At 72.1% G+C, this 114,366-nt stretch carries 98 protein-coding genes, 1 tRNA gene, 4 pseudogenes and 1 riboswitch (2 of these 104 cut by a window edge); of the genes and pseudogenes, 40 read left to right on the top strand and 63 right to left on the bottom strand.

Going from position 1 to position 114,366, the window contains the following annotated elements:
* Window positions 1-22 carry the 5' end (the start) of a hypothetical protein gene (locus OGH68_RS13935; RefSeq protein ID WP_264243967.1) on the bottom strand. The gene continues 401 nt to the left of window position 1, outside the view, so only the first 22 of its 423 coding nucleotides appear in the window; the start codon lies at window positions 20-22; its stop codon lies off the left edge, out of view.
* A 171-nt stretch (window positions 23-193) separates the two neighbouring features.
* A complete protein-coding gene (locus tag OGH68_RS13940; RefSeq protein WP_264243969.1) occupies window positions 194-505 on the bottom strand; it encodes a discoidin domain-containing protein in 312 nt (103 codons plus the stop codon).
* 224 nt (window positions 506-729) lie between these two features.
* Between OGH68_RS13940 and OGH68_RS13945 the strand changes: the two genes are divergently transcribed.
* Entirely contained in the window at window positions 730-1,887 is a 1,158-nt protein-coding gene (locus OGH68_RS13945) for an ALF repeat-containing protein (RefSeq protein ID WP_264243971.1), read from the top strand.
* A 72-nt stretch (window positions 1,888-1,959) separates the two neighbouring features.
* On the opposite strand, the gene OGH68_RS13950 is transcribed toward OGH68_RS13945, so the two are convergent.
* Entirely contained in the window at window positions 1,960-3,117 is a 1,158-nt protein-coding gene (locus OGH68_RS13950; protein ID WP_264243973.1) for an acyl-CoA dehydrogenase, read from the bottom strand.
* A 176-nt stretch (window positions 3,118-3,293) separates the two neighbouring features.
* Between OGH68_RS13950 and OGH68_RS13955 the strand changes: the two genes are divergently transcribed.
* The gene (locus OGH68_RS13955) at window positions 3,294-4,637 is read left to right on the top strand and encodes a UDP-glucose dehydrogenase family protein (protein ID WP_264243976.1); all 1,344 of its coding nucleotides are present in this window, start codon (window positions 3,294-3,296) and stop codon (window positions 4,635-4,637) included.
* A 545-nt stretch (window positions 4,638-5,182) separates the two neighbouring features.
* On the opposite strand, the gene OGH68_RS13960 is transcribed toward OGH68_RS13955, so the two are convergent.
* On the bottom strand, window positions 5,183-5,680 hold the full coding sequence (locus OGH68_RS13960; RefSeq protein ID WP_264243979.1) for a CGNR zinc finger domain-containing protein: 498 nt from the start codon (window positions 5,678-5,680) through the stop codon (window positions 5,183-5,185).
* Window positions 5,681-5,766: 86 nt separating this feature from the next.
* Between OGH68_RS13960 and OGH68_RS13965 the strand changes: the two genes are divergently transcribed.
* A complete protein-coding gene (locus tag OGH68_RS13965) occupies window positions 5,767-6,138 on the top strand; it encodes a VOC family protein (protein ID WP_264243981.1) in 372 nt (123 codons plus the stop codon).
* Window positions 6,139-6,151: 13 nt separating this feature from the next.
* Here OGH68_RS13965 and OGH68_RS13970 read toward each other — a convergent pair whose 3' ends face one another.
* The 4 genes from OGH68_RS13970 to OGH68_RS13985 form a co-directional block, all read right to left on the bottom strand.
* Window positions 6,152-7,300: a dipeptidase gene (locus tag OGH68_RS13970; protein WP_264243983.1), complete on the bottom strand. Its 1,149-nt coding sequence runs from the start codon at window positions 7,298-7,300 to the stop codon at window positions 6,152-6,154.
* 121 nt (window positions 7,301-7,421) lie between these two features.
* Window positions 7,422-8,621 (bottom strand): dipeptidase, encoded by a 1,200-nt coding sequence (locus OGH68_RS13975; protein WP_264243985.1) that lies wholly within the window; start codon window positions 8,619-8,621, stop codon window positions 7,422-7,424.
* Between the two features lie 21 nt (window positions 8,622-8,642).
* A complete protein-coding gene (purE, locus tag OGH68_RS13980; RefSeq protein ID WP_264243987.1) occupies window positions 8,643-9,164 on the bottom strand; it encodes a 5-(carboxyamino)imidazole ribonucleotide mutase in 522 nt (173 codons plus the stop codon).
* Window positions 9,165-9,169: 5 nt separating this feature from the next.
* The gene (locus tag OGH68_RS13985; protein ID WP_319020204.1) at window positions 9,170-10,321 is read right to left on the bottom strand and encodes a 5-(carboxyamino)imidazole ribonucleotide synthase; all 1,152 of its coding nucleotides are present in this window, start codon (window positions 10,319-10,321) and stop codon (window positions 9,170-9,172) included.
* Window positions 10,322-10,483: 162 nt separating this feature from the next.
* On the opposite strand from OGH68_RS13985, the gene OGH68_RS13990 reads away from it, so the two are divergent.
* Window positions 10,484-11,026 carry a GtrA family protein gene (locus tag OGH68_RS13990; RefSeq protein WP_264243989.1) on the top strand — a complete coding sequence of 181 codons (543 nt, stop codon included), beginning with the start codon at window positions 10,484-10,486 and terminating at the stop codon, window positions 11,024-11,026.
* 25 nt (window positions 11,027-11,051) lie between these two features.
* On the opposite strand, the gene OGH68_RS13995 is transcribed toward OGH68_RS13990, so the two are convergent.
* On the bottom strand, window positions 11,052-12,317 hold the full coding sequence (locus OGH68_RS13995; protein ID WP_264243991.1) for an ATP-binding protein: 1,266 nt from the start codon (window positions 12,315-12,317) through the stop codon (window positions 11,052-11,054).
* Between the two features lie 21 nt (window positions 12,318-12,338).
* Window positions 12,339-13,016 (bottom strand): response regulator transcription factor, encoded by a 678-nt coding sequence (locus OGH68_RS14000; RefSeq protein WP_264243992.1) that lies wholly within the window; start codon window positions 13,014-13,016, stop codon window positions 12,339-12,341.
* Window positions 13,017-13,503: 487 nt separating this feature from the next.
* Between OGH68_RS14000 and OGH68_RS14005 the strand changes: the two genes are divergently transcribed.
* Window positions 13,504-15,003 (top strand): peptide MFS transporter, encoded by a 1,500-nt coding sequence (locus OGH68_RS14005; protein ID WP_264243994.1) that lies wholly within the window; start codon window positions 13,504-13,506, stop codon window positions 15,001-15,003.
* Between the two features lie 60 nt (window positions 15,004-15,063).
* Here OGH68_RS14005 and OGH68_RS14010 read toward each other — a convergent pair whose 3' ends face one another.
* The 6 genes from OGH68_RS14010 to OGH68_RS14035 form a co-directional block, all read right to left on the bottom strand.
* Entirely contained in the window at window positions 15,064-16,416 is a 1,353-nt protein-coding gene (locus OGH68_RS14010) for a hypothetical protein (protein ID WP_264243996.1), read from the bottom strand.
* Window positions 16,417-16,430: 14 nt separating this feature from the next.
* Complete coding sequence (locus OGH68_RS14015) at window positions 16,431-17,462, bottom strand: hypothetical protein (protein ID WP_264243998.1); 1,032 nt, start codon at window positions 17,460-17,462, stop codon at window positions 16,431-16,433.
* A gap of 2 nt (window positions 17,463-17,464) precedes the next feature.
* The gene (locus tag OGH68_RS14020; protein ID WP_264244000.1) at window positions 17,465-18,205 is read right to left on the bottom strand and encodes a hypothetical protein; all 741 of its coding nucleotides are present in this window, start codon (window positions 18,203-18,205) and stop codon (window positions 17,465-17,467) included.
* A gap of 3 nt (window positions 18,206-18,208) precedes the next feature.
* Window positions 18,209-18,940 (bottom strand): peptidase, encoded by a 732-nt coding sequence (locus tag OGH68_RS14025; protein WP_264244001.1) that lies wholly within the window; start codon window positions 18,938-18,940, stop codon window positions 18,209-18,211.
* A 133-nt stretch (window positions 18,941-19,073) separates the two neighbouring features.
* Window positions 19,074-19,586, bottom strand: coding sequence for an ATP-binding protein (locus OGH68_RS14030; protein WP_264244002.1), 513 nt, complete (start codon window positions 19,584-19,586; stop codon window positions 19,074-19,076).
* Window positions 19,587-19,764: 178 nt separating this feature from the next.
* Complete coding sequence (locus tag OGH68_RS14035) at window positions 19,765-20,133, bottom strand: STAS domain-containing protein (protein ID WP_264250067.1); 369 nt, start codon at window positions 20,131-20,133, stop codon at window positions 19,765-19,767.
* 309 nt (window positions 20,134-20,442) lie between these two features.
* Here OGH68_RS14035 and OGH68_RS14040 point away from each other — a divergent pair, with 309 nt between their 5' ends.
* From OGH68_RS14040 to OGH68_RS14060, 5 genes and pseudogenes are all read left to right on the top strand, one after another.
* On the top strand, window positions 20,443-21,336 hold the full coding sequence (locus OGH68_RS14040; RefSeq protein WP_264250069.1) for an RNA polymerase sigma factor SigF: 894 nt from the start codon (window positions 20,443-20,445) through the stop codon (window positions 21,334-21,336).
* A gap of 137 nt (window positions 21,337-21,473) precedes the next feature.
* Window positions 21,474-22,742, top strand: coding sequence for a DegT/DnrJ/EryC1/StrS family aminotransferase (locus tag OGH68_RS14045; protein WP_413470981.1), 1,269 nt, complete (start codon window positions 21,474-21,476; stop codon window positions 22,740-22,742).
* Between the two features lie 43 nt (window positions 22,743-22,785).
* Window positions 22,786-24,223 (top strand): annotated as a pseudogene (locus OGH68_RS14050) (lipopolysaccharide biosynthesis protein); the annotation flags it as partial.
* A 3-nt stretch (window positions 24,224-24,226) separates the two neighbouring features.
* The gene (locus OGH68_RS14055; protein WP_413471108.1) at window positions 24,227-26,011 is read left to right on the top strand and encodes a glycosyltransferase; all 1,785 of its coding nucleotides are present in this window, start codon (window positions 24,227-24,229) and stop codon (window positions 26,009-26,011) included.
* Window positions 26,008-26,463: a hypothetical protein gene (locus tag OGH68_RS14060; protein WP_264244005.1), complete on the top strand. Its 456-nt coding sequence runs from the start codon at window positions 26,008-26,010 to the stop codon at window positions 26,461-26,463. The genes OGH68_RS14055 and OGH68_RS14060 overlap by 4 nt, the downstream gene beginning before the upstream one ends.
* A gap of 100 nt (window positions 26,464-26,563) precedes the next feature.
* On the opposite strand, the gene OGH68_RS14065 is transcribed toward OGH68_RS14060, so the two are convergent.
* From OGH68_RS14065 to OGH68_RS14080, 4 genes are all read right to left on the bottom strand, one after another.
* Window positions 26,564-27,322 (bottom strand): polysaccharide deacetylase family protein, encoded by a 759-nt coding sequence (locus OGH68_RS14065; protein ID WP_264244008.1) that lies wholly within the window; start codon window positions 27,320-27,322, stop codon window positions 26,564-26,566.
* A 41-nt stretch (window positions 27,323-27,363) separates the two neighbouring features.
* Window positions 27,364-28,647 carry a glycosyltransferase gene (locus OGH68_RS14070; protein ID WP_413471109.1) on the bottom strand — a complete coding sequence of 428 codons (1,284 nt, stop codon included), beginning with the start codon at window positions 28,645-28,647 and terminating at the stop codon, window positions 27,364-27,366.
* Window positions 28,648-28,758: 111 nt separating this feature from the next.
* On the bottom strand, window positions 28,759-29,841 hold the full coding sequence (locus tag OGH68_RS14075; RefSeq protein WP_264250075.1) for a GNAT family N-acetyltransferase: 1,083 nt from the start codon (window positions 29,839-29,841) through the stop codon (window positions 28,759-28,761).
* Between the two features lie 137 nt (window positions 29,842-29,978).
* A complete protein-coding gene (locus OGH68_RS14080) occupies window positions 29,979-30,668 on the bottom strand; it encodes an aspartate/glutamate racemase family protein (protein ID WP_264244011.1) in 690 nt (229 codons plus the stop codon).
* Between the two features lie 91 nt (window positions 30,669-30,759).
* Between OGH68_RS14080 and OGH68_RS14085 the strand changes: the two genes are divergently transcribed.
* Window positions 30,760-31,641 (top strand): NAD(P)H-binding protein, encoded by an 882-nt coding sequence (locus OGH68_RS14085; RefSeq protein ID WP_264244014.1) that lies wholly within the window; start codon window positions 30,760-30,762, stop codon window positions 31,639-31,641.
* Here the strand turns inward: OGH68_RS14085 and hutI are convergent.
* The 4 genes from hutI to hutU form a co-directional block, all read right to left on the bottom strand.
* Complete coding sequence (hutI, locus tag OGH68_RS14090) at window positions 31,638-32,891, bottom strand: imidazolonepropionase (RefSeq protein ID WP_264244016.1); 1,254 nt, start codon at window positions 32,889-32,891, stop codon at window positions 31,638-31,640. The genes OGH68_RS14085 and hutI overlap by 4 nt on opposite strands.
* Window positions 32,892-32,908: 17 nt before the next feature.
* Window positions 32,909-34,246, bottom strand: coding sequence for a formimidoylglutamate deiminase (locus OGH68_RS14095; RefSeq protein WP_264244017.1), 1,338 nt, complete (start codon window positions 34,244-34,246; stop codon window positions 32,909-32,911).
* The gene (locus OGH68_RS14100; RefSeq protein ID WP_264250077.1) at window positions 34,237-35,442 is read right to left on the bottom strand and encodes an allantoate amidohydrolase; all 1,206 of its coding nucleotides are present in this window, start codon (window positions 35,440-35,442) and stop codon (window positions 34,237-34,239) included. The genes OGH68_RS14095 and OGH68_RS14100 overlap by 10 nt, the downstream gene beginning before the upstream one ends.
* Before the next feature lie 119 nt (window positions 35,443-35,561).
* Window positions 35,562-37,226, bottom strand: coding sequence for a urocanate hydratase (gene hutU, locus OGH68_RS14105; RefSeq protein WP_264244020.1), 1,665 nt, complete (start codon window positions 37,224-37,226; stop codon window positions 35,562-35,564).
* Window positions 37,227-37,333: 107 nt separating this feature from the next.
* Here hutU and OGH68_RS14110 point away from each other — a divergent pair, with 107 nt between their 5' ends.
* The 6 genes from OGH68_RS14110 (at window position 37,334) to OGH68_RS14135 (ending at window position 41,509) form a co-directional block, all read left to right on the top strand.
* The gene (locus OGH68_RS14110) at window positions 37,334-38,650 is read left to right on the top strand and encodes a diaminopimelate decarboxylase (RefSeq protein ID WP_264244022.1); all 1,317 of its coding nucleotides are present in this window, start codon (window positions 37,334-37,336) and stop codon (window positions 38,648-38,650) included.
* A 68-nt stretch (window positions 38,651-38,718) separates the two neighbouring features.
* On the top strand, window positions 38,719-39,183 hold the full coding sequence (locus OGH68_RS14115; protein WP_264244024.1) for an SRPBCC family protein: 465 nt from the start codon (window positions 38,719-38,721) through the stop codon (window positions 39,181-39,183).
* 205 nt (window positions 39,184-39,388) lie between these two features.
* Window positions 39,389-39,790 carry a hypothetical protein gene (locus OGH68_RS14120; RefSeq protein ID WP_264244026.1) on the top strand — a complete coding sequence of 134 codons (402 nt, stop codon included), beginning with the start codon at window positions 39,389-39,391 and terminating at the stop codon, window positions 39,788-39,790.
* A complete protein-coding gene (locus tag OGH68_RS14125; RefSeq protein ID WP_264244028.1) occupies window positions 39,787-40,560 on the top strand; it encodes a transcriptional regulator in 774 nt (257 codons plus the stop codon). The genes OGH68_RS14120 and OGH68_RS14125 overlap by 4 nt, the downstream gene beginning before the upstream one ends.
* Window positions 40,561-40,639: 79 nt before the next feature.
* On the top strand, window positions 40,640-41,026 hold the full coding sequence (locus tag OGH68_RS14130) for a roadblock/LC7 domain-containing protein (RefSeq protein WP_264244030.1): 387 nt from the start codon (window positions 40,640-40,642) through the stop codon (window positions 41,024-41,026).
* A 111-nt stretch (window positions 41,027-41,137) separates the two neighbouring features.
* Window positions 41,138-41,509, top strand: coding sequence for a hypothetical protein (locus OGH68_RS14135; RefSeq protein ID WP_264244031.1), 372 nt, complete (start codon window positions 41,138-41,140; stop codon window positions 41,507-41,509).
* Window positions 41,510-41,521: 12 nt separating this feature from the next.
* Here OGH68_RS14135 and OGH68_RS14140 read toward each other — a convergent pair whose 3' ends face one another.
* Window positions 41,522-42,085, bottom strand: a complete 564-nt coding sequence (locus OGH68_RS14140) for a hypothetical protein (protein ID WP_264244033.1) — start codon at window positions 42,083-42,085, stop codon at window positions 41,522-41,524.
* 112 nt (window positions 42,086-42,197) lie between these two features.
* Window positions 42,198-43,046, bottom strand: a complete 849-nt coding sequence (locus OGH68_RS14145; RefSeq protein WP_264244034.1) for a MurR/RpiR family transcriptional regulator — start codon at window positions 43,044-43,046, stop codon at window positions 42,198-42,200.
* A gap of 161 nt (window positions 43,047-43,207) precedes the next feature.
* Between OGH68_RS14145 and OGH68_RS14150 the strand changes: the two genes are divergently transcribed.
* Window positions 43,208-43,627, top strand: coding sequence for a hypothetical protein (locus OGH68_RS14150; protein ID WP_264244035.1), 420 nt, complete (start codon window positions 43,208-43,210; stop codon window positions 43,625-43,627).
* A 314-nt stretch (window positions 43,628-43,941) separates the two neighbouring features.
* On the opposite strand, the gene OGH68_RS14155 is transcribed toward OGH68_RS14150, so the two are convergent.
* Complete coding sequence (locus OGH68_RS14155; protein WP_264244037.1) at window positions 43,942-45,327, bottom strand: cystathionine beta-synthase; 1,386 nt, start codon at window positions 45,325-45,327, stop codon at window positions 43,942-43,944.
* 184 nt (window positions 45,328-45,511) lie between these two features.
* Here OGH68_RS14155 and OGH68_RS14160 point away from each other — a divergent pair, with 184 nt between their 5' ends.
* The 3 genes from OGH68_RS14160 (at window position 45,512) to OGH68_RS14170 (ending at window position 49,397) form a co-directional block, all read left to right on the top strand.
* A complete protein-coding gene (locus tag OGH68_RS14160) occupies window positions 45,512-46,525 on the top strand; it encodes an SGNH/GDSL hydrolase family protein (protein WP_264250078.1) in 1,014 nt (337 codons plus the stop codon).
* A 446-nt stretch (window positions 46,526-46,971) separates the two neighbouring features.
* Entirely contained in the window at window positions 46,972-48,192 is a 1,221-nt protein-coding gene (locus OGH68_RS14165) for an acetyl-CoA C-acetyltransferase (protein ID WP_264244039.1), read from the top strand.
* Window positions 48,193-48,539: 347 nt separating this feature from the next.
* Complete coding sequence (locus tag OGH68_RS14170) at window positions 48,540-49,397, top strand: hypothetical protein (protein ID WP_264250079.1); 858 nt, start codon at window positions 48,540-48,542, stop codon at window positions 49,395-49,397.
* Window positions 49,398-49,460: 63 nt separating this feature from the next.
* Here OGH68_RS14170 and OGH68_RS14175 read toward each other — a convergent pair whose 3' ends face one another.
* On the bottom strand, window positions 49,461-49,784 hold the full coding sequence (locus OGH68_RS14175; protein WP_264244042.1) for a hypothetical protein: 324 nt from the start codon (window positions 49,782-49,784) through the stop codon (window positions 49,461-49,463).
* 98 nt (window positions 49,785-49,882) lie between these two features.
* Between OGH68_RS14175 and OGH68_RS14180 the strand changes: the two genes are divergently transcribed.
* Window positions 49,883-50,113 (top strand): DUF4287 domain-containing protein, encoded by a 231-nt coding sequence (locus OGH68_RS14180; protein ID WP_264244044.1) that lies wholly within the window; start codon window positions 49,883-49,885, stop codon window positions 50,111-50,113.
* A gap of 98 nt (window positions 50,114-50,211) precedes the next feature.
* Here OGH68_RS14180 and OGH68_RS14185 read toward each other — a convergent pair whose 3' ends face one another.
* Window positions 50,212-51,084, bottom strand: coding sequence for a Bax inhibitor-1/YccA family protein (locus OGH68_RS14185; RefSeq protein WP_264244047.1), 873 nt, complete (start codon window positions 51,082-51,084; stop codon window positions 50,212-50,214).
* Window positions 51,085-51,238: 154 nt separating this feature from the next.
* Window positions 51,239-51,320: transfer RNA gene (locus OGH68_RS14190), tRNA-Leu, on the bottom strand.
* A gap of 363 nt (window positions 51,321-51,683) precedes the next feature.
* Between OGH68_RS14190 and OGH68_RS14195 the strand changes: the two genes are divergently transcribed.
* Window positions 51,684-52,454: an ABC transporter ATP-binding protein gene (locus OGH68_RS14195; protein WP_264244050.1), complete on the top strand. Its 771-nt coding sequence runs from the start codon at window positions 51,684-51,686 to the stop codon at window positions 52,452-52,454.
* 119 nt (window positions 52,455-52,573) lie between these two features.
* Complete coding sequence (locus OGH68_RS14200; protein WP_264244052.1) at window positions 52,574-55,111, top strand: ABC transporter permease; 2,538 nt, start codon at window positions 52,574-52,576, stop codon at window positions 55,109-55,111.
* A gap of 74 nt (window positions 55,112-55,185) precedes the next feature.
* Here the strand turns inward: OGH68_RS14200 and OGH68_RS14205 are convergent, their stop codons facing one another.
* The 3 genes from OGH68_RS14205 to OGH68_RS14215 form a co-directional block, all read right to left on the bottom strand.
* Window positions 55,186-56,475, bottom strand: a complete 1,290-nt coding sequence (locus tag OGH68_RS14205; protein WP_264244054.1) for an SAM-dependent methyltransferase — start codon at window positions 56,473-56,475, stop codon at window positions 55,186-55,188.
* A gap of 623 nt (window positions 56,476-57,098) precedes the next feature.
* Complete coding sequence (locus OGH68_RS14210; RefSeq protein ID WP_264244057.1) at window positions 57,099-58,478, bottom strand: NAD(P)/FAD-dependent oxidoreductase; 1,380 nt, start codon at window positions 58,476-58,478, stop codon at window positions 57,099-57,101.
* Window positions 58,479-58,796: 318 nt separating this feature from the next.
* A complete protein-coding gene (locus tag OGH68_RS14215; protein WP_264244060.1) occupies window positions 58,797-59,888 on the bottom strand; it encodes a helix-turn-helix transcriptional regulator in 1,092 nt (363 codons plus the stop codon).
* A gap of 454 nt (window positions 59,889-60,342) precedes the next feature.
* On the opposite strand from OGH68_RS14215, the gene OGH68_RS14220 reads away from it, so the two are divergent.
* Window positions 60,343-61,506: a S8 family peptidase gene (locus OGH68_RS14220; protein ID WP_264244062.1), complete on the top strand. Its 1,164-nt coding sequence runs from the start codon at window positions 60,343-60,345 to the stop codon at window positions 61,504-61,506.
* Between the two features lie 90 nt (window positions 61,507-61,596).
* On the opposite strand, the gene OGH68_RS14225 is transcribed toward OGH68_RS14220, so the two are convergent.
* A complete protein-coding gene (locus OGH68_RS14225) occupies window positions 61,597-62,478 on the bottom strand; it encodes an NAD(P)-dependent oxidoreductase (RefSeq protein ID WP_264244064.1) in 882 nt (293 codons plus the stop codon).
* Window positions 62,479-62,574: 96 nt separating this feature from the next.
* On the opposite strand from OGH68_RS14225, the gene OGH68_RS14230 reads away from it, so the two are divergent.
* The gene (locus OGH68_RS14230; RefSeq protein WP_264244067.1) at window positions 62,575-62,925 is read left to right on the top strand and encodes a winged helix-turn-helix transcriptional regulator; all 351 of its coding nucleotides are present in this window, start codon (window positions 62,575-62,577) and stop codon (window positions 62,923-62,925) included.
* A 125-nt stretch (window positions 62,926-63,050) separates the two neighbouring features.
* Window positions 63,051-63,851 (top strand): VOC family protein, encoded by an 801-nt coding sequence (locus OGH68_RS14235; protein ID WP_264244069.1) that lies wholly within the window; start codon window positions 63,051-63,053, stop codon window positions 63,849-63,851.
* Here OGH68_RS14235 and OGH68_RS14240 read toward each other — a convergent pair.
* The 10 genes from OGH68_RS14240 to OGH68_RS14285 all read right to left on the bottom strand — a co-directional run bounded on the left by OGH68_RS14240 (window position 63,848) and on the right by OGH68_RS14285 (window position 73,402).
* Complete coding sequence (locus tag OGH68_RS14240; RefSeq protein ID WP_264244072.1) at window positions 63,848-64,789, bottom strand: Ppx/GppA phosphatase family protein; 942 nt, start codon at window positions 64,787-64,789, stop codon at window positions 63,848-63,850. The two genes, OGH68_RS14235 and OGH68_RS14240, sit on opposite strands and share 4 nt — an antisense overlap.
* A complete protein-coding gene (locus OGH68_RS14245) occupies window positions 64,786-65,322 on the bottom strand; it encodes a DUF501 domain-containing protein (RefSeq protein WP_264244074.1) in 537 nt (178 codons plus the stop codon). The genes OGH68_RS14240 and OGH68_RS14245 overlap by 4 nt, the downstream gene beginning before the upstream one ends.
* Window positions 65,323-65,360: 38 nt before the next feature.
* Window positions 65,361-65,843 (bottom strand): FtsB family cell division protein, encoded by a 483-nt coding sequence (locus OGH68_RS14250; protein WP_264244077.1) that lies wholly within the window; start codon window positions 65,841-65,843, stop codon window positions 65,361-65,363.
* Between the two features lie 91 nt (window positions 65,844-65,934).
* Window positions 65,935-67,227, bottom strand: a complete 1,293-nt coding sequence (gene eno, locus OGH68_RS14255) for a phosphopyruvate hydratase (protein ID WP_264244080.1) — start codon at window positions 67,225-67,227, stop codon at window positions 65,935-65,937.
* A gap of 337 nt (window positions 67,228-67,564) precedes the next feature.
* Window positions 67,565-68,257: a transglycosylase family protein gene (locus tag OGH68_RS14260; protein ID WP_413470982.1), complete on the bottom strand. Its 693-nt coding sequence runs from the start codon at window positions 68,255-68,257 to the stop codon at window positions 67,565-67,567.
* A 3-nt stretch (window positions 68,258-68,260) separates the two neighbouring features.
* Window positions 68,261-68,446: riboswitch (cyclic di-AMP (ydaO/yuaA leader) on the bottom strand.
* Between the two features lie 269 nt (window positions 68,447-68,715).
* On the bottom strand, window positions 68,716-69,663 hold the full coding sequence (locus OGH68_RS14265; protein ID WP_319020205.1) for a transglycosylase family protein: 948 nt from the start codon (window positions 69,661-69,663) through the stop codon (window positions 68,716-68,718).
* Between the two features lie 207 nt (window positions 69,664-69,870).
* The gene (locus tag OGH68_RS14270) at window positions 69,871-71,133 is read right to left on the bottom strand and encodes a cytochrome P450 family protein (RefSeq protein ID WP_264244085.1); all 1,263 of its coding nucleotides are present in this window, start codon (window positions 71,131-71,133) and stop codon (window positions 69,871-69,873) included.
* Window positions 71,130-72,116, bottom strand: coding sequence for a nucleoside triphosphate pyrophosphohydrolase (locus OGH68_RS14275; protein WP_264244086.1), 987 nt, complete (start codon window positions 72,114-72,116; stop codon window positions 71,130-71,132). Before OGH68_RS14275 ends, OGH68_RS14270 begins: the two co-directional genes overlap by 4 nt.
* Before the next feature lie 69 nt (window positions 72,117-72,185).
* Window positions 72,186-72,836: a SurA N-terminal domain-containing protein gene (locus tag OGH68_RS14280; RefSeq protein WP_264244087.1), complete on the bottom strand. Its 651-nt coding sequence runs from the start codon at window positions 72,834-72,836 to the stop codon at window positions 72,186-72,188.
* A 149-nt stretch (window positions 72,837-72,985) separates the two neighbouring features.
* Window positions 72,986-73,402: a GtrA family protein gene (locus tag OGH68_RS14285; protein WP_264244088.1), complete on the bottom strand. Its 417-nt coding sequence runs from the start codon at window positions 73,400-73,402 to the stop codon at window positions 72,986-72,988.
* A gap of 307 nt (window positions 73,403-73,709) precedes the next feature.
* On the opposite strand from OGH68_RS14285, the gene OGH68_RS14290 reads away from it, so the two are divergent.
* Entirely contained in the window at window positions 73,710-74,609 is a 900-nt protein-coding gene (locus tag OGH68_RS14290) for a class I SAM-dependent methyltransferase (protein ID WP_264244091.1), read from the top strand.
* 117 nt (window positions 74,610-74,726) lie between these two features.
* Here the strand turns inward: OGH68_RS14290 and OGH68_RS36155 are convergent.
* From OGH68_RS36155 to OGH68_RS14320, 6 genes and pseudogenes are all read right to left on the bottom strand, one after another.
* Window positions 74,727-75,182 (bottom strand): annotated as a pseudogene (locus OGH68_RS36155) (choice-of-anchor P family protein); the annotation flags it as partial.
* Between the two features lie 577 nt (window positions 75,183-75,759).
* A pseudogene (locus OGH68_RS36420) lies at window positions 75,760-76,158 on the bottom strand (M23 family metallopeptidase); the annotation flags it as partial.
* Window positions 76,159-76,204: 46 nt separating this feature from the next.
* Window positions 76,205-77,179 (bottom strand): DUF1906 domain-containing protein, encoded by a 975-nt coding sequence (locus tag OGH68_RS14305; protein WP_264244098.1) that lies wholly within the window; start codon window positions 77,177-77,179, stop codon window positions 76,205-76,207.
* 357 nt (window positions 77,180-77,536) lie between these two features.
* On the bottom strand, window positions 77,537-79,048 hold the full coding sequence (locus OGH68_RS14310; RefSeq protein WP_264244101.1) for a serine/threonine-protein kinase: 1,512 nt from the start codon (window positions 79,046-79,048) through the stop codon (window positions 77,537-77,539).
* Window positions 79,045-79,698, bottom strand: coding sequence for a hypothetical protein (locus tag OGH68_RS14315; RefSeq protein WP_264244102.1), 654 nt, complete (start codon window positions 79,696-79,698; stop codon window positions 79,045-79,047). The genes OGH68_RS14310 and OGH68_RS14315 overlap by 4 nt, the downstream gene beginning before the upstream one ends.
* Before the next feature lie 171 nt (window positions 79,699-79,869).
* A complete protein-coding gene (locus OGH68_RS14320) occupies window positions 79,870-81,897 on the bottom strand; it encodes an N-6 DNA methylase (RefSeq protein ID WP_264244103.1) in 2,028 nt (675 codons plus the stop codon).
* A gap of 216 nt (window positions 81,898-82,113) precedes the next feature.
* Here OGH68_RS14320 and OGH68_RS14325 point away from each other — a divergent pair, with 216 nt between their 5' ends.
* Window positions 82,114-82,911, top strand: coding sequence for a DUF4190 domain-containing protein (locus OGH68_RS14325; RefSeq protein ID WP_264244105.1), 798 nt, complete (start codon window positions 82,114-82,116; stop codon window positions 82,909-82,911).
* A 181-nt stretch (window positions 82,912-83,092) separates the two neighbouring features.
* Here the strand turns inward: OGH68_RS14325 and OGH68_RS14330 are convergent, their stop codons facing one another.
* Window positions 83,093-83,839, bottom strand: a complete 747-nt coding sequence (locus OGH68_RS14330) for an N-acetyltransferase (RefSeq protein ID WP_264244107.1) — start codon at window positions 83,837-83,839, stop codon at window positions 83,093-83,095.
* A gap of 251 nt (window positions 83,840-84,090) precedes the next feature.
* On the opposite strand from OGH68_RS14330, the gene OGH68_RS14335 reads away from it, so the two are divergent.
* Window positions 84,091-85,776 (top strand): DUF4153 domain-containing protein, encoded by a 1,686-nt coding sequence (locus OGH68_RS14335; protein WP_413471110.1) that lies wholly within the window; start codon window positions 84,091-84,093, stop codon window positions 85,774-85,776.
* A gap of 127 nt (window positions 85,777-85,903) precedes the next feature.
* On the opposite strand, the gene OGH68_RS14340 is transcribed toward OGH68_RS14335, so the two are convergent.
* On the bottom strand, window positions 85,904-86,635 hold the full coding sequence (locus OGH68_RS14340; protein ID WP_264244109.1) for a TioE family transcriptional regulator: 732 nt from the start codon (window positions 86,633-86,635) through the stop codon (window positions 85,904-85,906).
* 58 nt (window positions 86,636-86,693) lie between these two features.
* Between OGH68_RS14340 and OGH68_RS14345 the strand changes: the two genes are divergently transcribed.
* Window positions 86,694-87,896 carry an erythromycin esterase family protein gene (locus OGH68_RS14345; protein WP_264244110.1) on the top strand — a complete coding sequence of 401 codons (1,203 nt, stop codon included), beginning with the start codon at window positions 86,694-86,696 and terminating at the stop codon, window positions 87,894-87,896.
* Window positions 87,897-87,939: 43 nt separating this feature from the next.
* Here the strand turns inward: OGH68_RS14345 and OGH68_RS14350 are convergent, their stop codons facing one another.
* Both OGH68_RS14350 and OGH68_RS14355 read right to left on the bottom strand, forming a co-directional pair.
* Complete coding sequence (locus OGH68_RS14350; protein WP_264250082.1) at window positions 87,940-88,665, bottom strand: HNH endonuclease family protein; 726 nt, start codon at window positions 88,663-88,665, stop codon at window positions 87,940-87,942.
* Window positions 88,666-88,834: 169 nt separating this feature from the next.
* The gene (locus OGH68_RS14355; RefSeq protein ID WP_264244111.1) at window positions 88,835-89,728 is read right to left on the bottom strand and encodes an SCO6745 family protein; all 894 of its coding nucleotides are present in this window, start codon (window positions 89,726-89,728) and stop codon (window positions 88,835-88,837) included.
* 90 nt (window positions 89,729-89,818) lie between these two features.
* On the opposite strand from OGH68_RS14355, the gene OGH68_RS14360 reads away from it, so the two are divergent.
* Both OGH68_RS14360 and OGH68_RS14365 read left to right on the top strand, forming a co-directional pair.
* A complete protein-coding gene (locus tag OGH68_RS14360) occupies window positions 89,819-90,382 on the top strand; it encodes a TetR/AcrR family transcriptional regulator (RefSeq protein ID WP_264244112.1) in 564 nt (187 codons plus the stop codon).
* A gap of 97 nt (window positions 90,383-90,479) precedes the next feature.
* Window positions 90,480-91,727, top strand: coding sequence for an SGNH/GDSL hydrolase family protein (locus OGH68_RS14365; protein WP_264244113.1), 1,248 nt, complete (start codon window positions 90,480-90,482; stop codon window positions 91,725-91,727).
* Between the two features lie 64 nt (window positions 91,728-91,791).
* On the opposite strand, the gene mfd is transcribed toward OGH68_RS14365, so the two are convergent.
* From mfd to OGH68_RS14380, 3 genes are all read right to left on the bottom strand, one after another.
* Window positions 91,792-95,325, bottom strand: a complete 3,534-nt coding sequence (gene mfd, locus OGH68_RS14370; RefSeq protein WP_264244114.1) for a transcription-repair coupling factor — start codon at window positions 95,323-95,325, stop codon at window positions 91,792-91,794.
* Window positions 95,326-95,621: 296 nt separating this feature from the next.
* Window positions 95,622-98,198, bottom strand: a complete 2,577-nt coding sequence (locus tag OGH68_RS14375) for an ABC transporter permease (RefSeq protein ID WP_264244116.1) — start codon at window positions 98,196-98,198, stop codon at window positions 95,622-95,624.
* A complete protein-coding gene (locus OGH68_RS14380; RefSeq protein WP_264244119.1) occupies window positions 98,195-98,983 on the bottom strand; it encodes an ABC transporter ATP-binding protein in 789 nt (262 codons plus the stop codon). The genes OGH68_RS14375 and OGH68_RS14380 overlap by 4 nt, the downstream gene beginning before the upstream one ends.
* 395 nt (window positions 98,984-99,378) lie before the next feature.
* Between OGH68_RS14380 and OGH68_RS14385 the strand changes: the two genes are divergently transcribed.
* The 5 genes from OGH68_RS14385 (at window position 99,379) to OGH68_RS14405 (ending at window position 104,986) form a co-directional block, all read left to right on the top strand.
* Complete coding sequence (locus OGH68_RS14385) at window positions 99,379-100,908, top strand: MFS transporter (protein WP_264244124.1); 1,530 nt, start codon at window positions 99,379-99,381, stop codon at window positions 100,906-100,908.
* A 103-nt stretch (window positions 100,909-101,011) separates the two neighbouring features.
* On the top strand, window positions 101,012-101,887 hold the full coding sequence (locus OGH68_RS14390) for a DUF3626 domain-containing protein (RefSeq protein WP_413470983.1): 876 nt from the start codon (window positions 101,012-101,014) through the stop codon (window positions 101,885-101,887).
* Between the two features lie 28 nt (window positions 101,888-101,915).
* Window positions 101,916-102,392, top strand: coding sequence for a hypothetical protein (locus tag OGH68_RS14395; protein ID WP_264244126.1), 477 nt, complete (start codon window positions 101,916-101,918; stop codon window positions 102,390-102,392).
* A gap of 510 nt (window positions 102,393-102,902) precedes the next feature.
* Window positions 102,903-103,388, top strand: a complete 486-nt coding sequence (locus tag OGH68_RS14400; RefSeq protein ID WP_264244128.1) for a DUF485 domain-containing protein — start codon at window positions 102,903-102,905, stop codon at window positions 103,386-103,388.
* Window positions 103,385-104,986 carry a cation acetate symporter gene (locus OGH68_RS14405; protein WP_264244131.1) on the top strand — a complete coding sequence of 534 codons (1,602 nt, stop codon included), beginning with the start codon at window positions 103,385-103,387 and terminating at the stop codon, window positions 104,984-104,986. The genes OGH68_RS14400 and OGH68_RS14405 overlap by 4 nt, the downstream gene beginning before the upstream one ends.
* Window positions 104,987-105,046: 60 nt before the next feature.
* On the opposite strand, the gene OGH68_RS14410 is transcribed toward OGH68_RS14405, so the two are convergent.
* The 5 genes and pseudogenes from OGH68_RS14410 to OGH68_RS14430 form a co-directional block, all read right to left on the bottom strand.
* Complete coding sequence (locus OGH68_RS14410) at window positions 105,047-105,685, bottom strand: contact-dependent growth inhibition system immunity protein (protein WP_264244134.1); 639 nt, start codon at window positions 105,683-105,685, stop codon at window positions 105,047-105,049.
* 171 nt (window positions 105,686-105,856) lie between these two features.
* A complete protein-coding gene (locus OGH68_RS14415) occupies window positions 105,857-107,260 on the bottom strand; it encodes an IS1380 family transposase (protein WP_413470966.1) in 1,404 nt (467 codons plus the stop codon).
* Window positions 107,261-107,381: 121 nt separating this feature from the next.
* Window positions 107,382-107,680, bottom strand: a pseudogene (locus tag OGH68_RS14420) (RNase A-like domain-containing protein).
* Between the two features lie 278 nt (window positions 107,681-107,958).
* A complete protein-coding gene (locus OGH68_RS14425; RefSeq protein ID WP_264244137.1) occupies window positions 107,959-110,742 on the bottom strand; it encodes an SUKH-4 family immunity protein in 2,784 nt (927 codons plus the stop codon).
* Window positions 110,743-110,749: 7 nt separating this feature from the next.
* Complete coding sequence (locus OGH68_RS14430) at window positions 110,750-111,763, bottom strand: SMI1/KNR4 family protein (RefSeq protein ID WP_264244139.1); 1,014 nt, start codon at window positions 111,761-111,763, stop codon at window positions 110,750-110,752.
* Between the two features lie 230 nt (window positions 111,764-111,993).
* Here OGH68_RS14430 and OGH68_RS14435 point away from each other — a divergent pair, with 230 nt between their 5' ends.
* A complete protein-coding gene (locus OGH68_RS14435) occupies window positions 111,994-112,500 on the top strand; it encodes a YwqJ-related putative deaminase (protein ID WP_264244142.1) in 507 nt (168 codons plus the stop codon).
* Window positions 112,501-112,510: 10 nt separating this feature from the next.
* Entirely contained in the window at window positions 112,511-113,005 is a 495-nt protein-coding gene (locus OGH68_RS14440) for an SUKH-3 domain-containing protein (RefSeq protein WP_264244146.1), read from the top strand.
* A 127-nt stretch (window positions 113,006-113,132) separates the two neighbouring features.
* On the opposite strand, the gene OGH68_RS14445 is transcribed toward OGH68_RS14440, so the two are convergent.
* Window positions 113,133-114,366: the 3' portion of a sensor histidine kinase gene (locus tag OGH68_RS14445; protein ID WP_264244149.1), read on the bottom strand. 86 nt of this gene lie beyond the right edge of the window; 1,234 of the gene's 1,320 nt are visible here — the last part of the coding sequence; the start codon falls outside the window, past its right edge; its stop codon occupies window positions 113,133-113,135.

Below are 114,366 nucleotides of genomic sequence, written 5' to 3' on the forward strand. Positions count from 1 at the left end.
GCGCTGTCCTCGGCTGCTCCACGGCCCTTCCCCCTCCTGGGCGACTTCTGGTGCCGTGGACATGGACGCGGCGACGGCACCCCGGGTTCCCGGGGCGTCCGCCGGGCCCGCAACCGGCGCGGGCCTGCCGCTCGCCGCGCGGATGCGGCGCTCGGGGTCGGGCGCCTCGGGCGCCCGACCGCCGGACGCGCCGTCAGGCTCGTACCTCGAAGCGGTAAAGGGAGTAGCCGTTCTGCCGCTTGAGGCCCCGCATGCGGACGTGGCGCGCCGTCACCGCCTGCAGGAGTTCCACGGTGTGGACTCCTGCCGTGGTCCGGCCGCGCCGTTTCGCGACGGTACGCCACCGCACGCCGGCGTCGGAGACCTGGAGGTCGTAGTCGCTACCGGCCCGCCGTCGCCCAGTCCAGCACGAACGGTGGTCACAGATACGGCGGTGACGAGGGTGCGCCGGGACATGCGGGGAACGTCGGGTCTCGTGTCCATCCTTGGTCCTCCGGGACGTCATGGCATGCGGATGACTCCTTTGGCGGTGGACTACACCACTTCACGCATTCTCGCCCGAGTTGGGGCCCTGCGGGATCCACCGGAGACGGCCCCGTCCCCGCCGTCGCCCGCATCGGCAGCGGCGGCCGGGGCGCGAGCGGGGAAGCAACGCGTTGGATCAACTGCGCGCAGGGACTTACAGTTGACCGACCGTTATGAAGATCATGTGAAACGTGGGAGCCTTCTTTGAAACTGTCCCGGATCGCCTCGGCGGTCGCCGCCGCCGCCATTGCGCCGACCGTACTGCTCGCGTCACCGGCCTTCGCGACTTCCGGGGACGGCGCTCCGGCGTCCAACCCGCCGGCTCCGACCACGCCCGACCAGGCTCCCGCGGACGACGACGCACAGGCCGAGGAGGACCGCGCCGAGATCCTGCGGATCATCGGCGCCGCCAAGCCCGGCTCTGCTGTCGCCGAGCGGGGCAGCGCCGCCATCGATGCAGGGCCGGCCGCGATGCGCGAGTTCCTGGAGACGGGGCAGCACACAGCCCGCGATCAGGACAACCGCGTCCTGATCGTGCAGATCATCAGCGTCGGCGGCGTCTCGTTGGTGGAGGCCGGGCGGGAGGCACTGAACGGCACACCGGAGGACCGCGTCGAGTTCCTGGAGACCGGACAGCACACCGCCCGCGACGTCGACAACAGGGTCCGCATCGCCCAGATCCACAGCCTCGGCGGCCCGGGCGTGCAAGAGGCGGCCGAGGCCGCCCTGCGGGGCACGCCCGAGGACCGCGTCAGGTTCCTGGAGACCGGGCAGCACATCGCCCGCGACGAGGACAACTCGGTGCTCGTCGCGCGGATCCTCGAGGCCGGCGGCCCCGCCGTTCGGAAGGCGGCCGACGCCGCGCTGGACGGCACTCCCCAGGACCGTGCCGAATTCCTCGAGACCGGGCAGCACATCGCCCGCGACGAGGACAACCAGGTGCTCATCTCGCACATCATCAGCAAGGGCGGGCCTCACGTGAGGGAAGCCGGAAAGGCCGCGCTGAAGGGCACGCCCGAGGACCGCGTCGAGTTCCTGGAAACCGGACAGCACGAGGCGCGAGCCCTGGACGAGAAGGCCGCGGAAGAGGACGACGACTCCGGCACCGGAGACGCCGGAGACGACAACGACGCCGACACGAAGCCCGCGGACGACACCGGCAGGACCGGGACTTCCGGCCCTGTCGCCACGACGACCACTGCGACCGGCAACCAGAACGTGACGACGACCGGCGGCAGCCGTACCCTCGCCGCCACCGGTACCGATGTCACCCTGGCCGCCGGCGGTGCGGGGGCAGCGGTCGCCGCCGGTGCGGGGCTGCTGTTCGCCCTGCGCAGGCGCCGCACTGGCGCCGAGGGCTGAACCGGGCGACGAATGAACGAACGCCCCTGCCGGTCCCGGCAGGGGCGTTCTTCCGTCGGCTCGGAGCGAGCCCTACGGGAGGTTGCGGGCCATCACGATCCGCTGGACCTGGTTGGTGCCCTCGTAGATCTGGGTGATCTTCGCGTCGCGCATCATGCGCTCCACGGGGTAGTCGCGGGTGTAGCCGTAGCCGCCGAGCAGCTGGACGGCGTCCGTGGTGACCTCCATCGCGACGTCCGAGGCGAAGCACTTGGCGGCCGCGCCCTGGAACGTGAGGTCGGCATCGCCGCGCTCCGACTTGGCGGCGGCCGCGTACGTGAGCTGGCGGGCGGCCTCGATCTTCATGGCCATGTCCGCGAGCATGAACTGGACGCCCTGGAAGTCGGCGATCGGCTTGCCGAACTGCTTGCGCTCCTGGACGTAGCCCTTGGCGTAGTCGAGGGCGCCCTGCGCGATGCCGAGAGCCTGGGCGGCGATGGTGATGCGGGTGTGGTCCAGCGTCTTCATCGCGGTGGCGAAGCCCGTGCCCTCCGCGCCGATCATGCGGTCGGCGGGGATGCGGACGTTGTCGAGGTAGACCTCGCGGGTCGGGGAGCCCTTGATGCCGAGCTTCTTCTCCGGGGCGCCGAAGGAGACACCCGGGTCACCCTTCTCGACGACGAAGGCGCTGATGCCCTTCGAGCGCTTCTCCGGGTCGGTGACGGCCATGACCGTGTAGTACTCGGAGACGCCGGCGTTGGTGATCCAGCGCTTCACGCCGTTGAGGACGTAGAAGTCGCCGTCGCGGACGGCCTTCGTCTTCATACCGGCCGCGTCGGAGCCCGCGTCGGGCTCGGACAGGCAGTACGAGAACATCGCGTCGCCCTTGGCGAGCGGCCCCAGGTACTTCTTCTTCAGCTCCTCGGAGCCGGAGAGGATCACCGGGAGCGAGCCGAGCTTGTTCACGGCCGGGATGAGGGAGGACGAGGCGCAGACACGGGCCACCTCCTCGATCACGAGGACCGTGGCGAGCGCGTCGGCGCCGGCGCCGCCGTACGTCTCCGGGACGTGCACGGCGTGCAGGTCGGAGGAGACCAGCGCGTCCAGCGCCTCCTGCGGGAAGCGGGCCTCCTCGTCCACCGCGGCGGCGAACGGCGCGATCTTCGCCTCGGCGAGAGAGCGGACCGTCTCGCGGAGCATGTCGTGCTCCTCGGCCGGGCGGTACAGGTCGAAATCAGCGGTTCCCGCCAACGTCTCTCACTCCCCAAGATGTTAACTACCGTTAAGTATTTCAATTTTAGACGCCCGCTCGGCCAGAGGCATACGTGAGCTTGGCGACAGCCGCCCGGCCGCGCAGCGGGCCTCTCCCCAGGGTGGCCCGGATATGCTCGGGCGCGCACCTCTCCCGCGTCAGTACTGGAGCTCCCATGGTCCTCAAGATCACCGTGATCGGCACCGGATACCTCGGCGCCACGCACGCCGCGGCCATGGCGGAGCTGGGCTTCGAAGTCCTGGGACTCGATGTGGTCCCGGAGAAGATCGAGATGCTCGCGGCCGGCAAGGTCCCCATGTACGAGCCCGGTCTGGAAGAGCTGCTGCGGCTGCACGTGGCCGGGATCGAGGGTTCCAGCGGCCGGCTGCGCTTCACCACCTCGTACGAGGAGGCGGGCGAGTTCGGCGACATCCACTTCATGTGTGTGAACACGCCGCAGAAGCACGGTGAGTACGCGTGCGACATGAGCTACGTCGACTCCGCCTTCGCCTCGCTGGCCCCGCACCTGAAGCGCCCGGCGCTCGTCGTCGGCAAGTCGACCGTGCCCGTCGGCTCCGCGGAGCGGCTCGCCCGGCTGCTGACCGAGACGGCCCCGGCCGGGCAGGACGTCGAGCTGGCCTGGAACCCGGAGTTCCTGCGCGAGGGCTTCGCCGTCGACGACACGCTGCACCCCGACCGGATCGTGGTCGGTGTGGAGAGCGAGGGCGCCGAAAAGCTGCTGCGTGAGGTGTACGCGACGCCGATCGGCGAAGGATCGCCGTTCGTGGTGACGGACTTCCCGACGGCGGAACTGGTGAAGACCGCTGCGAACTCCTTCCTCGCGACGAAGATCTCGTTCATCAACGCGATGGCCGAGGTGTGCGAGGCCGCCGGCGGCGACGTGGTGAAGCTGGCGGAAGCCATCGGGCACGACGAGCGGATCGGGAAGAAGTTCCTGCGGGCGGGAGTGGGCTTCGGCGGCGGCTGCCTGCCGAAGGACATCCGCGCGTTCATGGCACGCGCGGGTGAACTGGGCGCGGACCAGGCGCTGACCTTCCTCCGCGAGGTCGACTCGATCAACATGCGCCGCCGCGGGCACATGGTGGAACTGGCGCGGGAGGCGGTGGGCGGCACGTCGTTCCTGGGCAAGCGGGTCGCCGTGCTGGGCGCGACGTTCAAGCCGGACTCGGACGACATCCGGGACTCGCCGGCGCTGAACGTCGCCGGGCAGATCCACCTCCAGGGCGGCCAGGTGACGGTCTACGACCCCAAGGGCATGAGCAACGCGCGACGGCTGTTCCCGACGCTGGGATACGCGGACTCGGCACTGGAGGCGGTGCGGGGTGCGGACGTGGTGCTGCACCTGACGGAGTGGCGCGAGTTCCGCAAGCTGGACCCGGCGGAGCTGAAGGAGGCCGTGGCCGCGCCGATCATCCTGGACGGGCGCAATGCGCTGGACGCGGGGGCGTGGCGTGAGGCGGGCTGGACGTACCGGGCGATGGGGCGCCCGCGGGCGTAGCTCTCCCCCACCCCGCCCCTTCCCGAAACCCCTGCCGGGGCCGGACGGGGCCGATACCGGTGGGGCTGACGCCCACCAGCCCGCCGCCCAGCGGCAGCTGCGCGCCGCACCTCAGGGGTGCTTCACCGGCACTCGCGGGCCCCGCGCCGCACAGAGCGGGCGAGCGACCGCGGGCGTCGCAGGCGCGCGGGGCACGCCGGGGCGAAGCCCCCACCCCGCCCCTTCCCGAAACCCTGCCGGGGCCGGACGGGTCGATGTCAGTGGGGCTGACGCCCCACCGGCCCCAAGGCAGCGGCAGCTGCGCGCCGCGTGCGCGGGGTTCGGCACGGAAGTGCGCCGCGGCGCAGCGTCCCGCCCGGCCTGGCGGCACGCCGGGGTTTGCGGTGCCAGGCGCGGCCTGGTGGCACGCCGGGGTTGCGGTGTCCGGCGCGGCCCGGTGGCACGCCGGGGTGCAGTGCCAGGCGCGGCCCGGTGGCGCACCTCCCCGCGGAAGCGCGCCGAGGCGCGGCATCCTCCGCGGCCCGGTGGCATACCGGGGTGGGAGGTCAGGGGGTGCGGCGGGCGCGGTAGGTGCGCATTTTGGTGCGGGCGCCGCAGACGGACATGGAGCACCAGCGGCTGCGCCCGGCGGGGCTGCGGTCGTAGTACGCCCAGTGGCAGTCCTCCGCCTCGCACGCCTTGAGGCGTGTCCATGTGCCGTCCGCGGTCGCCGTGGCGATGGCTTCCGCGACGCGGGAGAGGAGCGTCGGCGGGCCGGCGGCGCGGACCGCGGCCGAGCCGTCGGGGGCGACCGCCACGCGCAGCGGGGCGTCGGTCAGGAGCGTGTCGAGGGCGGTCGCCGTGCCGTGGCCGGCGTGGGCGAGGCAGGCGGCGCGCAGCGCCTCGCGGAGGTCGCGGGCGGCGGGGATCTCGGCGGGGGCCAGGCCGAAGCGCTCGCGGGACGCGGGCGTGTCGAGGGAGTCCGCGCCGGTCTCGACGTCCAGCGTGTTCACCAGTGCTTCGACGAGCGCGAGCCCCCCTGGTGCGGGCGGCCTGTCATTCATGGTTGCGACGTTACCTGTTATGCGGGAGCATGCGGTAACCGCGTTACCGGTTGAAGGCGTTTACCAGTAACTACCGAGGAGGAAGTATGAGCATCGGCAAAGTCGGAGCCGTCGTCCTGGACTGTCCCGATCCCGTCGCCCTCGCCCGCTTCTACGCCGAGCTCGTCGGCGGGGATGTCGAGCTCGGCGAGGACGACGGCGACACGTGGGTGGACCTCAAGGGGTCCGACGGCGCGGCGCTCGCGTTCCAGGCGGCGCCCGGGTTCGTGGCGCCGGGCTGGCCCTCGGCGGAGAAGTCGCAGCAGTTCCATCTGGACGTGACCGTCGAGGACCTGGACGCCGCGGAGGCCAAGGTGCTGGCGCTCGGCGCCACCGTGCTGGACGCGGAGGACCGAAAGCGGTCGTTCCGGGTCTACGCCGACCCGGCGGGGCACCCGTTCTGTCTCTGCGCCTGCTGAGCCGGCACCCGCGTCAGAGGTCCAGCGCGCCGATGGCTACCCGTGAGGGCGCCCGGCGCGGCTGGGCGGCGCGGGCGGTGAACTCGGTGCCGCGCAGGACCCGGGCGACGTTCGACCAGGTCAAGCCGGTGACGTCCGCCTCGGGCCAGCCCCGTTCGAGGAGCTCCGCGATCAGCCGTGGCACACAGGAGACGTCCTGCAGACCGGCCGCGTGCGCCAGGCCCGTGTCGTACGCGCCGCTGAGGGCGAGCGACTCGGCCCCGGCGACGTCGCGGATCCGGTCCAGCAGGTCGGCGGTCTCGGGGAGTGTCCCGGCGGTGCACATCACCATGCACACGCCGTTGTTGGCCCGCAGTGCGCGCAGTACGTCATCGGGCAGTGGCTCGGCCTGGTGCGAGAGGAGCACCGGGGCCCTGGTGATCGTGAGCGCGCGGCGTACGGTGTCGAGCGCGCAGCCCGAGAGGTCGATGAGGACACCGAGCCGGTTCATCTCGCGGACCATCTCCTGACCGAAGGGCGTGAGACCGCCGCTCGTCCAGCGAGTGCCCGCAAGGGTCACGCTGCGGACGCCGAGTGCGTACATGGCCCGCAGGGCGGCGAGCGAGTCGCCGAGCGCCGGGCCCGCCATCGGGCCGAGGAGCACGGCGATCCTCCCGCAGTTGCGGGTGTCCACGACGTCGTCGGCGCTCAGTGCGAGCCGCAGGCCCTCGGGGCAGTCGGCCACCGTCGCCCGCACCAGGTCGATCAGTTCCAGCGTCGCGCCGATGGAAGGGGCTCCGGCGCTGCCGGCCGGTTCCGTCAGTGACCAGAACTGCGCGCCGATCCCACCCCTGCGCAGCCGTGGGACATCGGTCTCCAGCAGGCTCTCGCCGGCTTCGAGGTCGTACCAGTGCATGCTCTGCAGCACGGGTGCGAGACCGCTGTACCCGTCGATCAGCGGATGGCTGCGCAGGAGCTGCCTGGCGCGGGTGAGCGGGTCGGCGGGGGGCTCGGCAGGAAGCGCCTCGGGCACCGGTGCCGGGTCCTCGGCGGCCGGGTCGTCGGGCGCCGAGGGTTCCGGATCGGGAGGCGCGGACCCCACGGCCGCGAGTGCGTCGAGATCGCCGTCGAGGTCGTCCAGGTCGACGGTGGTGAGGGACGAGGCGTCGTGCAGATCTGCCATGTGCTGCTCCGGGTTCGCCGCCGTGTGCCGTTACGCCAACCGTGGCACGGGGGCAGTGAGGGGTCACGGCGGGTGGAGCGTTCGGGGTACGCGGCCGGGAGCCGCGTACCCCGGGCCGGGCTCAGATCGCGTCGAGCTCGTCGATCGTCACGTTCGACGGGCCGCGAGTGGTCTGCAGGTCGGCGGCCACGTCCTCGGCGGCCCGCAGGGCGCGGACCGCGTTCTGCCAGGTCAGCTTGGCCAGGTCGGCGTCGGACCAGCCGCGGCGCAGCAGCTCCGCGATCAGGTTCGGATAGCCCGCGACGTCCTCGAGGCCGGCCGGGGTGAAGGCCGTCCCGTCGAAGTCGCCGCCGATGCCGATGTGGTCGATGCCGGCGACCTCGCGCATGTGGTCGAGGTGGTCGGCGACCGTGGCGGCAGTGGCGACCGGCCTGGGGTTGGCCGCTTCGAACGCCTCGTGGATCTTCATCGCCCGCTCCGTGGTGTCCAGGTGGTGCAGGCCCTGGGCACGCATGTTCTCGTCCGCCGCGCGGGTCCACTCGACGGCCGCGGGGAGGATGAACTTCGGTACGAAGGTGGCCATCGCCACGCCCCCGTTGGCGGGCAGCAGGGCCAGCACCTCGTCGGGGATGTTGCGCGGGTGGTCGCAGACGGCCCGCGACGAGGAGTGCGAGAAGATCACCGGCGCGACGGACGTGGCGAGCGCGTGGCGCATCGTCGTCTCCGCGACGTGGGAGAGGTCGACGAGCATGCCGATGCGGTTCATCTCGCGTACGACCTCGTGGCCGAAGGCGGAGAGGCCTCCGACACCGGGCTCATCGGTCGCGGAGTCCGCCCAGGCGATGTTGTCGTTGTGCGTGAGGGTCATGTAGCGCACCCCGAGCGCGTACAGGGCACGCAGAGTGGCGAGCGAGTTGTTGATGGAGTGGCCGCCCTCGGCGCCCATGAGCGAGGCGATCCTGCCCTCGTCGCGGGCGATTTCCATGTCCTCTGCGCTCAGGGCGCGCGCCAGGTCGGCGGGGTAGCGCTCGAGGAGCTGGTCGACGATGTCGATCTGCTCCAGGGTCGCGCTCACCGCCGTGTCGCCGGCCATGTCGCTGCGGACGTAGACGGACCAGAACTGGGCTCCGACCCCGCCGGCGCGCAGCCGCGGGATGTCGGTGTGGAGCCGGCCCTTCTGGTCGGCCGCGATGTCCATCCGGTCGAGGTCGTAGCGGACGTGTTCGCGCAGCGCCCAGGGGAGGTCGTTGTGGCCGTCGACGACGGGGTGGGCGGCGAGCAGCTCGCGGGCCCGCGGGCGGAGATCCGTGGGGGTTTCCATTGGCTGTTACTTCCCGGCGCCCTACTTCCCGAAGCCGAAGGAGTCGCCGCCCGCGACCTTGGCGCGCAGCCGCTTGCCCTTCTCGGTGGCCTGGTCGTTCAGCTCCCGCTGGAAGTCCTTCATCCGGGCGAGCAGTTCCGTGTCGTGCGCGGCCAGGATGCGGGCGGCCAGCAGTCCGGCGTTGCGCGCCCCGGCGACCGAGACGGTGGCGACGGGGACCCCGGCGGGCATCTGCACGATGGACAGCAGGGAGTCCATGCCGTCGAGGTACTTCAGGGGCACGGGGACGCCGATGACCGGCAGCGGCGTGACGGAGGCGAGCATGCCCGGCAGGTGGGCCGCTCCCCCGGCGCCGGCGATGATCGCCTTGAGGCCGCGGTCGGCGGCCTCCTCCCCGTACGCGACCATCTCGCGCGGCATACGGTGCGCGGAGACGACGTCGACCTCGTACGCGATCTCGAACTCGTCGAGCGCCTGCGCGGCCGCCTCCATGACGGGCCAGTCGGAGTCGGACCCCATGACAATGCCAACGACAGGGCTCATGCTGTTCACTCGGTGATCGTTCCTCGCAGGTAGCCGGCGGCGTGGCGGGCGCGTTCGAGCGCGTCGGCCAGGTCGTCGCCGTAGGTGTTGACGTGCCCCACCTTGCGGCCGGGCTTCACGTCCTTGCCATACATATGGATCTTGAGCTGCGGGTCCCGGGCCATGCAGTGCAGATAGGCCGCGTACATGTCCGGGTAGTCTCCGCCGAGGACATTGCACATCACCGTCCACCGGGCGCGGGGACGCGGGTCGCCCAGCGGCAGGTCCAGCACCGCACGGACATGGTTGGCGAACTGCGAGGTGACCGCGCCGTCCTGGGTCCAGTGACCGGAGTTGTGGGGCCGCATGGCCAGCTCGTTGACGAGGATGCCGCCGGTGCCGTCGGCATTCACGGTCTCGAACAGCTCGACGGCGAGATGACCGACGACGTCGAGCTCCTTGGCGATGCGCAGCGCGAGCTCCTGCGCCTGGCCCGCCAGCTCGGGGTCGAGGTCGGGTGCGGGCGCGATCACCGTGTCGCAGACGCCGTCGACCTGCTGCGACTCGACGACCGGGTAGGCGACGGCCTGGCCGTGCGGGGAGCGGACGATGTTCGCCGCGAGCTCGCGGCGGAAATCGACCTTCTCCTCCGCGAGGACCGCGACACCGGCCCTGAACGGGGCCGCGGCGTCCTCCTCGGTGCGGACGAACCAGACGCCCTTGCCGTCGTATCCGCCCTGCACCGTCTTCAGGATGACGGGGAAGCCCCCGACCTCCTCGGCGAACGCCGTCACGTCCGCCGGGTCGGTCACGATGCGGTGGCGCGGGCAGGGGGCGCCGATCTCCATGAGCTTGGCGCGCATCACACCCTTGTCCTGGGCGTGCACCAGGGCCTCCGGCCCCGGCCGTACCGCGATGCCCTGCGCCTCAAGGGCGCGCAGGTGCTCGTACGGCACATGCTCGTGGTCGAAGGTGATCACGTCACAGCCGCGCGCGAACTCGAGGAGCGTGTCCAGGTCGCGATAGTCGCCGACGACGACATCGCTCACCACCTGGGCCGCTGAGTCCTGGGGGGTGTCACTGAGGAGCTTGAACTTCAGGCCGAGGGGGATACCCGCCTCATGGGTCATGCGGGCGAGCTGACCGCCGCCGACCATGCCGACTACCGGGAACGTCACGCTCCTAGGGTATCCGCCCAGCCGGCGGGCCCTTGCTTCCGTATGTTCCGACAAGCACTGTGCCGCAGGTCACACCGCTCTCACGGCTCCCAGGCGACACGGAGAGCCGCTGGTTAGCATGACAGGTACGACGATGCCGACTGACGAGGCTGGGCTCGCACTATGAGTGCTCGCACTACGAGCGGACGAGGCGGAAGGCTGCGGGGGCAGCTCCAGCAGCTCACCCGGGAAGTGGCCAAGTTCGGCGCGGTCGGCGGGGCGGGGCTGCTCGTCAACCTCGCGGTCTTCAATCTCGTACGGCAGGTCACCGAGATCCCGGTCGTCCGGGCGTCGATCCTGGCGACGGTCGTCGCGATCGCCTTCAACTACGTGGGCTTCCGGTACTTCACCTACCGCGACCGCGACAAGACCCGCCGGACCCGCGAACTGACCCTGTTCCTGGTGTTCAGCGCCGTGGGCCTGGTGATCGAGAACGGCGTCCTGTACACGGCGACGTACGGCTTCGGCTGGGACACCCCGCTCCAGAGCAACATCTTCAAGTTCCTCGGGATCGGTGTCGCGACGCTGTTCCGGTTCTGGTCGTACCGCACCTGGGTGTTCCGGGCGCTGCCCCAGCGGGGGCCGGTGAAGCAGGCCGACTCGTTCCTCGCGCAGCGCCGGCCGCAGCCGGAACCCGAGCCGGTGCGGGACCCCGTCGGCCGCTGACGCGCGGCGCGCACCGCGGGCCGGCTCATCTGACCGTCGGCTTCTCGTCCTTGCGCTTTCTCGCCACCCGGCTCAGGAAGAGCGCGAACACGGGCGGGTGCTGCTGGAGCAGCTCCAGCCGGCCGCCGTCCGCCTCCGCCAGGTCCCGCGCGACCGCCAGCCCGATGCCGGTCGAGTTGCGGCCGCTGATGGTCCGCTCGAAGATCCGCGCCCCGAGATCGCTCGACACGCCGGGCCCCTCGTCCGTCACCTCCACCACCGCCTGGTTGCCGGTGACCCTGGTGCGCACGGCGATGGTGCCGCCGCCGTGCATCAGCGAGTTCTCGATCAGCGCCGCGAGGACCTGGGCCACCGCGCCGGGCGTGCCGACGGCCCGCATGCCCTGGCGGCCCGAGCAGACGATGGCCCGGCCGGCGCTGCGGCAGACCGGGCGCCACTCCTCCAGCTGCTGCTTGACCACCTCGTCCAGGTCGAAGACGACGGCCGAGCCCGTGCGCGGGTCGCGCGAGTTCGTCAGCAGCCGCTGGACCACGTCGGTGAGCCGCTCCACCTGGGTGAGGGCGATGCTCGCCTCCTCCTTCACGGTCTCCAGGTCGTCGGTGACCGTGATCTCCTCCAGCCGCATCGACAGCGCGGTCAGCGGTGTACGGAGCTGATGGGAGGCGTCCGCCGCGAGCCGCCGCTCCGCCGTCAGCATCCGGGCGATGCGCTCCGCGCTGGCGTCGAGCACGTCGGCGACCCGGTCCAGCTCGGGCACGCCGTAGCGGCGGTGGCGGGGCCGCGGGTCGCCGGACCCGAGGCGTTCCGCGGTCTCCGCGAGGTCGGTGAGCGGTGAGCCGAGCCGGTTGGCCTGGCGCACCGCGAGCAGTACGGCCGCGACGACGGCGAGCAGCGCCACCCCGCCGATGATCAGCAGGGACCGGCCGACCTCACGGTTCACGGAGGAGCGGGACTCCTCCACGGTGACCGTGATGCCCGGCTCGCCCTGCGCGGTGCCACGGATGACGCCGCCGGAGGGCGGCTCGCCGATCTCGATGGGTTCCCGGCCGGGGACACGGATGTGGGCGTAGCGGGTGATGTCGCCCTGATCGGCGAGAATGTCCGGATTGACCGGCTCACCGCCGACCAGGCGGCTCTCGACGATGCTGACGAGGCGCAGAGCGTCGGAGTCCACGCTCTCCTGGGCACTGCTGGTGATGGTGCGCGTCTCGACGAGCACCAGGGAGACGCCGAAGACGGCGATGACGACGAGCACCACGGCGAGTGTGGAGGTGATCAGACGGCGGCGCATGGTGCCCGGACTTCCTGGGGGTCAGGACTTCTCGAAGCGGAAGCCCACTCCGCGCACAGTAGCGATGTAACGGGGGTTCGCCGCGTCGTCGCCGAGCTTCTTGCGCAGCCAGGAGATGTGCATGTCGAGGGTCTTGGTGGACGACCACCAGGTGGTGTCCCAGACCTCGCGCATCAGCTGCTCGCGGGTGACGACCCGGCCGGCATCCCTGACCAGGACGCGCAGCAGGTCGAACTCCTTCGCCGTCAGCTGCAGCTCCTCGTCGCCCATCCAGGCGCGGTGGGACTCGACGTCGATCCGGACACCGTGCGTGGCGGGCGCCGGTACGGCCTCCGTGGCGCCGCGCCGCAGCAGGGCCCGGACCCGGGCGAGCAGCTCGGCGAGGCGGAACGGCTTGGTGACGTAGTCGTCGGCGCCCGCGTCGAGGCCCACGACGGTGTCCACCTCGTCGGCGCGTGCGGTGAGCACCAGGATCGGGATCGAGTGCCCCTCGGCGCGCAGCCGGCGGGCGACCTCCAGGCCGTCCATATCGGGCAGCCCGAGATCGAGCACCACGAGATCCGCGCCGCCGGCGAGTCCCGCGTCGAGGGCCGACGGGCCGTCCTCGCGTACCTCCACCTCGTATCCCTCCCGGCGCAGGGCACGGGCCAGCGGTTCCGAGATGGACGCGTCGTCCTCGGCGAGCAGTACACGGGTCATGGGGTGATGGTAGTCCGCGGTGACCGGCCCTCGGGGCGTGATCGTGGGACCCTGCGGCTATAGGGTGCGATCCTGATTGACACCTTCGATTCAGGGCACGCGGTTCCATATTCACCTGTGATTCATGTCTCAAGTCCTTCCATATGCCGCACTGTCGTGTCGTATGGTGGCGAGACTCCCGTAGTGCAACTCGGGGACCTTTGGCTGCCCTGCGCACCGAAGGTCTCTTTTTCTGCATGAAGGTCGGCCCGGTACCGTTCCATCCGTTTCGAGCCCGGCCTCACGCAGCGAATGACCTGTTGGCCGGGCTCCGGGTGCGACACGGCGTCCGGGGCGTGGATCCCGGTGCGGGCCGTTCCCGACCTCCGATTCGCGGAGGGGCCCCTGACAGACGTGGGGGCGGACGGCCCCGTACCGGTGCCGGCCTCCCCCCACCGGGCGCGCATCGCTCACGAAGCGCCGCGTCCCGAGCAAGCAAGGATCGACCATGGCGTCCAGCCTGACGACGGATTCGGCCAGTACCCCTGGCTCGGAGAAGACGTTCCTCGGCCACCCACGCGGTCTGGCCATTCTCTTCATGACCGAGATGTGGGAGCGCTACAGCTTCTACGGCATGCGCGCCTTGCTCGTGCTGTACCTGTCGGCCAAGGTCGCCGACGGCGGTCTCGGTTTCGACGCGGCGACAGCCGTCGCCATCTACTCCGTCTACAACGCCATGGTCTACCTGCTCGCCCTGCCGGGCGGCTGGTTCGGTGACCGTGTGTGGGGTGCGCGGAAGACGGTCGCCGTCTCCGGCACGATCATCATGATCGGCCACTTCATGCTGGCCCTGCCGATGGAGGTCTCGTTCTTCGTCGGACTGGCCCTCATCGCGGCCGGTTCCGGTCTCCTCAAGGCCAACATCTCCACGATGGTCGGCCACCTCTACCGGGACAAGAACGACCCGCGCCGCGACGGCGGCTTCACGATCTTCTACATGGGCATCAACCTCGGTGCCTTCGCCGCACCGCTGACGATCGGGCTCGTGGGCCAGAAGGTCAACTGGCACTACGGCTTCGCCCTGGCCGGTGTCGGCATGGCGCTCGGACTGATCTGCTACTTCCTCGGCTCCCGCACGCTGGCCCCGGAGTCCAGCCGGGTGCCCGCCCCGCTCTCGGACGCCGAGCGCGCAGGCGTCATCAAGAAGGTGCTGACCTGGCTCGCCGTCGCGGCTGTCGCGTACGCCGTCGTCGGACTCTCCGGTTCGTACACCATCGACTGGGTCCTGTGGCCGCTGACCGTTCTCGGACTGGTCCTGCCCGCCTGGTACCTGCTCCGCATCAAGCGCGACCCGGACCTGGAGCCCGTCGAGCGCTCGCGGATGTCCGCGTACGTCTGGTTCTTCGTGGCCGCGGCCATCTTCTGGGGCATCTACGACCAGACCGGCTCCACCCTGAGCCTGTTCGCCGAGCACAACACCGACCTGTCGCTGCTCGGCTGGGAGTTCCCGGCCAGCTACTTCCAGTCGCTGAACCCGCTCTACGTGATGGCTCTCGCTCCGGTCTTCGCCTGGCTCTGGGTCTCGCTGGCCCGCCGCTCCAAGGAGCCGAGCACGCTGGTGAAGTTCACGATGGGCCTGGTCCTGGTCGGCGGCTCGTTCTTCGTGATGATGCTGGCCCAGGCCGCGTCCGCGGGCGGCGTCATGGTCACCCCGCTGTGGCTGTGCTCGGTGTACCTGTTCCAGACCGTCGGTGAGCTCACCCTCTCCCCGGTCGGCCTGTCACTGACGACCAAGCTGGCCCCCGCCAAGTACGCGTCGCAGATGATGGGCGTCTGGTTCCTGGCCGTCACCGCCGGTGACTCGGTCATCGCGCTGCTGCAGCTGCTGGGCGCGCCGACCGACACCACATGGTGGTTCGCCAGCCAGGGCGCGCTCGCTGTGATCGCCGGTGTCGCGATCTACATGTACCGCAGGAAGGTGCAGCCCCTCATGGGCGGCGTGCACTGACCGGTCCGCTCTGCCGGAGGGCCGCCGCACCGTTTCCGGTGCGGCGGCCCTCCGGCGTTGTCAGCGCCGGAGACGCTGCCACGGGGTGAACGTGAACACCGCGCCGCCGAGCAGGATCACCGTGCCCGCGACGAGGGCGAGGGCGCGCAGGGCGCCGGTGTTCTCCGCGCCGGTCTGGGCGAGGCCGCCGGAGCTGCCGCCCGTGCCGCCCGTGCCACCCGAGGTCGTGCCACCGGACGTCGTGCCGCCCGACGCGCCCCCCGGCTGGGCCGAGGTGTCGAGCTCCAGGGAGAACGGGACGTCGGCCGGCGGGGTGCAGGTCGTGGTGGTGCCGAGCGCCTCGACCGTGAGGACGCCGGGACTGAGCGTCGCCCTGCCGGTGGCGCCCGGCTTGTACGTGCCCGTGAGGTCGGGGATCTCGATGGGGTCGCCGGACTTGATGGGTTCCTCGTTGGTCGGCCCCTCGACGTGCACGAAGCCCTTGTCGGCCCCGCCGAGCTCGACCTCCATGGAGGGCTTGACCGAGTCGGCCGGGATGTCGGCGGGGCTGTCCATCACGGACTTGGAGAACTTCACGGTCAGGTCGTAGTTCCCGCCGTTCTTACTGGCGTCGATACGGACCGGGGAGACGGCGTCCTTGTCGCCGATGGGCGTCTTGCAGGCGTACGCGACCTCGACCTCCTTGCCCTGGAAGTCGCTCGGGCCGGGGTCGGTGGGTGCGGGGTCACCGCCGCCCGTGGCGCCGCCGTCGGTGCCCCCGGAGGTCGTGGTGCCCCCGGAGGTCGTGGCCCCGCCGTCGCTCCCGCCGGAGGTCGTGCCGCCGCTGCTCGTGCCGCCGGACGTCGTACCGCCCGAGGTCGTGCCGCCGGACGTCGTGCCGCCTCCGTCTTCCGTCACCTTGATCGTCGCGCCGGTCGCGACCGTCTCCTTCGGCGCGCACTTCGTGTCCGTCGAAATCGGCTTCGAGACATTGATGGCGTACGCGCCCGGTGTCAGCGTGACCTCTCCGGCCCTCTCCAGCTTCAGCGTGGCTTTCATGTCGGGCAGGATCATCGGGCTGTTCTTCGGGATCGGCGGGTTCCGGCGCGGGCCCTCCAGCTTCAGCTCGCCGCTCGCCGCGCCGCCCAGGGTGATCGTGCCGGTCGGTTTGACCGTGTCCTTCTGCAGATCCAGGATGTCCGGGTTCTTGGACGCGGCCCGGACGGTCTTCCACACCACCTCGACCTCGTCGCCGACCTTCGCCTCCTCGGGTGCGGTGATCTGCACCGTGGTGGTGCCCTGCACGGGCGGCAGACCTGAGATGGGCGGCGGGATGCACTCCGTCGCGTACGAGACCTCTGCGGCCTGGGCGGGGCTCGCGGCCAGCAGTGTCCCCGCGCCGCCGAGCATCAGCGCGACCCCGGCCGCGCTCATCCTCCGTTGCGTACTCACGAATGTCCCTTCGTCGTGGGTCGGTTCTCTGACGGTGCGGAGTCAGGGGTTTGCGGTGCCGTCTCCGGCAGTGGTGTCCCGGCGGGTGACGGTGCGGGACGGGCGTGGCGCGGGCGCGGGGGCCGGACCCTGTCGACGACCGCCATGCCGATGCGGAACACGGCGGTCGGTACGACGAGGGCGAGCAGGACCCAGAAGATGGTCACGCCCCACGGGACTGGCACACCCCACGGCTGCTCGGCGAGGACCTTGTCGCCGTACTTCACCGAGATCGAGTAGTCGCCGTGTGCCCCGGCCGAGAGCTGCACCGGCAGCTCGATCCGGGCCTTCTCGCCCGGCTTGACCGTGCCGCGCCACTGCTGCTCCTCCCACTGCGGGGCGAACACACCGTGCGCGGTGCCGATCTGGAACACGGGGTCCTCGACGGGGCCGGTGCCGAGGTTGCCGACGGTGAACTCGAAGGTCCGGGCCGGCGGGGCGCCGAAGAACACGAGGAGTCCCGACTCCCCCTCGAGACGGGTCGTGGTGAGCACGGCGAGCCTGCCGCCGCCGCTCTGCTCGGGAAGCGGGGCGGTCGGGTGCCCTGCCACGACGAACTCGGCGTCGACGACCTGCTGTTCGCCCGTCACGGTGGCGACGTGCACGACGCAGGGGCAGGGCACGGGCGGCTCGGCCACCGGGACCTTCTTGCTGAACGTGCCCTGCGCGTCGGTGGTGACGGCGCGGCCGTCCGCGTTGGCGCAGGAGTTCGTGCCGCCGATCACGCCCTTGTCGGGAGAGGACCGGCCGCAGATGAGCAGCATGAGGAGGGTGCCGGGCCGCCAGTGGGTGCCGCTGACGGTGAGGTCGCCGCCCCTGCCCGCCTGGGGCGCGGAGAGTTTCACGTCGGGCGTGGGCGGCGCGGCGACGGCGGCGGACGCGGCGGTGACAGCGGGTGCGGTGGCGGCCAGCAGGAGCAGGACGGCGACGACGGCGCTCAGGGCGCGGCGGGCGGGCGGGACGTCCACGACGGGGTGGAAGCGCGGCATCGTCAGCCTCCTGCTCTCTTGGCGCGGCGGCGGAACCACAGAGGTACGGGCAGGAGCAGGAACAGCAGGAGCAGCAGGGCCGTCCGGGGGACGAAGGTCTTCTCCAGCGTCGACTCCGCGCTCACGCCGCCCGCCGCCGTGACGCGCAGCCGCAGGTCGACGGCGTCCAGGGCCGGGGCGTCCCACCGCTCGGAGAGGGAGACCCGGCTCGCCGGCGGAAGGACGGCCGGTTCGCGGGGCGGGTGGCTGGTGGGGCCCGTGAGGAGGCCGTCGCTGTGGAGGGACACGCGGGACGACAGAGGTGTGTTGCCGCGGTTGACCAGGGTGTAGTGCACGGATCCGCCGGAGTACGACACGTCCTCGACGGTCAGGGCCGGTACCCTCGGGCCGCTCACCCGCAGATGGATCCGGATCGGCTCCGACCGGCCGCCGGCCGAGGCCGTGATCGTCGCCGTCTGTTCGCCGGGCGGCGTGTCCGCGGGGACGGTCACCGTGAAGGGGATCTCCGCCCGGGTGCGGGCCGGGATCGTCACCCGCTCGGCCGCGAGGGCGATCCACGGCGTCGGGGCGCGGGAGGCGCGCAGGTCCACGGTGAGCCGCCGCGGGCCCGGGTTGGTGACCAGGACGCGGTCCTCCAGCACCGTGCCGGGGCCGCCTTCCAGATACACGTACTCACGCCCCGGCTCCCAACCGGCCGTGGGCGGCGCGGCCAGGGCGAGTACGAGCGCGAGGGCGGCCCGCACGGGTCAGCCCGCGGTCCGGCCGCCGTGCGCGCCACCGTGCGCCACGCCGGCCTGCGACACGCCGGCCTGCACGTCACCAGGTGCGTCACCGGGTGCGCCGCCACGCCGGGTCAGCCACAGCACACCGGCCGCCCCGGCCAGCAGAACCGTTCCACCGAGCGTGCCGAGTGCCGTCGCCGAGTCAAGCGGGCCGGTCTTCGGGAGCTCGGACGGCGGGGTGCCGCCCCCGCCCGCCGCCGTGACGTCCAGTTCGAGGGAGGGCCCAGGACTGTTCTTCGGCGTACAGGTCGTGGTCGTACCGAGCGCCTTGATCGTCAGCACGCCCGCCGTGAAGGTGACCCTGCCGCTCTTCCTCGGGGTGTACGTGCCGGAGAGGTCGCTGATCCTGATCGGCGTCTCGGCCGGTACGGCCGCCGCGTTGGGCGGGCCCGACACCCGGACCTTCCCGGTCTCCGCGCCGCCGAGCTCGATGACCGCGCTCGGGTTCATGGCGCCCTTGCCCAGTTCCACCGGGCTGGAGGAGACACCCTTCTGGAACGACATCGTGAGCTTGTACGCGCTCCCGCTCTTCACGGCCTCGATGTCGATCGGCGAGACGGCGCCCTTCGGGCCGATCGGCGTCTCGCACCGGTAGTCGACGTCCACGACGGCGGCATGCGCGGCCGGGGCGGTCATCAGCACCACCGGGCACGCCGCCGCTGCCAGCGCGAGAGCTGTTCGTTTCTGGTACGACACGTCGGATCCCCTCGGCCGCGGCACGGTAACTGACGACACATCAGATCGGGCGCCAAGGTACGCCGGAGGCCGTGGGGAGGGAAGACAAAGAGCACGCCGTACCGGCGTGCTCCACAAGAGATTCAGGCAACGCTCACGCGGGGGCGGCGAGCTCCGCCCACACCGTCTTGCCCGGCGACCCGGGGGTTCTCACGACACCCCAGTCCATGCAGAGCCGCTGGACGATGAACATGCCGTGCCCGCCGGGCCGCCCGGCCCGGTGCGGGGTGCGCGGCGACGGGTGCCCGGTCCCGCGGTCGGCGACCTCGAGGCGCAGCACCTTGCCGTCGCAGCCGACGCGCAGTTCCTCGGGACCCTCCGCGTGCAGGCAGGCGTTGGTGACCAGCTCGGAGACGACGAGGAGCACATCCTCGGCGGCGGCCCTCCGGTCGGCCGTCGCGGCGGGCAGCCATCCCCAGTCGTGGAGCGCCTGTCGCGTGAAGTCACGGGCGAGCGGAACGATCCCGCTGGCCGCACCCAGGGCAAGCCTGCGCACGGCACCGCCGGGCACACCCGGGGACTCCGGGGCGGGTACGGCCGGTGCCGCGCCGGCGCCACCCGGCTCTGGGCCGAGGTCGCCCGGCTGCTGCTGCCGGGTGGTGCTCATCAGCGCTTCACCTCACCGATTCACCGATTCACCAGTTCGCCATGGTTCGAGTAGCAGTTGCTGTACGCAGAGTGCTGGGCGTTCAACGCTCTGCGGGGTTCTCCTGCCCGACCGCATCGTGACAACACCCACGTGTTCGGCTCCGCCCGCGTGACACAGGCAACAGGGAACCGGCCGGTCAGTTGAGCAGGGCGTCCTCGACGGAGTCGTGCACCGTGAAGACCGCCTCGGCTCCCGTGATCTCGAAGACCCGGGCCACCACGGGAAGCATTCCGGCCAGATGGACCCCTCCCCCGCCGGCCTCGGCCTTCAGCCTGGCGCCGAGCAGCACGTTGAGCCCGGTGGAGTCACAGAACTCGAGCTGTGAGCAGTCGATGACCAGGCGCACACGGCCCTGTTCGATCGCCTCCTCCAAGGGCACACGCAGCAGGTCGGCGGTGTGGTGATCGAGCTCACCCGCCGGTTTCACAATCTCGCTGCGCCCCTCGGTCCGAACGTCGACCTGAAGCCGGCCCCGATTCACGCTGCCGACCGTCTCGCGGTCCATGCCGTCCCTTTTCGCCGTGTCGTTCACTGCGTCGTCGTTCACTGCGTCGTTCACCGTGTTCTGCGTCACGCCGGGCACCGTCGACGGACAGCGCTGACGTCCGTCGAACCCTACGCCCTCCCTGCACACTCCGGTAGCCGAACTAGCCGACAATAGGGACAACCTACAGATATGCCACTTGCGATCGTCATGTCCGACCGGGTAGGGCTAGTAGGGACACAACCAACACGGCCGGCTTTGGAGGCGCCGCTCACCGCAGCAGCATGTATCGGCTTCGGCAGCCATATGCCGAGAACGATGGAGGAGACCATGTCACCCCGGCTCGACGCCACGCGTACCCCCCACGCGCCGTCGACACTGTCCACCCCCACCGACGAGACCGCCGCGGAGCCGCTGGGCCTGGAAGGCCTGCCGGAGATCCCGCCGTTCGAAGAGGTCGGCGCGGTGGACGCGCGAGAACTGTCCAAGACACTCTTCGCACGCCTCGCCTCCCTCGAGGAGGGCACCCACGAGTACGCGTACGTCCGCAACACGCTGGTCGAACTGAACCTCGCGCTCGTCAAGTTCGCCGCCTCCCGGTTCCGTACCCGCAGCGAACCGATGGAGGACATCGTCCAGGTCGGCACGATCGGCCTGATCAAGGCGATCGACCGCTTCGAACTCACCCGCGGCGTCGAGTTCCCCACCTTCGCGATGCCGACCATCATCGGCGAGATCAAGCGCTTCTTCCGTGACACCAGTTGGTCGGTGCGGGTGCCGCGCCGCCTTCAGGAGCTGCGGCTGGACCTCGCCAAGGCCGGCGACGAGCTCTCCCAGAAGCTCGACCGCGCGCCCACCGTGGACGAGCTTGCCCAGCGTCTCGACATCGGCCGGGACGAGGTCGTCGAAGGCATGGCGGCGAGCAACGCGTACACGGCGAGCTCGCTCGACGCCCAGCCGGAGGACGACGACTCCGAGGGCGCCCTCGCCCACCGCATCGGCTACGAGGACCACGGCCTCGAAGGCATTGAGTACGTCGAGTCGCTCAGGCCGATGATCGCGAGCCTGCCGCCGCGGGACCGCAAGATCCTCTCCCTCCGGTTCGTCGCCAACATGACACAGTCCGAGATCGGCGAGGAACTCGGCATCTCGCAGATGCATGTCTCCCGGCTGCTGTCGCGCACCCTGGGCAGGCTCCGCAAGGGCCTGACGCTCGAGGAGTGACCGGGCGAACCGCTCCAGGCGCCTGCCGTGCCCGGCCTCAGAAGGGCCCATTCCGTCAAGGAATGGGCCCTTCCCCGTTATTGACGGGGCAGTCCTGATTGGTCCACATTGACCCAGGGGCAAGTGGGGGGAAACACATGGCTCTTGGGGAGGGCTGCCCGCAGGCGTACGCACCGCTCGAAGAGCAGATGCGGCAGCGCCTGGGCAGAGAGTGCCTGTACGTGCCGTCGTGCCGTCTGGGGCTCTACGTCGCGCTGCGCCACTGGTGCCGGCCCGGGGGCCGGATCCTGATGTCCCCGGTCAACGACGACGTGATCTTCTTCGTGGTGCTCGCGGCCGGCCTGCGGCCCGTGCAGGCGCCCCTGCGGGCGGACGACGGAACCCTCGACACCGCGGCCGTCCCGGAGTCCGTGTGGTGCGGCCTGTCCGCCGTCCTGACCACGAATCTGTACGGCAGTGCGGACCCCGCCCCCGAACTGCGCGCCCGCTGCGACCGGTCGGGCATCCCGCTGCTGGAGGACGCGGCGCACGCCATCGGCACCGTGGTGGCGGGGCGGCCGGTCGGCAGCTTCGGCGAGGCGTCCGTCTTCAGCCTCTCCAAGCACACCGGGGCCGGTACCGGCGGGTTCCTCGCCGTCGCCGACCCGGCGGCGCGGGAGCACCTCGCGCGGGCCAGGGACGCACTGCTCGCACCCGCGCGGCTGTCGGCCGAACTCGCGTACGGCCTGCGCCCGTACGCGGAGGCCGGTGTGCGCGGCCTGCGGCTGACCGGCGCGGCGCGGGCGGCACTGCGGCTGCTCGGTCGCGAGGAGCGCACGGACATCAGAATGGCGCTGCGGCCGGACGAACTGGCGCGCGCCCTCTCCCTGTCGCCGTCGCTCGACGCGTTCGACTCCTGGGCGCGGGTGGACATGCACAGCTACCGGCTCGTGCCCGGCCGGCTCAGGATGCGGCGTACGCAGCGGCTGCTGGCGCGCCTCGACGAACGGCTCACGGCCCATCTGCGCGGCACACAGCGGCTCCTGGACACCCCGTGGGCCGCGCCCCGGCCGGGGCCCGCCCAGCCGCTGTTCCGGGTGCCGCTGCTGGTGGAGGACCGGGCCGCGGCGACGGCGGCCCTCGCCCGGCACCGGATTCCCGTGGGCTACCTCTACGATCCGCCGCTCGACGTCTACGCGGGCGACCGTTTCACCGACGCGTCGCCGGCGCCTGCCGCGGCCGCCTGGTTCGCGCGCCACGCGCTGCCCGTGGACCCGCTGCGGGCGGAGCGGGTCGCGGCCGTGCTGGACCGCGCCGGCGTGCGCCCGGCCCGGCCGCCGCGGTCCGCACCGGGCCGCGCACCGGCCCGTGTCCCGGCCGACGCCCTGCGCCGCCGCGCTTGGCACCGGAGTGCGCCCGGTGGCTGACACCCCCCGCATCCCGGCGCCCGCACCGGCGGCGGTGCCCGCCGTGGACGCCGTGGGCGCCGCTCCGGGCGGGCCGGGCGGCGACGCCGGTCACGGAATGCGGAATTCACTGTTCCGGAACGCCTACGCGCTCATGCTCTCGACGGGGGTCTCCGCCGCGCTCGGGCTCGGCTTCTGGCTGGTGGCGGCCCGCCACTACACGCAGGAAGCCGTCGGTCAGGGGTCCGCCGCCATCGCCGCGATGCGGCTGCTCGCCTCCCTCACCGCCACCACCATGATCGGCGCCGTCGTCCGCTACGTACCCCGGGCCGGGCGCGGGACCGGGCCGCTGGTGTGGCGGACGTACGCGTTCAGTTCGCTCGTCGTGTCCCTCGCCTCGGTGGCGTTCCTGCTCGCGCTCGACCTGTGGGGCCCCTCGTACGCGCCGCTCGGCACGCTCGCCGCCGGGCTGCTCTTCACCGCCTCCTGCGTCGGCTGGGCGCTGCTGACCCTGCAGGACGGGGTGCTGACCGGGCTGCGCAGAGCCGTGTGGGTCCCCGTCGGCAACACCGTGTTCTCGACCGGGAAACTGCTGCTGCTCGTCGTGTTCGCGGGCACCCTGCCCGTGCTGGGCATCTTCGTGTCGTGGGCCGTCGCGATCGCCCTGTCCGTCCTGCCGCTCGGCTGGCTGGTCTTCTGCCGGCTGATCCCCCGGCAGGCCGCCGCCGACCACGACCGGGAACCGCCGGCCCTGCGCGACATCGGGCGTTTCCTGGCCGGCGACTCGGCGGGAGCGCTCTTCTCCCTGGCGATGATCAACCTGCTGCCGGTGATGGTCGCCGTCAGCTTCGACGCCGCGCACAACGGCTTCTTCTACATCGCCTACACCGTCGGCGGCACGATGGAGTTCATGGCCGTCAACATGGCCTCCTCGCTGACCGCCCACGCCTCGCACAGCCCCGGGACGCTCGCCGCCGGGGTGCGCGGCGCGCTGCGCCGGATGGCGCTGCTGCTGGTGCCGCTCGTGCTGTTCCTCATCGTCTTCGCCCCGTGGATCCTGGCCCCGTTCGGCGAGGACTACGCCGCCCACGGCACCGGTGTGCTGCGGCTGCTGGCCGCCGCGGCCCTGCCCCGGGTGGCCGTCGAGCTGTACATCGGCGTCCTGCGGGTCCAGGGACGTACGGGCGTGCTGGCCGCGCTGCAGGCCGCCATGTGCGTGCTGGTCCTCGGCAGCGCGGCGCTGCTGATGGGCCCGGCCGGGATCGCGGGAGCGGGCTGGGCGGTGCTGCTCTCGATGACGGCGACGGCCCTGATATGCGTGCCGGGGCTGCGGGCGGTGCTCGTCGGCGCCGGGCCACCGAAACCGGTGCCGCCGTACCGGACGACCTGATCGAGCCACCTGGGGGAGAAACGTGCACCAGTCCGTCACGTCGGACGCGGAACCTGCGGCCGAGCCGTCCGGCCCGCCCGTCGCTCCGCCCCCGCGCGGGCGGCGGCGCGTTCCCCTGGGGGCCGCACTGCCCCTCGTCGGCGCGCTCGCCCTGTGGCAGTACGCCGTCCTGCGCACCGAACCGGCCGAACTCGGCGGCTTCGGGCTGCTCGACGCCCTCCCGGCCGCGTACTGGGCGGCACTCGCACTGCTGACAGGCGGCTTCTGGCACTGCGTACGCGCCCCCCGGCGCGGCGGCGGCTGGCCGCTCACGTACGTGCTCGGGCTGCTGCTGATGGAGCGCGCCACCCAGGCGCTGGTCTACCCGACACCGCTGTACGCATGGGCCTGGAAGCACGATGCCGTCGTGGACCACCTGCTGACCGAGGGCCGGCTGGAGACGACCGGCGAACGGCTCGGCGACATGGCCGTCTACGACCAGTGGCCCGGCTTCTTCGCCGCACAGGCGGCGCTCGTACGCCTCACCGGCGCTCAGGACGCGGCCGCGTACATGGCCTGGTGGCCCCTGGTCTCCGGTCTGCTGCTGCTCGCCCCGCTGGTGCTGGTCTACCGCACCTTCACCCGGGACCGCAGGATCGTCTGGACCGCCGTCTGGCTCTTCTGCGTCGCCAACTGGGTCGGCCAGGACTACTTCTCACCACAGTCGCTGGCGTTCGCCCTGTACCTGGGCGTGATCGCGATCGTGCTGCGCCACGGTGCACGGCGGGAGGGGCGGGTGCTGCTTACGGCTCTCCTCGTCCCCCTGATCGTGGCGATCGTCGTCTCCCACCAGCTCACTCCGGTGATGCTGGGAGCCGGGCTCGCCGCACTGTGCCTGACCCGCCGTCATCGGTCGTGGGCACCGCTGGTCACGCTGGTGGTGGTGTTCCTGGCGTGGAACCTGACCGTCTCGCTGCCGTTCCTGCGGGAGGCGGTGCCCGAGATGGTCCGCGCCTTCGGCGACGTGCGCGGCAACCTGGAGACCGGCTACGGCTCGACACCGACCGGCACCGGGCCGGTCACCGTGTCGTGGGTGGCCCGCATGCTGTCGGGAGCGGTTCTGCTGCTCGCCGCGCTCGGTGTGCTGCGTCGCAAGGCCCTGCGGAACCGGGCGCGTCCACTGATGCTGCTCGCCGGGGCCCCGCTGCTGATGCTCGTCGCGAACGACTACGGCAGCGAGATGATCTTCCGGGTGCTGCTGTTCATGCTGCCGGGGGCGTGCTTCTTCGCGGCGGCGGCGCTGCTGCCGCGGGACGCCCGCGCCGAGCCGGCCTCCGCGGGCGTCGCGGGCGCCGCCGATGCCGGAAGCGGGTCCGGCGGGTTCGGCGGGGCCGGCGGGTTTGGCGGGGCCGGCCGTCCGGGCGCGCGGCGCCGGACCGTGGCCGCCGGGGCCGCCCTGACCGTCCTCACCGCCGCGTTCGTGCCCGCCTACGCCGGAAAGGACCGGCTCAGCTACTTCCCGCCCGAGGAGGTCGAGCTCGTGCGCCAGGTGATCGACGGCGCGCCCCGCGGCTCCCTCGTCGTCGCCGCGCACCGCAACTACCCGCTGGCGTACGCCTCCTACTGGGACGTCGGCCACTACTGGTTCCTCGAGGACGCGAAGAGCCATGTCGAGGAGGTCCTCGACGACCCGGCCGGCACGCTCGCCCGGGACATGAGCGGCGTGGCGCCGCCGGGCCGGGCGTACTTCCTGCTCACCCGCGGCCAGATCGCGAACTCCGAGATGAACGGCATGCTCGGCGCGGACGAGTTGCGGCACATCGAACGGTCCGTCGCCGCCTCCCCGCTGTTCGAGCGGACCGGCGGCAACAGCGCCGGGGTCGTCTACGAACTCAGGCGCACGACAGGAGACTCCTCATGAGACCCAGTGCTCCGCTCGCCCTCCGGCTGCTGCCGCCGCTCGTCGGCTGGTGCGCGGTGGCCGCCACCGCGCTGCCGGCCGCGTCGCCGCTGCGTACGCTCCTCGTCGTCGCGTTCCTGCTCGCCGGTCCCGGCACGGCCGTCGTCCGGGTCTGCGCACCCGCCCTGCGCAGGTACCGGGCAGCGGCGCACGAGGACGGCAACGGCGACGACGACGACGGCTTCGCCCGCGACTCGGACCGTCTGGAGCAGCTCGTACTGACCCTCTTCCTGAGCGTGAGCGCCGCCGCCGTCTGCGCGACCGCGCTGCTCGCCGCCGGCGCCTTCAGCGGCCTGCGCGTGCTCGTGCTCCTCGCCGCGGTGACCACGCTCGCCGCGTGCTGCCCTCGGCTCACCGGCCGGGCCCCGGCCGCCCGCGCCTCCTCCCCGCCGCACAGCGGGCCCGCCACATGACGCCGCACGACGCCGGGGCCCGGCCGGCGGGCCGCCGCCCCCTGGGTGGCGGCCCTGTCGGCGGTGGTGCTGTGCGCGGTGCTCGCCCCGTTTCGCCCGGTCAGCCCGCGAACCGGTGGCCCCGCACCAGCGCGCGGGCCCGCCGGTACAGCCGCCAGCCGACCGTCGGCGGCGCGTCGGGGAACGGCGCGACCGGCACACCGCCCCCGCCGGCCATCCACGCCTCGACATGCGCCACGGTGTGCGTGCGGCGCACGATCAGCCGGGCGATGCGGTACGGCTCGTCGGCCGGTGAGCTCAGCGCGTGCCGCACCGCCGCCGCCGACGCGTACCCGGCGGCGGCCGCCGCCCGGCGGACGGTGCGGCTGTTGTAGCCGTGCGGATAGGCGAGATGGGCCACGGCATGGCCCAGCACCTGCTCGAGCTCCGCCTTGGGCCGGCGCAGTTCCCGGTCCAGCGCGCGGGCCGGGAGCGTGTCGAGCTGCGGGTGGGTGTCCGTGTGCGCGCCCACCTCGATGCCGTACTGCTCCAGCAGCGGCGCCCGGGCCAGGGTCATCATCGGCGCGGGCGGCAGCAGGCTCGTCCGCCCGGGGGTGATGGCACCGGTGGTCAGATACGCGGTCGCCGGCATCCGGCGGCTCGCGAGCGCCTCGCCGGTGGGCCCGGGGAGATCGGCGAAGCCGTCGTCGAAGGTGAGTACGACGGGACTCGGCGGCAGCGGCCCGCCGCCGGTGAGCGCGTCGACGAGCGTGCCGACGGTGACCGGGGTGCGGCCGCTCGCGGCCACGGCATCCAGATGGGCGTCGAACTGCCGCCGTCCGACGGTGAATTCGGCGATCCAGGCGGGCGGGTCGTCCATGACCGCGTGGTAGAGAAGAACGGGAATCACACCCACCGTCGTCAGCCCCTCCCGGCATCCTCGTCCGGCGCCGCAGGCGCCCCCGTGGCGCGCAGGCGCAGACGTGCGTGGGCGTAGCCGAAGGGGCCGGCGAGCATGCCCCGGCGCTCGAGCCGGGAGAGGTGGCGCGGCCACGGGTGGTCCCGCGTCCCGTGCGGTCCCGGCACCGTGCCGGTTCCCGACTCCCGGCGGGCGGTGATGGCACGGGCGTGGGCGAGGCCTGCGGGGAGTCTGCGCAGCAGCGCGGGCAGCAGGCCGGGGCGGCGGACCAGCAGGGCGGTCAGGGACGCGGTGAGGCCGACGCCGTACCCGTACGTCTGGTCGGCCAGGTCCTGCCAGGTCTCCCGGTGGTGGTGCCACACCAGCGCCTCCGGCGCGTACCGCAGCCGGTGGCCCGCCATGAGGACGGCGACGAACGCGTACAGGTCGTCGCCTCCCCTCGCGGGCGTACCCGTGCCCGTGGCCGGGTCGAAGCCGCCGGCGCGGCGCAGCGCGGTGGCCCGGAACGCCATGTTCGCGCCGGAGCCGAAGCTGCCCGCGGTGAACGGGAACAGCGGCTGGTCGGCGGGCGGGCGCCGCGGGTCGTAGACACGCGGTGCGAAGCCCTTGGCGAAGCCGCCGTGGCTCTCCAGCAGGATCTGTGCGGGTGTGCGCAGCCGGGCGGGCAGGATCAGCCCGGTCGTACAGCCCAGTCGCGGGTCGTCGGCGAAGGGCCTGGTGAGCGCGGTGAGCCAGTGCGGGTCGGCCACGACGTCGTCGTCGGTGAAGGCGAGGACCATGCCGTCGGCGACGGCGACGCCCCGGTTGTGGGCGGTGGCCAGACCGGGCACCGGTTCGCGGACGTACCGGACGCGGACGGTGTCGAGGCCGCTGTACTTGTGCCGGACGAGGTCGCGGGTGGCCCTCGTCGCGGAGGCGTTGTCGACGACGACGACCTCGAAGTCCGGATGGCCCTGCGCGAGCAGCGAGTCGAGCGTACGGGCCAGGCGGTCCGCGCCGTCGCGGGTCGCGACGACGACGCTGGTACGCGGCAGGTCGCCGCCGGACGGCGACGGGGCGGGCGGCTGCCGGCCGGTGAGCCGCGCGCGGGCGGCCGCGGCGACGGCGTCGACGGCGCTCCGCCCGGGCGGGACCCGGCAGACGACGGTGTCGACGGGCCGCCCGCGCAGCCGCACCAGCGCGAAGACGTCACCGCCCACGGCGGGCCCGCCCGCGTCGCCCGGGGGCGGGCCGAAGGCGAGGACCGGCCCGTCCGGCCCGTCCAGGTCCAGCTGGACCACCTGCATCGGCGCCGGCGGCCGCGGTCGCGCCGGGTCCGGTCTCTTCGAACTCAACCGCATGGGTGTCCCCCTCCCTGTACGCACGGTCGCCCTCTACGCACGCCGCGCCCGGGCCCCTCAGCGTCCGCCCCGCAGCCGGGCCGCCCCGTTCAGCGCCCGCCGGGCCTGCGCGGCGAGCCGGGGACGGCCGGTCACGAAGACACGGGCGCGGCGCACCGGTTCGCGGCCGAGCCAGTGGAGCGCGGCCCGTGCGCCCGGCCGCAGGCTCGTGCCCTCATGGACCCGCAGCTCGCCCGTCTTCAGGGCGTCCTTGTACTCGGCGGCCCCCCGCCCCAGATCCAGCAGCCCGATGCCCTCGCCCGCCGCGGCCTCGGCCATCCGCAGATGCAGGACCAGCCCCGGCGAGAACTTGGCGAACTCCGAGTCGTACGCCGGGAACCAGCAGGCCAGCACGGTCGCCGAGCGCAGCCCGAAGTGCGCCGCGACCGGCCGGTTCCCGGCGTACAGCACGGACAGCACCCCCCGGCAGCCGCCGGCCGCGGCCGACTCGTGCAGCCGGCGCACCAGGGAGCTGATCCAGCGCTGCGCGAACCGGTCCCGGCGGCCGGTCCTGCGGTACTGGGCCGATTTCCAGGCCATCAGCCGGCGCAGCGCGGCCGGGTCACGCTCGTCGAAGACGAACCGCACGCCGCCCGTCTGCCGTCCCAGCCGGCGCTCCTTGGCGAGGGTGGTCCGCAGGAACTTGGGCGAGCGGGCCCGCAGCCCTTCCTCGTAGGAGGCGTATCCCGCGCCGACCTCGATGACGGGCGAGCCGAATCCCGCGGCCGCGTCGGGCTCGAAGAGCTTCTGGCCGGCCTCCAGGTTGTCGAACTCCCAGGTGGCCAGCGAACAGGCCCGCAGCAGCTCACGCGGATCGATGCCGAGTCCGGGCCGCAGCACCGCGCCCTGGCAGTCGGACACGCCGAGTCCGATCGCCCGGCCCTGCCCCAACGGCCCCCGCTCGTACGGGAAGAACCCGGCCGCCTCCCCGCCCTCCCACAGCACGGCGACCCTGGCCTGCGCCCGGACCCGGCCGACGGCAAGGCTGAACTCCGGTTCCATGAAGGGGTTGGCGGGCGCGCCGGTCGAGGCCCGCAGCTCCCGCCACGCCTCCGTATGGCTCGCGCCCAGCTCCCCCGGCGTCACGACGGTGATCCGCACATCGCTCAACTCGACCCCCTGGTCTCCCCCTTGAGCATTCAACGAGCTGCCCCGAAGAGGACGGTACCGGGCGAAATCCCGATACGACAGGGAGCGTCACGCTTCTTCTGGCGCGTGCCGGTCCGTCCGTGCGCCCCTCAGGCCAGTGCCGCCGTGACGGCCGCCTCGGCGTGCAGCCGGGTCGTGGGGAACACCGGGACGGGGCTGTCGTCCGCCCCGATCAGCAGCTCGATCTCGGTGCAGCCGAGGACGACTCCCTGCGCCCCGGCGACGACCAGCTCTCCGATGACCCTCCGGTACGCGGCCCGCGACGCGTCCCGTACGACGCCGAGGCACAGCTCCTCGTAGATCACCCGGTGCACCAGCGCACGCCCCTCGGTGCCGGGTGTGAGGACCTCGATGCCGTGCGCGGCGAGGCGTTCGCGGTAGAAGTCCTGCTCCATGGTGAAGGCGGTGCCCAGCAGGCCGACGCGGGTGAGGCCGCCGGCGCGCACGGCGCCGGCGGTGGCGTCGGCGAGGTGCAGCAGCGGCACCCGGACGGCGCTCTCGACCTGACCGGCGACCTTGTGCATCGTGTTGGTGCAGATCAGCAGCAGATCGGCGCCCGCGGCCTCCAGGCCCCTGGCCGCCTCCGCCAGGATCTCGCCCGCGTGCTCCCACTCCCCCGCCGACTGGAGCTCCTCGATCTCCGCGAAGTCGACGGAGTGCAGGACGCACCGCGCCGAGTGGAGTCCGCCGAGCCGCTCCCTTACGAGTTCGTTGAGGAGCCGGTAGTACTCCGCGCTCGATTCCCAGCTCATGCCGCCGATCAGCCCGATGGTTCGCATCGGCCCACTGTCGCATGTCGCGCGACGCGAACTCGCGGCGATTGACGAGACTTGCCCCGACACCGGCCGGACCCCAGGGAAGGACACCGCCATGGCCTCACTCATCGCAGTCACCGGAGCGAGCGGCCGCGTCGGCGGCCGGGTGGCGCGCCGGCTCTCCGGTGCGGACGCCGCGACCCGGCTGATCGGCCGCGATCCGACACGGCTGCCGGAACTGCCGGGCGCGGTGCCCGCCCACCCCGCCGAGTACGGCGACGGGGAGGCGATGCGGCGGGCGCTGGAGGGCGCCGCGACCTTGTTCCTGGTCTCCGCGCACGAGTCGCCGGACCGGGTGAAGGAGCACTGCACCGCGGTGGACGCGGCGGTCGCGGCGGGCGTCGAGCGGATCGTGTACGTGTCGTTCACCGGCGCCGCGCCGGACGCGACGTTCACCTTCGCCCGCGATCACTGGCACACCGAGCAGTACATCCGCTCGTGCGGGGTGCGCCACACGTTCCTGCGGAACAACTGGTACCTGGGCGCGATCCCGGCGATGACCGGCGCCGACGGCGTGCTGCGCGGGCCCGGCGGCCAGGGCCGGGTCGCCGCCGTCGCCCACGACGACATCGCCGACGCGGCGGCGGCCGTGCTGCTGGACGGCACCCGCACGCACGACAGGGTGGTCTACGACATCACGGGGCCGGCCGCGTTCACCCTCGCGGAGGCCGCCGAGGCCCTGAGCGAGGTCAGCGGCCGCAGCGTGACCTACCACCTGGAGTCCCGCGAGGAGGCGTACGCCTCCCGGGCCGGGTACGGCGCCGAGGAATGGGAGGTGACGGGCTGGGTCACCTCGTACGAGGCGATCGCCGTCGGCGAGATGGCAGGCGTCTCCGACGCCGTCCCCCGCCTGACCGGCCACCCGGCCCAGAACCTCCGGGACTTCCTGGCCGCCCACCCGAGCAGCTGGCGCCACCTGCTGCCGGGCGGCTCCTAGACGGTGCGGCGGCCGGACCGCCAGACCTGGCTCACCAGGGGGACGCCCGGGCGGTAGGCCAGATGGACGTGGCTCGGTGCGTCGAGGAGGACGAGGTCGGCGCGGGCACCGGGGGTGAGGCGGCCGACGTCGGTGCGCCGCAGGGCCGCCGCGCCGCCGGCCGTCGCGGACCACAGGGCTTCGTCGGGGGTCATGCCCATGTCCCGTACGGCCAGGGCGATGCAGAACGGCACGGAGGACGTGAACGACGAGCCCGGGTTGCAGTCCGTCGACAGGGCGACCGTCGCGCCCGCGTCGATGAGCCGGCGGGCGTCGGGCCACTCGGCGCGGGTGGAGAACTCGGCGCCGGGGAGCAGTGTCGCGACCGTCGCGCTGTTCGCGAGCGCGTCGACGTCGGCGTCGGTGAGGTGGGTGCAGTGGTCGGCGGACGCGGCGTCCAGCTCGACGGCGAGCTGCACGCCGGGACCGTGGGTGAGCTGGTTGGCGTGCACCCGGGGCAGCAGGCCCCTGGACCGGCCGGCCGTGAGGATCGCCCGGGCCTGGTCCCCGTCGAACGCGCCCTTCTCGCAGAAGACGTCCACCCAGCGGGCGTACGGGGCACAGGCGTCGAGCATGTCGCCGGTCACGAGCGCGACATAGGTTGCCGGGTCGTCGGCGTGGTCGGGGGACACGATGTGGGCGCCGAGGAAGGTGACCTCGTCCGTGTGGCGCGCGGCGATCCGCAGGGCGCGGGCCTCGTCCTCGACGGTGAGCCCGTAACCGGACTTGGTCTCCATGACGGTGGTGCCCTGGCGCAGGGCCTCCGCGAGATAGCGGGCGACGTTGGCGTCGAGCTGTGCGTCGGTCGCGGCGCGGGTCGCGGCGACGGTGGTGCGGATGCCGCCCGCGGCGTACGGCTGCCCGGACATACGGGCGTTGAACTCCGCGGTGCGGTCGCCGGCGAAGACGAGGTGCGAGTGGGAGTCGACGAAGCCGGGGATCACGGCCCGGCCGCCGGCGTCGAGCCGGTTGTCAGTGGCGGGTGCTTTGCTTTTCTCACCGACCCAGGCGATGCGGTCGCCGTCGATGACGACGGCCGCGTCCTGGATCAGTCCGAGGGGGGTTCCGTCACCGAGGGAGGGGTCGTTCGTGACCAGGCTGGCGATGTTGGTGATGACGGTGGCCGTCGCCGCGACGGCGCTGTTCGTCGTCGCGGGGGCGTTGTTCGTCGTCGCGGGGGCGTTGTTCGTCGTCTCGTGGCCGCTGTTCATGATGCGGGGTGTCTCCTTCAGCCGTGCAGTGCGGCGATCGCGTCCGTCAGGGCTCGTGCCGCGTCGGGGACGGCGGCGTGGACCCCGTCCCGTACGACATGGCGGCCGCCCGCGACCGTATGGCGCACATCCGCTGCCGACCCGGCGAATACCGCTGTCTCAGCTGCCAGACGCGGTGGCGGCCCCGCTGTCCTGACGGTGTCCAGCGCGAGGGTGGTGAAGTCCGCGAGCGCACCGGGCTCGAGGCGGCCGGCCTCGTGCCAGCCCAGCGCCGCGTGGCCGTCCGCCGTGGCGGCCCGCAGCAGCGCGGCCGCCGTCCAGTGGCCGCGGGTGCGCGAGCGCAGGCGCTCGTCGAGTTCCATGGCCCGTGCCTCCTCGAAGAGGTCGATCACCGCGTGGCTGTCGCTGCCGAGGGACAGGGGCGAGCCGGCGGCCTGGAGGGCGGGGGCCGGGCCGATGCCGTCGGCGAGGTCGCGTTCGGTCGTCGGGCACATGCAGGTGCCCGTCGTCGTGCCGCCGAGCAGCGCGATGTCGTCGTCCGTGAGGTGCGTGTTGTGGACGCCGGTGGTGTGCGGGCCGAGCACGCCGTGGTCGGCGAGCAGTTCCGTGGGGGTGCGGCCGTGCGCGGCCCGGCAGGCGTCGTTCTCCGCGGTCTGCTCGGAGAGGTGGACGTGCAGGGGCGCGCTGCGCGCGGACGCCCAGGAGGCGACCGTCGGCAGCTGGGCCGCGGGCACGGCGCGTACGGAGTGGATCGCGGCCCCGATCCGTACGTGCTCGCCGTCCTTCAGCCCGTCGGCCCGCTCGGCCCACGCGTCCGCCGTGCCGTCGCTGAAGCGCAGCTGGTGGGGCTCGGGCGGCTGCCCGAAGCCGGCGGACAGATACGCCGTGTCGAGGAGTGTGATCCGGACACCGGCCTCGCCGGCCGCCGCGATCAGTGCCTCGCCCATCGCGTTGGGATCGGCGTAGGGGACGCCGCCCGGCGCGTGGTGGAGGTAGTGGAACTCGCCGACGGCGGTGATGCCGGCGAGCGCCATCTCGGCGTAGACGGCGCGGGCGAGCGCGAAGTAGCTGTCCGGGGTGAGCCGGGCGGCGACGTCGTACATCACCTCCCGCCAGGTCCAGAACGTGCCCGAGCCGACCTGCACCGTGCCGCGCAGCGCCCGGTGGAACGCGTGGGAGTGGGCGTTCGCGAGGCCGGGCAGCGTGAGGCCGCGCAGCACCTCCGCGCCGGGCGGCGGGGTTTCGGCCCCGTCGCGTACGGCGGTGATGCGGCCGCCCGACACGTCGAGGGCCACGCCCGGTTCGACGTGCGTGCCGAGCCAGGCGTGTTCCAGCCAGTACGTCCTCACCTGCACGCCAGGCCCTCCAGTACGTCGGCGAGTGCGAGCACCCCGGCCACGCAGTCGTCCTCGGCCGCCGACTCGGCCGGGGAGTGCGAGACCCCGGTGGGGTTGCGTACGAACAGCATGGCGGTCGGGACGGACGTGGAGAGGATTCCGGCGTCGTGTCCCGCGCCCGTGCCGAGCACGGGGACGGCGCCGCCGAGGATCTTGTTGAGCTCGTCCCGCAGGGCGTGCTCGAACTCGATCACGGGCGTGAACGACTCCCGTACGACGGCCAGGTCCACGCCGTCACGCGCGGCGCGCTCGCGGGCCGCCTGCTCGACGGCGGCGACGACCGTGTCGAGGGTGGCCTGGTCGGGGGCGCGGGAGTCGAGCCAGCCGCGGACCAGGGACGGAATGGCGTTGACGCCGTTCGGCTCGACGGCGACCTTGCCGAACGTGGCCACCGCGCCCGCGAGTTCCGCCTCGCGGCGGGCGGCGAGGACGGTCTCCGCGTACGTCAGCATCGGGTCGCGCCGGTCGGCGAGCCGGGTGGTGCCGGCGTGGTTGGCCTCACCGGCGAAGTCGAAGCGCCAGCGGCCGTGCGGCCAGATCGCGGACGCGATGCCGACGGCGTCGCCGGTCAGATCCAGGGCGCGACCCTGCTCGATGTGCAGTTCGACGAACGCGCCGACCCGGGAGAGGCGCTCGGGGTCGGGCCCGACGGCGGCCGGGTCGTATCCGGCCGCCTCCATGGCCTGCGGCAGGCTGATCCCGTCGGCGTCCGTGAGTGCGTACGCCTTCTCGCGCGTCAGCTGCCCGGTGGCGAGCCGGGAGCCGACACAGGCAAGCCCGAACCGGGCTCCCTCCTCGTCGCCGAAGTTGGTGACGGCGACGGGGCGGGTGAACTCCGATCCCCTGCGGCGGAGTTCGTCGATTGCGGCAAAGGACGACACGACACCGAGGGGGCCGTCGAAGGCGCCGCCGTCGGGGACGGAGTCCAGGTGCGAGCCGGTGACGACGGCGTCTTGGGCGGCGACGTCCTTGTATGTCGCAGCGCCGAGCCAGGCCCACTGGTTTCCGTTGCGGTCGAGCTCGTACGCGAGACCACGCGCCTCGGCCTGCGCCCGGAACCAGGCCCGGCAGTCACGGTCGGCGGCGGTCCACGCGTAGCGGCGGTACCCGCCGCTGCCGCTGTCGCGGCCCATGGGGCGCAGGTCGGCCCACATCTCCTGGAAGGACGGGGGGTTCTCCCCGGTCACGCACGTTTCCGGAGCCGGAGCTCCGCCCGGGGCCCCCGCCTGTCCGGCAGGACTGCCGGACAGCGGCGGGGTGGCGGAAGGGTCATTCACGCGCCGTCACCCTCTCGCATGGGGATGCGGACCCCGCGCTCCGCGGCCACCGCGTCAGCGGTCTCGTACCCGGCGTCGACGTGCCGGATGACGCCCATCCCGGGGTCATTGGTCAGCACCCGGCGGATCTTCTCGCCCGCGAGCTTCGTGCCGTCCGCGACCGACACCTGGCCGGCGTGGATCGAGCGGCCCATGCCGACGCCGCCGCCGTGGTGGAGGGAGACCCATGAGGCGCCGGACGCGACGTTCACCATCGCGTTGAGCAGCGGCCAGTCGGCGATCGCGTCGGAGCCGTCGAGCATCGACTCGGTCTCGCGGTACGGCGATGCGACGGAGCCACAGTCGAGGTGGTCGCGGCCGATCGCCAGCGGGGCGGCCAGTTCGCCGCTCGCCACCATGTCGTTGAACCGTTCGCCCGCGCGGTCGCGCTCTCCGTAGCCCAGCCAGCAGATGCGCGCGGGCAGGCCCTGGAAGTGGACCCGCTCGCCGGCCATCTTGATCCAGCGGTGCAGCGACTCGTTCTCGGGGAAGAGGTCGAGGATCGCCTTGTCCGTCTTCGCGATGTCGGCGGGGTCGCCGGAGAGGGCCGCCCAGCGGAACGGGCCCTTGCCCTCGCAGAACAGCGGCCGGATGTACGCCGGTACGAAGCCGGGGAACGCGAAGGCCCGGTCGTACCCCGCCAGTTGCGCCTCGCCGCGGATCGAGTTGCCGTAGTCGAAAACCTCGGCGCCCGCGTCCATGAAGCCGACCATGGCCTCCACGTGCCGGGCCATCGATTCACGGGCGCGGGTGGTGAAGCCGGCCGGGTCCTTCGCCGCGTAGGAGGCCATGTCGTCGAAGTCGACGCCGACCGGCAGGTAGGACAGCGGGTCGTGGGCCGAGGTCTGGTCGGTCACGATGTCGATGGGCGCGCCCTCGGCGAGCATCTGGGGCAGCAGTTCGGCGGCGTTGCCGAGCAGGCCGATGGAGAGCGGGCGGCGGGCGTCGCGGGCCTCGACGGCAAGGGACAGCGCCTGCTCGAGGGAGTCGGCGCGCACGTCCAGGTAGCGGTGCTCGATGCGCCGCTCGATGGCGCGCGGGTCGCAGTCGACGCAGATGACGACGCCGTCGTTCATGGTGACGGCGAGCGGCTGGGCGCCGCCCATGCCGCCGAGCCCGGCGGTGAGCGTGATCGTGCCGGCCAGGGTCCCGTTGAACTTCTTGGCGGCGACGGCCGCGAACGTCTCGTACGTGCCCTGGAGGATGCCCTGTGTGCCGATGTAGATCCAGGACCCGGCGGTCATCTGCCCGTACATGGTGAGGCCGAGGGCCTCCAGGCGGCGGAACTCCTCCCAGTTCGCCCAGTCGCCGACCAGGTTGGAGTTGGCGATGAGGACGCGCGGCGCCCATTCGTGGGTCTGCATGACGCCGACGGGGCGGCCGGACTGGACGAGCATCGTCTCGTCCTGCTTGAGGGTCCGCAGCGTGCGCACCATCGCGTCGAAGGAGCGCCAGTCGCGGGCCGCCTTGCCGGTGCCGCCGTAGACCACGAGCTTGTCGGGGTGCTCGGCGACCTCGGGGTCGAGGTTGTTCTGCAGCATCCGGAGGGCGGCTTCCTGCTGCCATCCCAGGGCACTCAGCTCGCTGCCGCGCGGTGACCGTACGGGGCGGGGTCCTGACATGGCGATGCCTCCTCGCGTGATGTATCGATTTCCATTCACATACTCGCTTCCTGAATAGAAGTAGTCAACAGCTGCGGCGCGACCCGCCGGATGATTGGCTGGCCCGCATGACTGTCGACCGCCGGGACCTGGCCGTACGAGCGGCCGTGGAACAGGGACTTCTCACCGAGGAACAGCCCGTCACCGCTCTCCTCGACGTGGCGGGTATCCGCTCGTCGGCGGCGGAGCTGCGGGCCGCCTTCGCCGCCGTCACCGACGCTCCGGTGCTGCACGCCTTCGCGGTCAAGGCCGCCCCTCTGGTGCCCGTCCTCGCACTGCTGCGGGCGGAGGGCATGGGCGCGGAGGTCGCGAGTCCCGGAGAGCTGGCCCTGGCACGGGCCGCGGGGCTGCCGCCGGACCTGATCGTGCTCGACTCCCCCGCCAAGACCGCCGCCGAACTGCGGGAGGCCCTCGGCCTCGGCATCGCCGTCAACGCGGACAACTGGCAGGAACTCGCCCGCATCGACGCCCTGCTCGCCGGGGGACCGTCCGCCTCACCGCTGGGTCTGCGGGTGAACCCGCAGGTCGGGGGCGGCTCCATCGGGGCGCTCTCGACGGCGACGCCGACATCCAAGTTCGGCGTCGCCCTGTGCGACGAGGGCGCCAGGGACCAGGTCGTACGGGCCTTCCTCGACCGCCCCTGGCTGACCCGGCTGCACGCCCACTCCGGCTCCCAGGGCATGGCGCTGGCCCGGATGACGCAGGGCATCCTCGCGGTGTACGACCTCGCGGAGGAGATCAACGCGGCGGCGGGCCGGCAGCAGATCGACACCGTCGACATCGGCGGCGGCCTGCCGGTCAACTTCGCCTCCGAGGAACACACCCCCGCCTTCACCGAGTACGCCGCGCTCCTGAAGGAGCGCGTCCCCGGACTGCTCGACGGCCGGTACGGCCTGGTCACCGAGTTCGGCCGCTCGCTGCTCGCCAAGCACGGCACGGTCCTCGCCCGCGTCGAGTACGCCAAGTCCGCCGGGTCCAGGCCGATCGCCGTCACCCACGCCGGCGTCCAGGTCGCCACCCGCACCGTCTACGACCCGCTGTCCTGGCCGCTGCGCATCGCCGCGTACGACGCCAAGGGCCGCCCGAGGACGGGTCCCGCGGTCGAGCAGGACGTCGCGGGACCGGCCTGCTTCGCCGGTGACCTGCTCGCGGAGCGGCGCCCGCTGCCGCTGCTGGAGGCGGGCGACATCGTCGCCGCGCTCGACACGGGCGCGTACTACTTCTCCAGCCACTACGGCTACAACAGCCTGCCGAGGACCGCCGTGCACGGCTTCACCACCACGGCCGACGGCGAGGTGCGGTTCGCCACCGTACGGGCGGCCCAGAGCGTCGAGGCGATCGTCGCGGAGTCCGGCGGAGCCCAGCGGGACGCGCTGCTCGGCTGACGCGCCGCTCGGCTGACGCGTCCGGCGCAGCGGGCGCGGGGGGCGCGGGCCGGTGGTTCCATGGCCCCATGGCTACCAACAGCGTCGTCGTGGAGCGCCTGATCCTTGCAGCGCCCGAAGCCGTGTGGCACGCCCTGACCGACATCCGGGGCTGGGAGGGCACGGTCAGCGGCGTCGAAAGGATCGAGGTGCTCTCCAGCGGCGGCTTCGGCGTGGGCACCCGCTGGCGCGAGACCCGGCGGATGCTGGGCAAGGAGACCACGGAAGAGCTGTACGTGACGGCCTGCGAGCCTCCCGAGCGCTATGTGGCGGAGGCCGATTCCCACGGCACGCACTACGTCTCGGAGTGCAGGCTGCTGCCGGCCGCGCCGGAGAGGACGACGGTCCGGCTCACCTTCGCCGCGGAGCCGGCCGACGGGGTCACGGGCGTGCTCGCCAAGGTCTTCGGCCGCCTCGGCGCCAGGACGGCGCGCCAGGCGCTCGCCGGCGATCTCGACGACATCGCCGCCGCTGTCGAGCGCCGCGCCGGCTGACCGCGGACCCGCCCTTCGCCCGGTCGTCGCCGCCTCAGGAGGCAGGCACCGACGCAGGACAGGACAGGACGGGGCGGACCTTATCGGGCGCGGGCATGTTCCGTTGGAAAATGCCAGAACTCACCCCCAGAGGCGCCACAGTGCGTAACCTCTCCGTCACTGCCGCGTTCGTGCGCGGCACACCGAGGCGGGGAGGGGAGTCCGCGTGCCCGGAATCGACGAGTGTCTGCTGCAAGCCATGGTGGTGCCGGGGGCCCGGGGAGCCTCCGTCGTGGACTGGACGAGCGGACTCGCCCTCGGCACCGTCGGGGAGACCCCCGGCGGCGACCACGAGACGACCGCCGCGGAGACCGCCGAACTCGCCCGGATGGCCGCCGAGTACCCGTCGTTCGCGCCGGACGAGCCCCCGGGGGCCGACGGCGCCAAGGGGTTACCCGTCGAGGACCTGATCGTCACCAACCGAACCGGCTACCACGTGATGCGGTTCGTGGAGACCACGTTCGACAGCAGTGTGTTCCTGCATCTGTGGCTCGACCGGGACACCGGCAACCTGGCGCTCGCCCGGCTGCGCCTCGCGGACCTCGCAGAGCGGCTGATCCTCGGATGACCGCAGCGGCCAAGGCGGTCTCCCCCATGCTCGTACGACTGGCGGAGGAACGGGCCACCGGTGTCCTGGTCCGTGACCACGGCGCGCTCTACCTCGCCGACGGCGAGGTCGTGCACGCCGAGAGCCCGGCCGCACCCGGCCTCGACGTCCTGCTGACCGCCGGCGGCCACCTGGCACCCGAAGGGTGGCAGGAGGCGGTCGCCAGGGCCGGCGCGCGCCGCGAGGTGGCGCGCTTCCTCGTCGAGAGCGGCCGGGTCACCGACGGCGCGATGGAGATCTGCCACCTCGGCGCCCTGCACGACGCCGCGTACTTCGCGCTGGCCCCCGGCAGCGGACCGACCCGGTTCCGCTACGGCGTCGCGCACTGGATCGGCACGGTGCGCCCCGTACCCGCCGCGGCGGTCGTACGGGAAGCACGCCGGCGGCGCGGTCTGCTCGACTCCGTGTGGCCGCACCCCGAGGTGGACAACGCCCCGCTGCGGTGCCGTCCCCGCGGCCACGGCGTCTGTGCCACCCGCAGACAGCGGGCGCTGCTGGAGCTCGCCGACGGTGTGCGCACCCCGTCGGCGATCGCCCGGGCCGTCGGCCGGCCCGCCTTCAACACCCTGGTCGAAGTACGGCGGATGGCGGCCGCGGGGCTCGTCGAGACGCCCGCCTCACCCGCCGCGCCGGCCCCGGCCCTTCTGCCCGACCGGGTCACCCAGTTCCCCGACGACCCGGACATCGCCCTGCTACGCCGGCTCCGTGACGCTCTGGAGGCAAGACTGTGACCCACCGCACGACCCACCGGGCCCTGCGCACGCCGTCATGAGGCGCGCTTTGCGGCTGCGTGCCGAAAGGAGACAGCTCATGACGGCCGAGACCGAGGTGCTCGGTGAACTCAGCAGGCTGCGCGCCCGCGTGCCGCAGCTGACCGGTGTGCTCGCCGCGAGCGTCGACGGCCTGGTGCTGGCGACGGACACCGCGGACGCGGAGAGCGTCGCCGCGCTCACGGCCGCCGCCCTCGGAGTCGCGCTGCGGCTGACCGAGGCCACCGGACAGGGCGGCTTCAAGGAGCTGCTCGTAAGGGGCGAGTCGGGTTACGTCGCCACCTACGCGGCCGGCTCCTCGGCCGTGCTGACCGTACTGGCCGAGCCACGCATCAACGTGGGCCGGCTCCATCTCGAGGCCCGCCGCGCCGGCACCCGTATCGGGGACCTGGTGGACGCCGCCCTCGAACGACCGCAGGAGGCCTGACGGATGGCCGCCACCCCCGCGGAACCCCCCGCACGGAACCGCACCGGAACCACCCGCTCCAAAGCCACTACGAGAACGACAACCGACCGACGGAAGGAACGTGCGCCTGCCATGGCCAACACCGAGACCGCGCTCAAGGAAGCCACCACCATCGAGGGCGCCATCGGCGCCGCCCTCGTCGACTACACCAGCGGGATGGCGCTGGGCACCGTCGGCGGCGGCAAGGACCTCGACCTGACCGTCGCGGCGGCCGGGAACACCGACGTGGTCCGCGCCAAGGTCCGCACCATGGAGCACCTGGGCATGAAGGACGAGATCGAGGACATCCTGATCACCCTCGGCTCGCAGTACCACCTGATCCGCCTGATGAAGGGCCGCGGCGCAAACGGCCTGTTCCTGTACCTGGCGCTGGACAAGGAGCGCGCGAACCTGGCGATGGCCCGCCACCAGCTGAAGAAGATCGAGGCCGAACTGGAGGTCTGACCGGCCCTCACCTCACCTCCGGCGCCGCGCCCCTCCGGGCGCGGCGTCACCGGCGGCGATCCCTGTCGTACGGAAGCCCTTGACCGGCTTGCCGACCGGCCCCCCGGCGAGCCAGTCGGTACGCATCCACAGCAGGGTCTCCCGCGCGCGCTCGCGACGGCCCAGCCACACCGCCTTGAGCCACAGGCCCGCCCCGGCGCCCGCGAGCACCGCTCCGCCCGCGGCCGGCAGCGCGAACGAGCTCGCCACGGCGGCCAGGAAGGCGAGCAGCAGCCACCAGCGGCGCGACCGCCGCACCACCCGCAGCGTCACCCGGCGGTCCTGGAGCACGTCGTGCCGCCCGGCACGGGTCGCGCAGCCCGCCAGATGCGTGTACCGGCGGCGCCTCACGAGGGCGACCACGGCGGCGGTGACCAGGAACAGCGCGGCCCCAGCCAGGACGCCGATGCGGCGTCCGGTGAGCCCCGGCAGCAGCAGCCCGGTCCCGGCGGCGACGACCCCCGTCCACCACAGAGGCGCCGCCCCGGCTCTCACGACCACCGCCACTCGCGCCAGCGACTGCGTCCCGCGCCCCACGTCCGTACTCCCTCCGAGAGATCGATGCTGTGGGCGCGGAGGTTAGCGGCCGTATCTGAACGTCGCCTGAGAAAAAGCTCCGCCGAAGCGGACGGCTGCTCTCACTCCGCCGTCACTCCGCGAAGAGGCCGCGCTCCGCTGCCTGCGTGTCGAAGTCCTCCAGGCGGGCCTGCGCGTCCGGGAGTCCGTCGCACATCGCCTCCAGCAGGACCCGCCCGAGCAGCATCGGGGCGCACGCCGTGTCGAAGGCCAGTCCGGTGCCGACGGCCGCCGGGATCAGCAGATCGCTGTGGGCGGCCACCGGGGCGAACGCCGAGTCGGCGACCGTCACCACCGTGAGGCCGGCCGACCGTGCGTACGCCAGGGTTTCCACGACCTCCTTGGGGTGGCGCGGCAGGGCGAAGCACAGCAGCGCGCTCGCACCGGCCCGCCGCGCCGTGTCGATCCGGTCGCAGAGCATCGAGCCGCCCTCGTCGAGGAGCCGTACGTCCGGATGCACCTTGGCGGCGAAGTACGCGAACCCGCGGGCCTGCGAGGAGGCGGCGCGCAGCCCCAGCACCGGCAGCGGCCGGGAGGCCGCCAGCAGCCGGCCGGCCCGCTCGACGGGCCCCGGCTGCGCGAGCATCTCGGCCAGGTGCCGCAGATTCTCGATCTCGGCCTGCACGGCCTGCTGGTACTCGTTGTACGTGTCGTCGACGGCGTCCCGGCCGCTTTCGGCCTCCTGCGGCACCACCTCGCGCAGATGCCGGCGCAGCGCCGGATAGCCGTCGAACCCCAGGGCGACGGCGAAGCGCGTCACGGACGGCTGGCTGACCCCGGCAAGCTCGGCGAGCTCCACGCTGGACAGGAACGGCACGTCCGCGGCCCTGCGCACCATGCAGTGCGCGATGCGGCGCTGGGTGGGGGTGAGCCGATGCCCCTCGAACAGCAGCTGCAGTCGTGCGGCAGGGCTGTCGCTCATGCCATCCCCCTCGTCCGGCCCGCTTATTCAGTCAAAGAGAACTCTGCATGAGGATATGCAGGGCGGGCAAGGCGGACCAGGGCCCGCTCCTGCTGTCCCCGGGGGAAACACGGGGGCTGTCCCCACTGACGCGGCGGTCCGCCGGCCGTAGCTTCGACGGTATGGAAGCCCGCGATCCCGAGCTCGAGAAGGAGCTCGACGCCACCCTCCGCGCCCGCCGCGACCTGGGCGAGGACTACGACTCCGCACTCGTCGAGTCGTTCCTCGAGAAGGTCGGGGAACGTCTCGACGCCACGGTCGACCGCCGGGTGCGGCGTCAGGCCGCCGAGCAGCAGATGACCGTGGCCCGCGGCGCCGGGCGGCAGCGGTCCGCCGACAGCTTCGGCGAGCGTTTCGGTTTCGGCATCGTCACGATGATTCTGGCCATCCCGCTCTCGGCGATCGGCGTGGCCAACGCCGGACTGCCCGGGCTGGTCGTCACCTGGCTAGGCATCGTCGGCGTGAACGTGGCCCACACGGCACAGGCCTGGCCCTGGCAGCAGCGCGGGTCGCGGAGCACCGGCTCCGACTGGAACGACTGACCGCGCCGGCCAGCCACCGGGCCGGGACGACTGAACGCGGGGACCGCCGCACCCCCGGCCCGGGAGCCGGAGGGCGGGACGACGGCGGTCCCCGCGCAGGACACGGGCCGGGTCAGAACCGGCCTGGCGTGTCCGGGGCGTCCGTGGAGTCCGGGAGCCGCTCCGGAAGTCCTGTGACGCCGCCAGTGGTGCCGGCCGGGACACCTGCCCGGTCCCCCTGCCGACGTCCGTCACTGTGCCGGACACGTGTTAAGCGGGTGCTGCGCGGACATGTCGCGCCCGTACCGATTGCGCGAAAGGACGTCCGCGCAGGACTACTTGGCGCCCTTGGCCAGGAACGACAGCAGGTCCTGACGGCTCACCACACCCGTCGGCTTGCCCTCGACGAGCACGATCGCCGCGTCCGCCCCGCCGAGCACCGACATCAGGTCGCCCACCGGCTCGCCGGAGCCGACCTGCGGCAGCGGCGCCGACATGTGCTTCTCCAGCGGGTCGCCCAGCGACGCGCGCTGCGTGAACAGCGCGTCCAGCAGCTCCCGCTCGACGACGGAACCGATGACCTCGGCGGCCATCACGTCCGGGTGGCCGGCGCCCGGCTTGACGATCGGCATCTGGGAGACGCCGTACTCGCGCAGCACCTCGATGGCCTGGCCGACGGTCTCCTCCGGGTGCATGTGCACCAGGCTGGGGATGCCGCCGTGCTCCTTGTCGCGCAGGACGTCGCCGACGTTCGCGGCGCCCTCGCCCTCCAGGAAGCCGTAGTCGGCCATCCACTCGTCATTGAAGATCTTGCTCAGGTAGCCGCGGCCGCTGTCGGGCAGCAGCACGACCACGACGTCGTCGGGGCCGAGCCGCTCCGCGACGCGCAGCGCCGCGACGACCGCCATGCCGCAGGAGCCGCCCACCAGCAGGCCCTCCTCCTTGGCGAGGCGGCGCGTCATCTGGAAGGAGTCCTTGTCGGACACGGCGACGATCTCGTCGGTCACGGTCCGGTCGTACGCGGACGGCCAGAAGTCCTCACCGACGCCCTCGACGAGGTACGGACGGCCGGAGCCGCCGGAGTAGACCGAACCCTCCGGGTCCGCGCCGATGATCTTGACCTTGCCGTCACTGACCTCCTTCAGATACCGGCCGGTGCCGGAGATCGTGCCGCCGGTGCCGACGCCGGCGACGAAGTGCGTGATCCGCCCGTCCGTCTGGTCCCACAGCTCGGGCCCGGTGGTCTCGTAGTGCGAGCGCGGGTTGTTCGGGTTGGAGTACTGGTCGGGCTTCCAGGCACCCGGCGTCTCCCGCACCAGCCGGTCGGAGACGTTGTAGTACGAGTCCGGGTGCTCCGGGTCGACGGCCGTGGGACACACGACGACCTCGGCCCCGTAGGCGCGCAGCACATTGATCTTGTCGGTGGACACCTTGTCCGGGCAGACGAAGATGCACTTGTAACCCTTCTGCTGGGCCACGATGGCAAGGCCGACACCGGTGTTGCCGCTCGTCGGCTCGACGATCGTGCCGCCGGGCTTGAGGGCGCCGCTCTCCTCGGCCGCCTCGATCATCCGCAGCGCGATCCGGTCCTTCACCGACCCGCCGGGGTTGAAGTACTCGACCTTGGCGAGGACGGTCGCCGAAATGCCTGCGGTCACGTTGTTCAGCCTCACCAGCGGGGTGTCGCCGACAAGACTGATCATCGAGTTGTGGATACGCACAATGTTCTCCGGGGTCTCCGTGATGGTTCGCCCAGCGTAAGCGGGCGGGCGCGGGATTGGGCGACGGTTGCTACGGGGCAGTTAGCTCTTGTACGGCGACGAGGCCCGCGAGGGCCGTGGCCCCAGCGGTGGCCGCGGCCCCGCGGGCTGCGAGGAGGTGGCTCGGACTGTGTCCAGAGCGAGGGTGGCGCGGCGCATCGCGGCCGGCGCGGCATACGGCGGGGGCGGCATCGGGCTGCTCGGAGCGGCGGGACTGGGCCTGGTCCTCGCCGAGGTCCACCTGGCGAAACGCACGGTCGGCGGGGGCCGGGCCCCGATCCCGCCTCGCGGCGACGGTCTGTACGGCCTGGCCTTCGGCCGGGAGAACCCGCTGCGCCTCGGCATCCTCGGCGACTCGACCGCTGCCGGCCAGGGCGTGCGCCGGGCGGGCCAGACGCCCGGGGCGCTGCTGGCCTCGGGCCTCGCGGCGGTGGCGGAGCGCCCCGTGGAGGTCCGGAACATCGCGCTCCCGGGGGCGCAGTCGGACGACCTCGAACGCCAGGTCACCCAGCTCCTCGCGGACCGGAGCCGCACGCCGGACGTCTGCGTCATCATGATCGGCGCGAACGATGTCACCCACCGGATGCCGCCCACCCAGTCGGTGCGGTACCTGGCCTCCGCGGTGCGGCGGCTGCGCACGGCCGGCACCGAGGTCGTCGTCGGCACCTGCCCGGACCTGGGGACGATCGAACCGGTCTATCAGCCACTGCGCTGGATGGCACGCCGCGTGAGCCGGCAACTGGCCGCGGCGCAGACCATCGTGGTCGTCGAGCAGGGCGGGCGCACGGTCTCCCTGGGCGACCTGCTCGGCCCCGAGTTCGCGGCGAACCCCCGGGAGATGTTCGGCGTCGACAACTACCATCCGTCGGCGGAGGGCTACGCGACCGCGGCGATGGCGGTACTGCCGACCCTGTGCGCGGTCCTCGGCCTCTGGCCGGAGACGGACGCGCTGGACGCCGACCGGCACGAGGACATGCTGCCGGTGGCCCGGGCGGCCGCGACGGCCGCGTCCGAGGCGGGCACCGAGGTCACGGGTGCGCGCGCCCCGTGGGCCCTGCTCAAGCACCGCCGACGCCGCCGCCTCCCCGCCACGGCGGACGCCCCGCCGTCCACCACCGCGTCTCCGCAGCCGGCGGAGGACCGGGTGGGGCCGACGTAACGGGTGGCTCGGGGCCGGTTGCGCGTGGCCGCTGCTCAGGGTGCCGGGCGCGTGGCCGCGCCGGGCCTTCCCCTACCCGCCCCTTCCGGGAACCGGGCTCCTCCCCCTATGCCTGGCGGCGTGGGGGGACGCCCAGGGCCCGTACCGCTTCACGCGGCGTTTTCGGGCGCTCTGCCCCCGCGCCCGCGCCCCCGCGCCTCAAACGCCGGCGGGGCCGACACAGTCAGCCCGTCCGGCGTTTGAGGACACCGCGCGTGGGCGGTAGGCGGATCCGGGCGGAGCCCGGTTTCGGGAAGGGGCGGGGTGGGGAAAAAGCCCGCACCCCGGACGTAAGCAAGCGCCCGCTTAGAAAAGAGGCCCGCATCACACCATCCGCACAGTGACCAACGCGGTACGTCCGGGTAACTTCCCAACCAGCCCTTCCGTCTTCCCCTCATGGAGCCGTGATGCCCGAAGCCGTGATCGTCTCTGCCGCCCGTTCCCCGATCGGCCGGGCCTTCAAGGGCTCGCTCAAGGACATTCGTCCCGACGACCTGACTGTCGAGATCGTCCGGGCCGCGCTCGCCAAGGTGCCCGAGCTCGACCCGCGCGACATCGACGACCTGATGCTCGGCTGCGGCCTGCCCGGCGGCGAGCAGGGCAACAACCTGGGCCGCATCGTGGCCGTCCAGATGGGGATGGACCACCTCCCCGGTTGCACCGTCACCCGCTACTGCTCCTCGTCGCTCCAGACGTCCCGGATGGCGCTGCACGCCATCAAGGCCGGCGAGGGCGACGTCTTCATCTCCGCGGGTGTCGAGATGGTGTCCCGGTTCGTGAAGGGCAACTCCGACAGCCTGCCGGACACGCACAACCCGTTCTTCGCCGAGGCGGAGGCCCGTACTGCCGCCGTCGCCGAGTCCGAGGGCTCCACCTGGCACGACCCGCGCGAGGACGGTCTCGTCCCGGACGCGTACATCGCCATGGGGCAGACCGCGGAGAACCTGGCCCGCAGCAAGGGCATCACCCGCCAGGAGATGGACGAGTTCGGTGTCCGGTCGCAGAACCTCGCGGAGGAGGCCATCAAGAACGGCTTCTGGGAGCGCGAGATCACCCCGGTCACGACGCCCGACGGCACCGTCGTCAGCAAGGACGACGGCCCGCGCGCCGGCGTGACCCTGGAGGGCGTGCAGGGCCTCAAGCCCGTCTTCCGCCCCGACGGTCTCGTCACGGCCGCCAACTGCTGCCCGCTGAACGACGGCGCCGCCGCGCTCGTCATCATGAGCGACACCAAGGCCCGCGAGCTCGGCCTGACCCCGCTCGCCCGGATCGTCTCCACCGGCGTCTCCGGTCTCTCCCCCGAGATCATGGGCCTCGGCCCGGTCGAGGCGTCCAAGCAGGCGCTGCGGCGGGCGGGCCTGACCACGTCGGACATCGACCTGGTCGAGATCAACGAGGCGTTCGCCGCGCAGGTCATCCCGTCCTACCGCGACCTCGGCTTCGACCTGGACAAGGTCAACGTCAACGGCGGCGCGATCGCGGTCGGCCACCCCTTCGGCATGACCGGCGCACGGATCACCGGCACGCTGATCAACAGCCTCCAGTTCCACGACAAGCAGTTCGGCCTGGAGACGATGTGCGTGGGCGGCGGCCAGGGCATGGCCATGGTCATCGAGCGGCTGAGCTGAGCCGTAGCGGAGGGTAGGGGCCGCCCGAGGAACTAGGGCGGCACCTGCCCGCAGCGGTGGCGAAGCGAACGCGACCCAAGAACAAGCGCGGCTGAGCTGAGCCCGGACCCGGTCCCGGCGGGCGACCGGGGCCGGATCTCAGTTCGTGACTGAATCTCCCCCAGGATGTGACCTATCTCCTGGGGGAGCCTCTTTTTGCAGGTCACAGCTGCCCCACTGATGAACCCCAGGCACAAAGTCCTGTCCAATTCGTGACGTAATGCACTGACAGGGGGCGCGGGTTCATCGCAAGCTGATGTAGAAGTCGGGGGGATCCGATTGAAACCGGGAGTACGTCAGTGAGCGCCATGTCTCTTGCCCTGCTGCTGACCACGGCCGCCGCCACGGCCGTGGGCGCCGCTGCCCTGCACGCCGCCCGTGGGCTCCGTAAGCAGGTCACCGCCCTGCGCACAGAGCTCGCCGAGGCGTCCGGGCCCGCCCGCGCCGCCGCCGCCGTGCCACAGGCCCGCTCCAGCGACGCCGCCGAGATACGCGCGGCCGTCGCCGAGGCGCTCGCCGAGGAGCGGGAGCGGGAGCTGGCCGAGGCGCGGGCCTTCTGGGCCGCGCAGGAGGCCCGCGACGCCGCGGACGCCTCCGCGCGCTACTCCGGCGAGGGCTCCGCGTCCGCGCTCGGCGGCCTGTCCGGCATCGGCGACGACATCCCGCCGTTCTACGTCCCGCGCCAGGCCGACTTCGTGGGCCTGGAGTCGATGGACCTGGACGCGGTCGAGGGGCTCGACGGGCTGGACGACATGGCGGATCTGCCCGAGGTGACCGAGTTCGCCGAGGACTCCCCCGAACTGGCCGCGGCCCGCCGCCGCCACCCCTCGCACCCCGACTTCGTTCCGGTCCAGACCCCGGTCGTCACCGACCACGAGCGGACCGTGTCCAAGCTCGAGGAGCTGGCCGAGACGGGCACGGAGCTGGCGGACGTCCGCCCCGGCCCGCTGGGCACGCTGGACGTGTACGTCTTCACCGACGGGACGACCCTGTGCATGACGCCGGGCCACCGCGAGACCGCCGAGCGCCTCGCCGACTCGTTGCGCGCCGGTGATGCGCCGGTGCTGCTGGGCGGCTCGGGAGTGTCCGGCGCGTACGCGCTGACCTTCTCGTGCGGCGAGGAGAGCGTGTACATCCTCGCGGACCGCGTGATCGCGTCCCACTGACCCCGACCTCCGGCCGTCCCGGCCGGGACGCGGCGGGAGCCCCGCAGCGGCACCGCAGCGGTCCTACAGCCCCGACCGCTGCTCCGCGGACCTCACCAGTGCGACGGCCTCGTCAACGGCGCGTGACGCCGCCGGCACCGAGCGAAGCGCCTCGGCCAAATCGTTCGCAGCCACCAGCACCTGGTCGGCGACCGTGAACACCCCGGCGTCCGGCATGGTCCTCGGCTCCCGCTCCGGCTCCTCGATCCGCTGCGCCCTGGCGGACAATTCCCTGGCCAGGGCCAGTGCCTCCGCCGCCGCGCCCCTCTGCAGCCGGCTCTGCGGCGCGGCCCGCAGACGGTCCGCGAAGCGCTCCGCCGCAGCGGTCAGTTCCGTCGTATCAAGCACTCCGCGACCCTACGCGCCCGCGCGGGACTGTTGCCAATACGCACGGGCTCAGGCACGGTGGCGTGAAGAGCACACGCGCAATGCGTCCGGAGGCGCCGATGTCCCAAGTCTTCTCCGAAGAGACCCACCGAAATCTGCTCTCCCGAATCCCCGAGTGCACCGGTCGTGCCGTGTCCGACTGGATCCGCACCGTCGAGGAAGGACCGTCTCTCTTCAATTTCGAGGAGAAGGTCAGCTGGCTCCGGGGCGAACACAACCTCGCTTACGGCCACGCCAAAGCGATCATCCACGAGTACGACCTGAGGCGCGCCGCGCGCAAGCTGCTCTAGGCGCTTCAGGTGCCGCACGCGACCGAAGGGCCCGCAGGCAGTGCCTGCGGGCCCTTCGTACGGCTGCCGCCCGGCCGGAGGCCGGGCGGCGGAGCCGGCTAGTCCTCGCCGCTGAAGATGGCCACCAGACGCAGCATCTCCAGGTAGATCCAGACCAGCGTCACCGTCAGGCCGAAGGCCGCGAGCCAGGACTCCTGGCGCGGCGCACCGTAGGTGATGCCGTCCTCGATCTCCTTGAAGTTCAGGGTCAGGAAGAAGCAGCCGATCAGGATCGCCAGGATGCCGACGATCGCGCCGATCGGGCCGAAGCTGCGCAGACCGCCGTCCTCGGCGACGCCGAAGACCACCAGCAGCAGGTTCACGGCCAGCACGGCGATGAAGGCGAGCGCGATGGTCATGCCGATGCGGGCGTACCGCGCGGTGACCCGGATCCAGCGCTGCTTGTACACGAACAGCATCGCGCCGGTGACGGCCATGGTGCCGACCACCGCCTGGAACGGCGCACCGTCCCAGCGGGTGTTGAACATCTCGCTGATCACGCCGAGGAAGATGCCCTCGAAGGCCGCGTAGCTCAGGATCAGCGCGGGCGACGGCGTCCGCTTGAAGGACTGGACGATCGCGAGGACGAAGGCGACCAGGGCCGAGCCGATGGCGATCCCGTAACTGGTGGGCGACACCGGCAGCAGGGCCCATGCGAGGACCGCGCCGAGCACCACGGTGCCCAGCGTCATGCCCGTGCGCGTGACGACGTCGTCCATCGTCATGACGTCCGTACGGACCGGTGCCGGGGCACCGTGCTGCGTGCCCGCCGGGGCGTAGGGGTTGGTCGCGTAGGGGTTGCCGGCGCCCTGGGCGTAGGGGTTCGTTCCTACGGCGGGGCCCCCGGCCTGCGGCTGCTGCGCGTTGAAGCCGGCGTAGCCGTTGTCACGGCTGAACCCCCGTCGCGAGAAGACCGGGTTGCTGCTCCTCATCTCACTCCTCCTTGGCCACCGTGCGCGGCCTAGAAGTCAAGAGTAATGGGCAAGCAAAGAGAACGCCCTAGTGCTCGGGGAGGATCTTTCCGAGATCGTGACACGGGGGCGGCGGTCCGGGGGACCGGCGTGGCGGGGGCGACGGGGCGTCGAGTGCCCGGAGCCGGACTTGAACCGGCACGCCCCGAGGGGCAGCGAGGTTTAAGCTCGCCGTGTCTGCATTCCACCACCCGGGCGTGGCGCGAGGGCTCCGCGTCGGATCACGAGCCTATCGGTGCAGATCGCTCGCCCATCTGGACGATGGCCCGATCTTGGCCTGTTCCAGAGGCTCCTGAGGGAGCGTCAGGCCAGATAAGAGAGTATTCGCGCGCCCCTCCCGGCGCATGGGAGCACCGCCACGGACCGCCGGGATTGACGGAAAAGCGCCCTCCGCTCCCCCATGGCCCCTCAGGGCGCCCGTCATCCCAAAGGAGGAGGAACGTGGCGCCCGGTCCGACCCGAGAGGGCCCTGGGAACGGGCACCGGGACTGACGATCCGCGGCGCCGGCGCGGACAGGATGGTGTCGACCCCACAGAACACCTCGACAGGAGCTCTCCTCGTGACCACCACCCCCATCGCTCACCGCGCCACCGCAGTGGCGGCCCGCGCCACGGACCTGTCCAAGGTCTACGGACAGGGCGAGACCCAGGTGGTCGCGCTGGACCATGTGAGCGTCGACTTCCGGCAGGCCGAGTTCACCGCGATCATGGGCCCGTCCGGCTCGGGCAAGTCGACGCTGATGCACTGCGTCGCCGGCCTGGACAGCTTCAGCTCCGGCTCCGTACGCATCGGTGAGACCGAACTCGGCAGCCTGAAGGACAAGCAGCTGACGCAGCTGCGCCGCGACAAGATCGGCTTCATCTTCCAGGCGTTCAACCTGCTGCCGACGCTGACCGCGCGGGAGAACATCACGCTCCCGATGGACATCGCGGGCCGCAAGCCCGACCAGGAGTGGCTGCAGCGGGTCATCGACATGGTGGGTCTGCGGGACCGGCTCGGTCACCGGCCGACGCAGCTCTCCGGCGGCCAGCAGCAGCGCGTCGCCGTGGCTCGCGCCCTGGCGTCCCGGCCGGAGATCATCTTCGGCGACGAGCCGACCGGGAACCTGGACTCCCGCTCCGGCGCCGAGGTGCTCGGCTTCCTGCGCAACTCCGTGCGCGAGCTCGGCCAGACCGTGGTCATGGTGACCCACGACCCGGTGGCCGCGTCCTACGCCGACCGGGTGATCTTCCTGGCGGACGGCGCGATCGTCGACGAGATGCACAGCCCCTCCGCGGACGGCGTGCTCGACCGTATGAAGGCCTTCGACGCCAAGGGCCGCACGAGCTGACGCCCGCCGGGGCAGCCGCGCCTGCCCCGCCCCCAGACCTCCTTCTCGTCACTGTCCGGCCCGCGGCCGGCCCGCCGGGCCGGCCGTCGCGCCCCGACGCCCACTTCCAGGACACCCACATGTTCCGTACCGCCTTGCGCAACGTGCTTGCGCACAAGGCCAGGCTGCTGATGACCGTGCTCGCCGTGATGCTCGGCGTCGCCTTCGTCTCCGGCACCCTGGTCTTCACCGACACTCTCGGCAATGCCTACCGCAACCAGTCCGCCAAGAGCTACGACGACGTCGCCGTCGCCGTGACGACCTACATCGACCCGAGCGACGCCGAGAAGGACGCCGGCGTCGACGAGAAGACCCTGGAGAAGATCCGGGGCATAGACGGCGTGGCATCGGCCGCGGGCCGGGTCTCCGGCTTCGCCGGCGTGGCCGACCAGGACGGCAGGCTCATCGGCAACGGCTGGTCCAACACCGGGGCGAACTACGCCCCCGTCAAGGACGGCACGGACCCCGCGTACACCTTCACCAACGGTGCGGGGCCGCGCGAGGACGACGAGATCGCCCTCGACAAGGACTCCGCCGCCAAGGGCGGGTACGAGGTCGGCGACACCGTGCGGGTGGCCACCAACGGCCCGGTGAAGGAGTACACCCTCGCCGGCGTCTTCACCACCGAGGACGGCGCGGTCAACGCGGGCGGCAGCCTGGTCCTCTTCGACACCGACGTGGCCCAGCGGCTGTACCTCCAGCCCGGGTACTTCGCGGACGTCACCGTGACCCGAGAGCCCGGCGCGTCCGACGCGAAGATTCTCGCCGCCGTGGAACCGCTGCTGCCCGAGGACTCCGAGGTGCAGACCGGCAAGGAGCTGGCGGACGAGCAGGCCGAGCAGATCGAGAGCGGCCTGTCGAACCTGAACACGATGCTGCTCGCGTTCGCGGCCATCGCCCTGTTCGTCGGCGTCTTCCTGATCGCCAACACCTTCACCATGCTGGTCGCCCAGCGAACCAAGGAGCTGGCGCTGCTGCGCGCCGTCGGCGCATCCCGCCGTCAGGTGAAGCGCTCCGTGATCCTCGAGGCGCTGGTCGTCGGCGCGATCGCCTCCGTGGTGGGCTTCCTGCTCGGCCTGGGGCTCGCGACCGGTCTGCGCTCCGCGATGAGCACCTTCGGTGCGAAGGTGCCCGCCGGACCGCTGGTCGTCTCGCCCACCGCCGTGGCCGCCGCCCTGGCCGTCGGTGTGGTGATCACGGTGCTGGCGGCGTGGCTGCCCGCCCGCCGGGCCGCCAAGATCCCGCCGGTCGCGGCGATGAGCAGCGTGCACGCGGTGGCGACCACCAGGTCGCTGGTGCTGCGGAACACCATCGGCGGTGTGCTCACCCTGCTGGGCGCCGCCGCGATCGTCGCCGGTGCGGCGGCGGGCTCCGACGGCCGAATGATCATCGGGGGCGGCGCGTTCCTGGCGCTGGTCGGCATCATCGTCCTGATCCCGCTGCTGTCCCGCCCGGTGATCGCGCTGGTGCGGCCGCTGCTGAAGGGCGTCTTCGGGGTCTCGGGCAAGCTCGCCGGGCAGAACGCGGTGCGCAATCCGCGCCGTACGGGAGCCACCGCCTCCGCGCTGGCGATCGGTCTCACCCTGGTCACCGGGATCTCCGTGCTCGGCGCCACGATGGGCCGGGCCGTGGACCAGATGACCACGGACAACATCCGGGCCGACTACATGGTCTCGATGGCCGGCGGCGGCGCGCTGGACAAGTCGGCGCTGGACGCGATCGAGAAGGCGAAGGGCATCGGCGCCGTCTCCCCGCAGCAGGCGTCCTCGATGGAGATCAAGGGCGAGTGGCACTCGGCGTCCGCGGTCACCCCGGGCGACGTGGAGAAGGTCTTCGACCTGGAGACGGTCACCGGCTCGCTCGCCACGCTCGGCAAGGGGCAGATCGCGGTCGACGAGGACACCGCGAAGTCGAACGGCTGGAAGACCGGTGACACCCTGCCCGCCGAGTTCGGCGAGGAGGGCAAGAAGGAGAAGAAGACCCTGACGGTCGGCGCCGTCTACAAGGGCAACGAGTTCCTCTCGCCGATCCTGGTCGCCACCGACGTCGTGGCTCCGTACGAGCCCAAGCCGTACATCCCCGAGATCTGGGTGACGATGGACGGCGGCGCGACCGCGGCGAACGAGCAGGCGCTGGTCGACGCGCTCGGCGACAACCCGGCGATGAGCATCATGGACCAGCAGGACATCCGGAACATGTTCGGCGGCTTCATCAACACGGCGCTGAACATCATGTACGGGCTGCTGGCGATGGCCCTGATCATCGCGGTGCTCGGTGTCATCAACACCCTGGCGATGTCCGTCTTCGAGCGTCAGCAGGAGATCGGCATGCTCAGGGCGATCGGGCTTGACCGCGGCAAGGTGAAGCGGATGGTCCGGCTGGAGGCGGTGGTGATCTCGGTCTTCGGCGCGGTGGTCGGCATCGGTCTCGGCTCGTTCCTCGCGTGGGCGATCGGCGAGACGATCCGCAAGGAGATCCCCGGTTATGTGCTGGTCATGCCGTGGGACCGGATCGGGATCTTCCTGCTGCTGGCCGGAGTGGTCGGCGTGCTGGCCGCGATGTGGCCGGCGCGCAGCGCGGCGAAGCTGAACATGCTGACGGCGATCAAGACGGAGTAGCGACCCGGCGGACGGGCCGAAGGCCCCGTGGCGTGTGCCGTACGCACGCCACGGGGCCTTCGGCCGTTGTGCGGTCAGCGCCAGTCGCCGGTCCGCAGCGGCACTCCCGAGCTGCCGCTGTCAGGGGTCCTCACGGCGAGGATCTGGTTGACGCCGATCCTGTTGCGCTCGAAGGAGACCGCGGAGGCGGCCATGTAGAGCCGCCACACCCGGGCACGGCCGGCCGAGGTGAGCCGCGCCGCCTGCGGCCAGGCGCTCTCCAGGTTCGTGACCCAGGCGCGCAGCGTGCGGGCGTAGTGCTCCCGGATCGCCTGGACGTCGCGGACCTCGAAGCCTGCCTCCTCCAGCGTGGCGACGGTACGGCCCAGGGGCGCGAGTTCGCCGTCGGGGAAGACGTACCGGTCGATGAACTCGTCGACGTGGTAGGCCGACTCGTCCTTCTCGGGCCGGCGGGCGATCTGGTGGTTCAGCAGCCGGCCGCCGGGCGCGAGGAGGGAGAACAGCTGGTCGGCGTACTCCCGGTAACGCACCCGCCCGACGTGCTCGGCCATCCCGATGGACGAAATCGCGTCGTACGGACCGTCCCTGACGTCGCGGTAGTCCTGGACCCGGATCTCGACGCGGTCGGTGAGACCCTCGTCGGCGATGCGCTTGCGGGCGTAGACGGCCTGCTCGCGGGAGAGGGTCACGCCGGTGACCCGGGCGCCGTACTCACGGGCCGCGTGGACGGCCATCGAGCCCCAGCCGCAGCCCACGTCGAGAAGCCGGTCGCCCTCCCGCAGCCCGAGCTTGCGGCAGACCAGGTCCAGCTTGTCGCGCTGCGCCTCCTCCAGGGTGCCCGCGTCGTCCCAGTAGGCGCACGAATAGACCATGGACGGCCCGAGCACGAGCTCGTAGAAGTCGTTGCCGACGTCGTAGTGGTGGCTGATGGCCTCCTTGTCCCGCCGCCTGGTGTGCAGCGGACCGGTGCGGCGGCGCACCTCCTCCGGGGGCGGGGGCGGGGGCGGCAGCACCCCGCCGAGTTTCAGCAGACCGCGGGCGGCGGCCCGCAGCCGGGGGTCGCGCACCGGGTGGACGGCGGTCTTCTGGTCGGCGCCGCGTTCCCAGAGAATCCCGGCGAGCACGTCCAGCGCCTCGTACAGATCGCCGTCGATGTCGATCTCCCCGGCGACCCAGGCCCGCGCGAGCCCCAGCTCACCCGGCCGCCACAACAGCCGCCGCAGGGCGCGCCGGTGGCGTACGACGAGGGTGGGCGCGCCCGGCGGCCCGGATTCACTGCCGTCCCAGGCGCGGATGCGTACGGGGAGCGGGGCTCCCAGCAGCTCCTCGGCAAGAGTGGTCAGCCGCAGCGCGGCATCGGCCATGGCACACACCTCCGTGACGGTGGTTCCCACGAACGCCCGGCAGTCCCGCGCCGGCGGGTCTGCACGGTGCACTTCCCTCAACAATGCGACCACCGTGAGTGTTTCCCCGCGCTACGCCGCGCACAGCGAATCAGCCACGGATGGCACCTGGTCGGCCCCAACCGACGCCCGCGCGGCTCCGAAGATTGCGTTCCGGCCCGGCAGCCAGGGCGCCCACCCGGGCGCGGGGCGCCCGGCCCGGCCGACCCGGACGCGAGGGCAGCCCGGACGCGAGGGCGACCCGGACGCGAGGGCGACCCGGACGCGAGGGCAGCGCGGCACGCAGCCGGCGCGGGGCGACCGGACGGCATGGCGCGGCCCGGCTGACCGGCGCGGGCGCCGGGCCGGCGGGGGCGGGGTCGGGCTGCCGGCAGGCGGGGTGGCGCTCCTGCGCGGCCCGCCGGCGCGGGCCCCGGCTCGGCGGGGGCGGGGTTGGGGCGCGGCGAGACCGCGGTCGGGCAGCCCGGATGCGAGGGCGCGGCCCCCCCTGAGCCCGGCCTGGCGTGCCGGCGGCGCGGGAACGCCGAAGGGGCCGCCCGCACCACGGATGGCGGACGGCCCCTTCGGCAGGGCGAGCGGTACCGCTAGGAGGCCTTGGCCTTCTCGGACTCCGGCTTGGCGGCGACCGGAGCCGGCTTGGCCGCCTCGTAGAACTCCTCGCGCGGGGACTCCATCGCGCCGAGGGAGACGACCTCGCGCTTGAGGAACATCGCCAGCGTCCAGTCGGCGAACACGCGGATCTTGCGGTTCCAGGTCGGCATGGCCATGCCGTGGTAGCCACGGTGCATGTACCAGGCCAGCCGGCCCTTGAGCTTGATCTTGACCTTGCCCATGACGATCATCGCGACGCCCTTGTGCAGGCCGAGACCGGCGACCGCACCCTTGTTCGCGTGCTCGTAGGACTTCTGCGGGAAGCCGCGCATCCCGGAGATGACGTTGTCGCCGAGGACCTTGGCCTGGCGCAGCGCGTGCTGCGCGTTCGGCGGGCACCAGGCGTTCTCGACGCCGGCCTTGCGGGCGGCCATGTCGGGGATCTGGGCGTTGTCGCCCGCGGCCCAGATGTAGTCGCTGCCGTTGACCTGGAGGTTCTCGTTGCAGTCGACGTGGCCCCGGGGGCCGAGCGGCAGGCCGTAGCGGGCCAGCGCCGGGTTCGGCTTCACGCCGGCCGTCCACACGATGGTGTTGGAGTCGACCTCGAGGCCGTTCTTCAGCACCACATGGCCGTCGACGCAGGAGTCCATGGAGGTGGAGAGGTAGACCTCGACCCCACGGCCCTCGAGGTGCTCCTTGCCGTACTTGCCCAGCTTCGGGCCGACCTCGGGAAGGATCTTGTCGGCGGCGTCGACGAGGATGAAGCGCATGTCCTCGCGCTTCACATTGTTGTAGTACTTGGCCGCGTCACGGGCCAGGTCCTCGACCTCGCCTATGGTCTCGGCGCCGGCGAAGCCGCCGCCGACGAAGACGAAGGTGAGCGCCTTGCGGCGGACGTCCTCGTCGGTCGTCGAGTCGGCCTTGTCGAGCTGCTCGAGGACGTGGTTGCGCAGGCCGATGGCCTCCTCGATGCCCTTCATACCGATGCCCTGCTCGGCGAGGCCGGGGATCGGGAAGGTGCGCGAGATCGCGCCGAGCGCGACGACCAGGTAGTCGAAGGGCAGCTCGTACGCCTCGCCGACGAGCGGCGAGACGGTCGCGACCTTGCGGTCCTGATCAATGGTCGTGACCCTGCCGGTGAGAACCTCTGCCTTGGGCAGCACGCGTCGCAGCGGGACGACGACATGCCGAGGCGAGATGCTGCCGGCGGCAGCTTCGGGGAGGAAGGGCTGGTACGTCATGTACGACCGCGGGTCGACGACCGTGACGGTCGCTTCGCCGTAGCGCATCTTCTTGAGAATGCGCCGAGCTGCGTACAGGCCTACGTACCCACCGCCTACAACGAGGATCCTGGGACGCTCCGTGGTGCTCATGCCATCGAGTATCCACCCCCCTCGGAGGGGGTGCTCGTGAGCCCCTTCACAAGGTCTCCTGCCCACTCTGCTACACTGCCCCGCCCACGTGACCGAGGTCATGGTCCGGACAGGGAACCACAGGGCGGCGGGGAACGTTGATCACCCCTCTGAGCTGGCCCCTAGGCCGTACGGGCGGGCGGAGCGCCCCTCCTTGCGCTCTGGGGGCGCGGACGACCATGCACCTTCGAATGTGCTGCTTCGATCCCAACAGGCGGGCATGAGCGGGCTTTCGGGGCCCGGATGGGCCCATCGGCGCGCTTTTCCTTGTGAAGAACTTCACGAACTTTCTCGCGGAGCATCGCCGGGCGGATCCAGAAGGCCCAGTCCGGCTGCCCGTGCCCCCGCCGCGAAGCGGCTCTCCGCACCCAGTTTGGCGATGAGAGCGGTCAGCAGGCGGCGCAGTGTCCGCTCGGAGCAGCCGAGCCTGCGGGCTATCGCCTCGTCCTTCGCGCCGGTGGCGAGCAGGGCCAGGATCTCCCGCTCCCGGAGCGACCACTCCTCCGCCGAGCCGCCGCTCCCGGGGCGTCCCGCCCGCCAGGGCCGGCCGACGCTCCAGTGGTGGTGGAAGACCTGTGTGAAGCACTCGGCGAGCCGGGCGCTGTGCAGGATCACGTCCCCTGAAGAGCTGCCCCGCGAGGCGGCGGTCCCGGACGCAACGCTCCCCGACCCGAGGGCGCCGGCCCCCTTCTCCGTGGGCCCGAGAGCCAGGACCGTCACCGCCCGGTCGACGACGTTCAGGTGGAGCGGGACGGTCTCAGCCACCCGTATCCGCGCTCCGTGCTCCACCAGCGCGGAGAGGTAGCGCCCAGCGCCGGCGCGCCGGGTGGCCCGCGCGGACACCAGCAGGCGCAGGTCGACGCCGCGCCCCAGCATCCGCAGGTCCGTGTCCAGACCGTCCACCAGCACCTCTTGCGCCGGGAAGGTGCTGCGCAGCCCGAGGAGCTCGTCCCGGCACAGCGCGTCCAGGTCGTCCATGCGCTGCCGGAGCCGTGTCCGGTCGGTGAAGAACTCCGCCTCCACCGTCTCCCGTCCCGCGTGCCGCACACCGGGGAGCAGCCGCAGGACGTCGTCGAACGCCTCCAGTCCGCGGTGCAGTTCGTCCCAGGACCGGCCGAGCCGCTCGCGGTGCTCGGCCAGCAGATCGTGCAGCGCGTGCTCCGGCGAACTGACCTGCCGGCGACCGTCGTCGAGCAGATGCCGCTCACCGAGCCACCGCCGTACGTCGCGGGGCAGCGCGGCCGGGTCACCGGCGTGCGCCGGGCTCTGTTCCGTCCGGCCGACAAGAGCGGTGTACGCGCCGCACGCGGCGTCCCTGATGTCGTCGGCCGACGGTTCGGTCTCCGAGTGGGGGGACTCCTCCGCTGGCATGGACAGACCGTAGAACCGCCGCCCGCGCCTTGGCCATGGCCGCGGTCGAGGTCATGGCCCCGGCCTTGGCCACGGCCCGTTGTCCGCTAACGGTCACGCCTGATTCGGCCCTGGTAGGTGGCCCGTTACCGCCAGTATGTTTTCGCCACGCACCGGCAGTCTCTCCAGGCCAGGCGAGCGGCGATCCCGTACGCAGGCCCTCGTTCCGGTGCCCGCCGGCGCCCTCCGCGAGGACCGGCGGACCCGGTACGGGCGGGATCTGCCCCGCCCCTGCCGGCGCACGCCGCACCACCGCCGTACGGCCCCTCGCCGTACGGCGCGCTGTTCCACCTTCCGCGCCACGCCCGCCATCCCCACGGGACGGTCCCCGCCGCTCCCGGCACGGCGACGGCGAGCGCGCCCCCACCCCACCGGCCGTGCCCCGGCCGGTACCACGAAAGGTGTCAGCTTCCCCATGCGCAGAACCCAGCTCGGTGCCCTGGCCCTGGCCGTCCCGTTGGCCCTGGTCCCCGCCGTCGGCTCCGCCGCTCCCGCCCCCGAACCCGCGTCCGCCGCACTGATCACGGTGGCCGACGCTCCCGCCGCCCAGGAGATCAAGGGCCACTACATCGTGACCCTCAAGGAGGGCGTGGACCCGGTCGGCCTCGCCAAGGCCACGTCGGTCAGGGCCCGGCACGTGTACGAGGAGGTCCTCAACGGCTTCGCCGCCGAGCTGACGCCGGGCCGGCTCACGGCGCTGCGGCGCGACTCGCGGGTGCTCTCCATCGAGGAGGACCAGAAGGTCGCCGCCGACGCCACCCAGTACAACGCCCCTTGGGGCCTGGACCGTACGGACCGGCGCAGCGGGCTGAACGGCACCTACACGTACGGCCGCAACGGCTCCGGCGTGACGGCGTACATCATCGACAGCGGTATAGACACCTACCACTCCGACTTCGGCGGCCGCGCCCGCAATGTCTTCGACGCGTTCGGCGGCAACGGACAGGACTGCAACGGACACGGCACCCACGTCGCCGGAACCGTCGGCGGCTCGACGTACGGCGTGGCCAAGGGAGTACAACTGCGCGGGGTGCGCGTGCTCGACTGCGAGGGCTACGGCTCCTACTCCGCGATCATCGCCGGCTTCGACTGGGTCCGGCAGTACGCCGTCAGGCCCGCGGTCGCCAACGCCTCGCTCGGCGGCGGCTACTCCTCCGCGATGAACAACGCGGCCACCAACCTCGCCGACTCGGGCGTGCACCTCGCCGTCGCGGCGGGCAACGAGAACCGGCACGCCTGCAACGTCTCCCCGGCCAGTGCTCCCGGCACGATCACCGCCGCCGCCTCGGACTCCTACGACCGCAGGGCGAGCTTCAGCAACTACGGCGACTGCACCGACATCTACGCGCCCGGCGTGAACGTCACCTCCGCCCGCCCCGGCGGTGGCTCCACCACCATGAGCGGCACCTCGATGGCCTCGCCGCACGTCTCCGGTGTGGCGGCCCTCTACAAGTCGGCGTACGGGGACGCGGCCACCTCGACCGTCAACAACTGGTTGATCAACAACAGCACCACCAACGTGATCCGCGGCAACTACAGCGGCACCCCGAACCGCCTGCTGTTCAAGTCCACCCTGTGACCCGGAACCGGGGAGGTACCGGGCCGGCAAGGTGACGCCCGGCCCGGCCGGTGTGCCCCCTGGCCGGGCCGGGCATGTCCCTCGCAGACCTCACCGGGCCAGCAGGTCGACCATGCCGCTGCCGTCCTCCTCGCCGTGCCCGTCCTCGAGGTGGCGCGCCATCAGCTCCGTGTAAGGGGTCAGCAGCTCGGTGCTGACCCCCTGCTCGTCCGCCGTACGCAGCAGTGTGGCGTTACCGGTGACCATCATGGCGAGGTTGGACACGACGCCCGTGGTGCGGTCGCCGCTCTCCAGCCGCTCCGCGGTCGTGTGCGCCATGGGCGCCATGGCGACCAGCCAGTCCGCCAGCAGCCCGGCGAACTTGCCGGGCGCGATGTCCTCCTTGCGGATCAGCGCGAAGGCGTGGTGCACCCCGGCGAACATCCCGGTCATCGCGCTGAGCAGCGCGACGTCGTGCAGCGCGGCGAAGCCGGGGTCCTCCCCCACGTACCTGGCACCGGACGGCACCGCGAGGGTGTCCCGGTGGGTGTCGAAGAGGGCGCGGGGCCCGCTGTAGAGGACATAGCCCCCGGAGTCGGGGACTCCGATCATCGGCGGTACGGCCATGATGCCGCCGTCCAGCAGACGCGCGCCGCGCCGCCGCGCCCATTCGGCGCGGGCCCGGGCGTCGCCGGGGGTGCCGGTGGTGAGGTTCACCAGGTCCTTGCCGGTCAGGTCGGCGTCGGCGAGGACCTCGCCGACGGAGGCGTCGTCGAGCAGGCAGAGCACGACCAGTTCGTTCGCGGCCACGGCCCCGGCGGCGGTGGCCGCGACCCGCGCACCCGCGGCGGCGAGCGGCTCGGTCCGGGCGGGAGTGCGGTTCCAGACGGTGACCTCGTGCCCGGCGGCGAGCCAGGCGCGGGCCAGGGCGGTGCCCATGGCGCCGAGGCCGAGGACGGAGACGGGAGGCTTCCCAAAGGCGTTGTCAGTCATGCGGTTTAGCCTTGTCGCAGGCCCCACGACCATCAAGTACGCACTTTCGAGTGGGTGGTTACCCGGGGGTCAGTGACCAGGCAGGAGGGCCGGCGGATGACGACCACACGGAGGCCGGGGGCGTACCACTGCGGGATCGACGCGGCGATGGACGTGATCGGCGGCAAGTGGAAGGTGCTCATCCTGTGGGCGCTCGACGAGCGGGCGCGCCGTTTCGGCGAGCTGCGCCGGCTGCTGCCCGGCATCACGGAGAAGGTGCTCGCCTCGCACCTCAGGGAGCTGGAGACGGCCAAAATCGTGCGCCGGGAGGAGTTCGAGGAGGTCCCGCCCCGCGTCGAGTACTCCCTCACGCCGCGCGGCGTGGCACTCAACGAGGCACTGGCGCCGCTCGGCGCCTGGGGCCGCGAGCACGTCATCGGCGGTACGGCGGTGACGCCCGGCGGCTGACGCGTTCCGTACGGAGGCACGGACGCACGGACCCGGCCCGGTCGGCGCGCGAGGGCCCGCCCCCGGTGACAGGCTGAAGCGCAGCACCCCGGACAGACCGGGGAAACCCGGAGAAAGGGAATCGCGTGATCACCACTGACTTCGTCCCCGGCTCCCCCGCATGGGTCGACCTGGGCGCTCCCGACGTCGACGCGGCCGCCGCGTTCTACGGCGCCGTGTTCGGCTGGCAGGCCCAGGCCTTCGACGAGCAGATGAGCAGCTACAAGGCGCTCCGTCTCGACGGCAGGACGGTCGGCGCGGTCGGGCAGCTCACCGAGGAGGGCGCCCGCTCGGCCTGGATGGTCTACTTCGGCACGCCGGACATCGAGGCCACCGTGAAGGCCGTCGAGCAGGCCGGCGGCGCGGTCCGCACCCCGCCGTCCGAGGTGGCGGACGAAGGCCGGTTCGCCCAGGTCACCGACCCGCAGGGGGCCCAGTTCGCCCTGTGGCAGCCGGGCAGCTACCCGGGCCTCCAGGCCGCCGACGGGCCCGGCAGCCTCGGCTGGGTCGAGCTCTGCACCACCGACTCGCAGGCCGCGCAGAACTTCTACGGCACCGTCTTCGGCTGGACCGGCCAGGACATGGAGCTGCCCGGCGGCGGTGGCACGTACACGATGGTGACGCCGAAGGACCAGCCCGCCGAGCGGATGTTCGGCGGGATCATGGCGGTCCCCGACATGTTCGCGTCCGGGGACAACCGGCCCTACTGGCACCCCGTCTTCGGTTCCGCCGACTGCGACGCCACGATCGCCCTCGTACGGGAGAACGGCGGCTCGGTCTCGATGGGCCCGGAGGACGCGGAGGGCGTCGGACGGCTGGCGGTCTGCAACGACCCGGCCGGGGCGGAGTTCGTGGTCCTCAAGCCGGAGCCGTCGCCCGCCTCCTAGTCCCGGTCCTCGCCTGCGACGCTGTAGGCGATGCCGTCGAGGATGTCGTGTTCGCTCACGACGACCTCACGGGCACCGATGCGCCGCATGATCGTGAGCAGCACCAGCGCCCCGGCCGCGATGACGTCGACGCGGCCGGGGTGCATCACGCCGATCGCCGCCCGCTCGTCGTGCGTGGAGCTCAGCAGCATGGTGGTGACCTCCTCGACCTGCTCGTAGGAGATCCGCGAGTGGTGGATGGCCTCGGAGTCGTACGCGTCGAGGCCGAGCGCGATCCCGGCGACCGTGGTCACCGAGCCGGCGAGGCCGACGAGGGTGCGGGCCTGCCCGATGGGCACGGTCTTCTCGACGTCGTCGAGCGCCGCCTCGATGTCGGCGGTGATCGCCGCGATCTGCTCCGGCGTCGCCGGGCTGTCCGGCGCGTGCCGCTCGGTCATGCGTACGCAGCCGATGTCGACGGACCGCGCTGCCCTGGCGTGCTTCTCGCCCACCACGAACTCGGTGGAGCCGCCGCCGATGTCGACGACCAGATAGGGCTTGTCGAGGTCGGAGCGGTGGTCGAGGGAGTTCGTGGCGCCGGTGAAGGAGAACTCGGCCTCCTGGTCACCGCTGATCACCTCGGGCTCCACACCGAGGATGCCGAGTACACCGGTGACGAACTCGTCCCGGTTCTCGGCGTCCCGGGACGCGGACGTGGCGACGAAGCGGAGGCGGTGCGCTCCGTGCTCCTTGATCGCGGCGGCGTATTCGCGGCAGGCCGCGAACGTGCGCTCCAGCGCCTCGGGGGCGAGCCGGCCGGTGCGGTCGACGTCCTGGCCGAGGCGGACGATCGTCATCCGGCGGTCGAGGTCGACGAGCCTGCCGGTGGCGGGGTCGACGTCCGCGACGAGCAGGCGGATGGAGTTGGTGCCGCAGTCGATGGCGGCGACGCGGGTCATTCGGCGTCCTCCCCCTGACCGCACGGGGTCACGCACGGGCCTTTCGCCCACCACTCGGGCAGCATGGCGATCGCCTCGTCGCCCAGCGGGTTCACCCCGGGGCCGGCCGCCAGCGAGTGGCCGACCAGGACGTGCAGGCACTTCACCCGGTCGGGCATGCCGCCCGCGCTGGGGAAGCCCTCCAGGACCTCGATGGCGTCACGGCGGGTGATGTAGTCCTCGTGGGCGGCCCGGTACGCGGCGGCGAGTTCCGGATCGGCCGCCAGGCGCTCGGTCATCTCCTTCATGACGCCGTTCGCCTCCAGCGTGCCGATCGCGGAGGCGGCCCGCGGACACGTCAGGTAGTACAGCGTCGGGAAGGGGGTCCCGTCGGGGAGCCGCGGCGCGGTCTCGACGACGTCGGGCTGCCCGCACGGGCAGCGGTGCGCGATCGAGCGCAGACCGCGCGGCGGCCGGCCGAGCTGCTCCTTGAACGCTGCGACGTCCGCGTCCGTGGGCTCGGTGGGTTCGGTGGTGGGAGGAGGGGTTTCCATGCCTGCCTTGTTCGCTGACTTGCTTCTGCTGCGGAGACTTACTTCTGCTGCGGGCCGTCGGCGCTGTCCACGCCGTTCCACACGTTCGAGTACCAGGGCCGGTCGGCCGCGCCGCCTTCCTCGCGCTGCTGCTCCGCGGCCTCGGGGTCGATCATGGTGTAGCCGGTCTCCCCTGGGAGTACGTAGTGCAGGTGCTCCCGGGCGAGCCGGCGGATGTACATGTCGTCCCGCAGACGCGCCTTCTCGTCCTTGAGCTGCTCGACTCGGCGGCGTGCCTCGTCCATCAGGCGTTCCTGCTCGGCGATGTCCGCCCGCTGGGAGACGTACTGGCGCATCGGGTAGGCGAGCGCCACGACGAGCGAGCAGACGACGAGAGCGAGGAAGGCGGCGCGTCCGGTGAGGCGGGAGCGGCGGGCCTGGCGGCGGTTCTGGGAGCGGTAGACACGGGCGGCGGTCTGCTCGCCGAGCAGCCGCAGCCTGGTCGCGGTGGAGAACCTGTCCGCTTCCGGCCTGCGCGCCATTCCCCTCGCCTCCCCTTCACACGCCGACGTCCCCGGACACGGTACGGGACCGCGGCCGGGGACGTACGGACGACAGGGCGTCAGCCGGTGATCAGCCCTCGAAGCGGAACCGCGGGAAGGCGCTGCGGCCCGCGTACACCGCGGCGTCGTCGAGGATCTCCTCGATGCGCAGCAGCTGGTTGTACTTGGCGACGCGCTCGGAGCGGGCCGGGGCGCCGGTCTTGATCTGGCCGCAGTTGGTGGCGACGGCCAGGTCGGCGATGGTGACGTCCTCGGTCTCGCCGGAGCGGTGGGACATCATGCACTTGAAGCCGTTGCGCTGCGCGAGCTCGACGGCGTCGAGGGTCTCGGTCAGCGAGCCGATCTGGTTGACCTTGACGAGCAGCGCGTTCGCGGCGCCGTCCTCGATGCCGCGGGCCAGACGCTCCGGGTTGGTGACGAAGAGGTCGTCGCCGACGATCTGGACCTTGGTGCCGAGCTTCTCGGTGAGGACCTTCCAGCCGTTCCAGTCGTCCTCGAACAGCGGGTCCTCGATGGAGACCAGCGGGTACGAGGCGACGAGCTCCTCGTAGTACTCGGTCATCTCGGCGGCCGAGCGGGACTTGCCCTCGAACTCGTACGAGCCGTCCTTGTAGAACTCGGACGCGGCGACGTCGAGCGCGAGCGCGATGTCCTTGCCCGGGGCGTAACCGGCTTCCTTGATGGCCTCGAGGATGAGGTCGAGGGCGGCGCGGTTGGACTCGAGGTTCGGCGCGAAGCCGCCCTCGTCGCCGAGGCCGGTGGACAGGCCCTTCTGCTTCAGGACCTTCTTGAGGGTGTGGTAGACCTCGGTGCCCCAGCGCAGCGCCTCGGAGAAGGACTCGGCGCCGATCGGCGCGATCATGAACTCCTGGATGTCCACGTTGGAGTCGGCGTGCGAACCGCCGTTCAGGATGTTCATCATCGGAACGGGCAGCAGGTGCGCGTTCGGGCCGCCCAGGTAGCGGAAGAGCGGCAGGTCGGAGGCCTCGGAGGCGGCGTGCGCCACGGCGAGGGAGACGCCGAGGATGGCGTTGGCGCCGAGCGAGGACTTGTCCGGGGTGGCGTCCAGGTCGAACATCGCCTGGTCGATCAGGCGCTGCTCGGTGGCGTCGTAGCCGACGAGCTCCGGGCCGATCTGCTCGATGACGGCGAGGACGGCCTTCTCGACGCCCTTGCCCTGGTAGCGGTTCTGGTCACCGTCGCGGAGCTCGAGAGCCTCGAACGCACCGGTGGAGGCGCCGGACGGAACTGCAGCACGACCCGTGCTGCCGTCGTCGAGGCCAACCTCGACCTCGACCGTGGGGTTGCCTCGGGAGTCCAGGATTTCCCGGGCTACGACGACGTCGATGGACGGCACGAGCATCTCCTTCTGGGATGTGACGCGAGAAAAGTGCAGAGGTCTGCTTGGCCTTGCGGCAAGAGCCTAACCGTCCCGGGCGCAAAGGCCGGCCGATGCCCGCCCCCTGGGACGAAAAAGGGCATCAAGACCCGTGGGAGGGGACAAACAAGGCGGTATCTACCTGCGAGTAACCGGCGCTTGGGGACCCGCGCCGCTACGGACCGGGCCCCGGCCCGGCGCGTACGGGGGAAGGCGCGCCGGACCGGGGTGCTCGGGTCCCGTTTCGAACGGGTGGGGGCTTCCCCGGCGCCGCGACGCCGAGAAGGTGCCCCGCCCACGGCCGCAGGGCCGCGGGGGAGGGTCAGCTCAGGTGGAGCTGCTGGCCCGGGTGGATCACGTCGGCGTCCTCGACGATGTCCTTGTTCAGGTCGAACAGCTTCTCCCAGCCGCCCTTGACCTTCTCGGCCTCCGCGATCTTGCTGAGGGTGTCGCCGGCCTTGACCTTGTACTCGCCGTCACCCTTCTTGAAGCCCTCGGCCCTGGGCGCGGCAGCGGCGGGCTCCCCGGCCTTCTCCGCCGGGGCCGGGGCCTCGGTGCGCTCGGAGCGCGTGGTGGGCGCCTCGGCGCGCTCCTCGGACGGCTGGGCCGGCGCGGCGTCGGCGGAGCCGCCGTCGTAGGAGGCGCTGGACAGGCCGACGCCGCAGCTCGGCCAGGCACCCTTGCCCTGACCGGCCAGGACCTTCTCGGCTATCTCGATCTGCTGCGCCTTGGACGCCTGGTCGGCGGTCGCCGCGTACGCGGTGCCGCCGTACGCGGCCCAGGTGGAGGCGGAGAACTGCAGGCCGCCGTAGTAGCCGTTGCCGGTGTTGATGGACCAGTTGCCGCCGGACTCGCACTGGGCGACGGCGTCCCACTCGGAGGCGGTCGCGGCGGAGGCGGAGGTCGCGCCGAGGACCGGGGCGGCGATGGCGGCGCCGGCGACACCGGCGAGCGCGACGAGACGGGTGACCTTCGACGGGCGACGGTGCTTGGCCTTGCCGGAAGAACGCAGCATGGAACTTCTCCTCACCGACGCCTACGAGGTGAGCTGTCGGGTTCGGGCCCGTGAGTTGCCCGGCCGCACGTCCGTGGGACGCGCGGGCTTCACCCCCAGCCGGCTCCGGTCCGTCGGTCTCTCGATCCGAACGAACGGTTCCGGCACTTACCTTGGGTCCCCCGCTCCTGCCTTCGGCGCTCTGAGCGACGACTGTTCCCCCGACCGACGGCAGGATTCGGCGTATCGGTCGACGGAGCCCGCGGTGGCGAGCGGTTCAGACCGTAGACACAGGACTCCCCGATGTTCAAAGTCGAACATCGGGGAGGAAACGCCCGAAACGAACACCGGCAGATGTCCGTTTTCGCAGGTGAGGGGCAGAGTGGCCGCATTCGTCGGGCGATGCGCGCCAATCCGGGCGAAGAGACCCTTGTCTCACTCGAACGAAGCGGACATAAGCCCACGAACCCCCGCCCGAACTAGCGCTGAGTCAGGCTCAGATCGAGGTGCTGACCGGGGAGGATGAGGTCGGGGTCGGCCCCGACGGTCTCCTCGTTGGCCTCGTAGAGGGTCACCCACCCGCCGGGCACCTCGTGCGCGGCGGCGATGTCGCACAGGTTGTCGCCGGGCTGAACGGTGTACACGCCGGGGCCGGTTGTCCCGTCCGCGCCCTGACGGCCGGAACTGTCACCCCTTGAGGCGTGGCGTCCGCCTTCACGGGCATCACCCGAATCGCCGGTCCCGGCCTCGCTGTCGGCGGGCTCGCCACGGTGCTTGCCGGTGCCGGCCGTCGCCTCGCCGGACGGGTCCGTCGCGGCGGCACCGTCCGTGGGCCCGGCGCCGATGTCACCGTCCTTGGGGGCCGGGTCGCCGGCGGCGTCGCCGGACGACTCGGCCGTGTCGCCGGTGTCCGATCCACCGGACTCATCGGAGGCGTCCGGGGTGCCCGTGGAGCCCTCGGACGTCTCGTCGCCGCCCGTGGCGTCGGCCGGGTCGGCCGGTTCCGCCGGGTCCAGGATGCCGAGCGAGTCGGAGGCGTCGGGCGACGGCTCGCCGGCCGTCGCGTCGCTCTCCTGCGGCAGCGGCAGGATGCCCGGGTCGACATCGGCCTCCGCGCCGTCGTCCTGCAGTCCGGCGAGGGGGCCGCAGGCGGGCCAGGCGCCGGGGCCCTCGGCGGCGAGCACCTTCTCCGCGACGGCTATCTGCTGGGAGCGGCTCGCGAGGTCGGCGCTCGCCGCGTACGCGGTGCCGCCGTAGGCGTCCCAGGTCTCCTGCGAGAACTGCAGCCCGCCGTAGAAGCCGTTGCCGAAGTCGGCGCTCCAGGCCCCGCCGCTCTCGCACTCGGCGACGCGGTCCCAGGTGCTCGCGTCGGCGGCGGACGCCGAGCCGGCGCCGAGCAGCGGGATGGCGATGGCCGAACCGGTCACCCCTGCCGCGACGATGAGGGCCGGAGCCTGGCGGGGTCGGCGGTGTCGTCCGTTCCCGGAGAGCATGCGGTTGCCTTTCGCGTGACAGCTGTGAACTCTGCGGCCTGCTGATGCGTGCCGAGTGACTGGTGAACGTAGCGGCATTCGAACGTGAGTCACAAGTCGATGCAGCAGAGATCACGTGAAAGTCACAGAAGTGACGCTGCGTCAGTTTGTTTGAGGTGTGAACTCAACGGGCAGAGTGCGCAATCCACGCATGATGAGACCCCCACGCCAGCGCAAATCGTCCGGATCTCCCGCAAGCCGCAAGTCCGGCATTCTGCGGAGCAGGGTGGCCAGTGCGGTCTGCCCCTCGAGCCGGGCGAGGGGGGCGCCGAGGCAGTAGTGGATCCCGTGGCCGTACCCCAGATGCTGGTTGTCGGTCCGTGACAGGTCGAGCGTGTCGGGGGAGTCGAAGCGCTCCGGGTCGCGGTCGGCGGCCGCGAGGACGACGAGCACGGGGTCGCCCGCCGCGATGCGCTGCCCTCCGACGGTGAGCGGCTCCGTGGCGAAGCGCCAGGTCGCGAGCTCCACCGGCCCGTCGTAACGCAGCAGTTCCTCCACTCCGGTCGCCAGCAGGCCGCTCTCCCCGGCGGCGAGGGACGCCTGCAGGCGCTCCCGCTGCCCGGGGTTGCGCAGCAGTGCGTAGACGCCGTTGCCGATGAGGTTGACGGTGGTCTCGAAGCCGGCGAACAGGAGGATGAAGGCCATCGCGGCGGCCTCGTTCTCGGTGAGGTGCTCGCCATGGTCGGATGCCTTGATGAGTCCCGAGATGAGGTCCTCGCCGGGATCCTCCCGCTTCCGGTGGATCAGCTCGGCCAGGTATCCGCGCATCTTCTTCACGGAGCGGGCGACTCCGCCGCGCGGGCCGCCGCCGTGCCGGATCATCATCCCGGCCCAGTCGCGGAAGTCGTCCTGGTCCTCGCGCGGGACGCCGAGCATGTCGCAGATGGCGTAGATGGGCAGCGGGAACGCGAACTCGTGGATGAGGTCCGCCTCCCCCTTCTCCGCGCTGTGCTGTTTTTCAAAGATGTCGTCGATGAGCCGGTCGGTCAGCTCCTGCACCCGGGGCGCGAACTCGGCCACCCGCCGCGGTGTGAACGCCTTGGAGACGAGGCGGCGCAGCCGGGTGTGGTCCGGCGGGTCGATGTTCAGCAGATGCGTCATCAGCTCTGCCTTGCGTTCGCCCGGGATGCCCGTTTTCCCCTTGGCGTGCGCGGGTTCGGCGTGATGCGCCGGGTTCTTCGACAGCCGCTGGTCGGCGAGCGCCTGCCGGGCGTCGGCGTAGCGGGTGACCAGCCATGCCTCGACCCCGCTGGGCAGTCGGGTGCGGTGCACGGGCGAGTGCTCGCGCAGCCAGGTGTAGGCGGGGTAGGGGTCGGTCGCGAACTCCCAGGTGAAGAGCTCGGGCGCGGTGTTCGGGTCGTTCACCCCTCGACGTTACCGGGCCGGCCCTCCGCCGCCCGGATCGTGTCCCGGTAGGCCCGGGCCGCCGCGCGCAGCGCCGCCTCCGGGTCGACGCCGTCCGCCTCGGCGCGTACGGCGAGGGAGAGGAGCTCGTAACCGATGCCCTCTCCGGCGGGCGGCTCCACGCCCAGGCCGGCCGTACGGACCCGGGACGCGAGCTTCGCCGCCAGCGCGAGGCCCGGTTGGCCGAGCGGGACGCCGTCCGTCACCGACTCGCGCTGCTTCTCGACCGCCTTGGTCCGCAGCCAGTGCGCCTTGACCTCCTCGGGGGTCGAGGCGGTCTCCTCACCGAAGACGTGCGGGTGCCGGTGGATCAGCTTCTCGACGATTGTGGCGGCGACGTCGTCCACCGAGAACGGCTCCTGAGCGTCCTCCTCCGCGATGCGCGCGTGGAAGACGACCTGGAGCAGCACGTCGCCCAGTTCCTCGCGCAGTTCGTCCCGGTCGCCGTCCTCGATGGCCTCGACGAGTTCGTACGCCTCCTCGATGCCGTACTTGGCCAGGCCCTTGTGGGTCTGCTGCGACGACCAGGGGCATTCGCGGCGGATCCGGTCCATGATTTCCACGAGGTCCAGCAGCCGCGCTCCGGGCAGGTCGTACGCGCCCGGGAGCAGCTCCAGGTCCGGCATCGACACCCGGCCGGAGCCGCCGAGGCGGGCCAGGCCGTCGGTCAGGGCCGTCTCGCCCTCGCCCGCGGCCAGCACGACGACCGTGCGGCCGCCCGCCGCGCAGTAGTCCACGAGCTCCTGTGCCGCGGGCGCGGCGTGCTCGACGGTGATGCCCGCCTCCCGCAGGTACGGCAGCTGCCGGTGCGCCGGGTCGGCGCACAGCACCCGGTCCGCGGCGTGCAGCGTCTGCCACGCGGGCCAGGACAGCAGTCCGGGGGCGACGCGGTGGCTGGCGGTGAGCAGGACGATACGGCCGGCTGCGGATGCTTCGGTGGTCACACCTCGAACCTACCGCCCGCGGCCGGGGGCCTTGGTCCGGACCGGGAACGATCCGGGGACGAGGCCGCCCTACGCCCCGGCCTCGACGGGCTCCTCGGCCCGGGACACCTCGGTGATCCAGGGCGCCTTGTACGTGCCGAGCTCGAGCTTCTTGTCGTCCCAGGCCCCGTAACGCGGGTTCACGTCGATGTCCAGGGACTTCGCGGCGGCGGTGAACGTCTCGTTCAGCTGCTGCTGGCCGTCGGGGCTGTTGGCCGCGCCGATCGCCGTGGCGATCTTGCCGACCAGGATGTCGCGGCGCACGGCGTCGTCGACCTGGTCCGGGGCGACACCGCGCTGCTGCAGATACATGGCGACGAGCTGCTCCTCGCCCCCGGCCTGTTCCACGAGCCGGCCGCGCTCGTCCTGGATCTCCTTGCGGCTGACTCTCACCCCGGCGTCGTCGGCGGCGCGCTGCACGACACGGTCGACGATCAGGTCGTACAGCTTGGCGCGGCCGAGCTGCCCGGTGTCCTTGATCAGCTGTTCGGACTGGGGCGAGAGCTGCTGGGCGTCGCGGACGTCCTGGACCTTCGCCTGGACTGCGGACACATCGATCCGCTGGCCGCCGACCACCGCGGCGGCGCCGGGGTGGGACTGGTCGCCGCAGGCGGCGAGAAGCGGCGCGGCGGCGACGAGCGCGGCGGAGAGGATGAGCGCGGTGCGACGACGGCGGTGCAAAGGAGCCTCCCGGGGCCGAGTTTGTGCATCGGTGCACAAAGCCTTGCGGTGATCGATGTTAGGCAGTGTTCAGTGGCGTGGGCCACTGATTCGCCAAACGATTCGCCGACCGGTCGGAAGCGGGCGGCGGACACGACGCCGGCACGCGGCTAGCCGACCGGGTTCCGCTCCGTCTCCGGCGCGGACTCGGCGGCGCGGTCCGGGCCGAGCATGACGAGCCGGGAGACGACGAACGTGACCGGGATCGCCGCGGCCGCCGCGACGAGCGGCGCGTACGTGCGCTCGAGGCGGAGCACGTCCACCAGCACGTACACCCCGCACGTGGTGACCACGAAGTTCGCCGCGTTGGTCAGCGGGAACAGCAGGAACTTCCGCCAGGTGGGCCGGGTGCGGTAGGTGAAGTACGACGTCAGGAAGAACGAGCCGACCATGCTGAGCAGGAAGGCGACGACGTGCGCCGCCACGTACGGCAGGAAGGTCAGCAGCGCCAGGTAGAGACCGTAGTACGTCCCGGTGTTCACCCCCCCGACCAGGGCGAACCTGACGATCTGGCCGCGTACCGTCATCGCCCTACCAGTTCCCCCGCGCGCCCGTTCCGCTCGTCGTCGTCCTGTCGGGGAAGGCCGGCACCGGTCGCCTCCACCAGGAAGAACGGCCCCGCTCAGCGCGACGACCGCCACGATCAGGGTGACACACCCGGCAATGCCCACGCCGTTCCGCAGGGCCGCACCGCAGAACCGGACCGCGTGCCGGACGTGGTACCGGGGCCGGCGACAACGCCCCGTACCCGTCGCCGCCGTGACACCAAGACTTCATCTGCCCAGCACCGGAGCTTGGTGGGCTCGTGGGTTGTTCACGCGTACTTTCCCGGGCATGGCCCTTCTCCGCAACCGTGTGACCAAGCGCGCTCTGCGTCCCGCCCTCACCATGATCGAGCAGCGTGTGAGACGCGGTATGAAGTCCGACCTCGACGCTCTGCGCCAGGAGGTGGCCGAGATGCGGAAGCAGCAGTACGCGGTCGGACTGCTCCTCGACGGCACCGGCCGGGGCACCAGCCGCGTCCCGTCCACCCACCAGATCGACCGGCTGGTGCGGGAGGTCAGGAACGTGAGCGGCAGCGACCACGCCCGCCGCAGCGTCGTGGTCGCCTTCCGTACGGTCGTCGCGCTGGAGGCGCTCGGCGTGGGCCGGCTGGCCGGTTCCACGTCCAACATCTGCGGCAAGCTCGCCACCGTTCCGCTGCTGTCGCCGCCGAACGGCGCCGTCCTCGAGATCGGCACCCTGTACGGGCTGTTCGCCTCCGCGCTCGTGCGCATGGTGCACCGGGCGGGCGTCGAGCCCGACCTGACGATCGTCGACCCGCTGGCCGGGTCCCAGCTCCAGCCGGGCACGACGCAGGCCGCCGACCCGACGGGCACCCCTGTGCGGGAGGACGTCGTACGGGCCAACCTGGCGCTGGCCGGCAGCCCCGGGGCCTACACCTCGCGGATCCAGCAGGGCTTCTCCTCCGACCCCGAGGTGCGGGCCGCGGTCTCCGACCGGAAGTACGGGGTGATCGTCGTCGACGGCGACCACTCCGAGGACGGGGTGCGGGCCGACCTGGAGTGGGTCGAGGAGATCGCCGCTCCGGGCGGGATCGTGGTCCTCGACGACTACGGCGACAACAAGTGGCCGGGCGTCCAGGACGCGCTGGACAAGCACCTCGCCGAGGGCACGTCCCGGCTGCGGATGCTGGGGCGGGTGTCCACATCGGCGTTCCTGCGGGCCGACTGAGAGCCCCGCTTCCCGGACAGGCTGATCTCCCGCACGGCGGCAGGGGAACGCCCCGCACTCGGCGAGTGCGGGGCGTTCCCCTCGAGTGCGGGCTCTCCGGTGTGCGGTGCCTGCGGATCAGGCGCAGTTGTGCGCGCCGCTGGTGCCGGAGGCGATGACGACGTCCACGCCGCCGGGCGCCGTCAGATGCAGTGCGTTGACCGTGAACCCGTCGGCGGTCTGCGTCTGCTCGTTGACGACGAGCTTGGCCCCGATGCCGAGGTCGATCGTGTGGTTCGGGGTGTCCGGCACGGTGACCGGGGCTCCCGCGATGCTCAGGTCGAGACTGGTGGTTCCCTCCTTCACGGTGCAGCTGCTGGTCGAGGTGGCGGTCACGCCCGACGCCTCGACCACCGGCAGCCCCGGCAGGCCCACGGTGGCCCTGGCCAGGGTCGCGGTGGCGGTCGAGGTGCCAGGGCCGGAGGTCGTGACGACCTTGGCGCACGGGGCGTCGGCGGTCAGGACCAGGGCGTTGATGTTCTGGGCGCAGGGCGGGGCCTGGGTCTCGGCGCCGGCGGTGCGGACCCGGCCCGTGTCGGGGGTCGGGGGTCGGGACGATGCTGATCGGCAGCAGCAGGACGGGTACGCGTGCGGTGAGGCCGTAGGCCCGTCCGCTCACGTACTGCAGCTTGAGCGCGGCGGACGTGTCGGACGCCTTGTAGTCGTCGTCGCCCGCGAACTTCGCGGTGACCGGTACCGTCGCGTCCGCGGTGAGCGGCTGGTCGACCGAGGCGATGGAACAGCTCGCCGAACCCTGCGCGTCCGTCGTGCCTTCGCAGGTCTGAGCGCTCGCTCCGGCGCCGAGCGCGAAGCTGACCTCGCGGCCGCCGACCGGTGCGGCGCCGTCCTTCTCGTTGAGCGTGGCCGACAGCTTCACCGCGGAGCCGTTCGAAGTGCTGCCGGGTCCGGTCCAGGTGAGCCGGGTGTCCTTCTGGACGGGCGCCGGCGGGTCCTCGCCGCCGTCGCAGCCGTTGGTGCTCTTGATGAACTTCTCGCCGTACTCACCGGGGTACGGCACCAGTGACTTGCCCTCCAGTTCGATATCCTGGAGCCGGCCGTCGAGCTTCTGCTGGAGGTGCAGATGGGGACCGGTGCTGCCGCCCGTGCTCCCCACAGTGCCGATCTTGTCGCCCTGCGCGACCTTGGTTCCGTCCTCGACGCCGTAGGTGTCGAGGTGCATGTACTCGGTGCGCCAGCCGTCGCCGTGGTCGATCACGATGTACTGGCCCGCGCCGCCCTCCTCGTAGTGCCGGGGGGCGGTGTCGGCTGCCGAGGCGAGGACGGGTGAGCCGAGCGAGGGCTTGCCGTCGGAGCGGATGAAGTCCAGGACGTTCCCGTGTCCCGGGTAGGTGGAATAGGTCCACTCGGAACCGCACTCGAACGGTGCCAGGAAGTCCGGCTTTGCCATGACCCCTGTGGTGGGCATGCCGGTCTCCGGCGCCTCCGCCGCTGCGGCCGGGGCCGTCAGCGACAGGGCGAACGCTGCTACCAGGGTGAGCAGCGCGGACATGCGCCTTGTTCTCGATACGAGCCTTTTCACGGTGATTCCCCCCTTTTCACGCGCAGTTGTGAGCGGCGGTGGAGCTCGACGCGACCACGATGTCGATACCGCCCGCGGCGGTGAGATGCACCGCGTTGACGGTGAGTCCGCCGGCGGCCCGGATCTGCTCGTTGACCACGAGCTTGGCTCCGACTCCCAGGTCGACCGTGACGTTCGGGACGTCGCCGACCTCCACCGGTGTCCCGGCGACCGTGAGCGTCAGATCGGTGCTGCCCGTGGTGCCGGTGCAGCTGCTGGTGGACGTGGCTTTGACGCCCGACAGAGCGACGACCGGGAGCCCGGGTATCCCGATCCTTGCCTCCTCCACGCTCGCAGTGGACGTGGCGCCGCTGGGGCCGGTCCGGGTCTCGACCCTGGCGCACAGGGTGTCGGCGGACAGCACCAGCGCGTCGACGCCGGCCGCGCAGGCGGGCACCTTCGTCCCGGCTCCCGCTGAGCGGACCGTGCCCGTGTCGGGTGTCGGTTCGATACGGACCGGGAGGCCGAGCAGCGGAACGTCGCCCTTGATGCCGAAGGCCCTGCCGGTCACGTGCTGGAGCTTCAGCACGGCGGATGTCAGCGACTCCTTGAAGGCGTCGTCTCCCGCGAACTTCGCCGTGGCCGGGACCGTCGCGTCCGCGTTCAGCGGCTGGTTCACGGCGGCGACCGTACAGGTCGCCCTGCCGTCCGCGTCGGTCGTGGCCTCGCAGGTCTGTGCGCTCGCGCCCGTGCCCAGAGCGAGGCCGACCTTGCGATGGGCGACCGGTGCGCCGCCGTCCTTCTCGGTGAGCACGGCCGCCAGGGCGGCGGGCGATCCGTTGGACACGGTGGCGGGGCCGGACCATGCGAGGGCGGTGTCCTTCTTCACCGGCGGCTGAACGGCGCCTTCGCCCACGTCGAGCAGATTGGCGTCGATGTCGAGCGTCACCCCGCCGTAGGTCTCCGTGACATCACCCGAGTACTGCTTGATGCGCTGGTGGTCCGCCCACATGTCGTCCGGGATGACCGGGTCCTTCGTGGTCGGATTGACGTGTCTCAGTCAATTGACGGTTCATCAATCCGGCCTCGGCTACCCATGAGTCACCGTCGGGCGACCGGGGCGACCGTCGCAACGTGTTCGAGGACGGACTGTGAGGGGCCGGTGAAGCACCGGGTCAGCGTTCCGGCCACCGCGGCCTCGGGCGCCTGCCGCCACACATGCGCCACAGGCTCTTCACGGGACGGGCTTGTCCGAATTCCGCCTGCGGTAGGGCATGTTCCGGTGACTCGTCACCAATGGGCCCCTGCGGCACGTTCCGCCGCCGGTGGGTGTATCGGTCGGGTGTGCCGGTGGTCGTACGGAAGCCGCTCAGCCCGTGCGGAACTGCTGCTGGCGCTCCAGGGCGCGGCGCAGTTCCGCGGGAAGCTGGTGGTAGGGGCCGTACGCGCGCTCCGCGTCGTACAGCAGTGACCGGAACTGCTGCTGCGCCGCCGTGTGGTCGCCGACCGCGAGCAGGAGATGGCCGATGCGGTGGCGGACCTGGAGTGCGCGGTCGTGGTCGGCCGTCTCGTAGAACGGCAGGACCGCGCGGTATTCGGCGAGCGCCGCGGCGGGCCGGCCGAGCTGCTCCAGGCAGACGGCCGCGTCGTGGCGGAACTGCAGCGACTGCGGGTCGGCAGGGCCGGCCTCCGCGGTGCGGTCGTCGGCGAGGCGGCGCAGTTCGGGCAGGGCGCGGCGGTACTGGCCGTCGTCCATCAGGGTCGCCGCGTACTGCTTGCGCAGGATGCGCACGACGGGCGAGTGCTCGCCGTGCTCGGACGCCGCGGCCGGGAGGATGCCGCCGAGGATGTCGACGGCCCGGGTGATGCTGCCCTCACCGAGGAGGCGCTTGACCTCGTCGACGGCGGCGGCGACGTCCGGCTTCGGCGCCGGCGCGGACGGCGGCGCGAGCGGCGGGGGCGGCGCGGCGGAGACCCGGTCGGGCCACGGGGCGTGCGGCCGCAGGAACGGGCGCGTCGGGTCGAGCGGCCCGGTCGGCGCGCCGCGCGCGGGCAGCAGCGGGGCCAGCGCCTCGTACACCTCCTGTGCGCCGGACGGGCGGTGCTCCGGGTCCTTGGCGAGCAGCCGCAGGACGAGGGCCTCCAGCGGCTCGGGGACCTCGGGGCGCAGCTGACGGACCGGCAGCGGCGGCTCGTAGAGGTGACGGTGGAGGACGCCGAGCGCGGTGGAGCCGGCGAAGGGGACGTTCCCGCTGAGGAGTTCGTGCAGCAGCACGCCGAGGGCGTACAGGTCCGTGTACGGGCCGACGGCGCCGCCCATGGCCTGCTCCGGGGCCATGTAGGCGGGGCTGCCGATGGGTGAACCGGTGTGAGTGAGCCGGGTGGTGTCCCTGTCGATGACGGAGGCGACACCGAGGTCGAGCACGGTCACCGTGCCGTCGGGCTTCACCATCACGTTGCGCGGCTTGAGGTCGCGGTGGACGATCGGCACGGCGTGCACCGCGCCGAGCACCGCGCACAGCTGGGCGGCGACGCTGACGGCCCATTCCCACGGGTACGGGTCGTGCTCTGCGAGGTGGTCGGCGAGGTCGGCCCCCTCGACGTACTGCATCACGAGGTACAGGTCGTCGTCGTCGCTGCCGGCGTCATGGACCGTGACGAGACCGGGATGGCTGACCTGGGCCGTCACACGGCACTCGCGGACGAAGCGGCGGCGCATCTCGTCGGCGGCGGTCGCGGCGGCCATGTGGTCGGGCCGCAGCAGCTTGACGGCGACGCGGCGGTCGAGGCGCCCGTCGTAGGCGGTCCAGACCTGGCCCATGCCGCCCTGGCCGATGAGCGCGGACAGCTCGTAACGGTGCGCGATGACGCGGCCGTTCACTTGCCCTCTTCCTTGCGGAGCAGGTCGCTGAGCTCGTCGAGTTCGGCGCGGACCTGGTCGATCCGCCCGGTGCCGGGGGCGGGGGCGGGGGCGGAGGCCGGCGGCGTGGACGGGGCGGCGGGCGGCGGTATCGGGGGCCGCGCAGGCGGGACCGGGGACTGGGGCAGGGGCTGCGCGGGCGGGTAGCCGTAGCCGGCCGGCTGCTGCGGCATCCCGTACGGTCCCGCGGCCGGGATCGCCGGACCGTACCGCGAACCCGCCTGCGGCGGCCATCCCGCGGCCGGGCGCGGGTCCTGGTAGTGGCGGATGTCCGCGACCAGGTAGTGCGTGGGGACTCCGAGCGCGAGCCCCAGCATGACCAGGATGCACACGTAGTCCACCGGCGTCGGCGGCTTCTCGGCCGCCGACGGCTCTCCCGCGTCGGAGAACTCCCCGATCACGACGAGGCACGTCACGGCGGTCACGAGCGAGAGCCAGAACAGCAGCCAGTCCGACCGCCGCGCCCTCATGATCGCGATGCGCAGCATCGTGCCCCAGGCCAGCAGTCCGAAGCTGAGCAGGGCGAGCGCCACGAAGACGATACGCACGACGACGAGCAGCGCCGTCGAAGGGCGCCGGGGCTGCGGCGGCGCGAAGCCGTGGCCGTGCATTCCTGCTCCTGGAGGGCCTGGACAAGGGAAAGGGACTCAAGCGGACTGAAGCGTATACACCGACACCGACAAGCGGTTGCCGGTTGTACCGAACCGTTGTCCGATGCGTCACTCCCTCAGCGACTCGGCAAGTCGGCGAGTCCGCGAGCGGTGGCCCCGGTGCTCGACAGGTCATTCCGGAAGGAGACTGCCGTCCGTGAGGCCGTCGTGCAGTCCCCGCACCAGTTGCTCGCCGAGCCGGCCGGCCAGCCGCAGTGCCTCCTCGAACTCGCCCAGCGCGCGGAAGCGGTCGCCGTAGCGCCGCTGGTCGGCGAGCGGCAGCCGGGGCAGCTGGAGGCGGCGGACGTCGAGCCGCGTCGCGGTCGACGCGTAGCTGCTGGCCTGCCGCTGGTTGGCGCTGCCGCGCAGGAAGCCGGCGAGGAACCAGGGGTCGAGCGCGGCCGGGTCGGGCCGCAGCAGCTGGAGGTTGCGGCCGAGGGCGGCTCCTGCCAGCTCCTCGTCCGCGACGCGGACCATCGCGCCCGCCCCGAGGACCGGAACGACGACATCGCCCGCCTCGATCAGCACCGGTTCCTCCTCGGAGCCTTCCGGAAGCGTTCCCGAGGGGCCGCGTCCGGCGAGGACGTCCTGCTCGGTGAGCACGGCCACGGGCGCGTCCGCCGGAGCGGAGCCCGTGCCGCCGGCACGCAGGACCAGGTCGCCCGCGCGCGCGAGTTCACCGACGGTGGTGGACGGCCAGTGCGGGGTGGCGGCGGGCGCGGCGGGCCGCGCGGGCCGGGGGGTGAGCTCGGCGGTCCTGCCGAGCGTGTGCGCCAGGCGTTCGCGGACGCGGCCCAGTTCGACGGCCCCGCCGCCCGCGGCCGGGGGCGGCAGATGACGGGCGGGGGCCAGGTCGACGTCGTCGTCGAGGAGCTCGATGACCGGGACGCACCGGCTCACACCAGGCGTCTGGGTCACGGACCCGTGCCGCTCGAAGGGCCGCCATGCGTCGAGCACCGCGGTGCGGATGGCCTGCCAGTCGAGTTTGTCGCGGCCCGCCGTGGCGTGCTCCGCCGTGGCGGTGTCGACGACGAGCAGCTCCGGCGAGGGACGTTCGGTTGCGCCGGGCCTGCGCAGCACCCACAGGTGGAGCGGGATGCCGTACGGGGGCGCGGCGCCGGCGGGTAGGGCGACGACGGCCCGCAGGGCACCGCGGCGCAGCAGACCGGCGCGGACGCGCCGCCCGGAACGGCGGGAGGCAGCGGCGGGCGGCATCAGCAGCACGGCGGTGCCGCCGGGGCGCAGGCGGGCGAGCGCGTGCTGGACCCAGGCCAGCTCGGACTCGGTGCGGGCCGGGAAGCCGTACTCCCAGCGCGGGTCGTAGGCCAGTTCCTCGTGGCCCCAGTTGCGTTCGTTGAACGGCGGGTGGCACAGCACGGCGTCCGCGGCGAGCGCGGGGAACGCGTCCGCGCGCAGGGCGTCGCCGACCGCCGTCCGTACATCGGCGTCGGTGTGCAGGGCGAGGCGCAGCGCGGTGAGGGCGGCCAGGTCGGGGTCTGCCTCCTGGGCGCGGAGGGCGGCGGGGCGGTCGACGGACCGCAGCAGGGTCCCCGTTCCGGATGCCGGGTCGAGCACGGTCCCGGCGGGGCCGACGAGGGCGGCCATCAGCGCGGCGAGCTCGGCCGGTGTGAGGGTGTACTGACGCGGGTTGGCGTCGAGATGGCGCCCCAGCAGGAACTCGAACGCCTGGCGGGCGCCGGTCTCCGCGGCGAGCGCGGCGGCTCCGCGCAGGAGGGGCACGGACGGCGCCAACTCGCCCGCGAGGGGCGTCCGTACGGCTCGCGGGGCGTCGAAGCGCAGGGTCAGCACCTCCTCGAACGCGGAGGGCAGCATCTCCGCCATGCGTGTGTCGGAGACGGCGCTCAGCGCGGGCCAGCCGGAGGCCCTGTGGTGGACGAGGAGAAGGGCGCAGCCGGCGTGGACGAGGGCGGTGACGGCTCCGGCAGGGTGGCCGGCCAACTGTTGCCACACCCGTTCACGCAGCGGCACCTCGGCCAGCTTCCCCTGGTCGCGCAGCCAGTGCTCGACCTCGGCGAGGGCGAAGGAGGGGCTGGTCTCCGTGCCGCCGGCGGGCTTGGGGAAGTCCGCGTGCCGGCGTCGCCAGTTGCTCACGGCGGCGCGGCCCACGCCTGCGAGCCGGGCGATCTCGGCTGCGGTCACTTGCGGTTCGTTCTCCGGCACCTGGCTGTTCCCCCATCACAGTTGGCCTGCTGTGAGCGGCACTGTACTCGGATTCATGACACAGGAAAGGTTCACAGAAGTGAATCAACCGACCAACAGCTTCCTTGTTGACTCGGTTCACAAGCTCTGTTCTTATTGACGAGGCACAACACGGGTCACGGGAATCGGGCCCGCCACAACCAATGGGGGGGACCCATGTCTCAGTACGCCCAGCCGCAGCCCGGTGGAACGCCCGGGCAGTTCACAGCTCCGGGACCGGCGCGCAACGGCCTCGGCACGGCCGCCCTGGTGCTCGGAATCATCGGCGTCCTCTTCGGAGTGATCCCGTTCCTCTTCTGGATCGGCACCGTCCTCGGTCTGCTCGCCCTGGTCCTCGGCCTCGTCGGCCGGGGCCGCGCCAAGCGCGGCGAGGCCACCAACAAGGGCGCGGCGACGGCCGGCACCGTCCTGGGCCTCGTGGCGCTGATCGCGAGCGTCGTCGTCGGCATCGCCACGGTGATGGCGGTGGACGAAGCGGTCGACGAGATCAACAAGGCCGTCGAGAACACCGCCCCCAAGGACGCCTCCGCGGGCGGCGCGGACGGAGAGGGCGAGGAGAAGGGCAAGGCCCTCGCCGCGGACGAGACGTCCGTCTACGACGACGACGTGCAGGTCACCGTCTCCGCACCCACGTCCTACTCCCCCGGCGAGTACGCGATCGGCCACACCGAGGGCAACAAGGCCTACCGGGTCGAGATCACCATCGAGAACGCCGGCAAGGAGAAGTACGACGCTAACCTGGTCAGCGTCGACGCCCGCGCCGGCGAGGACGGTGTGACCGCCGAGCAGGTCTTCGACGGTGACACGGGCGCCGGCTTCGAGGGCACGATCCTGCCGGGCAAGAAGGCCACGGTCACGTTCGTCTTCGACGCCCCGGCCGACGCGAAGAACCTCACCGTGGAGGTCTCCCCTGGGTTCGACTACGACGCCTCGCACTGGGAGCTGACGGTCTGACGCTCCGGCTCACGTCAGCCGGGGAAGCCGCCGAAGAAGGCGGCCTCCCCGGCTGACGCGTTCCCGGCCGCACCCGCCGCCACCGGCCTGCCCGCCCGTTCGCGCCCCGTACGCCGTCGCCCCGCCCGACAGCGCGAGCGGGGCCGTACCGCCCGGCGGCACGGCCCCGCTGCCGTACGTCTCACACCTGGTGCCGCACCCACACGTTCGGCTCCACGTAGACCGCGTACCCCCGCTCCGCCTCGCAGTGCACCGGTACCAGGGCGCCGGGGACCTCGACCGGGCCCGTCGTGTCGAACGGCAGCCCGGTCCACTTGCGCCACTGGTCCAGCGAGCCGGAGACCGTCATCGACGTGTGCGCCACCTTCTCGATGACGCCGCCGGCCCGTACGTGCACCCGCAGCCACGGGTCGTGCGGGAGGTCGTCCGACTCGCGGGTGCGGTACGCGTACTCGTCGATCGAGGTCTGCGGCTCGGCCTTCTTCGCGCTCGGCCGCACCGGTGCGATCACCTGGCCGAAACCGAGACGGCGCGCGTTGTCCCGCATCGCGGCCAGCATCCGGCCCGATATGCCCTGGCCCTGCCGGTCCGTGGCCACGGTGATCTCGATCGCGCTCACGGTGTCCGGCTCCCGCCCGTGCCGCAGGTCGGAGAACGCCCACAGCATCACCTGGTCCCAGCCGCCGGCGGGCAGCTCCCTGCGCCCGTCCACGTCCAGGGCGAGCGGAACACTGAACGCCCGCGCGACGACCTTCCCTTCGGCATCTGTCGCCACCAGCACGTACTCGGGCAGCTCGCCGACGATCCGTCCGACGTACGCCCACCCGATCGGGTCGTTGACCACGAACTCGTCCCAGGTGTCGAGCATCTGCCACATGGGGGCATGCAGTTCGGGACGTTCGGCGAGGGTGGTGATCTCAAGGTCCATGGCGGCAGGCTAACCACAGGCCTCGGCGCCGCCCCACCCGTTATTCACAGCGCCGCCCCCATCGGCCGCAGGGCCGCGGCGACGGCCCGGACCGGAGTGCGCGCCTGGCGGCTCGTCTGTCACGGTCCGGCTGCAGCCTCGGACGGGAGGGGCCCGACCGTGCCACCGGGGCTACCCTGTCCGTCACGCCGTGCGGCTGATCATGAAAGACGCGCGCCGACGAGACACCGGTCGCACCCGCCCCTGAAGGCCTGCGGGTGATCCGGTCGGGAGGGGGTCCCGTGCCTGATGTACACGACACGCCACCGACGAGTTCCGGTACCGGACCGACAAAGGCCGGGGCGGGACCGTCGCCCTGGGCGCCACCGCCGCAGCCGCCGCCACCACCGCGCGGCCCCGGGGCCGGCACCGTCAAGCCGGCCCCGGCGAGCGCCGCGACGCTGTGGTGCGCACTGGCGACCGGGGTGCTGAGTGCGCTTCTGCTGGGCGACGGCGCCGGACTGAACCTGCTGATCGTCGCGGTGCCCGCGGGGCTCGGCGCCTACTTCGCCGCCCGCGCCGCCGACCGCAGGATGCGCCCGTGGACCCTGGTCTGGGCACTCGGTGGCGTCGCACTGCTCGCCGTACCCGTGCTGCGCGACGCCGGCTGGCCGACGTTCCTCGCCGTCGTGTCGTCCCTGTCCCTCGCGTCCCTGGCGCTGAACGGCGGCCGGACCTGGCCGGGCGTACTGCTGGGCCCGCTCGGGCTGCCCGGCTCGCTCGGTACCGGCATGGTCTCGGGATGGAGGGGACTGCGTACCCATGCCGCCTCCTCTAACGGTCGGGTGGCACCGGTCCTGCGTACCGGCGCGGTGGCGGCGTTGCTGCTGATCGTTTTCGGAGCACTGTTCGCCGGAGCGGACGCGGCCTTCGCGGACCTTCTCGGCAGCCTGATCCCGGACGTCTCGGTCTCCGACGGCCCCTGGCGTTTCCTGCTCCTCCTGCTGGGCGTGGTCGGCGCGCTGGCGGCGGCACGCCTCGCCACCGCCCCCCTGCGCTGGGACCGTCTCCGAATACGCCCCGGCCGCGCCCGGTCCCGGTGGGAATGGGCGCTGCCGCTCGTCGTGCTCGACCTGCTCTTCGCCGCGTTCATCGCCGTCCAGCTCGCCGTTCTCTTCGGCGGCTACGACAAGGTGCTCAGCGAGACCGGTCTGACCTACTCCGAATACGCTCGCCAGGGCTTCTGGCAGCTGTTGTTCGCGACCCTGCTGACGCTGGCCGTGATCGCCCTGGCCACGCGCTGGGCCCCGCGCTCCACCGCGGGCGACCGCACCCTCGTCCGTGCCGTCCTCGGGGCGCTGTGCCTGCTCACCCTGGTCGTGGTGGCCTCGGCCCTGCGGCGGATGGACCTGTACGTCGACGCCTACGGACTGACCCGGCTGCGCGTGTCCGTCACCGCCATGGAGCTGTGGCTCGGACTCGTGATCGTTCTCATCATGGCGGCCGGGGTGTACGGCGTGAAGTGGCTGCCCCGCGCGGTGGCGGCGAGCGGCGCGGCGGCCGTGCTCGCGTTCGGCCTCGCCTCGCCGGACGGGCTCGTCGCGGAACGCAACGTACAGCGCTACGAGCGCACCGGAAAGATCGACATCGACTATCTCGAGAAGCTGTCCGCGGATGCCGTGCCGGCCCTCGACGGCCTGCCGGAGCCGCTGCGCACCTGTGCGCTGGAGGACATGGCACGCGACCTGGAGGAGACGGACGAGCCCTGGTACGCGACGAGTTGGGGCGAGTACAGGGCGCGAGACATCCTGTCCGGGCACGGCGCTGCCGACCGCATGTCGTGCGACCCGTACGACTCCGACCGCTACGGCGAGTACGACCGGGACGGGTACGGCGACCGGGACGGGTACGGCGAGTGGGAGCAGGAGGGCGAGATCCGCCCGTCCGACGACTACTGAGACGGTTCGCACACCACCGCGGCCTGCGCGAAGCGGGCTCAGCCGGGACCGGGCCGGCATCGGAGGACGGGTCGGCCGGGACAAAACCGCCTGTGCGCCTTGTTCCTCTCGGCCGGCGACCGGCGTCTCATCCGCGCCTGCGAAGGTACGCCTCCAGCTCGGCGGCCCCGGTGAGCATCGCGCGCCCGCGGGCGGACAGCCGGCCGCGCCAGTCGCGCAAGGTGGCCTCCAGCGGTTCCGGCCCGCCGGCCGCCCGCACCCGGGCGATCAACGGGGCGATCTGCTCCAGCAGGTAGCCGCCACGCCTGAGCTGGTGGGCCAGCCTGGCGTCCCGTACGTCGGCCTCCTCGTAGACGCGGTAGCCGGTCCGCGGGTCGCGGCGCGGGCTCATCAGCCCGGCACGCTCCCATTTGCGCAGCGTCGCGGGCCGGATGCCGAGCTTCGCTGCCAGCGGCCCGATGAACGTGCCACCGGGCCCCGGCACCGAGGCCGGTTCGGGCGCCGTGATGGGCTCCAGGTCGCGGAGGGCGCGCTCCACGGTCTGGAGGGTCCGGCGGTCGTCGAGGAGTTGGGCGTGACTCTCGTCGATGAGGCGGAACGCCTCGTCGACCGCGTCCCGGTTCACGGCCCGCATGACCGAGGCCGCCGTCCGGTGACCGTGGCCGGGCACCAGGGCGAGGAACGCGTGCAGTGCCTGCGCGTGCAGCGGCGTGTAGGCGCGATAGCCATGGGGTGTGCGACCGGCGGCCGGAAGGATGCCGGCCTCCTCGTAGTTCCTGATCGCCTGCGTGGACAGGCCGTGCCGCCGCGCCAGATCAACCGGCCTGAGCCGAACACCGCTTTGAGGGTTTCGCACCATGGTCCTGCTGCTGTCGCGGAAAAGTTTCAACCGAAAGTTCAACGATACCGTTGAATGCATGGCTACCGACATCAAGGACACCACTCACGCCGTCGACGCCGCCGCCGTCATGGGACTGCTCCCGGCCCGGCCTCGGCTGCTCGCTCTGGGCGAGCCCACCCACGGCGAGGACACCCTGCTCGACCTGCGCAACGAACTCTTCCGGCAGCTCGTCGAGCAGGAGGGCTACCGGACGATCGCGATCGAGAGCGACTGCCTCATGGGCCTGGTCGTGGACGACTACGTCACCTCGGGCACGGGCACTCTGGACGAGGTCATGAAGCACGGGTTCAGCCACGGCTGGGGCACTTCCGCGGCCAACCGCGAGCTCGTGGCCTGGATGCGCGCCTACAACGACAGCCGGCCGACGTCCGAGCGGCTCCGCTTCGCCGGCTTCGACGGCCCGCTGGAGATCACCCACGCCGCGAGCCCCCGGCAGGCCCTCACCGCGCTCCACGGCTGCCTCGCGGCCCGGGTGGACGCGGACCTGCTCCCCTGCACCGCGGAGACGCTCGACCGCCTGCTCGGCACCGACGACCGGTGGACCGATCCCGCCGCGATGCTGGACCCGGCGCAGTCCGTGGGGCAGTCGGCCGAGGCCGGTCGGCTGCGGCTGCTCGCCGACGATCTGGTGGCGCTGCTCGACACGCAGACGCCGCACCTGCTCGCGGCGACCTCCCGGGACGTCTGGGACCGGGCGCGCCTGTACGGGCGCACCGCGACCGGCCTGCTGCGCTACCACCACTGGATGGCCGACACCTCACCGGCCCGCATGACGCGGCTGTGCGCACTGCGGGATTCGATGATGGCCGACAACCTTCTCGCCGTCGCCGCCCGGGGCCCGGCTCTCGTCCATGCCCAGAACTCCCATCTCCAACGGGAGAAGAGCACGATGCGGATGTGGGAGGGGCCGGTGGAGTGGTGGAGCGCCGGTGCGCTGGTGAGCGCCCGACTCGGCGAGGAGTACGCCTTCTTGGCCACGGCCCTCGGCACCATCCGGCACCAGGGGGTGGACACGCCGCCGCCGGACACCGTCGAAGGGCTCCTGTACGCGCTCCCGGAGGACCGCTGCGTCGTCGACGCCCCGCGGCTGGCCACCGCCCTCGGCGACACACGGCCCGCGCCCCGCGTGTCCCCTTGGTTCGGCTACGCCCCGCTCGACCCGGCGCACCTGGCGGACCGCGACGGCATCGTGTTCGTCAAGGACGTCCCGCAGAGCTAGTGCCGCCGTCGGCCGGCGGCGGAGTCGGCTGCTTCCGCCTTCATCAGCCGCCGCACTGCTTCAGCATCGTCTGCTTGTCCGGTTCGGTGACCGGCATCTCGTACTTGACGGCGACCTGGGCGAACCGGACCGCGTAGGCGCACCTGATCTGCTTGTTGGGCGGCAGCCAGGACGCGGGGCCGGAATCACCCTTGGCCGAATTGGCCCGCCCCTCGACCGGGATCAGGTTGAGCGCGTCGTTGGCGAACTGCTCACGCTTGCTCTCCGGCCAGCGCGAGGAGCCCATCTGCCAGCTGTACGACAACGGCACCACGTGATCTATCTGCACCTCGGAGGCCTGCTGCTTGCGCCACTCGACAGTCGTCCCGGTGTAGGGGTCGTGCAGCGTCATGGCGATGACCACGCAGTCGGAACCGGCCCGGTAACGGAGGTTCTGTCCATCACGGCGAATGAGGTCGTTTCGAGTGTCACACCCGTTCCTCGCGAGGGGCACCCCGTCGGCCGTGTCCATCCACGCGTAGCCGAACCTGTCACGGTCGTAGCCCGTCCTCGGCCCCCGCCCCTTCGTGGACAGCTCCCCGATGAGCTCGCCGGCCGCGGCCTTGTCCGCGTCCGTCGCCACGGGGGCGAGCCCTGGCTTCGTCCCGTCCGGGTTCTTGAGCGGGCTGACCGCCCGCCCGTCCGGCGCGGCCGGCCCGGATCCCGCGGACGACTCGTGTTCGCCGAGCCCCTCGCATCCCGAAACGAGAAGCGCGGCAGCCGCCAACAGCGTCGCGGCGCGGAAGGAGCGGGCGTGCCCGGCCCCCCTGCCGCCACCGGCCGGGGCGGCCCGCGACGGGCCGCCGTCGATGCCGACGCCTTCGCAACCGCTCACGCGCGCCACCGTTCCTCCCCCGACCATCCCGTGTCCGTTCACGGTCCGTACCGTACTGCCGGGGTCAAACCTTGCCGATACCGAGGGTGTTCTGCGCGGGCAGCAGACCGGTGCCGAGCATCGCGACCCAGTACGCGCCGAGCAGTTCGGACAGGCGCGCCGTGTCGTCGGGGCCGAGCGCCGCCCAGGGTGCGGCGGCCATCTCGTCCGTACGCCGCTCGACCTCGGCGCGCAGGGCGCGGCCGTCGGCGGTGGCGGTGCCGTCGGAGGTCAACAGGCCGCGCGCGACGAGCCTTTCGCGCGCCGCAGTCCACTCCGCCTCGCTCCACCCGCGGCTCGCGAAGGTCTCGGCCGGGGCGGCTCCGATGCCCGCGAAGGAGACCAGTGACTCGACGGGGTCGAGACCGGCGGTCAGCAGCGCGGCGAGGTGGCCGTCGCCGCGGTGCTCGCGCAGCCGGGTGGCGGCCTGCCACAGGACGAGGTGCGGTTCGTCGGCCCAGGGCAGCGCGGCGTTGGCGGCGGCGAGCGGACGGCCCGCGCAGTCCGCGGCCTCCGCTGCGCGCCGGGCGAGCCCGGCGGCCTCCGCCAGCTCCTTCGACGCGACGGCGTCACCGAGGACGTCCCGATACGTCCGGTCGACCGCGCGCAGCCTGCCGGCGATCGCCTTCGCGGGGGACGACACCCGCCAGACGCCGGGCACGTAGTCGCCCACCATCGCCGGGCTGAAGCTGTAGAACGCCGAGGCGACCTGCCTCGCTCCGGCCTCTCCGAGCGGTGCCGCACGCCAGGCGAAGTAGCCGGGCCTGGGGGTACCCCCGGACGAAGTCTGGGGGAGTTCGTCGGTCCGCAGGCCGAGGGCCTCGGCCTCCTCGAAGGCCTGCGGCGCGTAGTAGACCACGGCGTGCAGGGGCTCGAGCAGATGCCACATCTGCCGCACGCGTCCGAGTTCGTCGGTCATGATCTCGCCTCCATATCATCTAGTCACTGACTAGATTGCACGGCTGTCACAGAACTTGTCAATGACTAGATTCTGCGTAGCCTGTGTCCCATGAGCAGTGAGCGCACCTACCACCACGGTGACCTGCGGCGGGCCGTCCTGAACGCGGCCCTCGACGTCATCCGCACCGAAGGCCCGTCCGCCGTGAGGCTGCGCGACCTCGCCCGCCGCGCGGGCGTCTCGCACGCCGCCCCCGCCCACCACTTCAAGGACCGGACCGGACTGCTGACGGCCATCGCGGCCGAGGGCTACGAGCTGCTGGCCCAGGCACTTTCGAAGGCCCCGGACCTGCGGGAGCGGGGCGTCGCGTACGTCCGCTTCGCACTCGACCGCCCGGCGCACTTCCAGGTCATGTTCCAGCCGGACCTTTACCGCGGCGACGACCCCGCCCTGCTGGCCGCCAAGGAGCTCGCGTCCGCCGAACTCCACGCCGGGGTCACCACCCTGGACGCGTCGCCCGACCCCCGCACCGCCGGCATCGCGGCCTGGTCCCTGGCGCACGGCTTCGCGACCCTGCTCCTGACCCACAACCTGGACGACCCGGTCGGCGACCGCGACCCCGCCGACGTCTTCCGCTCCCTCGCCGGGCTGCTCTTCGCCCCCGCCGCCGGGTAACTGCCCCGGGAATAGCGGGAGTCGATCACCGCTTGATGCCTGCATGAACACGCTTGCACCGGATCGGGCACCGGAACAGGACAGAGGACGCGGAGAGATGGCACTGACGGGTTCGTTAAGACGAACGGGCGTCGCCCTGCTGGCCGCCACGGCCCTTGTGGCGCTGCCGGTCGTCGGCACGGAGGGATGGACCGGCACCTCGGGTGTCGTGGCGGCCGACCACGGCAGCAGCCGCGCCTGGCACGGAGGCTGGGCGGCCTCCCCGCAGCCGCCGAACGCGCGGTTCGCGCCCAAATGGTCGGAGCAGGGCTTCGCCGACCACACCGTCAGGCAGGTCGTCCGGGTGAGCACCGGCGGGACCACGGCTCGTATCGAGTTGTCCAACCGGTACGGGAAGACTCCGCTCAGGATCACCGGCGCGACGGTCGCCCGCACCGACGAAGGCGCCTCGGTGAAGCCCGGCTCGGTCCGCCGGCTCAGCTTCGGCAAGGGGCGATCGGTGACGATCCCGGCGGGTGGCACCGCCCACAGCGACGGTGTGCCGTTCAGGGTCGGGGCGCTGGAGTCGGTGACCGTCACGCTGTACCTGGCAGAGGCGACCGGACCGGCCACCTTCCACTCGTTCGCCTCCGCCACCAGCTACCGGGCCGACGGGGACCACCGGTACGACCGGGGCGGGGCCGCGTTCAAGGAGACCAGCGACTCCTGGTACTACCTCTCCGGCGTCGAGCTGAGCGGCGGCCCCGCCGGCCGCAGGGACGCCGTCGGCTCCGGCCTCGACGCCGACAACCGCTACCCGGACGAGCTGGCCGAGCGCTTCGCCGCCGCCGGAAAGCCACGCAGCGTCCTCAACCACGGCATCGGCGGCAACCAGGTCACCCAGGACACCGTCTGGGCGGGTGAGAAGGGCATCACCCGTTTCAAGCTCGACGCGCTGAGCGAGCCGAACGTCGGCACCGTCGTCGTCCTCGAGGGCATCAACGACTTCGGAAGCAGCAGTTGGGGGGACGGCTCCCCCGAGGTGTCGGTCGAGCAGCTGATCGAGGGGCACCGCTCACTGATCCGCCAGGCGCACGCGAAGGGCGTCAAGGTGATCGGTGCGACGCTGACCCCGGTCAAGGGCTCCTTCTACTACACCCCGGTCAACGAGGCCAAGCGCGAGGCGTTCAACCACTGGATCCGTACGTCCGGCGAGTACGACGCCGTGGTCGACTTCGACCGCGCGCTGGCCGATCCGGCCGACCCGGACCGCATCCTGCCCGCGTACGACTCGGGCGACCATCTGCACCCGGGCGACGAGGGCTACCGCGCGATGGCCGAAGCCCTGGACCTCAACGCGTTCTGAACCTCTCGGTTCTTCACCGGCGCCGGCCGTGCCCCGCCCCGGGGCACGGCCGGCGACGCTTCCGCTACGAGCCGAGGATCGTCGTCAGGAACTCGCCCGTCCACGCCAGGAGTTCGCGGCCCACGACGGGCTTGCCGCCGATCTTGCCCGCAGTCGGGCGCGGCACCAGGATCTGGTGGGCCGCCGGCTTGATGACGGTGCGGGGGTACAGGCGCTTCAGGCGCAGCTCCTGGGACTCGCGCAACTCCACCGGCGCGAAGCGGATGTTCGGCCCCTGGAGCACGATCTCGCCCACGCCGCACGCCCGCGCCAGCATCCGCAGGCCGGCCACCAGCAGCAGGTTCTCCACCGGCTCCGGCAGCTTGCCGTAGCGGTCGGTGAGCTCCTCGCGGACGGCCTTGATGTCCTCCTCCGTGTTGGCGGAGGCGATCGCCCGGTACGCCTGGAGCCGCAGCCGCTCGCCGGGGGCGTAGTCGTGCGGGACGTGTGCGTCGACGGGCAGTTCGATCTTGACCTCGAGCGGGGGCTCCTCCTCCGCGCCGCCCTCCAGCGAGGCCCGGTAGTCGGCGACCGCCTCTCCGACCATACGGACGTACAGGTCGAAGCCGACGCCCGCGATGTGGCCGGACTGCTCGCCGCCGAGGAGGTTGCCCGCGCCGCGGATCTCCAGGTCCTTCATGGCGACGTACATGCCCGCGCCCATCTCGGTGTGCTGGGCGATCGTGGCGAGGCGCTCGTGCGCGGTCTCGGTGAGGGGCTTCTCCGGCGGGTAGAGGAAGTACGCGTAACCGCGCTCCCGCCCACGGCCGACCCGGCCGCGCAGCTGGTGCAGCTGGGAGAGGCCGAAGTTGTCGCCGCGCTCCACGATGAGGGTGTTGGCGTTGGAGATGTCGATGCCCGACTCGACGATCGTCGTGGAGACCAGCACGTCGAACTTCTTCTCCCAGAAGTCGACGACCACCTGCTCCAGCGCCGACTCCGACATCTGGCCGTGGGCCGTGGCGATACGCGCCTCGGGCACGATCTCCCGCAGCCGGGCCGCCGCCCGGTCGATCGACTCGACACGGTTGTGGATGTAGAAGACCTGGCCCTCGCGCAGCAGTTCACGCCGGACGGCCGCGCCGATCTGCTTCTCCTCGTACGGGCCGACGAAGGTGAGCACCGGGTGCCGCTCCTCCGGCGGGGTGGTGATCGTCGACATCTCGCGGATGCCGGTCACCGCCATCTCCAGCGTCCGGGGAATGGGCGTCGCGGACATGGTGAGCACGTCCACGTTGGCCCGCAGCTTCTTCAGCTGCTCCTTGTGCTCGACGCCGAAGCGCTGTTCCTCGTCGACGACGACGAGCCCCAGGTCCTTGAACTTGGTCTCGGAGGAGAACAGCCGGTGCGTGCCGATGACGATGTCGACCGAGCCGTCCCGCAGCCCCTCCAGCGTCGCCTTCGCCTCGGTGTCCGACTGGAAACGGGACAGGGCGCGGGTGACGACCGGGAACTGCGAGTACCGCTCGCTGAACGTGCCGAAGTGCTGCTGGACGAGAAGGGTCGTCGGGACGAGGACGGCGACCTGCTTGCCGTCCTGGACCGCCTTGAAGGCCGCCCGGACCGCGATCTCCGTCTTGCCGTAACCGACGTCGCCGCAGATCAGCCGGTCCATCGGGACCGTCTTCTCCATGTCCTCCTTGACCTCGGCGATCGTGGACAGCTGGTCGGGCGTCTCGACGTACGCGAAGGCGTCCTCCAGCTCCCGCTGCCACGGGGTGTCGGCGCCGAAGGCGTGGCCGGGCGCGGCCATCCGGGCCGAGTACAGCTTGATCAGGTCCGCGGCGATCTCCCTGACCGCCTTCTTCGCGCGCGCCTTGGTCTTCGTCCAGTCCGCGCCGCCGAGCCGGTGCAGCGTCGGCGCCTCACCGCCCACGTACTTGGTGACCTGCTCCAGCTGGTCGGTGGGGATGTACAGCCGGTCGCCGGGCTGGCCGCGCTTGGCGGGGGCGTACTCCACGAGCAGGTACTCGCGGGTCGCGCCCTGGACGGTGCGCTGCACCATCTCGATGTAGCGGCCCACGCCGTGCTGTTCGTGGACGATGTAGTCGCCGGCCTCGAGGGTCAGCGGGTCGATGGTCTTGCGGCGCCGGGTCGGCATCCGCTGCCCGTCCTTGCCGGCCGCCTTCTGACCGGTCAGGTCGGTCTCCGTGAGGACCGCCAGCCTCAGCGCCGGGTCGACGAAGCCGTAGTCGATCGCGCCGCAGGCGACATGGACGACGGACGGCGAGATCCCGGTCAGGTCGGCGTCGAGGCGGGCGGCGATGCCCTCGCCGCCGAGCACCTCGACCGTGCGGGACGCGGGGCCGTGCGCCTCGGTCACGAACACGGTCCGCCAGCCGTCGGCCAGCCAGCCCTTGGTGTCGGCGAGCGCCCGCGCGGTGTCGCCGCGGTACGTCTCCGGGGCGTGCATGCCCAGCTTGAGCGTGTCGTCCTCCGCGTCGGAGGCGTCCGCCGCGAACGGGGACACGGACCACCACATCATGCCGAGCTCGCGCGCCCGGTCCCGTACGTCCGCGATGCCCCACAGCGAGGCCGCGCCGACGTCGATCGGGGCCTCGCCCCCACCCGCCGTCGCCGCCCAGGACGCCTGGAGGAACTCCTGGCTGGTGGCGACGAGGTCCGCCGCCCGCGTACGCACCCGCTCCGGGTCGCACACGACGGCCATGGCGCCCGCGGGCAGCACGTCCAGCAGCAGTTCCATCTCGTCGACGAGGACGGGGGCCAGCGACTCCATGCCCTCGACGGCGATGCCCTCGGCGATCTTGCCGAGCAGTTCGCCCAGCTCGGGGTGGGCCTCGGCGAGGGCGGCGGCCCGCTGCCGCACCTCGTCCGTCAGCAGCAGCTCGCGGCACGGCGGCGCCCACAGCCCGTGCTCCGCGACCTCCAGGGACCGCTGGTCGGCGACCTTGAAGTAACGGATCTCCTCGACGTCGTCGCCCCAGAACTCCACCCGAAGGGGGTGCTCCTCGGTCGGCGGAAAGACGTCCAGGATGCCGCCGCGCACGGCGAATTCGCCGCGCTTCTCGACCAGTTCCACCCGCGCGTAGGCGGCGGCCGCCAGTCCTGCGACGACCTCTTCGAGATCGGCCTGCGCTCCGGTGCGCAGCGCCACGGGCTCCAGGTCGCCGAGGCCCTTGACCTGCGGCTGCAGCACGGACCGCACGGGAGCGACGACGACCCGCACCGGGCCGGCGGCCGGGTCGTCGGCCGACGGGTGGGCGAGACGGCGGAGCACGGCGAGACGGCGGCCGACGGTGTCGGAGCGGGGCGAGAGCCGCTCGTGCGGCAGCGTCTCCCACGACGGGTACTCGACGACGCCCTCGCCGGGCAGCAGCGACCGCAGCGCCGCGGCCAGGTCCTCGGCCTCCCGTCCGGTGGCGGTGACGGCCAGCACGGTGCGGCCGGTGTCACGGGCCAGCGCCGCCACGGCGAAAGGCCGCGCGGCGGGCGGGCCCACCAGATCGACGTGCATACGGCGGCCGTCGCCGGCCGCCCTGACCGCTTCGGCGAGCGCCGGGTCACGTACGACGGCATCGAGCAGACCGTGCAGGCTCATGAAGGGATTTCCGTCCAGGAGGGGCGAAGGGGGTGGGCGACGCGCATCGCTGGGCAACCCGCTGCGCAACGCGACGCGCCCGACACGTGTACCGGGCCGGGGGTGTCCAGCCTACGACGGCACTGTGACAGCCGCGCCCGGATACCCCGGCCGCCCGCCGCGGGCGAGGGCGGGAACGCACGAAACCGGCCCCGGGTGTCCGCTAGGGGACACCCGGGGCCGGCGCTTCCGGCGGGACCGGGCCGCTGGGACCGGACCCCCGTACCGGGCCCGCCGGCCCGGCCCCGCCGTGACGGCTACTCGGTCGCGATCGCGTTCAGGACGTTCATCCGGCCCGCCCGGAACGCCGGGACCAGGGCCGCGAACAGGCCCACGAACGCCGACCCCACGAAGACCGTGATGATCGTCGGCCACGGGATCTCCAGGACGCCCAGTCCCTCCAGCGCCAGCAGCTGCTGGGCCGAGGTGCCCCAGCCCATGCCCAGACCGAGGCCGAGCAGCGCACCGAAGAGGGCGATGACCACCGACTCCAGTCGGATCATGCGGCGCAGCTGGCGGCGCGAGAGGCCGATGGCCCGCATCAGACCGATCTCACGGGTCCGCTCGACCACCGAGAGCGCCAGCGTGTTCACCACACCCAGGACCGCGACGATGATCGCGAGTGCCAGGAGGCCGTAGACGATGTTGAGCAGCTGCCCGATCTGGTCCTTCAGGTCCTGCTTGAAGTCGGTCTGGTTCTGCACCTTGTACTGCGGGTACTCGGCGAGTGACTTCTTCAGCGCGGCGTACGCCTCCTTCTCCTGGCCGTCGACCGCCTTGGCGAACATGATCATGTTCTCGGGCATCTTCTCGGCCGGGACGTACCGCTCGGCGGTCGTGATGTTCAGGTACATCGCGCCCTTGTCGACGTTCGTGTCGTCGGAGGTGATCGCGGCGACCTTCAGCTCGGCCGGGCTGCCGTTCTTGAAGTCGACCTTGATCGTGTCGCCGACCTTCACGCCGTGCCGGTCGGCGTAGTCGCTGCCGACGGACATCGCGTCCTTGCCGTAGGCGGCCGCCAGCTCGCCGGCCACCGTCTCGCGGCGCAGGTCCCGCGCGTACGTCGGGTCGGCGGCGACCAGCTGCAGGTCCTCCTTCGTGCCGTCCGGGGCGGTGATCTTCGCGTCGACGCCCTTGTACTCGGTGACGTGCTCGATGCCCGGGGCCTTCTCCAGCGCCTCCTGGGCCTGCGGCACTATCGGGCGGCCGTCGTTGCCGGCGGACTGCACGATGAAGTCGGCGCCCACCGACTTGTCGAGCTCCTCCGTCGCCGAGGCCACCATCGAGGAGCCGACCACCGACAGGCAGGCCACCAGGGCGAGGCCGATCATCAGTGCGGCGCCGGTCGCCCCGGTACGGCGCGGGTTGCGCAGCGCGTTGCGCTCGGCCATCCGGCCGACCGGTCCGAACATCCGCAGCACCAGCGCGCTGATCACCCGCACCACACCGCCCGCCAGCAGTGGGCCGACGACGATGAAGCCGATGAGCGACAGCACCACGCCGAGGCCGAGGAACACCGACCCCTCGCTCGCCTTGTCCGCCCGGGTGGCGACCAGCAGCGCCGCCGCGCCGGCTCCGGTGAGGACGAGCCCGATGCCGCCGCGGATCCATCCGGTCTTGGCATCGGCCGGCAGGCCCGAGTCGCGCAGGGCCGCCATGGGCGAGACCTTCCCGGCGCGCCGTGCCGGGATGTACGCGGCGAGCACGGTGACGACGATGCCGAGCACCATGCCGACCACGGGGGTCGTCCACTTCACGGTCAGGTCGTCGGTGGACAGGTTCATTCCGACCGCGGACATCATCTTCATCAGTCCGACGGCCAGCCCCACCCCGGCGGCCACACCCGCGACCGAGCCGACCAGCCCGAGGAGCAGCGCCTCGAGGAGCACGGAACGGTTGACCTGCTTGCGGCTCGACCCGATGGCGCGCATCAGGCCGATCTCACGGGTGCGCTGGGCGACCAGCATGGAGAACGTGTTGACGATCAGGAAGATGCCGACGAGGAAGGCGATCCCGGCGAAGCCGAGCATCGCGTACTTCATCACGTCGAGGAAGGAACCGACCTCCTCACGGCCGGCGTCCGCCGCTTCCTTCGCGGTCTGCAGCTTGTACGGCTGCTCCAGCGAGGCGGCCAGGTTCTTCTTCAGCGCCTCGTCGCTGACACCGGCGTCGGCGACGACCATGACCTGCGTGAACAGGCCCTCCTTGCCGAGGAGTTCACGCTGGGCGGTGGCGGTGTCGTAGAAGACTACGGCGGCACCGGGATTGGTGACCTTGAAGGCGGCGATGCCGGAGATCTTCGCGGTGAAGTCACCGGTGACGGCGATCGTCCGCAGTTCGTCGCCCAGCTTCAGATCGTGCTTGTCGGCCGTGTCGGCGTCGACCATGACCTCGGTGGGGCCGCGCGGCGCGTGGCCGGAGGCGACCTCCATCGACTTGAGGTCGTTCCTGGTCCAGTTGGCCGCGATCGTCGGGGCACCGGTGGTGGAGCCCATGTTCTTGTTGTCGGAGTCGACGACGGTGACGCTCATGCTGGACACGGCGCCCTCGGCGGAATCCACGCCCTCGACCTTGCCGACCTCGTCGACGAGCGAGGCCGGCAGCGTCTCGGGCCTGCCGGTCACGGGGGCCTGTGACTCGTCCGCGTCCTTGGGGCTGACGGTCACGTCCGCGGCGGAGACGGCGAAGAGCTTGTCGAACGTGGTGTTCATGGTGTCGGTGAACACGAGCGTGCCCGACACGAAGGCCACCGACAGCAGCACGGCGACGGCCGAGAGGGCCATGCGGCCCTTGTGCGCGAAGAAGTTGCGCAGCGAGGTTCTGAACACGCTCATGACGTCCGCCCGCGCGCGTCGAAGTCCTTCATCCGGTCGAGGACGGCCTCAGCCGTGGGCCGCTGCATCTCGTCGACGATCCGGCCGTCGGCGAGGTACAGGACGCGGTCCGCGTACGACGCGGCGACCGGGTCGTGCGTGACCATGACGATCGTCTGGCCCAGCTCGTCGACCGACGTGCGCAGGAAACCGAGCACTTCGGCGCCGGCCCGCGAGTCCAGGTTGCCGGTCGGCTCGTCACCGAAGATGATTTCCGGCCGGGCGGCGAGCGCGCGGGCCACCGCGACCCGCTGCTGCTGACCGCCGGAGAGCTGGGTCGGCCGGTGCTTGAGGCGCTCCGCGAGGCCCACCGTCTCGACGACCCGGTTCAGCCAGGCGGCGTCGGGCTTGCGGCCGGCGATGTCCATGGGGAGCGTGATGTTCTCCAGGGCGTTCAGCGTCGGCAGCAGGTTGAACGCCTGGAAGATGAAGCCGATCCGGTCCCGGCGCAGCTGGGTGAGCTTCTTGTCCTTCAGGCCGGTGATCTCCGTGTCGTCGAGGAAGATCTGCCCCGAGGTGACGGTGTCGAGGCCGGCCAGACAGTGCATCAGGGTCGACTTGCCGGAGCCGGACGGCCCCATGATCGCGGTGAACTGCCCGCGGGCGATGTCCACGTCGACGTGATCGAGCGCGACGACACGCGTCTCCCCCGCGCCGTACGCCTTGACGACCTGCCGCCCCCGTGCGGCGACGGCCGTGCGCCCTCCGGTCTCCCCGAATGCGGGGGTGGTTACAGCCGTAGTCACGGTAGGTCTCCTAGCTCTGGGAATCAGTGATGCGATGCAGTGATGCGAATCAGCGGATGTCGTCGCCGCGTCTCGGCCTCGAGTCTCGCGACGAAAGCGGTCCGGCGCGCTGGTGCGCAGCGCAGTCCTGGTCCGGGGGTTTTCCCCACCCCCGCCCGGTTCTGCCTGTGCGGCGGCCTCAGCTGCGGCCGTAAGAACAAGCTAAGGAACGACACCCGGCCTTCTCGTCGTCCGCCGGGACGAACGTCCCCTGGACAGAAGTAAGGAGGAGCCCCTAGGGGTCTCCACCCGGAGGTGGACACCCGAGGACGAGGCTGCACCCTCCCGCTGCGTGAGGATCAAGTGAGAAGGTGTCACCCGGAAATAGATGCATGGGGAAAGGACCCGGGGACGTCATGGGAAGCACCGGCCGTACGGAACGCCTGCCCGGCTCCGCGGCGCACCCGGCGGCTTCCCGGGGGCGCGGCCCGGTCGTCGCCGCGCTCATGCTGGGCATGGCGCTCGCCGCGCTCGACGGGACCATCGTCTCGACGGCCGTGCCGCAGATCGTCGGCGACCTCGGCGGGTTCGCCGTCTTCTCCTGGCTGTTCTCCGGCTACCTCCTCGCCGTGACCGTCACCCTCCCCGTGTACGGCAAACTGTCCGACACCTTCGGCCGCAAGCCCGTCCTCGTCGCCGGCATCATCCTGTTCCTGGCCGGCTCCCTGCTGTGCGCGCTCGCCTGGAACATGGCCGCCCTCATCGCCTTCCGGGTGGTGCAGGGGCTCGGCGGCGGGGCGCTCCAGGGCACGGTGCAGACCATCGCCGCCGACCTGTACCCGCTGGCCGAGCGCCCGAAGATCCAGGCCAGACTCTCCACCGTGTGGGCCACTTCGGCGGTCGCGGGCCCCGCGGTCGGCGGGCTGCTGGCCGGATACGCGGACTGGCGCTGGATCTTCCTCATCAACCTGCCCGTCGGCGCGGTCGCGCTCTTCCTGATCCTGCGCTGCTTCACCGAACCGGCCCGCCCCGCACGCACGTCCCGGCCACGCGTCGACTGGGCCGGAGCGCTGTGCGTCTTCGCGGCCGGCGCCCTGCTGCTCACCGCGCTCGTCCAGGGCGGCATCGCCTGGCCGTGGCTGTCGCCGCCGTCGCTGGCCCTGCTGGGCGGCAGCGCGGTCCTCGTCGCCGTCACCGTCGTCGTCGAACGCCGCGCGGCGGAGCCGATCATCCCGGGCTGGGTCTGGCGCCGCCGCACCATCGCGGCGGTCAACCTGGCACTGGGCGCGCTGGGTCTGCTGATGGTCGCCCCGACCGTCTTCCTGCCCACCTACGCCCAGTCCGTCCTCGGCCTCGGCCCGATCGCCGCGGGCTTCGTCCTCTCCGTGATGACCCTGAGCTGGCCGGTCAGCGCGGCCCTGTCCGACCGGGTCTACAACCGCATCGGGTTCCGGCGGTGCGCGATGCTCGGCATCGGTCTCGCGATGCTGATCCTGCTGGCCTTCCCGCTGCTGCCGTTCCCCGGCCAGCCGTGGCAGCCGGCCCTCATCATGCTGCTGCTCGGAGCGGCGCTCGGCCTCTTCCAACTCCCCCTGATCGTCGGAGTGCAGTCCACCGTCGGCTGGTCGGAGCGCGGCACCACGACGGCGTCCGTCCTCTTCTGCCGCCAGGTCGGCCAGTCCCTGGGCGCGGCATTGTTCGGCGCGGTCGCCAACGCGGTCCTGCTCGCCCGCCTCGGCGGCGGCAGCCTCGACTCGGTCTCCCACTCGCTGGAGAACCCGGCCACGCTGACCGCTTCCGCGGCGGACGGCCTCCGCCGCGCGGTCGACGCGGCCGTCGACCACGTCTACGTGGGTGCGGCGGCCGCGGCGGGGGCGGCGCTGCTGGTGCTGGTGTTCGTGGCACCGCGCCGCTTCCCGGTCCGCACGGACGCGGACCCGGACTGACGCCCGCACGTCACCGGTCCGGCGGACCCCGCCCCTTCGACGGCAAGCCCGCGCCGCGTGAATACGGGTGCACGAGCGGACCGCCCGAGGGCACACTGCGCGAATGAACTCGGATCTGCCACGGACACCCCAGGAACGCGCTCTGCGCCATGTCGCGCGACTTGCGTCCGGCCGTCCGATGGACGCGGCCCTCCGCGTGACCCTCAACTTCCACCCGGACCGGCTGCTGCACGGCAGGCCGATCCTGGACGCCATGAGCGAGGACGGGGTCTACCGCTCACAGTTCGTCACAGGAACGAGCAACGGCGGTCTGACGGCTCATCCCGGCGGTGACCGTTGGCGCTGGGAGAGCCGGATCTTCGGCGGAGCGTACGACTCGGTGCCCGGCCACGAGCGCCCCGTCTACGGAGCGTTGAACTTCCGGCGCAAGCCGGCCGGCGGCGCGCCTCGGTTCGGCTCGGCGCATTTCCGGCTCAGCGCCGAAGCGTCGGCGCGGACGACGTTCTGCTACCCGGACAGCTTTCTGGAGCCGGCGGACTTCGGTGTCGCGGCGCGCATGGGGCTCATCGAGATCGCCCTCGCCGATCGCCAGGACGATCTCGACGACTACATCGAGGCGCAGGTGCACGGACCGGTCCGGGTACGAGGTGATGTGGAGGCACTGGTCCTGGACCCGTGCTACCGGGGCACGGCCGTGGAGGCGTCGGCCGGCCGTCTCGGCTTCCCGGTGGAGTGGCACGGCGGCTTCCGTCTCGGCGTCGACGAACTCCGCCGCCGTCCCGACTACCGGGGACAGGAGTACGTCGACCTCGGCACGCGGATCGCCGTGGACGGCGTGCTCGATCCCCGGATCGTCGGAGAAGCCGTGCGCACGGGCCGGTACGCCCCCCAGGCGGTCAAGAAGGTGTGGCACTGTCTGGCGCGTTTCGGGTTCCCGTCGAAGGACCGTCCGTTGAGCGGGACAGGGCGCAGGCAGTAGGCGGACCCGGGGCGGCGGAACCGGTTGAATGCCGACATTCGACCGGGACGCACTGCCCAGCAGCGCGCAGGACCAGGTGGACACTCTGCTGACCGAAAACCGCCGCGTCATGGCGATCAAGGTCGTCCGGGACTCGGTCCCACCGCCCTCGCCGGGCGTCCGCGAGTGCATGGACCTGATCAGCGAGCGATACGCGGCACTCGGACTGCCCGTGGACCCGCCGCCGTCCCCGCCACTGAGCCCTGAGGCACTGTCCGCCCGGGTCGACGAGCTGACCGGCCCGGCCCACCGCGATCACGGCCGGATGGGACGGGGACACCCACGGGTGGTTCGTATGTCTCTTCGCCGTCATGACGGAGCCGGACGCCGTGGTGACGGGCGTGTGTTCAACGGCGAGGTGCCGCCTTGGCCGGAGGCGGCAGAGGCTCAGGCCGTCGGGCAGACGCTCGCCGCTCAGCTCGGGCTGCCGTTCCGCTTCGAGAGCCCCGACGGTCCGACGGACTGACGGCTCCCGGCCCCCGGCCCACCCGCACACCCCATCAGCTCGACGGCGCGGTCGCCCGCATCGATGTCCACGTCCGCGGACGCGTAGGTGGATCCGGAGGAACTGGTGGTCATGTGCGGGGTTCCTTCGGGAAGTCGAGGAGGCGGGAGGGTGGGGGCGCAGACCGACGACGGGCTGCCCGGCGACGGGCTGCCCGGCGAGGGCGACATCGACCCCGACGAGGGCGGCATCGACCCCGGCGAAGGCCGGCCGTAACCCGCGTCAGGCTGCCGGCCCGCACGGAACGGCCTGCCCGGCCCGCCGGGGACCTGAGGGCGTTTCACACCCATCACGGACAAAGCCGACGCCCAAGGCCCGGTTACCGGCGGTCCCTTCGCACCCGCCCAGGATCGTCACCGAACTGACATACCGCTCGGTCGGGAAACCCTTACGTCATCGCACTACCGGTGAGTAACGTACGCGGACCACCAGCGCCACCCGCCCGCTCGCCGGGCGGCAAGGAGCAAGACGATGTCGTACCACCACCAGCTCTTCCCCGACCCGCCACCGCAGCCACGCGTCCCCGGCCGCCACCGCCAGGAGACGGCGGACCCGGCGTGGGACTTCGAGCCGCAGCCATGGGACCGGCCGCAGGCCGCTCGGCACGGCCACGGACACGGCCACGACGGGCGCGGACACGACGAGTACGGCCGCGAACTGCAAAGCCTCGGCTCGGCCTACCGCAGGCTCCGGCGGGTCTCGACGTTCACCGCCCTCGGCTACTTCGTCCTCTTCCTGCTCCTGTCCGCCTACGCCCCCTCGATGATGACCGGCGAGGTCAGCGGCGGCCTCACGACCGGGCTGGTGCTCGGACTCGTACAGCTGCCCGTGGCGCTCGCCGCGATCGCCGTCTACGAACGGATCGCCCGCAGGCGCGTCGACCCGCTCGTGGCCTCGGTCAGGGAACTCACCGAGCGGCACACCGGACGGCAGCCGGCCGGAGGTGCGCGCGCATGAACGGCTTCAGCTCCGAGGCCCAGACCATGTCCCTCATCGCGTTCATCACCGTGATCACCGTGACGCTGCTGCTCTGCGTGATGACCGGACCCGACCGGGACGACCTCGGCGAGTTCTACACCGGCTACCGCTCCCTGTCCCCCATGCAGAGCGGGCTCGCCATCGCGGGCGACTACATCTCCGCCGGAACCGTCCTCGGCACCATCGGCATCATCGCGCTCCTCGGGTACGACGGGATGACCCTCACCCTGAGCACCGTGCTCTCCCTGGTCCTGATGATGTTCCTGCTCGCGGAACCCCTGCGCAACGCAGGACGGTTCACCATGGGCGACGTCTTCAGCCGCCGCGCCCACGGGCCCGCCGTGCGGATCACCGCGGCGGCCGTCACCCTCACCGCGCTGCTGCCGCTGGTCGTCTTCCAGCTGGCGGGCGCGGGCGACCTGCTCGCCGTCGTCCTCGGCTTCCACGCCGACGGGTTCAAGACCGGGTCGATCGTGTTCCTCGGACTGCTGATGATCACGTACGCGGCGATCGGCGGCATGAAGGGCACCGCCTTCATCCAGATCGTCAAGACCGTCGTCCTGCTCGGCGCGGCCACCGCCATCGCCGTACTGATCCTCGACCGCTTCGACTTCAGCCCGCCCGCACTGCTCGACGCCGCCAAGGAAGGCAGCGGGCTGGGAGACGCGTACCTCACCCCCGGACTGCAGTTCGGCGGCGACGAACTCGACATGATCAGTACCCAGCTGACCGTCGTGCTCGGCGCGGCGGTACTCCCCCACATCACGATGCGCATGTTCACCGCCCGCAACGCGAGGGCCGTGCGGCGCTCCATGTCCTGGGCCGTGTCGATCGTCGTCGTCACCTGCCTGCTGATCGCCGTGATCGGCTTCGGCGCCGCGGCCCTCGTCGGCCACAAGGAACTGGCCGCCGGCGACCCCCAGGGCAAGACCGCGTTCCTGATGGTCAGCCAGGCCGTCATGGGCCCCGACCCGAACACCGCCGAGACACTGCTGTTCACCGCCGTGGCCACCGCGATCTTCCTCACCCTGCTCGCCTCCGTCGCCGGGATCACCCTGGCCTGCGCCAACACCCTCGCCCACGACCTCGTCGCGCACGGGCTGCGCAGGGCAGGGCTCACCGACAACACCGAGATGGCCATCGCCAGGGCCGCCGCCGCGGGCGTCGGGCTCGTCGCCATCGCGATCGCCGCCGGCGCCAGGCACCTGAACCTCCAGGCACTGCTGACCCTGTCCTTCTGCGTCGGCGCGTCCGCCGTCGCCCCCGCCCTCGTCTACACCCTCTTCTGGCGCCGCTACACCCGTACGGGACTGCTCGCCACGCTCATCGTGGGCACCGTCTCGGCACTCGTCGTGACGACCGGAAGCAATCTGGTGTCCGGATCACCGCAGTCCGTCTTCCCCGACCAGGACTTCAACTGGTTCCCGTACACCACGGCCGGCCTCGTCTCCATCCCCCTCGGCTTCCTCGCCGGCTGGCTCGCGACCGTCCTGTACGACAACGACCGTGCCGTGCAGCGCCGCCGCTACGAGGAACTGGAACCGACGATCCTCGCGGGCGCACCGACGAGTCCCTGAGCACGACGACGGCCGCCCGGTCCGCGATCCACGGACCGGGCGCCGTCGTTCGCCACGCGGTCAGGGCGTGCGCAGCCGCTCGGCAAGAGCCACGAGCCAGGCGCCGGGCGCGTACGGCGCGGGCGGGTCGACCTCCATGCCGACGGCCACGGCGAGCGCGTAGTCGGACTCGTCCAGAGGCGGGGTGAGGAGGTCGTGGAGCTCGCCGGTGAGCTGGGCGATCAGGCCGGAGTCGGTGGACGTCAGGTAGTCCTCGAGCGCGGCATCGTGGTCCTCGAACTCGTCCGGCATGTCCTGGGAGAACCAGCCGCCGAGGAACTGGGCGAGTTCGGGGAAGCGGGCGTGCCACTCCCAGCGGGTCTGCGGAGTGGCCGGCGGCGGGGCCTGGCCGCTCTCCACACTTTCCTCGAGGCGGTCGGCGAGACGGGCCAGCCAGGCCTGGATCTCGGAGTCCGGCAGGCCGACGTCGGGAACCGGATAGAACTCGCCGAGACGCAGGCGGAGTCGGCCGGGCGGGTTGTCCGCGTACGCACGCAGCTGTTCCTCGGCGATCGGGACGGCCCAAGGCCGGGTGCGCCAGGTGTGCCGGAGGTACGCGGTCAGCGGTTCGACCTCGTCGGCCGTGCGGCCCAGGTGGGCCCGGATCACGTGGTCCAGCTCGCCGTACTTGCGGTCGTGTTCGCGTGGTGTCAGGGGCACGGGACGCTGCCTAGCCTCCCCCTTTCGCTTCGAGTGGTTGAGCTGGGGTGATGGCGGAGGACTGGTGCTGTCGGGCCCTGGTCGGTGAGTGGGCATGGCTTGGGCCCGACGCTCGGGCCGGGCTCTCCAACGGGTTCCTTGGTGGTGGGCGGGCAGGGACAGTGCAGCAGGTCAGGTGGCTGGTCGCGGTAGTGCCGTGAGGCGCGCGAAGGCGTTGATGAGTTCGTGCCGCCAGGGCCAGGCCGCGGCGATCCGCAGGCGAAGGCGGCGGCCGCCGCGAGTGATGCGGGCGGCTGCGTGCAGCAGCCGGTAGCGCAGCTTCTTCGGCTCGGCGGTGGCCAACTCTCCTTCCAGCAGCAGGGTCTGGGCCCAGGCGAGCAGGTCGGTGGCGGCCAGTGACAGCTCCAGCCACGCTTGGTTGAGGGTGAAGTGGCGGGAGGGAAAGCGGCCGAAGCCGGTGGTCTTTCCGCAGCGGATGCGGTCCTCGACGCGTGCGTGCGCTCGGTGGCGGACCTCCAGGTGTTGCAGCGAGCCTTCGCCGTAGGGGGTGTCGGTCAGGAAGACCTGGTGGCGCATGCCCTCGTCGAGGTCGAACACGGACAGTTGGGCGCCGGGGTGCGGGCGCTCGCGGCGGACGATGATCCGGGTGCCATCGGGGTAGCCGTCCAGGTCGACCATGCCGGTCAGCTCGGCGACCTCGGCGCCGGTGCGCAGGGTGCCGTCTTGCTCCAGCGCGGGGTGCCAGACCTCATCGGGCAGGGCGCGGATCGCGCGGCGGACCGGTTCGGTGACGGGATGTCCGACCGAGAAGGATGTGTGGACGCCTCGGGCGCGCAGGGCCCGCAGGTGGGCCAGGAACGCTTTGGCTCCTCCGGCGCTGTCGGTGCGGACGAGGATGGGGGTGCCGTGGCGGCGGTCGTCGGGGATCTGGGCGAGCGCCGCATCGAGGACGGTGATGTGGTCGGCGGCGGTGTTGGCGCCGGCGTTTCCTGGCCGCAGCAGTCCGGCCAGGGCTTCGCCGGTGTTGTCCAGGAAGCACAACAGCGGGTGGTAGCCGAAGCCCCGCTTGTAGGTGGCTGCGGCCTGCTCTTTCTCGGAGTGGCAGGTGACCAGGGTGGCATCCATATCAATGACCAGCCCGGGCAGGTCCCGCCCGCCGGCCTGGGCCGCGGGTATGCCGCTGTCTGTCTCGGCGGCCTGCAGCCAGGCGACCTCGCGCGCTGCAGCTCGGGCCGTGCGCAGCGCTGCCAGTGCCGTGTGGTCGATGCCGGCCAGGAGGCGCCAGGCGGTCGGGGTAGAGGCCACCGGGCCGAACACCTCGGCCTGGTCACGCAGTAGGGCCAAGTCGGCGATGGCTTCGCCGCCGTCCGCGAGCATCACCGCCACGTCTACCGCGATCCTGCCCGGGTTGTGTCCGGTGCCGCGTGGCCGCAGGCGGCGCAGCGCGTCGGTGAACGCGTCGGTCAGGCCGGTGGCGTCAGCGAGATCGGCCAGCAGACGGGAACCGGCATGGGCGACCACCCCGTGGCCGTCGGCCGAGACGACGAGCTTGGGGCGCGACCCGGTAGTGTGCACGCAGAAAGTGCCTTCCTGCTGGGATGACAGAGACCTTCGACAAGCCTCATCTTCCCAGCTCAGAGGGCACTTTCGCGTTTCCGGTCAAGATCCGGACACGGCGGCAAGTGAAACGCGCAGGCTAGAGGTAGATCGGAAAGGTGGCGTGGACAGCGAAGCCGTGCGGGCTGGACTCTTCCCGCTTGAGGACGACGCGGGCCGCGCGCACATCGACGGGCTCCCGGCCCGCGAGCATCATCGCCTGGAGCAGAACGCGCCCCACGGGCTCAGGACGGGACGGCCAGGCGGCCTCGATGGTCAGACGCTGACGGGTCGACTGGGCCAGCCACCGATGGTGGCCTGCTCATTGGCCGTGATGACCTGCTGGGTGGCCCACTGGGCCGTTTCCCGGTCGGGATAGGTGGCGGATCGGGTTCGCATGCGTGACAGTACCTATCGTTTTACCCACACAGGCGGATGGTGGGCTTTCATGTGGTCGATGCAGCTCTGCGCCAGCAAAGGCAGCAACTCCTCGAAGTCCACTGGAACGTCGAAGCGTACGCAGGGAAGGGCTGACCGTAACAACGCCCTCTGACAGCACGGCCTTTGCAACGGCACAGGCCGATGTGACGTCTGCCACACCAGCCTCTGCGGGTTGAAGCGCAACGCGATGGTGCCCCCGGCCGTGACGGCCGGGGGCACCATCGCTGCGACACGCCCTACAGCAGGCCGTCCCACATCTGCTCGAGGAGGACCGACCACCAGCTCTCCGGCGACGACAGCGCCGCCGGGTCGAAGGCCGCCAGCTGGGCCTGGAAGTCGACCGTCCAGCGGCCCGCCTGCTCCGGGTTGAGGCCGAAGCGCAGCGGCCACATCCGGCCGAGCAGTGCCAGGCAGCGCACGAACTCGGGCAGGCCCGTGTTCACGAACTGCGGTGCCACGGGCGCACCGCCCGGACCGGCCTCCACCGGCACCGCGACGATGTGCGCCGTGCCGTACTGGACGCAGATCGCCCGGCCGAAGTCGCTTCCGATCACCAGGTACGAACCGGCGTCCGACGCCGGCTGCACCTGGCGCTGGGCGGCGAGTTCCGCCAGTGTCGGCACCACCGGCTGCGCCGGCTGTGCCCAGAAGAACGGGTTGAAGTCGCCCGGCAGACCCGCCCACACCAGGGTCGCCGCCACGATCTCCGGCACGCCCTGACGCGACACGGCCCGCTGGTCGAACCGGCACAGACCCTGCGGCCCGAAGGCACCCGCCAGCTCGTGCGCCACGCCCTCCGGCGGGATCGGCGGCGCGGGCGGCACGTGCGGCAGCGGGGCACGCACCGGCGCCGGACGGGCGGGCCCGTCCGCGACCTGGTGCAACTCGCCCTGGTGGGCGAGGAGTTGCTGCATGCCCTGCTGGCGCGAGGCGTGGTCGCTGCCGTACGGGGCGATCGAGGTGATCCGCGCCTGCGGCCACGTCTCCCGGATCATCCGCGCACAGTACGCACCCGGCAGCTCGCACGACTCCAGTTCGGTGTGCAGCTCCAGCACCTGCTGCGGCGGCACGTTCATCCCCCGCAGCTCGTGCAGGATCTGCCACTCCGGGTGCGGCGTGCCCGGCGCGGAGCGGCGGATCAGCTGGGCCTCGGAACCGTCGGGCGCGCGGTAGCGCAGCACCGCCTGGTAACCGGGCCCGACCGTCGGCACACCGGTGGGCTGCTGCGGATACCCGTACGGCGGCCGCCCGCCGCCCATCGGCGGCTGCGGCTGCGGCGCGTTCGGCACCGGGCCGGGCGGGCCTGGGGGCTGCGGCGCCCCCGGGCCCATCTGGGCGGGCCCGGCGAGCATCGTCGCCGCGTGATGCACCCCGCCACCCGGAGGCGGCGTCGAACCCGGAGCCGCCGGCGGACCCGGAGGCCCCGGAGGCTGCGGCGCGCCCGGGCCCATCTGGGCGGGCCCGGCGAGCATCGTCGCCGCGTGATGCACCCCGCCACCCGGAGGCGGCGTCGAACCCGGAGGCGCCGGCGGACCAGGAGGCGGCGGCGTCGAACCAGGCGCCGGAGGCGGACCCGGAGGCCCCGGAGGCTGCGGCGCCCCCGGACCCATCTGCGCGGGCCCGGCCAGCATCGTCGCCGCGTGATGCACCCCGCCACCCGGAGGCGGCGTCGAACCAGGCGCCGGAGGCGGACCCGGAGGCCCCGGAGGCTGCGGCCCCTCCGGGCCGAGCTGCGAGACCAGTTGGGTGGGCAGGTAGCCACCCGCCGGAGCGCCGGGAGCACCCGGGCCCGACGGCGGAGGCGTCGCCCCGGCGCCCGGACGGGCACCCGGGGTACCGGGAGCACCGGGCGGCGGCGGAGGCGTCGCCCCCGTACCGCCGCGTGCGCCGCGCGGCGGCAGCACGGCCTTGCTCGTCGCCGCGTCCGCTATGTCGGCAGCACCGGCGCCCGGAGCGGGCGGCGGGGTCGCGCCGGACGGCGCAGCCGACTCCGGCTCGGACTGCGGCTGCGGCTGCGGGCTCAGGCCCGGCACGATCGCGGTCTTCGGCAGCTGACTGCCTCCCGACATCAGCGCCGTGGGAGCGTCCGCGGACACCGGCGGCGGAGTGCGTCCGTCGTCCGCCGACACCTGCGGCGCGAACACGGTCGCCGGCAGCGGCACCGACGCGTCGTCCCCACCCGCCGAACTCGTGTCCGTCCAGCCCGTGCCCCCGGAGGGCCTGGCGGGAACCCCGTCCGACGCGGTCGGCTCGTGGTCGGCCGCCCCCGCGCTCGGCCACGCGGCCCCGCCCTGCGACGCGTCCGCGCCCGCGCCCGACGACGAACCCGCGTCCGACACGGGAGCCGGCGAAGCGGACGAGGACGAGGACGGCACGGACGACGAAGAAGGGGACGACAGCGACGAAGACCAGGAAGAACTACCCGTCGCCTGCGAGGCGTTGCCACCGATCGAACCCGGCACGTCCCGTGCGCCCGAACCCGCCGGCGACGGACCGGCCGCCTCGGCGCCGGGAGACGGCGACACGTCCGGCACAGGCGCGGAACCGGCACCGGAACCGGCACCCGCCGACGAAGCGGCGGCAGCCGCCTCGCCCGGGCCCGCCGGCTCCGCGGACCCGGAGGACGACGCCCGCCGGTCCGGGATCCCCAGCTTGTCCGCCGCGTCCTGGAGCCACTCCGGAGGGCTCAACAAGAACGACGTCTGATTCAGGTCCACCCGCTGCGGAGCCTCGCCCGCCGATGCTGCCGGCGCGTCGTCCGTGCCCCCGTACTCCTCCTCGTACCGGCGGATCACCTCACCCACCGGCAGCCCCGGCCACAGCGTCGCCTCACCGCTGTCCCTGGCGATCACCAGCCGCTGCCGGCCACCGTCCGAACGCGCGCCCTGCTCACGGTCCTCCGCCCACACGACGAAGCCCAGATCGAACTCACGGACCCGCACCTCACGGTGCTGGTACGCGGGCACATCGCCGTTGACCCACTCCTCGGCGCGCTCCTGCGCCTGCGCGAAAGTCACCACCGGACCATCACCCCTCGCCCGAGACGGGAACGGCACGGGCGAAGCCGCCGTCCACCATCAGATTCGCCACGGTCTCCAGCTCCGGCGGATTGCCCGCGAGCCGCTGCAGAAAGGCGTCGAAGTCCTCGCCGCAGGGCATCAGCAACCGCTCCACACGCTCCTGCACGTTCCACCCGTCCTGGTCGCGGGCGTCGTCGTACGCGCAGAACCACACCGAACCGATGTCCGCCCCACGCACCTTCAGCGCGAGAATCCCGCCCTGTACGAAGCCCACACCCAGATAGTCCTTCGTCAGATGGTCCCGCAGGCACTTGTTGACATAGACCAGATCGTTGACCGCGGCCTCGTCCCGCACCGTGAAGAACGGCTGGTCCACCAGCAGCCCCAACTCCGCGTCCAGCGCCGCACCGACCGGGGCCGAACCACCCGCCGCCTTCAGGAACGAGCGGTACGCACCCGGCAGGCGATAACCGAGATCCTCCTCGACGCCGAGCAGCTGCTGCTCCGTCACCGACACGACGCCCTTCGGCAGACGGAAGTGCGCGGGCCGCGTCTCCTGCAGCGGGCGCGTACCCCGCTTGTCCTGATCCACGGCCGCCGTCGCCAGCCCGCCGTGATGGCGCAGCAGCGCCTTCACCTCCACCGGTACGAGCTCCAGCCGCCGCGAACCACGCACGTGGTGCCATGTCCAGCCGTGCGGCGTCGCCACCGCCGGGATCGTCGCCCACAGGGCGTGCCCGTCCGCGGCCAGCGCCGCGTTCGCCGACACGAAATCCGTGAGCCGCAGCTCGTCCACCCCGAAGCCCTCCGGAGGCTCGGCGATCTCCGCGGCCGCACGCGCGTACGGCGAGAAGTCCGGGTAGCCGTCGGCGTCCACCCGCACCCCTCTGGGATGACGGGAGGCCCGGACCGGGTCCGGGAAGTGCACGACCTGCCCGGCGTAGGCCGCATTCGGTGGCGCCGTACCCGCGCCGGCCCCGGGGCCCGTAGCTGCCCCCAGGCCTTGCCGACCTGTCGTCATGGCGTTCTGCCCCCTGCTGGCTTCTGGCTGGTTCAGCACAGCCTAAGCGGTGCGGCAAGAGTGACCGCCGGGCCTCCGGTTCCGTAACGAAGAGTCACTTTCGAGTGACCCAAAGGGCGTGCACGACACCCCGGCGACACGTTTCAGCTACCCAGCTTCCTTACCGGCCACCCCATTTGGCAGGCTGTCTACCCGCACCACGGGGGAGTGCACGGGAGGGACGGCACACCATGCACGCAGCGCAACCGAGTACATCAGGTGATCCACGCCTCAGCTGGAGCACCGACGAGTCCAGGCAGACGCCCGCGCTCCGGCACCGTCGCGACGGAATCCTGCCCGCCGTCGCCGCCGCACTCTCCGTACGCGGCGAAACCCTCACCTGCACCGCCGGCAAGGGCGACCAGCCGCCGTCCCTCCACCCGCTCGTACAGGATTTCCTCGACACCCTCACCAGTGGCCAACGAGAACGCTTCACCGGCCGCTGCCCCGAGGCGATCCTGCTCTCCCGCCACCTCACCGCGGCGGAGACCCAGCGCTCCAAACGCGCCCAGCGCAAACCCCTCACCCACGGCGAGGCCCGCCGGTCGCTCAAGCACTCCAAACTCACCGCCCGCCGCATCCGCGAGGACGGCGACCCCCTGCACGGCAGCTACGCCCCGCCCTGCCGGTCCTGCACCGCCCTGCTCGACCACTTCGGCGTACGACCCGTCGCCCCCACCACACCCGAGAACGGCTGACCAGCGACCGATGCCCGACCACCACCTGAGCACCACCCGCTTCCCCGTCGCCGTCGACGCCGCACTGCGCGAAGCGGGCTGGCAACCCGGCCGCTGGGACATCAAGCAGGCCGAGCACTGGGCGGACACCCTGCGCGCCCACGTCTCCCCCGCCGGCCACCGGCACGCCGTCTTCCCGGCCGTCGTCGAAGCCTGGGCCGAATTCGGCGGGCTGACCGTCACCGCGCCCGGACCCGGACGGCAGCACGCGCCCGCCCCGCTGCGCTTCGACCCGCTCGCCGGCCTCCACCACGCCCGCACCCTCGCCGACCTCGGCCGGGCACTCGACACCGAGATCTCCCCGCTCGGCATGGAAGGCGACCACCAGGCCGTCCTGGCCATGGACGCGGAAGGCCGCGTCTACAGCATCGACCACACCGGCGACTGGTACCTCGGGCCCGACATCGACCAGGCCCTCACCACCCTGGTCACCGGGATCCAGCCGACCCGCCTCACCGTCGCCTGACCCTCACCACCACCACGCCGCCGACGGGCCGGCAGGCCGGGCCGCCGGCCCAAACGCCGCCGACCGCCGACAGGCCGGACACCGCAGGTCAGGCGCCGCCGGCAGGCCGGACAGGCTCAGGCGCCCGTCACCGCAGACTGGCCTCCGCCCGGTCCGGCAACACCGCCGACACCCGGAAGCCGCCCACCTCCGTCGGCCCCGACACGAACACCCCGCCGAGCGCCGTCACCCGCTCCCGCATGCCCACCAGACCGTTGCCGCCGCTCGGCAGCCCCGCATCCGCCGCGCCCCCCGCCGCATCCGGAGCACCGTTCTCCACCTGCATCGCGACCTCCTCCGCACGATGCGCCAGCCGCACCATCACCTTCGCGCCCGCCGCGTGCTTGTGGACGTTCGTCAACGCCTCCTGGACCACCCGGTACGCCGTCTGCTCCACCTCCGGCGGATACAGCCGCGCATCGCCCTGCACCGCGAGTTCCACCACCATGCCCGCCTGCCGCGACTGCCCCACCAGCACCTCGATGTCCGCGATGCACGGACCGTCCTCCGCGGCGGCGGCAGCCGCGGCTGCCGCCGCCGCGCCCACCGCCGCCAACGGCACCTCCGCCCGCGCCCGCACCCGGTCCTCACCGGACCGCAGCACCCCGAGCATCTCCCGCAGCTCAGTCAACGCCTGCCGGCCCATGTCCCCCACCAGCGCCGCGTTCTTCACCGCCTTCTGCGGATCCTTCAACGCCACCGCCTGCAACGCCGCGGCATGGACGACCATCAGACTCACCCGGTGCGCCACCACGTCGTGCATCTCCCGCGCGATCCGGGTCCGCTCCTCCTGCCGCGCCCACTGCGCCCGCTGCTCCGCCCGGTCGGCCAGCAGCGACAACTCCTGCTCCAGGCTGTCCGCCCGCTCCCGCAGGCTCTCCATCAGCCGCCGCCGCGCCCCTATGTAGAGCCCCAGCAGCACCGGCGGAGCCGTCAGCCCGAGCGACATGAACACCGCCATCAGCGGCACGTACCAGGCGCTGTAGTCCCCCGCCTCCACGTCCTGCCTCACACGGACGAACGTCACTATGAACGTCGCCGACAAGGCCATCCCGGCCAGCGTCGCGGTGATCCGGCGGGGCACGTCCGAGGCCGCGAGCGTGTACAGCCCGACGATCCCCATCAGATAGCCCATCTCGGCCGGCGTCGTCGCGACCGACACCAGCACCACGGCGATCGGCCACCGCCGCCTCAGCACCAGCACCGACCCGACAATCAATCCGAACAGCACACCGAACGGCATCGGCAGCGCGGCCCTGTCCGCGAAACCGATCCCCTCCGACGCGCACTCGAAAGCAGAGACGACGGCAAGCCCCACGTCC

The organism is Streptomyces peucetius, from assembly GCF_025854275.1.
Lineage (GTDB): Bacteria > Actinomycetota > Actinomycetes > Streptomycetales > Streptomycetaceae > Streptomyces > Streptomyces peucetius_A.

Excerpts from the sequence above, each read along its gene's own strand:
- OGH68_RS13940 (WP_264243969.1), bottom strand. The coding sequence starts at position 505 with ATGACGTCCCGGAGGACCAAGGATGGACACGAGACCCGACGTTCCCCG.
- OGH68_RS13955 (WP_264243976.1), top strand. The coding sequence starts at position 3,294 with ATGGTCCTCAAGATCACCGTGATCGGCACCGGATACCTCGGCGCCACG.
- OGH68_RS13960 (WP_264243979.1), bottom strand. The coding sequence starts at position 5,680 with ATGAATGACAGGCCGCCCGCACCAGGGGGGCTCGCGCTCGTCGAAGCA.
- OGH68_RS13965 (WP_264243981.1), top strand. The coding sequence starts at position 5,767 with ATGAGCATCGGCAAAGTCGGAGCCGTCGTCCTGGACTGTCCCGATCCC.
- OGH68_RS13970 (WP_264243983.1), bottom strand. The coding sequence starts at position 7,300 with ATGGCAGATCTGCACGACGCCTCGTCCCTCACCACCGTCGACCTGGAC.
- OGH68_RS13975 (WP_264243985.1), bottom strand. The coding sequence starts at position 8,621 with ATGGAAACCCCCACGGATCTCCGCCCGCGGGCCCGCGAGCTGCTCGCC.
- purE (WP_264243987.1), bottom strand. The coding sequence starts at position 9,164 with ATGAGCCCTGTCGTTGGCATTGTCATGGGGTCCGACTCCGACTGGCCC.
- OGH68_RS13990 (WP_264243989.1), top strand. The coding sequence starts at position 10,484 with ATGAGTGCTCGCACTACGAGCGGACGAGGCGGAAGGCTGCGGGGGCAG.
- OGH68_RS13995 (WP_264243991.1), bottom strand. The coding sequence starts at position 12,317 with ATGCGCCGCCGTCTGATCACCTCCACACTCGCCGTGGTGCTCGTCGTC.
- OGH68_RS14000 (WP_264243992.1), bottom strand. The coding sequence starts at position 13,016 with ATGACCCGTGTACTGCTCGCCGAGGACGACGCGTCCATCTCGGAACCG.
- OGH68_RS14005 (WP_264243994.1), top strand. The coding sequence starts at position 13,504 with ATGGCGTCCAGCCTGACGACGGATTCGGCCAGTACCCCTGGCTCGGAG.
- OGH68_RS14010 (WP_264243996.1), bottom strand. The coding sequence starts at position 16,416 with ATGAGCGCGGCCGGGGTCGCGCTGATGCTCGGCGGCGCGGGGACACTG.
- OGH68_RS14015 (WP_264243998.1), bottom strand. The coding sequence starts at position 17,462 with ATGCCGCGCTTCCACCCCGTCGTGGACGTCCCGCCCGCCCGCCGCGCC.
- OGH68_RS14030 (WP_264244002.1), bottom strand. The coding sequence starts at position 19,586 with ATGAGCACCACCCGGCAGCAGCAGCCGGGCGACCTCGGCCCAGAGCCG.
- OGH68_RS14035 (WP_264250067.1), bottom strand. The coding sequence starts at position 20,133 with ATGGACCGCGAGACGGTCGGCAGCGTGAATCGGGGCCGGCTTCAGGTC.
- OGH68_RS14040 (WP_264250069.1), top strand. The coding sequence starts at position 20,443 with ATGTCACCCCGGCTCGACGCCACGCGTACCCCCCACGCGCCGTCGACA.
- OGH68_RS14045 (WP_413470981.1), top strand. The coding sequence starts at position 21,474 with ATGGCTCTTGGGGAGGGCTGCCCGCAGGCGTACGCACCGCTCGAAGAG.
- OGH68_RS14060 (WP_264244005.1), top strand. The coding sequence starts at position 26,008 with ATGAGACCCAGTGCTCCGCTCGCCCTCCGGCTGCTGCCGCCGCTCGTC.
- OGH68_RS14065 (WP_264244008.1), bottom strand. The coding sequence starts at position 27,322 with ATGGACGACCCGCCCGCCTGGATCGCCGAATTCACCGTCGGACGGCGG.
- OGH68_RS14070 (WP_413471109.1), bottom strand. The coding sequence starts at position 28,647 with ATGCAGGTGGTCCAGCTGGACCTGGACGGGCCGGACGGGCCGGTCCTC.
- OGH68_RS14080 (WP_264244011.1), bottom strand. The coding sequence starts at position 30,668 with ATGCGAACCATCGGGCTGATCGGCGGCATGAGCTGGGAATCGAGCGCG.
- OGH68_RS14085 (WP_264244014.1), top strand. The coding sequence starts at position 30,760 with ATGGCCTCACTCATCGCAGTCACCGGAGCGAGCGGCCGCGTCGGCGGC.
- hutI (WP_264244016.1), bottom strand. The coding sequence starts at position 32,891 with ATGAACAGCGGCCACGAGACGACGAACAACGCCCCCGCGACGACGAAC.
- OGH68_RS14100 (WP_264250077.1), bottom strand. The coding sequence starts at position 35,442 with ATGTGGGCCGACCTGCGCCCCATGGGCCGCGACAGCGGCAGCGGCGGG.
- hutU (WP_264244020.1), bottom strand. The coding sequence starts at position 37,226 with ATGTCAGGACCCCGCCCCGTACGGTCACCGCGCGGCAGCGAGCTGAGT.
- OGH68_RS14110 (WP_264244022.1), top strand. The coding sequence starts at position 37,334 with ATGACTGTCGACCGCCGGGACCTGGCCGTACGAGCGGCCGTGGAACAG.
- OGH68_RS14115 (WP_264244024.1), top strand. The coding sequence starts at position 38,719 with ATGGCTACCAACAGCGTCGTCGTGGAGCGCCTGATCCTTGCAGCGCCC.
- OGH68_RS14125 (WP_264244028.1), top strand. The coding sequence starts at position 39,787 with ATGACCGCAGCGGCCAAGGCGGTCTCCCCCATGCTCGTACGACTGGCG.
- OGH68_RS14130 (WP_264244030.1), top strand. The coding sequence starts at position 40,640 with ATGACGGCCGAGACCGAGGTGCTCGGTGAACTCAGCAGGCTGCGCGCC.
- OGH68_RS14135 (WP_264244031.1), top strand. The coding sequence starts at position 41,138 with ATGGCCAACACCGAGACCGCGCTCAAGGAAGCCACCACCATCGAGGGC.
- OGH68_RS14145 (WP_264244034.1), bottom strand. The coding sequence starts at position 43,046 with ATGAGCGACAGCCCTGCCGCACGACTGCAGCTGCTGTTCGAGGGGCAT.
- OGH68_RS14150 (WP_264244035.1), top strand. The coding sequence starts at position 43,208 with ATGGAAGCCCGCGATCCCGAGCTCGAGAAGGAGCTCGACGCCACCCTC.
- OGH68_RS14165 (WP_264244039.1), top strand. The coding sequence starts at position 46,972 with ATGCCCGAAGCCGTGATCGTCTCTGCCGCCCGTTCCCCGATCGGCCGG.
- OGH68_RS14170 (WP_264250079.1), top strand. The coding sequence starts at position 48,540 with ATGTCTCTTGCCCTGCTGCTGACCACGGCCGCCGCCACGGCCGTGGGC.
- OGH68_RS14180 (WP_264244044.1), top strand. The coding sequence starts at position 49,883 with ATGTCCCAAGTCTTCTCCGAAGAGACCCACCGAAATCTGCTCTCCCGA.
- OGH68_RS14185 (WP_264244047.1), bottom strand. The coding sequence starts at position 51,084 with ATGAGGAGCAGCAACCCGGTCTTCTCGCGACGGGGGTTCAGCCGTGAC.
- OGH68_RS14200 (WP_264244052.1), top strand. The coding sequence starts at position 52,574 with ATGTTCCGTACCGCCTTGCGCAACGTGCTTGCGCACAAGGCCAGGCTG.
- OGH68_RS14205 (WP_264244054.1), bottom strand. The coding sequence starts at position 56,475 with ATGGCCGATGCCGCGCTGCGGCTGACCACTCTTGCCGAGGAGCTGCTG.
- OGH68_RS14210 (WP_264244057.1), bottom strand. The coding sequence starts at position 58,478 with ATGAGCACCACGGAGCGTCCCAGGATCCTCGTTGTAGGCGGTGGGTAC.
- OGH68_RS14215 (WP_264244060.1), bottom strand. The coding sequence starts at position 59,888 with ATGCCAGCGGAGGAGTCCCCCCACTCGGAGACCGAACCGTCGGCCGAC.
- OGH68_RS14220 (WP_264244062.1), top strand. The coding sequence starts at position 60,343 with ATGCGCAGAACCCAGCTCGGTGCCCTGGCCCTGGCCGTCCCGTTGGCC.
- OGH68_RS14225 (WP_264244064.1), bottom strand. The coding sequence starts at position 62,478 with ATGACTGACAACGCCTTTGGGAAGCCTCCCGTCTCCGTCCTCGGCCTC.
- OGH68_RS14230 (WP_264244067.1), top strand. The coding sequence starts at position 62,575 with ATGACGACCACACGGAGGCCGGGGGCGTACCACTGCGGGATCGACGCG.
- OGH68_RS14240 (WP_264244072.1), bottom strand. The coding sequence starts at position 64,789 with ATGACCCGCGTCGCCGCCATCGACTGCGGCACCAACTCCATCCGCCTG.
- OGH68_RS14245 (WP_264244074.1), bottom strand. The coding sequence starts at position 65,322 with ATGGAAACCCCTCCTCCCACCACCGAACCCACCGAGCCCACGGACGCG.
- OGH68_RS14250 (WP_264244077.1), bottom strand. The coding sequence starts at position 65,843 with ATGGCGCGCAGGCCGGAAGCGGACAGGTTCTCCACCGCGACCAGGCTG.
- eno (WP_264244080.1), bottom strand. The coding sequence starts at position 67,227 with ATGCTCGTGCCGTCCATCGACGTCGTCGTAGCCCGGGAAATCCTGGAC.
- OGH68_RS14260 (WP_413470982.1), bottom strand. The coding sequence starts at position 68,257 with ATGCTGCGTTCTTCCGGCAAGGCCAAGCACCGTCGCCCGTCGAAGGTC.
- OGH68_RS14285 (WP_264244088.1), bottom strand. The coding sequence starts at position 73,402 with ATGACGGTACGCGGCCAGATCGTCAGGTTCGCCCTGGTCGGGGGGGTG.
- OGH68_RS14290 (WP_264244091.1), top strand. The coding sequence starts at position 73,710 with ATGGCCCTTCTCCGCAACCGTGTGACCAAGCGCGCTCTGCGTCCCGCC.
- OGH68_RS14305 (WP_264244098.1), bottom strand. The coding sequence starts at position 77,179 with ATGTGGGCGGACCACCAGCGCATCAAGCAGTACTCGGGTGATGTCACG.
- OGH68_RS14315 (WP_264244102.1), bottom strand. The coding sequence starts at position 79,698 with ATGCACGGCCACGGCTTCGCGCCGCCGCAGCCCCGGCGCCCTTCGACG.
- OGH68_RS14325 (WP_264244105.1), top strand. The coding sequence starts at position 82,114 with ATGTCTCAGTACGCCCAGCCGCAGCCCGGTGGAACGCCCGGGCAGTTC.
- OGH68_RS14330 (WP_264244107.1), bottom strand. The coding sequence starts at position 83,839 with ATGGACCTTGAGATCACCACCCTCGCCGAACGTCCCGAACTGCATGCC.
- OGH68_RS14340 (WP_264244109.1), bottom strand. The coding sequence starts at position 86,635 with ATGGTGCGAAACCCTCAAAGCGGTGTTCGGCTCAGGCCGGTTGATCTG.
- OGH68_RS14345 (WP_264244110.1), top strand. The coding sequence starts at position 86,694 with ATGGCTACCGACATCAAGGACACCACTCACGCCGTCGACGCCGCCGCC.
- OGH68_RS14355 (WP_264244111.1), bottom strand. The coding sequence starts at position 89,728 with ATGACCGACGAACTCGGACGCGTGCGGCAGATGTGGCATCTGCTCGAG.
- OGH68_RS14360 (WP_264244112.1), top strand. The coding sequence starts at position 89,819 with ATGAGCAGTGAGCGCACCTACCACCACGGTGACCTGCGGCGGGCCGTC.
- OGH68_RS14365 (WP_264244113.1), top strand. The coding sequence starts at position 90,480 with ATGGCACTGACGGGTTCGTTAAGACGAACGGGCGTCGCCCTGCTGGCC.
- mfd (WP_264244114.1), bottom strand. The coding sequence starts at position 95,325 with ATGAGCCTGCACGGTCTGCTCGATGCCGTCGTACGTGACCCGGCGCTC.
- OGH68_RS14375 (WP_264244116.1), bottom strand. The coding sequence starts at position 98,198 with ATGAGCGTGTTCAGAACCTCGCTGCGCAACTTCTTCGCGCACAAGGGC.
- OGH68_RS14385 (WP_264244124.1), top strand. The coding sequence starts at position 99,379 with ATGGGAAGCACCGGCCGTACGGAACGCCTGCCCGGCTCCGCGGCGCAC.
- OGH68_RS14390 (WP_413470983.1), top strand. The coding sequence starts at position 101,012 with ATGAACTCGGATCTGCCACGGACACCCCAGGAACGCGCTCTGCGCCAT.
- OGH68_RS14395 (WP_264244126.1), top strand. The coding sequence starts at position 101,916 with ATGCCGACATTCGACCGGGACGCACTGCCCAGCAGCGCGCAGGACCAG.
- OGH68_RS14400 (WP_264244128.1), top strand. The coding sequence starts at position 102,903 with ATGTCGTACCACCACCAGCTCTTCCCCGACCCGCCACCGCAGCCACGC.
- OGH68_RS14405 (WP_264244131.1), top strand. The coding sequence starts at position 103,385 with ATGAACGGCTTCAGCTCCGAGGCCCAGACCATGTCCCTCATCGCGTTC.
- OGH68_RS14430 (WP_264244139.1), bottom strand. The coding sequence starts at position 111,763 with ATGACGACAGGTCGGCAAGGCCTGGGGGCAGCTACGGGCCCCGGGGCC.
- OGH68_RS14435 (WP_264244142.1), top strand. The coding sequence starts at position 111,994 with ATGCACGCAGCGCAACCGAGTACATCAGGTGATCCACGCCTCAGCTGG.
- OGH68_RS14440 (WP_264244146.1), top strand. The coding sequence starts at position 112,511 with ATGCCCGACCACCACCTGAGCACCACCCGCTTCCCCGTCGCCGTCGAC.